Here is a 115,343-nt window from a genome sequence, read left to right as displayed (position 1 = left end):
ACGATGTTTATCAAGGACTGCAATGACTCCCCGTACCGCCCTTGGCGCCCTGCATATCGGCGCACTGATGTTTGGCCTGACCGGCGTATTCGGAAAACTCGCCGCAGCCTCACCGGCCATCATCGTTTTCGGCCGCGCGGCATTCGCAGTGCTGGCGCTGGCATTTTTTGCACGATTCGCCCGCCAGAGCCGCTGGCAAACACTTGAAGCCGTGGACTGGCGTCGACTGTTGCTCAGCGGCCTGTTGCTGGCCGGGCACTGGGTAAGTTTCTTCATTGCGGTGAAAGTGGCTGGCGTGGCGATCGCAACGCTCGGCTTTGCCAGTTTCCCGGCCTTTACCGTCATCCTCGAAGGCCTGATTTTCCGCGAACGCATTCGCGCCAATGAGATCCTGTTGGTCGTACTGGTCAGCGTCGGGTTGGTGCTGGTGACGCCAGCGTTCGATCTGGCCAGCGGCGCTACCACGGGCCTGCTCTGGGCCGTGGCATCCGGTTTGTTGTTCGCCCTGCTGTCGCTGACCAACCGCGTCAGTTCCGGCCGCATTCCGCCGGTGCAGGCAGCGCTGTATCAGAACGTTGTGGTCGCCCTGTGCCTGTTGCCGATGGCGGCGCCGCAATTGAGCGAGGTGCGTGCTATCGACTGGCTGTGGATCAGCCTGCTCGGGGTGTTCTGCACCGGCGTTGCCCATAGCCTGTTCGTCGCCAGCCTCGCCGTGATCAAGGCCCGGACCGCCGCCGTGGTCTTCGCCCTGGAGCCGGTTTACGGCATCACCGTGGCCTGGCTGTTATTCGATGAAAACCCGACCCTGCGCATGTTGCTGGGCGGTGCGTTGATCATCGTCGCGATTGTGGTGTCCAGCAGGCTTGCGAACGGTTCGAGCAAGAAAGCCGTCGCCGCCGAGGCCGCCTCTCACTGAGTGCGATCGTTGTGTCCGAGATCCCGGTCCGGATCGATTTGATCGCGGACCCGCTGCTTCAGAATCTTGGCCTCGGGAAACCCACCGTCAACCTTGCGCTCCCAGATTTGCACCTCGTCGCAGGAAATGTGAAAGACGCCACCCGTGCCGGGTACCAGGGACACTTTACCCAGATCGTCGCCGAACGTGCTGAGCAGCTCCTGGGCCAGCCACGCAGCGCGCAACAACCACTGGCATTGGGTGCAATAAGTGATGACGATTTCCGGTTTGCTCGCGGCCATGAAAGACAGGTTCCCTGAGGCATAAAGACTGACGCTTGAATGCGCTCCAGCTTACAACACATCACATATGTGGCGAGGGAGCTTGCTCCCTCGCCACATATAGTTCCCTACACCCAAGGTTATCGGGTGACGGCAAATTAACTGCGGGCCGCCTGTTTCGGCGGTTCAAGGTCCGGCGATGGAACCGGCTCTGCGAACTCGACGAGAAAGCTGCCGTCCATCGATCGGGAAACGGGTTCGAGTTCCCATTCAATGTCGGGCTGCGGCAACGTAGAGGCACTCGATGGCGATGCGGTGGCGTCGATCAAGCCCCGACTCGCCCCCATCGACAGGTCATCCAGGTTCAACTGGAACTCGTTGCCAGACGCTGCCGCCACGGGCACTGCGGCTGATGCGACAGGGCTCAACCCGGGATGACGTGCACGGATTTCCAGAAATTCCTGTGGGGCAAACCCGGAACTGCGCAGGCTGGCCTGTTGCGCGTCATGGGCCGCGATTTCACCTTGCTTACCCAGAGCGTCCTGCCATGGTTCCAGCGATCGGTTCAGTACCGGCTCTTGCTTGGCCGCAGGTTCGGGGGCGGTCTGTAATGGCTGGCGGCGACGCCGAACGAACCATCCCAGCAGCCCCAACACCACCAGCGCCGGCAGCCCGAATATCAGCGACAAATCCCTCCCGGGCTCTGCCGCAACGACAGGCGTCGGCGTCACCACCGCAGGCTCATCCTGCTCTGCTGCCGACAGCTGAACTTCTGCCAACCGGGTTTGCAACTCGGCTACCTGCTTTTTCCCAGCGGCGATCTGTTCGCCCTGTGCCAGGAGCTTCGCCTTGAGCTCGTCAACGCTTGCCTGCAACTGCTGGTTTCGCAGCACGCTGGCGGCCAATTGTTCATCAAGCGGATCAATCACTGAGGCGGCGGCAGGCTTGGGCGGCTCCTTGCGCGCAGGAAGTTGCGCGGTGGCAGGCTGGACACTCGGAAATTCGGAAGAGGGTCGGCCGATCAGCGGTTCATCCGTTGCCGGCACAATATTGGGTGACCCTGGAGGGTCGATCAGCACCGTGTACTCTCGCAGCAACCGGCCGCTGGGCTGATTGAGCTGTACGAGGAAATTCAGGAAGGGTTCATTGACCGGTTTGTTAGATGTCACCTGGATCAGGCGACGGTTGCCCCGCAGGACAGCGGTGAACTTCAGGTTATCAAGGAAGAGCACCCGCTCGACACCGGCCCGGCTGAATTCGTCCGCTGTCGCCAGGCTGGCCGACAGTTCGCCCTCCTCCAGGCCTGCGGCATCCATCAGCGCAATGTCGGCTCGCAGCGGCTGATTCAATGCCGAGTGAACGGTCATTTCACCGAGCCCCAGCGCTGACGCCAATGCCGAGTAAGTGACAACGGCACCGACCAGCAACAATCGGGTGCAACAGCGTACAACGAAAAGCCGACTCTCAAGCATGAGCATCCCTTAGTAACCAGAACCAACCTGCACGTGTTCGCACATCCGGTACGAACACGATATCGCGCAGTAGTTCTTATAGTCTGCTCAATGCGGCCTCTCACCAGTCTGGCGCGGGGTTATGCCTCAAGATTTTTCAAGGTTGCCAAGTATGTGCCCATGAACCCGCATGCACACCGCCAAATCCGCCTCATCCACGCCTTCGAACAGCTCGTGGCGCAGTTGCGTGGCAATGGTTTCAATTTGTTCGATCAGGGGGAGCGCCGGGGCGCAGAGGACGATCTTCTTTGCTCGACGGTCTTCCAGCACCGCTTGACGCTGCACCAGGCCCTGGCTTTCCAGGCTATCGAGCAGGCGGGCCAGGGTGGGTCCTTCCACGCCGACGCTTTGCGCCAGTTCACGTTGTGTCGGGGCATCGTCGAAACGCGCCAGGTGCAGCAGCACCAGCCAACGCGCCTGGGACAGTCCGAGCCCGGCCAGTCGGCGGTCGAGTTCGGCACGCCAGCCGCGTGACATCTGGGCCAATTGCATGCCAAAGCGGTGTTGATCGGTTAACGGCATAAAACACTCATGATTAGACTGAAATAGAGAAAACCTAATAATTAGTCAGCTAAGCATGAGCCTTGCCCTGAGGCAAGGCTTGATCTGTACTGAATCGTTACATCTGCACGACAGATCACTCAAATCTCGAATTCGGACTGCAATGCAGCCCGTACACAGTACAAAACACCTTCCGGCACCCGGCCTGCAAACAGCGCGGAAATCTCCGACACTGGCGGTAACTCGCCTTCGCCGTCGAGGAACGCATCCTGAACTTCGCCCATCAAGTCCTCGGGCAAATCCAGTGCCTGTTCGAGCGACAGCTGCTGCTTGCCAATGGCCTCGGCCAGCATGGTGTAGACGTTCTTTTCCGAGCATTGCAGCTGACCGGCAATCTGCAGCGGCGTCATGCCGGCGCGCGCCAGGGTGATCAATTCGTGGCGCACATCGGCCACCACCTTCGGTGCCTCGACCTGGCCGCCGAGTACTTCGAGGAAGGCCTCGCCATAACGTTCCAGCTTGCGCGCGCCGACGCCACTGACCGTGGCCATTTCCGCCAGGGAAGTGGGCTGGCTGCGGAGCATTTCCAGCAAGGTGGAATCCGGGAAGATGACGTAAGGCGGCACACCGTGTTCTTCGGCGAGTTTGCGTCGCAGGGCACGCAAGGCTTCCCACTGTTCGCGTTCTTCGCCGCGCACCAGTTGGCTCGCCTGGCTCTTGCTGCTTTTGGTCGTGGTTTGCGCCTTGAGGTCGCGGCGCAGCTCCAGGGTCACTTCACCCTTGAGCAGCGGCCGACAGCTGTCACTCAGGCGCAAGCCGCCGTAACCTTCCAGGTCGATATCCGCCAGCCCCCGGGCAACCAGTTGTCGGAACAACGAGCGCCATTCGCCTTCGGCCATCGCTTTGCCGACACCGTAAACCGACAGATGCTGATGACCGAAACTGCGGACTTTTTCGTTGTCCTTGCCCAGCAATACATCCACCAAATGCCCGACACCGTAGCGCTGGCCGGTGCGGTAGATCGCCGAAAGCGCCTGACGGGCGGGCTCGGTGGCGTCCCAGGTCTGCACGCCGTCGACACAGTTGTCGCAGTGACCACAGGGCTCGGGCATGTCCTCGTCGAAATAGGCCAGCAGGGTCTGGCGGCGGCAGCGGGTTTCTTCGCACAACGAGAGCATGGCGTCGAGCTTGTGCTGCTCCAGGCGCTTGTGGCGTTCGTCGCCTTCGGAGTTCTGCAGCATCTGCTTGAGCATCACCACGTCTTGCAGGCCGTAGGCCATCCAGGCGTCTGCCGGCAGGCCGTCACGCCCGCCGCGACCGGTTTCCTGATAGTAGGCCTCAAGGGATTTCGGCAGATCGAGGTGTGCGACAAAACGTACGTTGGGTTTGTCGATGCCCATGCCGAACGCCACAGTGGCGACCATGATCAGGCCTTCCTCGTTGAGGAAGCGCTTCTGGTGGTAGGCGCGCAAATCGTTGGGCAACCCGGCGTGGTAGGGCAGCGCCGGGAAGCCTTGCTCACTGAGGAATGCCGCCACCTCCTCGACCTTTTTGCGCGACAGGCAATACACAATGCCGGCATCGCTGCGCCGTTCGGCGAGAAACGCCAGCAACTGCTTGCGCGGCTGCTCCTTGGGCACGATGCGATAAAAGATGTTCGGTCGATCGAAGCTCGACAGGAAGCGCTCGGCGTTCTGCAAGTGCAGGCGAGTGACAATCTCTTCCCGGGTGCGTTTGTCGGCGGTGGCGGTCAGGGCGATGCGTGGCACATCGGGGAACATTTCCGCCAACTGGCCCAGTTGCAGGTACTCCGGACGGAAATCATGGCCCCATTGCGACACGCAGTGTGCTTCGTCTATGGCGAACAGAGCGATGTTCAACCCTTGCAGGAACGCCAGCATGCGTGGCTGGACCAGCCGTTCCGGCGCGAGATAGAGCATTTTCACTTCGCCGCGCTTGATGCGGGCCGCCAGGTCGCGCTGTTGCTCGGCGCTGAGGGTGGAGTTCAACGCGGCGGCGGCCACGCCCAGTTCTTCGAGGGTCGCGACCTGATCGTCCATCAAGGCAATCAGCGGCGACACCACGACGGCCAGGCCATCGCGCAACAGCGCCGGTACCTGGAAGCACAAGGATTTGCCGCCACCGGTAGGCATCAGAACCAGGGCATCGCCGCCGCTGGCCACGCGCTCAATGATTGCACCCTGACGGCCACGGAAACTGTCGTAGCCGAAGATGTCCTTGAGGACGCGTTGAGCCTGTTCGAGCATAAAAACTCCAAAAATCACCGAAACATCCCTGCAAGGCTGGTTCAGAAGCGCCAGCACCACACTGACAAATCGTAAGTGCGCGTTGCATGTCGCTTCACATTTCAGCCGGGACGCCAGCAGGGCATCACAAAACGCGCGAGTATACCCGAGCACTGTCCGGCACAGGGCGCCGCTGATAAGACACTCCAACAACACCGTACAAATCCTGTGGGAGTGAGCTTACTCGCGATGGCGGCGGATCAGGCAGCGACGATGTTGGATGCGACGACCTCATCGCGAGCAAGCTCACACACAGGGAATGCAGTGCAAATATGCCGCGCGGCTGGCCTGAGCGCTCAAGAAGGCCTAGAATTCCCGCATCTGTTAATTCCCCAAGGTAGTCCTTTAATGTCCTTCGCTGAGCAACTAACCCGCCTGCAAGTCTTCCTCGACGCCGATGAACTGCATGACGAGGCGCTGGACTACGTGGCCGCCCACGGCTACCTCACCGCGCTGTCGATCTGTTCCGAAGTCGTACCGGATCGTGAGTGGATCGACGCGCTCTTCGCCGAAGAGCCGCATTACGCCGACGACACCGAGCGCGAAGCGATCGAATCCACGTTGCTGGCCCTCAAGGCGCACATCGCCCGTCAACTGGCCTCTGATGAAGAGTTCGAGTTGCCCTGCGACCTGGACCTGGGCGATGACCCGGACGATTCAGAACTGCGCGGCTGGTGCATCGGTTTCATGGAAGGCGTGTTCCTGCGCGAAGAAGCCTGGTTCGAAACCGCCGAAGATGAAGTCAGCGAAATGTTGCTGCCGATCATGGTCGGTTCGGGCCTGTTCGACGAGCAACCGGAGTTCTCCGACATCGCCGCCGACGCCAACCTGATGGACGACATGATCGTACAGATCCCGGAAGCCCTGACCGCGCTGTACCTGCTGTGCAACGCGCCAGACGAAAAACCGGCGATCCTCAAGCCACGTCACCACTAAGGTCCTGCCTATGGACGCCCCCATAGGCAACCGCCCCCTGATGTTGCGTTACGTGTTGCTGGCCATCGGCTGGCTCAGCGTAGCGCTGGGGGTGATCGGGATTTTCCTGCCGGTATTGCCCACCACGCCCTTCCTGCTGCTGGCGGCCGCCTGTTTCGCCCGCAGTTCGCCGCGCTTTTATCGATGGCTGGTGGAGCATCGGCACCTTGGGCCCTGGATTCGCGACTACCTCGACGGCAACGGCATTCCGCTCAAGGGCAAGGTCTACGCCATCGGCCTGATGTGGGCGAGCATCCTGTTCTCCTGCTATCTCGTGCCCCTGCCTTGGGCTCGCGGCTTTATGCTGACCAGCGCGGTGCTGGTGACGATCTATATCCTTCGCCAGAAAACCCTGCACAAATCCTGAACGTCTGTGGCGCCTTCGCCATGCAGGCCGTCCTGCGTGACACCTTCATCCGACGACCTGCCCCTCTTCGCGGCAAACACCACCTAGACTTCAACACTCAACACACGAGCAGCCGGACATGTCCCGCAGCCAGCGAAGTCCAGGATGGCCAACGTTCCGACTTCGGATCGGCGGGCGACTGCTATTGGCCGCTTTTCTGCTGATCGGCCTGACCAGCGCCTCGGCCTATTGGGATTTTGCACAGATTCTTGAAAGCGTCGGACAGCGTTACGGCCCCCTCGGCCTTGAAGAGAGACGTATCGTGGCCTGGAGTCAAATGCTCCAGGGCGAACGCAACGCGCCTGAGGGCGAACAACTCAATGCGGTCAATCGCTTCTTCAATCAACAACTGAATTTTCAGGACGATAGCCGCGTCTGGCATCAGGCCGACTACTGGGCCACGCCCGCCGAATCCCTGATCAAGGGCGCCGCGGACTGCGAAGACTACGCACTGGCGAAATATTTCAGCCTGCGCCAACTCGGCATTCCCAGCGAAAAACTGCGCATCACTTACGTCAAGGCGCTGACCCGGAACCAGGCGCATATGGTGCTGACCTTCTACAGCAGCCCTGCCGCCGACCCGCTGGTGCTGGATAACCTGATCGGTGACATCCGCCCCGCCTCCCAACGCAAAGACTTGTTGCCGGTGTATGCCTTCAATGCCGAAGGCCTCTACCTACCCGGTGCCAAGGGCGGCAATCGCAGCAGCGACTCGAAAAAACTGTCGCGCTGGCAAGACGTCCTGAAAAAGATGCAGGCCGAGGGGTTCTCCGTGGGCAACGGTTAACGGCCACAGCAAGGAGCGTTCGATGAAACTGCGCAACCAATTGTTTCTCGCTATCTGCCTGTTCCTGCTGGTGGCGTTCAGTGGCAGTTTCTTTGTCAGCCTGGAAAGCTCCCGCGAACAGATGCTCGGTCAACTGCGCTCCCATGCCCAGGACGCCGCCACTGCATTGGGCTTGTCGCTGACGGCACAGATCGATGATCCGGCCATGATGGAGCTGATGGTCAGTTCAATTTTCGACAGTGGCTACTTCAACAGCATTCGCATTATCGATGTCGAGAATCAGCAGGTACTGGTAGAGCGTAACGTTGCCGGGCGTATCGAGGGCGTACCGGGGTGGTTCGTCAGCCTGGTGAACCTGCGTATCGAGGGGGGCGACGCGCTGATCATGCGCGGCTGGGAGCAAGCGGCCCGCGTGGAAGTGCTGAGCAACCCGCAATTCGCCCTGGCCAAACTCTGGGACAGCACCCTTGGCAGCCTGATCTGGCTGCTGGTATGCGGATTGCTCAGTGCCGTCTTCGGTGGCTGGTTGCTGCGTCGGCAATTTCGCCCGCTGGACGCCTTGGTCAAACAGGCCGAAGCCATCAGCAAGCATGAGTTCCTGACCCTGCCGAAAGTGCCACGCACACCGGAATTGAAACGGGTCGTGCTGGCAATGAACCAGATGGTCGAGAAACTCAAAGCGTTATTCGCCGAAGAAGCCGAACGCAGTGAAAAACTGCGCAGCGAGTCCTATCAGGACAGCCTGACCGGGTTGGCCAACCGTCGCTTGCTGGATGAGCAACTGGCCGATTACTTACTGGTCGATGAACAAAACAGCGACGGCCATTTGCTGATGCTGCAGATCAACGATCTGGTGGGACTCAATCAACGTTTTGGCGGGCAACGCACCGATGCGTTGATCAGCGCGACGGGCGAATTGCTCAAGCGCTTGACTCAACTGCCCGAACGGCGGGCCTGGCTGGCGGCACGCAACCGTGGCGGCGAATTCAGTCTGCTGATGCCGGGACTGAACACCGAGGGCGCCGAGCGACTGGCCGCCGAGATTAGCGCCCCCTTGGAAAACCTGCGCCTGACCGGCGCCAGCGATTGCACGCCCGTCGCCCATTTGGGCATTGTCGCCTATCACCCCGGTGAGCCGGCCAGCGACGTGCTACTGCGCCTGGACCATGCACTGACTCAAGCCCGGCAACGCTCCGACCGCCCCTGGATGCTGCTGGGGCACCACGAGACCCTACCGAATCAGCCTCAACATGACTGGCGTGCCTGGCTCGATGACGCCCTGACCCAAGGCAAATTGCAGCTGTATTTTCAGCCGGTGGTGCAATGCGCTGACACCCGTCAGGTGCTGCACCACAAAGTCCTCGCGCGCCTGATCGACCCGCAGGGCGAAGCGATTGTCGCCGGACATTTCCTGCCGTGGATCGAGCGTCTGGGCTGGTCGGCACGCTTCGATCTGGCGATGCTCGACGCCACCCTCGAATACCTCGCCGCCAACCGCTGGCCACTGGCGCTGAGCTTGTCCGGCAGCACCCTGCGCGACCGGGCGCAGCTGCGACTGATCCTCGACATGCTTGAATCGCTACCGGATCTGGCACCGCTGCTGACCCTGGAAATCGACGAATGCCAACTGCCGCCCGCGGACGAGTTGCAACGGCTGAGTCACAGTGTGCTCAACACCGGTTATCGCATCGGCTTGCAGCATTTTGGCGGCAGCTTCAGCCAGATCGGCAATCTGACGCAACTGGGTCTGGCTTACTTGAAAATCGATGGAGCCTACATCAGGCACATCGATGAGCAACGAGATAAACGGCTGTTCATCGAGGCGATCTTCAGGGCCACCAACAGCATTGACCTGCCGTTGATTGCAGAAATGGTCGAGACTCAGGGTGAGCTGGAAACGATCAAGGAACTGGGGGTGTTTGGGGTAATGGGAAGATTGATTGGCGCGCCTGAACCGAAGTGAAGCCAGCAGATCAACAGATCGCAGCCTTTGGCGGCTCCTACAGGATCCAGACGATCCCAGGCAGGAGCTACCGGAGGCTGCGACCTTTTTCAGATCAAACGGTATCCACCTTCAACGAATGATCATTGAGCATCCCGTTGATGATGGTCGCCGTATCTGCCCCGGCAATCACCCCGCCCGCCCCCGGCGTCACCCCGTAATGGCTGGCCAGGTTGACGCCGGCCAGATCGATGGTCTGGTTCGGCGCTGCGCCGGCCAATGCGCTGACGTCGATGCTGGTCACCACTGACGCACCGCTGCCACTGACGGTGAAGTGCAGGTAGTCATCCAGCGATGCCGCCGTGTTGGTTTCACCTTGCAGCAGTTGCGACAGGTCCAGTTTGTCGGTGCCTGGTGCGAAGTCGGTCACTACGTCGTGACCGCTGTTGCCCTTGAGCCACTCGAAAGTGTCGGCCCCGGCTCCGCCGGTGAGGGTGTTGTTGCCCAGGCCGCCAATCAGGAAATCATCGCCGCCCCCGCCATTGAGCACATCGTTACCCAGTCCGCCATTGATGATGTTGCTGTTGTTGTCGCCGGTGAGGGTGTCGTTGTAGTTGGAGCCCGTCAGGTTTTCGATGCCGGTCAGGGTATCGGTGCCGGCGCCAATGGTGTTCTGAGCGCCGAGCAAGCTCAGGTTGACCGTGACCCCGGCCGTGGCATGGGCGTAGCTGGCGGTGTCGTTGCCGATGCCACCGTCGAGCAGATCATTGCCCGGACCGCTGTAGAGCAAGTCGTTGCCGGCGCCGCCGTGTAGCTCGTTATTGCCGGGGCCTGCGGTGAGGATGTCATTGCCGTCACCGCCATTGAGGATGTTGTCGCCATTACCCGCCACCAGTGTGTCATTGCCCGCCGTGCCGGTGAGGATGTGACTGTCCTGGTAGCTGATGGACAGGTGGGCGCTGTCGCTGCCGCCATGGCTGTCACTGGTGATGGAGGTGCCATGGTCATCCGGGGCAATGTCATGGGCACCGGCGTAGTTGACGGTCATGGTCAGTTGGTAGTCTTCCGCCCCGTTGGAGTTGCTGCCACTGGTATTGGTGATATTGGTGATGTGGATCTGGTAGGTCGCATCCGACGTTGCCGTCAGGGTTTGCCCGTCCGCAAGGGCAATCCAGGCTCCGCCGTCGACCGAATATTCCATGGCCACATGGCCGGCTGCCAGGTTGTGATCCAGGTTGAGGGTTTCGCCCTGTTTCAGATTGACGGTGATGCGATCCTCATCATTGGCGTGGGCATTGCTCACCGCACCGAGGTAACCGCTGACCACCAGCACCGCTGTCATGGTGGCGGCATTGGCCGAGAACGCACTGCGCACGTCGGCCAGGTTCTGGTTCTCGGTGTTGTTGGGGTTGGTACCTTTGAAGTTGATCGCGCCTGTGCCAGTGAAATCCGCGGCCTTGGAGATCCAGCCGGTGTTTTCGGTGTTCACCACCGACGCGGCCTTTTGCGACACGTAATGGTTATCTCCGGTGTCGAGGTTCTCCACCAGAGTGCCTTTGCTGTCGTTAACGTTGCCTTTCGGGTCGTAGGTGGTGCCATCGACGGTTATGGTTTTGAGGAGGCCACCGTCGGCAGCGAACGTTGCGCCCGCGCCCATTGGCGAACCCGTTATCGGTGTACTGACCACCGTGCCCGACAGCACCGAGTTCTGTTGATTGAGGTCGGTGACCAACACTGGGTTGGTATTGTTGCCAGATGCGGTGGTGTCGTCATGCGCCCGTGGATCCGAGTCGGGACTGCTCACACCGTCACCCAGGCCAACCCCATCGTTCTTGGTGTCTCTGGACTCAAGGGCTCCCTTCGTAGTGGCCTCGCCCCGCGACCCGACATCACCTTCGTTGGGCTTACCGTCAGAGAGGGAATACCCGGCGTTTTGCGCCCCCGTTAGTTTGCCACTGGTGTCGAACGCCGTTTTCGCCGCAGCCACGCCAGCGTCATTGCTGGTGATATCACCCGCCAACGGGCCGGAGAGGCTTGGCTTGGCCGTTGTAACATCCCCCCCGATCGGGGTCTTGTCGGTGGCGCCACTGGCAGTTTCGCTGCCATGACCCGGTTCGCTGTCGGGGACGTGTCCAGCCACCGGATCCTGGCCGTCCTTGGTGTCGTCGAGGGCTTTTTCGTGGGTGGTCACGTCGTTGTCGCTGACCGCTTTGATGCAGCTGTTGTTCACGTCGATGGTGAGGGTCGTGGTGCTTTGATCGCCGTCACCGTCACGCAGGGTGTAGGTGAAGGTATCGGTCGCGCCCGGGCCGTTCACGCTGTTGGGGTAGCTGTGGTATTCGGCGTTGCCGTGGGCGTCCAGGGTCAGGTAGCCGTAGGTGCCGTTGATCTGACTGTTGAGGCCACCCACGACCGGGGTCGAGGTGTCCGAGCCAGCACGCACGCCGACCACGCCACCACCAACCGCCGGGCCATCCGCACCGCCGACATCGTTCGCCAGCACGTTGCCGGTGACCACACCGCCCTCGGTGACCGAGGCGGTATCGGCATTGGCCTTGGGCACGTCATCGACGATGTTGACCACGATGGTGCTGGTGACCACGCTCCCCTGGGAATCGGTGGCCTGGTAGGTGAAGGTTTCGGTGACGGTGTTGGCGCCGTCGTCCCCGTGCGGCGTGGTGTTCGCCGGTGTCGTCAGGGTGTAGGTGTAGGTGCCATCGGAGTTGAGCTGGATCACCCCGAAATGGCCCTGGGCACTGCCGACCGGGCTGTAGCTGATCGCACCGGAAGCGCCGGTGACCGAACCGACCAACGTGCCGCTGGCCGTCTCGCCCGCATTATGTGGGTCACTGCCGGTGGCGTAGCCGGCCGCCAGGTCCTGGCCGTCCTTGGTGTCGTCGAGGGCTTTTTCGTAGACGGTCACGTCGTTGTCACTGACCGCTTTGATGCAGCTGTTGTTCACGTCGATGGTGAGGGTCGTGGTGCTCTGATCGCCGTCGCCGTCACGCAGGGTGTAGGTGAAGGTGTCGGTCGCGCCCGGGCCGTTCACGCTGTTGGGGTAGCTGTGGTATTCGGCGTTGCCGTGGGCGTCCAGGGTCAGGTAGCCGTAGGTGCCGTTGATCTGACTGTTGAGGCCACCCACGACCGGGGTCGAGGTGTCCGAGCCAGCACGCACGCCGACCACGCCACCACCAACCGCCGGGCCGTCGGCACCGCCGACATCGTTCGCCAGCACGTTGCCGGTGACCACACCGCCCTCGGTGACCGAGGCGGTATCGGCATTGGCCTTGGGCACGTCATCGACGATGTTGACCACGATGGTGCTGGTGACCACGCTCCCCTGGGAATCGGTGGCCTGGTAGGTGAAGGTTTCGGTGACGGTGTTGGCGCCGTCGTCCCCGTGCGGCGTGGTGTTCGCCGGTGTCGTCAGGGTGTAGGTGTAGGTGCCATCGGAGTTGAGCTGGATCAGCCCGAAATGGCCCTGGGCGCTGCCGACCAGGCTGTAGCTGATCGCACCGGAAGCGCCGGTGACCGAACCGACCAGGGTGCCGCTGGCCGTCTCGCCCGCGTTATGGGGATCACTGCCGGTGGCGTAGCCGGCCGCCAGGTCCTGGCCGTCCTTGGTGTCGTCGAGGGCTTTTTCGTAGACGGTCACGTCGTTGTCGCTGACCGCTTTGATGCAGCTGTTGTTCACGTCGATGGTAATGGTCGTGGTGCTTTGATCGCCGTCGCCGTCACGCAGGGTGTAGGTGAAGGTGTCGGTCGCGCCCGGGCCGTTCACGCTGTTGGGGTAGCTGTGGTATTCGGCGTTGCCGTGGGCGTCCAGGGTCAGGTAGCCGTAGGTGCCGTTGATCTGACTGTTGAGGCCACCCACGACCGGGGTCGAGGTGTCCGAGCCAGCACGCACGCCGACCACGCCACCACCAACCGCCGGGCCATCCGCACCGCCGACATCGTTCGCCAGCACGTTGCCGGTGACCACACCGCCCTCGGTGACCGAGGCGGTATCGGCATTGGCCTTGGGCACGTCGTCGACGATGTTGACCACGATGGTGCTGGTGACCACGCTCCCCTGGGAATCGGTGGCCTGGTAGGTGAAGGTTTCGGTGACGGTGTTGGCGCCGTCGTCCCCGTGCGGCGTGGTGTTCGCCGGTGTCGTCAGGGTGTAGGTGTAGGTGCCATCGGAGTTGAGCTGGATCACCCCGAAATGGCCCTGGGCACTGCCGACCAGGCTGTAGCTGATCGCACCGGAAGCGCCGGTGACCGAACCGACCAGGGTGCCGCTGGCGGTCTCGCCCGCGTTATGGGGATCACTGCCGGTGGCGTAGCCGGCCGCCAGGTCCTGGCCGTCCTTGGTGTCGTCGAGGGCTTTTTCGTAGACGGTCACGTCGTTGTCACTGACCGCCTTGATGCAGCTGTTGTTCACGTCGATGGTGAGGGTCGTGGTGCTTTGATCGCCGTCGCCGTCACGCAGGGTGTAGGTGAAGGTGTCGGTCGCGCCCGGGCCGTTCACGCTGTTGGGGTAGCTGTGGTATTCGGCGTTGCCGTGGGCGTCCAGGGTCAGGTAACCGTAGGTGCCGTTGATCTGGCTGTTGAGGCCACCCACGACCGGGGTCGAGGTGTCCGAGCCAGCACGCACGCCGACCACGCCACCACCAACCGCCGGGCCATCCGCACCGCCGACATCGTTCGCCAGCACGTTGCCGGTGACCACACCGCCCTCGGTGACCGAGGCGGTATCGGCATTGGCCTTGGGCACGTCGTCGACGATGTTGACGTCGATTTGCGCGTGCGCCGTGCTGCCATCGGTATCGGTGGCGACGACTTCGAAATGCTCGGTGATGCTGTTGGCGCCACTGGCATTCGGATGAGTGTCGGTGTAGTTCAGGGTGTAGCTGTAACTCACTACCCCGGTCGTCGGGTTATAACCGGTGATGGTGAAGGTCGCGCCCGTGTCAGTGCTACCCGATTGCGGGAAGCCCACCGGAACGCCACCGCTGATTATCGAGACGCCACTCACGGTCAGGCTTTGCAAACCGTCCGGCGCATTGACCGTGAAGGTGCCGCTTTGGGTCAGCTCCGCCGCATTCGGGTTGCTGCCGTAAGTGAGGTTTTTTTCGTAAACCGTCAGCTCGCCACCTTCGACGTTCAGTCCGCCAATCGTCACCGGGTCGTCGTTGTTGTGGATCTGCAGAACCAGATTCGCCGTGCTGGTATCGCCGTCAGCATCCTTAAGCGTGTAGGTGAACGTTTCGGTCCCGTTGCCACCGCCATGCAGGGCCTTGAAATCCGCATCACTGGTATCGAGGGTGTAGGTGTACGTGCCGTTGGCATTGAGCACCAACGTGCCGTAAGTCCCGATGAAAGTGCCACCCACCACGGGGCCGCTTTCCGGTCCGGTGGGGATGCGGTCGGCGCCTTGCACATCGTTGGTCAGTACGCTGCCATTCAGGGTCAGATGGGTTTCTGACGCCGTGGCCGCGTTACTGTCATCGACGGCTTTAGGGACGTCATCGCTGATGTTGACGTCCAGCGAACCCGTGGCGCTGTCGCCGTTGCTGTCACCGGCGACCACTGTGAAGTGTTCACTGAGTTGGGTGCCGTCCCCGGACGCGTGGTTTTCGCTGCCATTGAGGGTGTAGCTGTAACTCACCACACCGGTGGCCGGGTTATATCCGGTGATGGTCAGGGTGCTGCCCAGCGGTGTGGTAATCGACTGGGGAAAACCGGCAGCCACACCGCCGCTGACCACATTGATTCCGCCGACGCTCAGACTGGTGAGCCCGTCGAGCGCCGTGACGGTAAACGTGCCGCTCTGGGTCAGCGCACCGGGATTGCTGGCCGAGCCATCGACGAGGCTGGCTTCGTTGACGGTCAGTTCACCGCCCTCGACGGACAGGCCGTTTAGGGTGACCGGGTTATTGATCGGAGGCGTGACGACCGGGGGCGTGATGTCCGGTGGCGTGATGTCCGGTGGCGTGACAACAGGCGGCGTGACGTCCGGTGGCGTGACGACAGGCGGCGTGACGTCCGGTGACGTGACGATAGGCGGCGTGATGACTGGCGCCGAAGTACCCGCGCCGTCTAAACCATTATTGGCAGCGGCGTTGTGCCGCACCTCGGGAAACTCGGGAATGCCATTGAAGCCGGCGGTGGGGAAGCCAATGGTTGGATCGACCCGTCCCGCCACTTCTTCGAGCATGACAAAACTGTGGCCGCCGCCCAGCTCGCCACCGGCAGGTCCGGTCGACCCCGGGCCGGCCGCAGTCGCTTCAGCGGTTTGCGTCGGGTCGTCACCGGCAGCGATGGCCTTTTGCAGTTGCTCGACGTCGGTAAGCTGCGCCTGGCTCGGCGTCACCGACTCAGTCGTGTCCACCACATGGGGCGATTGATCAGCCAGCAATTGAGGGGTCATTTGCAGGCTGCTGCCGCGCCCAAGGGTCAGCTCATGGCCATTTTGCAAATGCACCGCTACTGCGCCTTCGACCCCGGTAGTCAGTTGATCGCCGGCGAACAACCGGTCCCCCTCGACCAGGACACGACGCGTGCCGTCGCCCGCCACCGCGAATACCTGACCGATGACTTTACTGACGATACCGATGAGCGTAGCCATGTGCATTTCCTCCGCTGCCAACCGCTGTCGGCACCCTGATTTATCACGCAGAACATGCTCGATGGCTCAGGCGGGTTGCCTGGCGGATTGTCTGCGGGTCAGCGGATTTACCTGAGTAGACCACCGTCCTCTGGCGACATTCTCGCCCAGCGTGAAACTCACGGACATCGTTCGCGTATCTGGACAAACCCGTTTGCAATCAATGGCATCGGGATCCAAATCCAGCCCAACCTGTCCAGCGAGCGCAGCGTAACGATCCTGAACCACACAAGTGACAAAAAACCGTCACTCCAGTCTGCTACGCGTCCCTCCCCTCCAGCACTTCTCCGTCCATTGTCGATAAGTGGATTGGAACTTTCCTAAAACCCCGAAGAGCGCCCTAGAGCTCATAAATCAAGGGCTTTCGCATTGAACAATGTGCTGGATTTTGCAGAGCGCATAAGTTTTTTTTGGCATAGGCATTATGAGAAATAGTTCTTAGCTCCTCCCCAGAATGTTCTTAGCTCTGTTGTTAAAAGCATGAAACGGTTTACCTATAAATGTCGTCAAATAATTGGCGACTGATAAAGAACCATCAGGAATCAGGGAGATGTACCCATGCGCCTCTTAACCCCCCTCTGCAGCGCGGTTCTGCTGGCCATGGCCTGCACTTCTCAAGCTGATGCAATGTCCATGACCGAGGCGATCCAGAGCACCATCGCGACCCATCCTGAGTTGGCATCGCGGGTAGACAGCCGTCTGTCGGCTGATGAAGACGTCAACGTCGCCAAGGGGGGCTTTTATCCATCGGTCGACCTGAATGCCGCGTACGGGCGCGGGTACAGCGATAACACCAACACCCGGGCCCTCGGCAACCACCACACGGCAATCCTGAACTACACACAATCGGAACTGCGCCTGCGGCAGATGCTCTTCGACGGGTTCAACACCGCCAACGAAGTCGAACGCACCAAGGGCGTGGTCAACTCCCGGGCCTATTACGCTCAGGGCACCGCCCAGGATCTGGCCCTGCGCACCATCGAGGTCTACCTCGATGTGCTCAAGCGCCGCGAACTGGTGACACTGGCCAAGAACAACCTGCAGGCGCACTTGCGGGTCAACGACCAGATCGGCCTGCGCACCCAGCGCGGTGTCGGCAGCAACGCCGACGCCGACCAGTCCAATGCTCGCCGGGCATTGGCAGAGAACAACCTCGACACCGCCGAAGTTGATCTGGCCGACGCCGAGTCGAACTTCTACAGCGTCGTGGGGCGCATGCCCGATGAGCTTGAAACACCGCCGTCGACCCGAGGCGAAGTGCCTGCATCGCTGCAGGAAGCGCAGCAGAGCATGGTGGAGAACAACCCTTACCTGAAATCCGCCCAGGCTGACGTGCAATCCGCCGAAAGCCAATACGAAGTGGCCAAGTCGCCGTTCTACCCGCGCTTCGATGCTGAAGCCGCCGTCGGAGCGAACAACAACATTGCCGGCGAAGAAGGCCATGACAACGAATGGCGCGTGGGCGTAGTGATGAACTACAACCTGTTCCGCGGCGGCAGCGACAAGGCTCGCATGGCCTCCGATGCGCACAAGATCAATCAGGCGATGGACATTCGGAACAATGCCCTGCGCCAGCTCAACGAAAACATCCACCTGGCCTGGAACGCCATGGTCAACGCCAAGAAACAGACCCCGACCGCCCGTGAGTATGCCGAGACCAGTAAACGCGTGCGCGTGGCCTATCAGGATCAGTTCGGCCTTGGCCAACGCACCTTGCTCGACCTGCTCGACAGTGAAAACGAGCTTTACAACGCCAACCGCCGCTACACCGAAGTACGCTACACCGAGGAGTTTTCGATGTACCGTGTACTGGCGAACATGGGCCAGTTACTGAGCAAACAGCGGGTAGTGCTGCCCGCCGATGCAGTCGCCCGGAACGAGGTGAAAAACCAAGCTCGTCTGCCTGAACTGAAGTAGTACCTGGAGCGACCAATTTGACCAGCATGGAACCCGGCAACATCGGTGTCGATCCGCGTCTGAGCTTTGATGACCCGCTTCTGGACGGTCTATTGATCCTCTGCAAACTTCATGGCGCGACGGTCAGTCGCGCCAGCCTGAGTGCCGGGCTGCCAATGGCACACCAACGCCTGAGCCTGGACCTGCTGCCTCGTGCAGCGGCCCGGGCCGGTTTGCAGGCGCGCTTGCTGCGTCGCGAGCTTAAAGACATCTCCGCGCTCAACTTGCCCGTCCTGCTGTTGCTCGATAGCGGTCGTACCGCGGTTTTGCGACGTATTGGCGATGACGGTCGGGTGCTGATTCTGCCCAGCGAAGCCGACGGCGGTGAACAATGGATCAGCCCAGAGGAACTTGAAGCGCATTATTCCGGCCAGGCCTTGTTCGCCCGACCACGGCATGAACTGGAAGACTTGCGCTCCCCCCTCGTGCCTCGTGTGCAGGCCTGGTTCCGCGACACCCTGAAGCTGTCGAAATGGCTGTACAGCGATGCCATCCTGGCGAGCTTCCTGATCAACCTGCTGGGCCTGATGGTGCCGTTGTTCGTGATGCAGACCTACGACCGCGTGGTGCCCAACCAAGCCACCTCGACCCTGTGGGTGCTGTCCATCGGCTTGCTGATCGGCACCGGTTTCGAACTGGTGTTGCGGGTGGTGCGCGCCCATCTGCTGGACACCGCCGGGAAGAAAACCGATGTGATCCTGTCGGCGACCCTGTTCGAACGCATCACCGGCATGTCGATGAAAGCGCGGCCGGCGACCATCGGTGGTTTTGCCCAGAGCATTCATGACTTCCAGGGCCTGCGGGAATTCCTCACCGCCGTCACCCTCACCAGCCTCATCGACCTGCCCTTCGTAGTGCTCATGCTGGTGGTGATCGGCCTGCTCGGTGGCTGGCTGGTGGTAATTCCGGTGCTGGCGTTTCCGATCACGATCATTTTCGCCATGGTGATACAGGTGCGGCTGCGCGACACCGTGCAGAAGAGCCTCAGCCTCGGTGCCGAACGCCAGGCCCTGCTGATCGAAACCCTCGGCGGCCTGGAAACCCTCAAGGCCTGCAGCGCCGAAAGCGAGCGCCAGCACAAGTGGGAAAGTACCCATGGCGCCCTCACCCGCCTCGACAGCCATGCGCGTAACCTCTCGGCGCTGGCCACCAACGGTACGCTGTTCATCCAGCAATTTTCCGGCATGGCAACCATCGTTGCCGGTGTCTATAGCATCATCGCCGGCAACCTCAGCGTCGGCGCACTGGTGGCCAGCTACATGCTCGGCAGCCGCGTGTTGGCACCACTGGGCCAGATCGCCGGTTTGATCACCCGCTACCAGCAAGCGCAACTGACCATGAAAAGCACCGACGCGCTGATGTCGCTGCCACAGGAACGCGATGCCAAACAACGGCCGCTGGAGCGCACGCAACTGCAGGGCGCGCTGGATATCGTCGGCGTGACCTTCCACTACAACGGCCAGAACAATGCAGCGCTGGCCAATGTCAGCTTCAGCGTCAAGCCCGGCGAGCGGATCGGCGTCATCGGCCGCAGCGGCTCGGGCAAAAGCACCCTGGCACGACTGGTGATGGGTTTTTACGAACCGGAAGAAGGCCAGCTGTTGCTCGATGGCCTGGACTTGCGACAACTGGACGTCGCCGACCTGCGTCATCAAATCGGTTACGTCGCCCACGACCTGCCACTATTGGCCGGTAGCCTGCGCGATAACCTTACCCTCGGCGCGCGCTACATCAGCGACTCACGCATGCTCGAAGTGGCCGAACTCACCGGTGTCACCGAACTGGCCCGGCAACACCCGCAAGGCTTCGACCGCCCCGTGGGCGAGCGGGGTCAATTGCTGTCCGGTGGCCAGCGTCAGGCCGTGTTGCTGGCAAGGGCGTTGTTGCTCGACCCGCCGATCCTGCTGCTCGACGAACCCACCAGCGCCATGGACAACAGCAGCGAAGACGTTTTGCGACAAAAACTCCACGGCTGTGTCCAGGGCAAAACCGTGCTGCTGGTCACCCACCGGACCTCGATGCTCAGCCTGGTGGATCGGCTGGTGGTACTGGACAACGGGCGGATCGTCGCCGACGGGCCCAAAGAAGCGGTCATCGATGCACTGCGCAAGGGCCGTGTCGGCTCTTCGGCCGTCTAGGAGCGACTCATGGCTCGTTCATCATCCGACAAGTCGCCTGCCCACTCGAAGGGGCGGGGTTACTTCGGCAGCTTCGCCAAAAGCGCCGAAAGCGAATTCATGCCGGAAACCGCCGGCGCTTCACTGCAGGACTCACCGCGCTGGTCGCGGATCACCGTATGGCTGGCGGCAGGCTTGTTGATCAGCGCGCTGGTCTGGGCCAAATTCGCGGTGCTGCAAGAAGTCACCATGGGCGAAGGCAAGGCGATTCCGTCGAGCAAGGTTCAGGTGATCCAGAACCTTGAAGGCGGCATCGTCACCGAAATCTTCGTGCGTGAAGGGCAAATGGTGAACAAGGGCGATACCTTGCTGCGCCTGGATGACACGCGCTATCTGTCGAACAAGGGTGAAAGCGAGGCTGATCGCTATGCACTGACCGCACAGGTCGAACGCCTGTCGGCGGAGGCCGAAGGCCGGCCGTTCAAGCTGTCGGACGAAGTGATCGCCAAAGCGCCCCAGGTGGCCGAAGACGAACGTTCGTTGTATGAACAACGGCAACGGCGACTGGCCAGCGAACAACGCACCCTGAGCGAACAACTTCGGCAAAAAACTCAGGAACTGGCGGAGTTTCGCTCAAAACAGGGGCAATACAGCTCAAGCCTGGCACTGCTGCAGCAGGAGATGAACATGTCCACGCCACTGGTGGGCACGGGGGCGGTGTCACCGGTGGAGATCCTGCGCCTCAAACGCAGCGCGGTGGAAATTCGCGGCTCGCTGAACGCCACCACCCTGGCCATTCCCCGCGCCGAATCGGCGATCAACGAGATCAAGAGCAAGATTGACGAGTCCGAACAAACCTTCCGTTCAGAAGCCGCCAAGGAGCTGAATGAGAAACGCACCGACCTGTCGAAAATCACCGCATCGAGCATCGCCATCGACGACCGCGTGACGCGCACCACGGTAGTCTCGCCGGTTCACGGGATTATCAAGACGCTGAAGGTCAACACCATCGGCGGCGTGGTCCAGCCGGGCAGCGACATGGTGGAAATCGTGCCGCTGGAAGACAACCTGCTGATCGAGGCCAGAGTGCGGCCGCAAGACGTGGCGTTCCTGCATCCAGGCCAGAAAGCCATGGTCAAGTTCAGCGCCTACGACTACACCATCTACGGCGGCCTGAGCGCGAAGCTGGAATTGATCAGCGCCGACACCATCACCGACGACAAGGGCAACAGCTTCTATCTGATCCAGGTGCGTACCGATAAAAACCACCTGGGCGGGGATGCGAAACCGCTGTTGATCATTCCGGGGATGGTGGCGACGGTGGATATCATCACCGGGGAGAAAAGTGTGCTGGATTACTTGCTCAAACCGGTACTGAAAGCGCGGACCGAGGCGATGCGCGAAAGGTAGTCCTGTTCAAATTCAGCGGTGATGGAACAACCTTCATCGCCTGACAACGATTATTTCGCCCCATGATTACGCTCAAAAGTCTCCTCCCCCATCGCCGCAATCTGCCCCTCGATCAACGCTTCGAACGGCCTGAGCAACGGCTCGAACGACGTTGGTGCCTCAAGGGTTTCCAGTGCCTGGACAATGGCCTCGATCGTCGACAACGCCCCCGGCCCGGGAGCCTTGCGCAGCCGGTAGCGGGACACGCCCCCCTCGGCCAGGGTCACCCTCGGCAACGCCGCCAGCAGCGGGTTGAGGTGCAATAGCTTGCGAGCCTTGCGCCAAGTGCCATCCGGGACCACCAGCAATATCGGTTCCTCGGTGACGGCACAGGTTTGAATCGGCTGCGCGTCTTCGCCGGGAAACAGCAACCGCGCCTGATACCCCGGTTGATTCAACAGCACCGGCAAATCCTCAAACACCTCGCCAACCATCAGTTCGGCATTGTTCAAGCCCAACGCAGCCAGGCGCGCGGTGTTCAGCGCATGATTCACTTCACTCGGATGTTGCAGCAACAACACACGGGTGCGGCTGTCGAGGCTCGGGACCAACGGACACAAGCAATGGCTTTGCGGACGCAGGCAGCGGGGACATTGAATTCGGGACATCGCAACGTTTCCTTAAGCGGCCTGGTTGAGCTGCGCTTTGAGCAGATCGCGGAAGGCCTGGATCAGCGGCTCGCGACTGCGTCCACGACGCACGATCATCGAGAACGGTGCCTGATAACCGAAGGTCGCCGGCAGCAATACCCGCAAGTCGCCCTTGTCCGCCCAGGCCTGGGCGTAATGCTCGGGCAAGTAACCGATGTAGGCGCCGGACAGCACCAGGATCAGCTGCGCCTCCATGCTCTCCACGGTGGCGGCGCTGTGCTTGAAGCCGTGCCGCGCCAGTTCGGCCTGGCTCCAGTAACCGCGACCGACCATGCGTTGCTGGGTGATGACCTGCTCGGGAATACGCCGCTCATTGAACAGCGGATGCCGGGCACTGCAATACAACCAATGTTGTTCGCGGTAGAGCGGCATGTAGACCAGGCCGCTCATGCGCGTGGAGAACGCACCGATGGCCAGATCGAGTCGATTGTCCTGCACACCCAGTTGCAATTCGTAGGGGCTCATGACCGACAAGTGCAAATGCACCGCCGGGTGTTCCTGACTGTAGGCGCCAATGGCTTCGGCGAACGGCAAGGCCTTGTCGCTGACGGTGGAGTCGATCACCCCCAGGTTCAGCGTGCCACGCAACTCGCCCTTGAGCGCGGCGGCGTATTGTTCGAAGCCCTCCAGCTCGCCCAGTAACCGCAAGGTTTCCTGATGAAACAGCTCTCCCTTGCTGGTGAGGCTGAAACCGCCACGGCCGCGATGGCACAGCACCAGGCCCAGCGCCGCTTCGAGCTGGCTCATGTAAGTGCTGATGGCCGACGTCGAGAGATTGAGCTCTTGCTGGGCGTTGGCGAAGCCCTGATGACGCACCACGCTGACGAAAATGCGCAATAGTTTCAAGTCGGGTAAAGCGTTGGCCATGGAAGACTCCGAAAACCGGGGGCACGCAATGCTCGAATCAATAGAGAACCTGGCATCGTTTGCGTTGGCGTGAAGTCTATCGCTGCCACCGCCATTAGTTTAGAAAAATCTGAACTAAGTATTTGCGCGGAGCGATTCTTCCCCGTCACGACATTTCGCAGAATCGGCTCCCAGCGGTGCCCGTGCCTGATGAGAACGGTGTATCCGACATAAATAAAACAACGACGATGAGGCCTTACCCGTGGACAAGATTCTTCACCAACCACTGGGCGGCAACGAAATGCCGCGCTTCGGCGGCATCGCCACCATGATGCGACTCCCCCACTTGAATACCGCTGCCGGTCTGGACGCTGCCTTCGTGGGCGTGCCATTGGACATTGGCACCTCCCTGCGCCCAGGCACCCGTTTCGGGCCTCGCGAAATCCGCGCTGAATCGGTCATGATTCGCCCGTACAACATGGCCACTGGCGCGGCACCGTTCGATTCGCTGTCGGTTGCCGACATCGGCGACATCGCGATCAACACCTTCAACCTGCTGGATGCCGTACGGATCATCGAAGAATCCTACGACAACATCCTTGAACACGACGTGATCCCGCTGACCCTGGGCGGTGACCACACCATCACCCTGCCGATCCTGCGCGCCATCCATAAAAAGCACGGCAAGGTCGGCCTGGTGCACATCGACGCCCACGCCGATGTGAACGATCACATGTTCGGCGAGAAAATCGCCCACGGCACCACCTTCCGTCGCGCCGTTGAAGAAGGCCTGCTGGATCCGGACCGTGTTGTGCAGATCGGTCTGCGCGCCCAGGGCTACACCGCTGACGACTTCAACTGGAGCCGCAACCAGGGCTTCCGCGTGGTTCAAGCCGAAGAGTGCTGGCACAAATCCCTGGCACCGCTGATGGCCGAAGTTCGCGAGAAAGTCGGCGGTGGCCCGGTGTACCTGAGTTTCGACATCGACGGCATCGACCCGGCCTGGGCACCAGGGACCGGCACCCCGGAAATCGGCGGTCTGACGACCATTCAGGCCATCGAGATCGTGCGTGGCTGCCAAGGCCTCGACCTGGTCGGTTGCGATCTGGTAGAAGTCTCGCCCGCTTACGACACCACCGGCAACACCTCGCTGCTGGCCGCCAACCTGCTGTACGAGATGCTCTGCGTACTGCCTGGCGTGGTCCATCGCTGAGGATGGGTGATGAACGAACGTGATCAGGTATTGCAAGCCGCCGCCGATCTGGTGTCTGCCTTCGCTCGTAACGATCGCGAAGCCTACTTCGGTGCCTTTAGCTCTGACGCCAGCTTCGTCTTCTACACCCTCGAACAACCCCTGCTGTCGCGCGATGCCTATCAGGCATTGTGGGACAGCTGGCGTGCCGAGGATGGTTTCGAGGTGCTGTCGTGCACCTCGAGCAACGCCTTCGTCAGCCTGCAAGGTGATGTGGCGATTTTCATCCATGACGTAGCCACCGAGCTGCGCATGCAAGGGGAGCAACATTTCAGCCAGGAGCGCGAGACGATTGTTTTCAAAAAACAAGCGTCTGGCCAAGAACAACAAGGCCTATGGCTGGCCTGCCACGAACATTTGTCCGCCATGCCGGAAGGGCTGCCACCCCCTTAGCCAAACAGGCGACGCCTCACGCACGATGAGCGCGCCTTTATGATCGGAGCAGATCATGAATAACAAAAACAACGACCAAAGCCTTACGCAAATAGAAACCCACGGGGTCGAACAGATCCCGGATAACGAACGCACCGCAGGCCCGACGGACCTGTTCCGGATGATCTTCGGTGGTTCGAATACCTTTGCTACCGCCGTACTCGGCAGCTTCCCGGTGCTGTTCGGCCTGTCTTTCCAGGCAGGCGTCTGGGCGATTGTGCTGGGCGTGTTGCTGGGTTCGCTGATCCTCGCGCCCATGGGCCTGTTCGGCCCGATCAACGGCACCAACAACGCCGTGTCTTCCGGTGCGCACTTCGGCGTGCACGGGCGGATCGTCGGTTCGTTCCTGTCGCTGTTGACCGCCATCGCCTTCTTCTCGCTTTCGGTGTGGAGTTCGGGTGATGCGCTGATCGGTGGCGCCAAACGCCTGATCGGCCTTCCGGAAACCGACCTGACCCTGGGCCTGGCCTACGGCCTGTTCGCGATCCTGGTGCTCACGGTATGCATCTATGGTTTCCGCTTCCTGCTGTGGGTCAACAAGATCGCGGTATGGAGTGCCAGCCTGTTGTTCCTGCTGGGCCTCTTCGCCTTCGCCGGCCCTTTCGATGTGAACTACGCCGGCACCGTCAACATGGGCCAGCCAGGTTTCTGGGCCGCGTTCATCGGTGCGGCACTGGTGGCCATGAGCAATCCGATTTCCTTCGGCGCATTCCTCGGCGACTGGTCGCGCTACATCCCGCGTGAAACCTCCAAGCGCCGGATCATGGCCGCAGTGGTGATCTCGCAGATCGCAACCTTCATCCCGTTCCTGTTCGGCCTGGCCACCGCCACCATCGTAGCGATCAAGGCCCCGGACTACATCGCGGCCAACAACTACGTCGGCGGTCTGCTGGCAGTCTCGCCGAACTGGTTCTTCCTGCCGGTGTGCCTGATCGCAGTGATCGGCGGCATGTCCACCGGCACCACGTCGCTCTACGGCACCGGGCTGGACATGTCCAGCGTGTTCCCGCGAGTGCTGTCACGGGTCAAGGCCACGCTGCTGATCGGTGTGATGTCGATTGCCTTCATCTTCATCGGGCGCTTCGCGGCGAACCTGGTACAGAGCGTGTCGACCTTCGCCGTGCTGATCATCACCTGCACCACCCCGTGGATGGTGATCATGATCATCGGCCTGCTGGTACGCCGCGGCTTCTACTGCCCGGATGACCTGCAAGTGTTTACCCGCGGCGAAAAAGGTGGCCGCTACTGGTTCACCCACGGCTGGAACTGGCGTGGCCTGGGTGCCTGGATCCCGAGTGCGGCCGTCGGCCTGTGCTTCGTGAACCTGCCGGGGCAATTTGTCGGGCCGCTGGGCGAAATGGCCGGCGGAATCGACATCAGCCTGCCGGTCACCCTCGGCCTGGCGTCGGTGGTGTACCTGACGTTGCTCAGCCTGTTCCCGGAATCACGGGAAGTGTTCGGCCCGCAGGATGCACGCAGCAAGGGTTCGAATTCACTCGGTAAATCGGCGGCTCGACAAGTCGCCTGATCAAACGCATTACCTTCGGCCAACGCACGACCTGTGGGAGCGGGCAAGCCACGCTCCCACAAGGATTGATGTTCCCGCAGGAATTGATTTTCGCTTCACCATAAAAAAGACAATCGGAGACACGCCATCATGGCATTGGATTTATTCGTCGTACTCATCTACGCCGCCGCGATGCTGCTTCTTGGCTACTACGGCATGCGCAAAGCCAAGACCAACGAAGACTTTTTGGTCGCCGGTCGTAACCTCGGCCCGAGCCTGTACATGGGCACCATGGCGGCTACCGTTCTCGGCGGCGCGTCCACCGTGGGCACTGTGCGTCTGGGTTACGTACATGGCATTTCCGGCTTCTGGCTGTGCGCCGCACTGGGTTGCGGGATCGTCGCACTGAACCTGTTCCTGGCCAAACCGCTGCTGAAACTGAAGATCTACACCGTTACCCAGGTGCTGGAGAAGCGCTACAACCCGATGGCCCGCTCCGCGAGCGCGGCGATCATGCTGGCGTACGCGCTGATGATCGGCGTGACGTCGATCCTGGCCATCGGCACCGTATTGCAAGTGTTGTTCGGCCTGCCGTTCTGGGTGTCGGTACTGCTGGGCGGTGGCGTGGTCGTGATCTACTCGGCCATTGGCGGCATGTGGTCCCTGACCCTGACCGACATTGTCCAGTTCGTGATCAAGACCGTCGGCCTGATGTTCATCCTGTTGCCAATCTGCCTGTACCGCGTGGGCGGCTGGGATGAGTTGGTGTTGAAACTGCCGGCGGCAAGCTTCAGCTTCACCACCATCGGCTGGGACACCATCATCACCTACTTCATGATCTACTTCTTCGGCATCCTGATCGGTCAGGACATCTGGCAACGGGTGTTCACCGTCAAGACCGCGAAAGTCGCTCAGGTCGCCGGTACGGCTGCCGGCATCTACTGCATCATCTACGGCCTGGCCTGCGCCCTGATCGGCATGGCGGCTCACGTACTGATCCCGGATCTGGACAACGTCAACAACGCCTTCGCCGCCATCGTCAAACTGTCCCTGCCGGACGGCATCCGTGGCCTGGTGATCGCTGCTGCACTGGCCGCCATGATGTCCACCGCCAGCGCCGGCCTGCTCGCCGCTGCCACCACCCTGACCGAAGACCTTCTGCCAAAACTGCGCGGCGGCAAGCAGTCGAGCCTGGGCCTGAACCGCTTGGTCACCCTGTTGACCGGCATCGTGGTGCTGGGTATCGCCCTGGTGGTCAACGACGTGATCAGTGCACTGACCCTGGCATACAACCTGCTGGTAGGCGGCATGCTCATCCCGTTGATCGGCGCGATTTTCTGGAAACGCGCAACCACCGCCGGCGCCATCGCCAGCATGGGCCTGGGCTTCGCCACTGCCCTGCTGTTCATGGTCAAGGATGGTCTGGACGCCAACACCCCGATCTACTACAGCCTGGGCGTAGGCCTGGTGAGCTTCGTGATTGTCAGCCTGATGTCCCGTCGCCCGGTGACACTGGCAAGCGCCGCCTAAGCTGAATATAACGACTTGATGCTTTCTTCGGCGGGTGTGGCGTCGGTTGCCACACCCGTTTTTTTCGTCTGAAGGAAACTGCTTATGAAAATCGTCAGCCGCGATCAGTGGTTCGAAGTCAAACAGCTCAGTGATGGCATTCGCCTGATTCACGAGCCGTACATCCGGCCCTTCTACCGCTGCAACCTCTGGCACATCCAGGGCCGTGACAAGGACCTGCTGCTGGACAGCGGCTCAGGGCTGGTCAGCCTGCGCGAACAGTTGCCGTGGATCACCGAGCGGCCGCTGGTGGCGGTGGCCAGTCATTGCCATTTCGATCACATTGCCGGGCATCACGAATTTCCCGAGCGCCTGGTGCATCCCGCCGAGGCGGACATCCTCGCCGCACCGGACGGCGAAAACGACTTGAGCAGGGCTTTTGTCGGTGACGATATGTTCGAGGCGCATCCGGACTGCCCGCTTTGTTACGCCGAATACAGCGTCAAGGCCGCGCCAGCCACGGGCTTTGTCGAAGACGGAGATGTGCTGGATCTGGGCAATCGAGTATTGCAGGTCGTGCACACGCCAGGACACTCACCGGGCGGCATCTGCCTGTACGAAGCGGCGACCGAGACCCTGTTCAGCGGCGACATCATTTACGACGGACCGTTGATCGAAGACGCCTACCATTCCAACCTCGACGACTACGCGCGCAGCCTGCAACGCTTGCGCCACCTGCCGATCCGCACGGTACATGGCGGTCATTTCGGCAGTTTTTCCGGAGAGCATTTGCGCCACATGATTGACGAGTGGCAACGCTGCCACGGCTGAAGCCTGCTGTACTCATCCTCAGGACATTCAACGCAGGGACAACAACAAGATCGCCCTCGAAGAACCATCATGAAAAAAGCTGCCGTTCGTGCCGCCGTGCATCACTTCATCAGCCGACTGCTGGAGAGTCAGGACGACTTCGACGACAACGCCAGCCTGGCGCAGTTGGGATTGGATAAAACGGATATCGAAGAGTTGATCTTCCATCTGGAAGACGAGTTCGGCTTGACGGCGTTTACCGCCGAGGAGGACCAACTGCTCAAGACGGCCAGGACGGCCAGAGACTTGAGTCGGTTTTTGCTGGAAATTGGCAGGCATTAACAATCATGATTGCCGGTTGAAACAATCCGTACGCGCCCCTGCAGGAGCTAGGTTGCTCGCGAAAACTTCCAGGCGACGCGTACTTCAAGACAATCAGCGTGATCGTTAACGTCCATCGCGAGCGGGCTCGCTCCTACAGGATTACCGGCGACGCGGTTGGCGTCGGCGTTGTTCGTCGTCCGTGCGAATTGGCACAGGTTGCAGAGGCGGTTCGATCAAACCGAGTGCGACACCCAGGTCATGCAGCCAGTTCTGAATTTTCTCTTTCATGATGCCCCCTTCAGGGTAGTGCCGAGCGGCCGGAATTCTGTAGCCCCTTCGCACTGATAATAGTCTGAAGTGCTGTGCAATGCTCAATCAAATTGGCAATGATCTGTTACTGAATCGATCACAATTGACCAATGTCAACTCAGGCAATCGCACGCGCCTGAATCTGCGCCGACGGATAGACCGCCTGTTGCTGCTCGATCCACGCATTCAGGTTGGCCCCGACCATGCCCTTGCGCCACATCAGCCACGTGGTCGCCGTGGCAAAAGGCTCGGCCAGCGGGTGTACCGCCACGCTTTCACGGCCCGGCAGACTGGCGAGCATCGACTCCGACATCAGCGCCACCCCGGAACCGGCAATCACGCACGCAAGCATCCCCGGATAGGACTCGATCTCCATGGCCCGCCCCATCGCTGCGTGATCATGGGAAAACCACGACTCCAGGCGCATCCGGTAAGAGCAGCCCTGACGAAAGGTGAACACCGAACGCCCTTCCACATCCCGCGCGCTGAGCACCGGTGGGTGGTCGGCCTCGCTGACCAGTACCAGTTTCTCTTCGCACAACAGCACACCGTCCAATCCCGCCAGCTCCGGCGGCCCGTCCACCAGCGCCGCATCGAGCCGGCCGGTCAGCAAGCCCTCAAGCAATTCGCCACTGGGCCCGGATTGCACCTGAAGGTTCACCGCCGGGTAGGTTCGGTGATAACGCGCCAATAGCGCCGGAAGGTGAATCGCAGCCGTGCTGTACATGGTGCCGAGCACGAAGTCGCCGGCCGGTTGCCCCCCCTGTACGGCAGCGTGAGCTTCATCGTGCAAGGCAAACAACTTGGTGGTGTAGTCCAGCAGGACTTTTCCCGCAGGCGATAGCTGCAAACGCTGACGCTCGCGCAGGAACAGTTCGACCCCCAGTTGCTCTTCCAGCTGTTTAAGCCGGGTCGACAGGTTGGACGGCACCCGGTGCAGGCGTTCAGCAGCACGGGTGATGGACTCTTCCTCCGCCACAGCCTGGAAAATTCGCAATTGACTGAATTCCACGACATTCTCCAAACAAGAACAAGTTACTCACTATTATTCATTTTTAAAGAAAGTCAATCGGTCCTAGCCTGACGGTCATTGATCTTCTGGTGGAACTCCGACCATGTCTCCCTTGATCCGCTTGCTTGCCTGTTTTGTCGCATTAATGATGGCCATGGGCATCGGCCGTTTTGCCCTGACGCCGCAACTGCCGCATCTGCTGAGCGAAGGCCAGATCGACCTGACCGACGCCGGACTGATTGCCGCTGCCAATTATCTGGGCTATTTCGTGGGTGCCGTGGACGCGATGTTCTCTCGTCGTCCCGAGCAAGTGCGCCGCCGCCTGCTGGGCGGTCTGTGGCTGTGTGTGCTGCTGACCCTGGCGTCGTTCTGGGCCAACGGGTTCTGGTCGCATCTGTTGCTGCGCTTTGGCACCGGCGTGGCCAGCGCCTGGGTATTGGTGATGATTACTGCGCTGAGTCAGCCACTGGCGGCTGCCACCGGGCGCCCGCGGCTCGGCGCCGTGGTATTTGCCGGACCGGGTCTGGGAATTTTTCTGACCGGGGTGCTGGCCTTGGTCGCGAACCTCTTGGGCCAGACGTCCGCCACGTTGTGGCTGGTGTATGCCGCCGTCGCCCTGTTGATGTTGTTGGGGGTTCTGCAATTTCTGCCCCGGCCCACCTCGACCGCACCTGTCGCTGCCAGCGTCGCAAGCTCATCCCATCGAGGCATCGGCCGTTTAGGCGTGGTCTATGGGTTGTACGGTTTGGGCTACATCATCCCGGCCACTTTTCTGTCGCAAATGGCCAACGCGCAGTTCCAAGGGCATTGGCAGGCCGATCTGTTCTGGCCGTGCTTCGGCCTGGCAGCGGCGATTGGCGTGGTGTTGGTGAGTCTGCGTCGACAAGCGGCCAATTCCACGCGTCAATGGCTGACGCTGACCTTATGGATGCAAGCCGCCGGGGTCTTCGCTTGCCTGCTGGGCAATGGTCCGGGGCTCGTGCTGGGAGTGATCTTGTGTGGCACACCATTCCTGGCCTGCATGCAGTTGGTGATGCAACGTTCACGGGAGCTGGCGCCCCACGCCAGCCAACGCAACGCCGGGCTGCTGACCGCCTGCTTTGCCGTGGGCCAGCTCAGCGGGCCGTTGCTGGCAGCATTGAGCAGCCATTTCAGCGGTGGCTTGCAACCTGCGCTGGTGATCGCCGGCAGCGGTTTGCTGCTGGCCGGCGGATTGCTCTTGAGCCCGGTCAGGGCTGGCCAAGCGCTTTGCGCAAACGGCGACGCACCCACTGCTCAGCGCTGACAAACGTGATGCCCAGCAGCACCAGCACTGCCCCGATGACAAAGTTGAGGCTGAGCTTTTCGCCCAGCAGCACCACGCCGAACGTGACGCCGAACAACGGCGTCATGAACGAAAAAACCGCCAGGTTCGCCGCCAGATACCGGCGCAACAGCCAGAACCAGGTCAGATAGCTGAAGAACGACACCACCAGGCCTTGAAACAACACGCTGGCCACCGCCACGGTGGTCAGGCTGACGTGGGTGATCTGACCGCTGAGGAGCGCGATCAACAGCAGCCCGACGAAGCCGACGATCAACTGATAAAACAAGGTCAGGGTCACCGGCGCTTCCGACAATCGCGAAGCACGCACCACCACCGTGGTGGCCCCCCAGGCGGCACCCGCCAATACCCCCAGCGCATCGCCCATCAGCATACGGTGATCAAGGTTGGCCCAGGACACGCCACCGGCAAACGCAACGGCAATGCCGACGAAGGCGAGGAAGATTCCCAACCATTGCACCGGCCTCAAGCGCTCGCTCGGCAACAGCCAATGCACACCCAACGCGGTAAAAATCGGCGCGGTGTAGAGGAACACCGACATATGGGCCGCCGTGGTCAGTTGCAGGCCTTCGGAGATGAAGAAAAACTCCAGGCCAAACAGAGCCCCGGCCAACAAGCCGCCGCGCCAGGTGGTGCCGACTTGATCCCAGCCGCCCTTCCAGCAGATCAACAACCCGACGAGCAACGCGGACATGCCCGAACGCCCCGCAGCCTGCATGACCGGTGCGATGTCAGGTGCCGCCCACTTGATCATCACCTGCTGAATGCCCCAGATCAGGCACAACCCCAGCATCACTTGCAGGGCAAATCCATCGGCGCTACGCCGGGCGACGCTCACCGCACGACCTCAAAAACAACACACAACATGGCAGTGACTCGACAGTAAAAGCTAAGCCCCGAGCGGCTTGTCGAACAAGCGGCGTCGGGGCGAAAAATTATGCTGTCGATTATTAACCAGACGGCCAGAAATTTCCGCCTGATAGAGACCTTTAAATTCCCGCTTGCGTCATCCCGCCGTGACCAGCGGGAGAGATCGCTGCACCTGCTCACGCTTGGCCAACACGAAGAACAGTGCGCCCCCGAGGAAACAACCGGTGAACCAGGCAAAGTTGGCCATCGGTTGCAGGACCGGGGTGAACGTAATCGCCACGCCCATCAACGTCGCCGGAATCAGTGCCTTGACCGCCGTCCAGTTGACTCCACCGCTGTAGTAATAGCGCCCGGTCGGGCCATCGTTGAACAGCGCATCAACGTCGATCTGCTGTTTTTTGATCAGGTAGAAATCCACCAGCAGAATCCCGAACAACGGGCCAATGAACGCCGCCAGCACATCAAGGGTGTAGTGAATCACTTCGGGGTTGTTGAACAGGTTCCACGGGGTGATGAAGATCGACGCCACGGCCGCGATCATGCCGCCGGCACGCCAACTGATTTTACTCGGGGCGACGTTGGCGAAATCGAATGCCGGGGACACGAAGTTGGCGACGATGTTGATGCCGACGGTGGCGGTGACGAAGGCAAACGCGCCGAGCAGCACGGCCACGCTGTTGTCGATCCGCGCCACGGTGGCAATCGGGTCGTGAAGCATTTCACCGAAGACAGGCAAGGTGCCGGAGACAATCACCACGGTCACCAGGGAGAACGCCAGAAAATTCACTGGCAGTCCCCAGAAATTTCCGCGACGCACGTCCTTCATGCTCCGGCAGTAGCGACTGAAATCGCCGAAATTCAAGGTCGGCCCGGAAAAGTACGACACCACCAGGGCCATGGCCACGATCACTTGTCCGAACGCTTCCCAACCCGACAGGGACTTTTCCGCGAGGGTGAAACTGATGTTGCTCCAACCGGCCTGCCAGACAATCCACCCGGCGAGCATGAACATCACGCCGTACACCACCGGGCCAGCCCAATCGATAAAACGGCGGATCGACTCCATGCCTGCCCAGAACACCAACGCCTGAACGAACCACAGGCTGAGGAAACCGAACCAGCCGAGGTAGGACAAACCGGCAAAATGTGGTTCTGCGTAGGTCGCCATCGAAGGAAAGAAGCGCAACACCACAATGATCAACGCGCTGGACGCGAGGTACGTCTGAATCCCGTACCAAGCCACCGCGATCAACCCGCGAATGACCGCCGGAATGTTCGCCCCGAACACCCCGAACGCCAACCGGCAGATCACCGGATACGGCACGGCCGCTTGCTGACTCGGCCTGGCCACCAGGTTGGCGATCAACTGCACAATGCAAATCCCGCCCAGTAAGGCAATCAACACCTGCCAACTGGCCAGCCCCAGCGCGAACAGGCTGGCGGCGAATACATAACCGCCGACGCTGTGCACATCACTCATCCAGAAGGCGAAAATGTTGTACCAATTCCATTTCTGCGGCAGCGGTCCCAAGTCCTGGTTGTACAGGCGCGGGCTGTAGCCGTCGGGCATTTGCTCGGTCATTGCGTAGCTCCTCGAAAACACTCCCGACGTGATGCCAACATCACACTGCGTACGGGAGCTGTCATTGTTTGTATACGAGTTGCTACGCAGAATGCGTGCCATAGGCGATAAATGTGTGACAAATCGCGGTTCTACGGGCGTTTTATGCAGGCAGATAAACGGCGATTTTTGCTCAGAGATGCCCATGAAAAGGGCACTGTCGCCTGCAAACGGTGCACATGTCATGTATACAGAGAGAAATAGCGGACTGCTGCTCAGTCAATCGTTATTGGGCCAAATCTGATTATTGAACCGTTGCGCAGGCCCAAAGGGGTGAGCGAGCCTGATCGCGATGACATTCGCCCGGCCAACACCGTTCATGACTTGCTTGCAGCCAGCGCATTCGCCACACGAAACCCCACAATGCAAGCAACGGCACTTGCCACCGCGCCCCACGCCATGTCCATCAATGCCAACCGCGCCGACCACCCTTGCAGGGTTGCCCAGTTGGACAAGTCATAGGTGCCGTACGCCACCGCGCCCAACAATGCCCCCAGACGTGCGGCGTGTGGCCAGCTCCGCGCCGGCAATACCACAAACACCACACAACCGATGACATAGAGGAGGTAAAACACAGCGGCCGGGGCCCACCGCGGTTGCTCGAGCATCAACGAACCGAGCAGCTCCCGATAAGTCGACGCCATAAGGACGCCCAGCCAGAGGCCATCGAGTACGAGAAACGCCGCCAGGGTGGCGACATAGGCTATGAGTGTTTTTTTCATCATCCCGCCCTTACAGGAGCCGCCGCCGGTTCGGGCCGCTCCTGCATGGGGCTGGCAAGCGCTTAGCTTAGTTCAATGCGATCGGCATGAATGACGATCTGGCCATTCTTGTACAAGGCACCAATGGCTTTCTTGAAGTTGCCTTTGCTGACACCGAACAGGCTGGTGATCAGCGTGGGATCGCTCTTGTCACTGACCGCCAGGGTGCCATTGTTCTCGCGCAACTTGGCGAGGATCTTCGAGTTCAGACTGCTGGCTGCTTCCTGGCCAACCGGTTGCAGGCTCAGGCTGATCTTGCCGTCGGCGCGAACTTCCTTGATGAACCCCTTCTCTTCTTTACCGGCGCGCATGAACTTGAAGATTTCGTTCTTGTGGATCAGGCCCCAGTGCTTGTTGTTGATGATCGCCTTGAAGCCCATGTCGGTGGCTTCGGCAACCAGCAAGTCCACTTCCTGGCCGGCGGTGTAGTTGGCCGGCGTCTTGTCCAGGTAACGGTCCAGGCGCGCCGTCGCGGTGATGCGGCGGGTGTGCTTATCCAGGTAGACATGCACCACGACGTATTCGCCCGCGGTCATCTGCCGCTTTTCTTCGGAATACGGCAGCAACAGATCCTTCGGCAGCCCCCAATCGAGGAATACGCCAATACTGTTGACTTCAACAACTTTCAAACTGGCGAATTCACCCACCTGAACTTTCGGCTTTTCTGTAGTTGCGATGAGTTTGTCATCGCTGTCCAGATAAACAAAAACATTGAGCCAGTCTTCATCTTCGCTGGGAATATCTTTTGGAATATAACGATTCGGCAGAAGGATTTCGCCATCCGCACCCCCGTCCAGATATAAACCGAAGTTAGTGTGTTTAACCACTTGCAAACTGTTGTAACGCCCGACTAAAGCCATGTTCAATACCCTCATTGCGTGGGCGCATTCTACCCGGTTTTACCGGGCGCGTTCGGTGCCCCGCCCGCTGGCACGGGAAAATCTCGCTGAAAGCCCAGATTTCCATGGGTCCCAAGGCATGGCGAGGCCGCTCGTCAGTCCATTCCCGCGATTTCAACCGTTGTCTGCGCCAGGCAAAGCAGTCATTTTTTCACCCTTGTTCTTAGTTAAAACAGCAGGTTAGGAGATTAATCAAGATAATAACTTGCGCTTGACCTCGCCCTCGCACGCTGCCCTTCAAGGGATATTTACCAAGCAAATAGCCGGCCTTTCCTGTACGATGCCTGGCCAAGTTAATTTTCTACAGGTTAATGGCCGCCATGCGCGTAAAAGCATCCAACAGCAAAGCAAAGCCAGCTCCAGCCGTCGAAACCAGCGAATCGATCAACAACCAGATTGCTGCGTTCCTCAAATCCGGCGGTGAAATCCAGCAAATTGCCAAAGGCGTCAGCGGCCAGACGTTCGGCCCGTCCAAGCAGATCACCCTGGGCAAGAAGTAATACCGGTAATACACCCGTCCTGAGGCGCTTTGAGCTTCGAAGCGCCTGGACTGGCACCCTCGCCACACCTCTTCTGTTTAATTAATCCGCAAAAATCGACGAACGGCCATCGACCCCGATGAATCGCCGGTATCCTTGCACGCGTCTAGATCAAGCGTTTCAGCGGGCCCGACGCCCTGCGCTCGCTGTTCATGGAGTGACGCATGCTCAAATCCACCTGCTTATTGCTTGCAGGCCTGCTGGCCGGCTCATCGGCGCACGCGCAAATTTTCCAGCGCGAGCTCGGCGACTTCGACCTCAAACTCGGAACCACCCCCAGCCGCAGCATGGCCCAGGGGCTGGTCAAGCCCTCGGCGGTCGGCTCCTTTCACGGTGGCCTCGACCTCAGCCACGACAGTGGCCTGTATTTCGGCCAATACGCACCGAGCATGGGCATCTCGTCGGGCAAGAACCTAGAAATCGATTCCTACATCGGTTTTAAACAACCCTTCGACCAAACTCTCGGCTACGAAGTCGGGATGATCCACTACAGCTATCCCAAGGTGGACACCCTCGACAGCCAGGAACTGTTCGGCGGCCTGACCCTGCTCAGTAGCCGCTTCGGCGTGGCTTTCAGCAACGATCCGGACAAACAGAACAACACGCTATTCGCCGACCTTGGCGGCAATCAGCCGTTCGGCATCGGGATCAGCATGAAATACACCACCCATCAGTTGAACTCGCCGGTTTCGGTGGGCGGTGGTTACGTCAGCAGTTTCACCGATTGGTCGGTGAAGTTTTCACGCCCGCTCATGGGCATCGACCTTGACCTGATCTACAGCAACTCCAACCTCAGCGGCAGTGAGTGCTCGGCGTATTCCGGGCACAACAGCCAGTGTGATGGCCTGGTGACGCTCAAGGCCGAGCGCGCATTCTATTGATTGGCTGAACTGCCCGGCTCATCCTGCGTTCACATGAGAATCAGACGCCCGACCTCGCAAGGATTCGCCCATGTCTCGCTGGTTCAAGCACATCGCCACCCTGCTGGTCTTCACCCTCGCCCTCGGCGCCTGCAGCCGCGTTGGCCTGGCCTATCGCAACCTCGACGTAATCATTCCGTGGACGCTCAGCGACTACCTGGACATGAACGGCGAGCAAAAGGACTGGCTCAACGAGCGCCTCAAGAAACACCTGAACTGGCACTGCACCACACAATTGCCGGGTTACCTCGAATGGCTGGATCGCTTGCAGAGCATGGTCGAAACCAATCAGGTGACCGACGCGGCGCTGCAAGCGGGAACCTCGGAAGCCAAAAAGGCTATCGCTGATACCGCTCGCCAGATCACGCCTTCGGCCATCGAGTTGCTGCAGGGACTGGATGACAAGCAAGTCGCCGAGATGAACGACGCCTTCGCCAAGGATCTGCGCAAACGTGAAAAGGAATACGTCAAACCGCCGCTGGCTCAGCAAATTGCCGAACGCGGTGCGCGCATGGACAAGCGCCTGACCGATTGGCTCGGCCCGTTGAGCGTCAGCCAGGAACAACGAGTGATGGCCTGGTCGACCGCGCTGGGCGACCAAAACACCCAATGGATCGCCAACCGCGCGCACTGGCAGAAACAGTTCAGTGAGGCTGTGGCGCAACGTCAGAGCCCACAGTTCCCACAACAAATCGAGACGCTACTGGTCGATCGAGAACGTTTGTGGACACCGCAATACCGCCAGGCCTTCGCCAACACCGAAGCCCAGGCGCGCTCGCTATTTGTGGATTTGATGGCAGAGAGCACACGGGAACAACGTCAGCGTTTGCTGAAGAAAATTGAGGGTGTGCGCAAGGATTTCAGCGATTTGAAATGCTTGAAGGCGGCAAAACAGGGGTAGACGGATCGCAGCCTTGGGCAGAGCCGACAAACGGCTGCGATCTTTTGTTTCAGGCAATCTGCGCCTTCGCCGCCAGCGCATCAAACGTCTCTTCAGCCAGCGCATCCTCCTGTTCATCCAAGACCTGACGTGGATGCTCGTTGCCCGGAATGCTGCTGTCGATCAGGCTCAACAGGCTTGAGCCACGAGGCGTCAAAATATAATTGGAACCGCTGCCGCCCTGCTCCTCGGGCCGAGGCTCGATGTAACCCCGCGCCAGCAGCAACTTTTCGTATTCGCCGGCCACCGCTTTCAGGTGATCCAGGTTTTCGGTCTGCTCACCTTCCGCAGCCTTCTGCGCCGCGTACTGCTCGGCATAGGGTCGAGGCGTGAAACTGCTCGCTCCGTTTTGCACCTCGTGCAGCAAGCGCTCAATTAAATCCCAGTTATAAGTCGTCATCCTGATTCAACCTCCGGTGCCCGTGAGTGAGGGGGCCTTCATAGGTTGTGACCGGCACGGCCGGCAGCCGTTCAGCCGGGGTTTCCGACAGCACCGACCGGCGGTATGTCGAATTGGGCAGGGACCAAACGACTAAGCTGTGTCAGTCACCTCCAAGCATCGCGCAGGAGAAAAACCCATGAGCATTCAGAATCATCCCGTCGTGTCGCGGGAAGAATGGCTGGTCGCCCGCCAACACCATCTGGCCCACGAAAAAGCCTTCACCAGGGAACGGGACAAACTCAGCGCCGAACGCCGCGCTCTGCCTTGGGTGAAAATCGACAAGGACTACCGCTTCCAGGGGCCAGTCGGCGAACTGAAACTGGCTGATCTGTTCGGCGGGCGCAGTCAGCTGGTCATTTACCACTTCATGTTCGCCGAAGGCTGGGATGAAGGGTGCCCCGGTTGCTCATTTCTCAGCGATCACATCGACGGCGCCAACCAGCACCTGGCCCACCATGACATCGCGCTGGTGGCGGTCTCCCATGCACCCTTCGCCGAGTTCCAGGCATTCAAACGCCGCATGGGCTGGAAATTCGACTGGGTATCGTCAGCCGGCAGCGATTTCAATTATGACTTTGGCGTCAGCGCTCGAGCCGAAGAGGTCGCCGCCGGAACGGCTACGTACAACTACGAAAAAACCGACGGTTCCGAGGAAGAACTCCCCGGGCTCAGTGTTTTTTATCGAAATGAAGCCGGAGAAATTTTCCACACTTACTCCACCTATGCCCGAGGCCTGGACATGCTGGTCGGCGCCTACAACTACCTTGATCTGACGCCCAAGGGCAGGAATGAAGAGGAAATCATGGAATGGGTGCGGCATCACGATCGGTATGAGGAAAAAGCGCCAGCGAGCTGCTGCCATGGGGGATGAAACACAAGGGCCGGGGCGCGGCCTCGCGACAAGCCAACGCCTGTGGGAGCTGTGTGGTGGCGACTATTGGCGGGCATAAAAAAACCGGATCTGGGTCCGGTTTTTTCATGGGGATCGCTACGGCTGCTTTATTCAGCAGCCGGCGCTTCCGGCTTGCGACGCTTGAGCGGGGCCATGCCATCCTTGCTGACCAGGGAATCGCTCTTCGGCCGGTTGGCGCTCTTGCGCTTGGTCGGGGTCTTGGCGGCGGCTTTTTTCTTGTCGCCCTTGGCGTCGGTCTTTTTCTTCTTCACGCCAACAGCCTTGCCCGAAGCCTTGACCTTTTTCGGTCCGCCATAGGTGCCTTTGACTTCCTTGATGGTGCGGCGCTCGAAGCTCTGCTTGAGGTAGCGCTCGATGCTCGACATCAGGTTCCAGTCGCCGTGGCAGATCAGCGAGATGGCCAGGCCATCGTTGCCCGCGCGACCGGTACGACCAATACGGTGCACGTATTCGTCACCGCTGCGTGGCATGTCGAAGTTGATCACCAGGTCCAGACCGTCCACGTCCAGGCCGCGAGCGGCGACGTCGGTCGCCACGAGGATTTTCACCCCGCCCTGCTTCAGGCGGTCGATCGCCAGTTTGCGATCCTTCTGGTCTTTCTCGCCGTGCAACACGAACGCCTTGTATTCCTGCGCCACCAGGCGGCCGTAGATACGGTCAGCCATGGCCCGGGTGTTGGTGAACACGATGGCCTTCTGGTAAGTCTCGTTGGCCAGCAGCCAATTGACGATCTGTTCTTTGTGCTGGTTGTGGTCGGCGGTGATGATTTGCTGACGGGTGGTCTCGTTCAGCTGGCTGACCGCATTGAGCTGCAAGTGCTCAGGGTTGTTCAGCACCTTGGCGACCATCTCGCGCAGGCCCGAACCGCCGGTAGTGGCGGAGAACAGCATGGTTTGCTGACGGTTGGTGCACTCGTCCACCAGGCGCTGGACGTCGTCGGCAAAGCCCATGTCGAGCATGCGGTCGGCTTCGTCGAGCACCAGCACTTCGACTTCTTTCAGGTCGAGGTTGCCAGCGTTCAGTTGCTCGATCATCCGGCCCGGCGTACCGATCAGGATGTCCGGCACCTTGCGCAGCATGGCGGCCTGGACTTTGAAGTCTTCACCACCAGTGATCAGGCCCGACTTGATGAAGGTGAACTGCGAGAAGCGTTCGACTTCTTTCAGGGTCTGCTGGGCCAGCTCGCGGGTCGGCAGCAGGATCAGGGTCTTGATGCTGACGCGGATCTTGGCCGGACCGATCAGGCGGTTGAGGATCGGCAAGACGAATGCAGCGGTCTTGCCGCTACCGGTTTGCGCTGTCACCCGCAGGTCACGCCCTTGGAGCGCCAGCGGAATGGCCGCTGCTTGCACAGGCGTTGGCTCGACAAATTTCAGCTCGGCCACGGCTTTGAGCAGGCGTTCGTGCAGGGCGAATTGGGAAAACACGGGTGCTACCTCGAAGAAATGCAAAAAAACAGCTGCATAGGGTAACGGTTTCGAGCGCTCAGGCCGAGTTTCTTTATGCAAACGACAGCAAACAGTGGCTATTTTTGTTGCCTGATTTGTCCCCGAGTCTAATTCAAAGCCTCTAACTGGCTGGCATTCTCACCTAAATGGGTGTCCGGGATTCGTTGGCCGCCCGACCTCAAGCGGTGTGATCTGAAATCATTTGGTCAGCAAATGAGTACAAGCGGAAGTGGCGTTCACGACTTACAAATGCGAATACGTATCAACGGCAAATAATTTGATATACCATGCGCCGCGAACTATTGGCACGTATGCCGTCCCCTTTGGCTATTTTCTCAAGGCTTTCCCGATGCGTCGTACGCTGGTCTCTATCTGTGTCCTTAATGTGTTTTCCGCTCCCTCTTGGGCGCAACCCACAACCGATACCCCCAGTCTAGAGTTGCAAGCGACCGAAATCGTCGGTACGGCCGAGTACGAAACGGCTCAAGGGCCAGTGCAGGGTTACCGCGCAACGCGATCCGCCAGCGCGACGCGAACCGACACGCCGATTCATGAAACTCCGCAATCCATCAGCGTGGTGACCAAAGAGGTGGTAGAGGACATTGGGGCTACGCGCCTTCAAGAAGCACTCGACTATGCCGGCGGGGTGGGACGCGCCAACAACTTCGGCGGCCAAGGGCTGACCACTTTCACCGTGCGTGGATTTACCACCGGCGAGTTCTATCGAAACGGCTTTCCGATCAACCGCGGTTATCCGAACATGCCCGATGCCAATACCATCGAGCGGCTCGAAGTGCTACGAGGGCCGGCGACCATGCTCTACGGTCGAGGCGACCCGGGGGGCACGTTCAACGTGGTCTCCAAACAGCCTCTGGCCGTGCCCACCGTCACGCTGGGCAGCCAACTCGATGACCAGGGGATGAAGCGCGGCACACTGGACGCCTCCGGCCCGCTGGATGAAGAAGGCCGCCTGGCCTATCGCTTGAACGTGGTAGGTGAGGGCGGCGATACGTTCCGCGATCATGTCGAGAGCGAACGTTACGGCGTGACGCCGGTGCTTTCCTGGCAGGCCACCGATGACACCAAGGTGATTTTCGAGGGTGACTTCATGCGCAACAATCACCCGCTGGATCGCGGTGTGACCCGCTATCCCAACCAGATCGGCACCGCGTCGCGTGATACGTTCTTCGGTGAAAAAGACGTCGGCAAGTTGCACAACGACAACAACATGGCCCAATTGCGTTTCGAGCACTTCCTGAATGACAACTGGACATTGGGTGGGGGTTTCCAATGGCTCGATGGCACCTTGCAGGGCAATGCCATTGAAGCCAACGGCGTCGCAGCTGACGGGCGCACGCTGGGGCGCAACTTCAACTATCGCAAGCTGGAGTGGACGGACAAGGACACTCAGCTGAACCTTACCGGGCATTTCTCCACCGGCGGCTTCGATCACACCTTGTTGACCGGTGTCGAGTACGAAGATTACGACTACAAGTCCATCATCCAGCGTTCCAGTGGTGCAGTGAGTGCCTACCCGATTGATCTCTTCAACCCGGTGTACGGCCAGCCTCGTCCGGCCCTGACCCGCACGCCGACCCACGATAAGGAAAATCTCAAGACATACGCCGCCTTCGTCCAGGACCAGGTGGCATTGACCGAGCGCTTGAAAGTTTTGGCTGGCGCCCGTTTTGAGCGTTTCGAGCATGACTATGAAACCTTTGTGCCGGGGGCCAGGAGCTGGGAGGCGAGCAACAACGCGGTGACCCCGCGTCTCGGAGTCCTTTATGACCTTACCGATACTGTCGCGGTGTATGCCGATACCGCGCGCTCGTTCAAACCCAATACGGGCGCGAGTCGACAGGGGGGTGGCTTTGAGCCGGAAAAGGGTCAGTCCTATGAGATGGGGATCAAATGGGAGGCGCTGGATCGCCAGTTGAATGTTGACGCGGCGATCTACCAGATTGAAAAACGAAACGTCCTCACCACCGACCCCGTGGACTCGACGTTCAGCGTGGCGGCTGGCGAAGTCCGCAGCCGGGGCTTTGATTTGAACGTGGCAGGCAATGTAACCCCGGAATGGAGAGTGATTGGCGGCTATGCCTATGTCGACGCCGAAGTCACCCAGGACAATGTGATCCAGTCGGGCACTCGGCTGTTGAACATCCCGAAGAACAGCTTCAGCCTGCTCAACGTGTATGAATTCCAGGATGGCAACCTCAAAGGGCTGGGCTTGGGTGTGGGGAGCAAGTACGTCGACGAACGTGCAGGCCAGACTGCTAACACCGCGTTTTCGATGGGCAGTTACACCGTCGTCGATTTGCTCGGCTTTTATAAGATCAACGACAAGGTCAGGCTTAATCTCGATGTGAAGAACGTGTTCGACCGCGACTATGAAGAAGGCGCCTTCGGCAATGTCTACGCTTACCCGGGTGAACCGAGAACCGTTCAAGTCGGTATTTCGTACACCCTGTAGTCGATCCGGAAGATGGGGTTAGGGCTTGACGGCCCTTCCAGTGCCTTTCTGGTTGGGTGTAACGATACAAGTGTCCCCTCACCCTGAGTGGAAAGTTGACTGCCGAGGCATAACCTCTCAGGCTGGATAACTGTTGTGCAGCCCGTGCAACGCGTGGCGGCCAACATTTTTCCGTCCCGTCCATCAGGCCTTCCAGTGTCAATTGAAGTGGAGCAGTAACGTTTGGAATTAAGACAACTGCGCTATTTCGTAAAAATTGTCGAGCAAGGGAGCCTGGGACGCGCAGCGCTCGAGCTGGACGTCGGCGTGTCGGCTCTCAGCCAACAGATCGCGAAACTTGAAAACGAACTGGCAACCCGACTTCTGAATCGCACCACTACCGGCGTCACACCGACCAGCGCCGGGATGGCGTTCCTGCACCATGCCCAGCTGTGCTTGCGGCAATCCGAGAATGCGATCATGGCGGCTCACCGTGGGCGTATGAGTGGGTATGTCACCGTCGGCTTGCCGCCTACGACTGCCACTGTGCTTGCCCTGCCATTGATCAACGCGATGCGAGAGCGCTATCCGGATATTCAATTGCATCTGGTTGAGATGCTGTCCGGGCACTTGGCCACGCAACTCAATGCACGCCAGATAGACTTGGCCATTTTGTTTCAACTTGAAGGTGGAAAGCGCTGGAGCGTTACACCGCTGCTCGACGAGAAACTATTTGTCATCAGCTCACCTCTCCTGCCCCACGCTCCACGAGGTGCCTGCGTGCAGCTGGCGGATCTCGGTCAACTTCCGCTGGTGATGCCGAGTGCGCAACACGGGTTGCGTTCAACGCTGATGACTGCGTTTGAACGCGTGGGATTGGCTCCCAACATCATCATGGAAGTGGATGGTCTTGCCGTATTGATGAATGCCGTACGCGCAGGTCATGCCGCCACCATCCAGCCCGGTGCAGCGGCGGCGCTCAAAGGCGAGTCGGGACTTTCAGTGGTGGAAATTTCCGACACTCACGCAGGCAGACGAAACCTGTTGGCGACGCTGCCTGATGATGAACTGGCTCCCGCAGCCCTGGCGGCGCGACTGGTCATCACCGATGTCGCGCGACAGTTGGTGATTGATCATCAGTGGCCAGGCGCCTCGTGGATCGACGACGTCGCGCCATGATCTCGATGCCCCCCCTACCCCGGCGTTACGATGAGCGCCAATCGGCAAAGCCTTTATAAAAACTAAACACCCCAAGCGGTAATGCGCCTTTCGACACAAAACTGTCTGCCCTAAGGTCTCCCTACTCGCGAGGAGTTTTTCGTTCATGCCTCCTTGCGATTGAGGAGTGATGATGATCGACGTATTAGTAATTGGCGGCGGCAATGCGGCCTTGTGTGCAGCCTTGATGGCTCGGGAGGCCGGCGCTAGCGTCATGTTGCTGGAGGGTGCACCAAAAGCCTGGCGCGGCGGCAACTCGCAACACACCCGAAACCTGCGCTGCATGCACGACGCGCCGCAAGATGTCCTGGTCGATGCCTATCCCGAAGAAGAATATTGGCAGGATCTGCTGAAGGTCACCGGTGGGATTACCGACGAGAAGCTTGCACGTCTTGTCATCCGCGCCTCATCGAACTGCCGTGACTGGATGCGCTCCCATGGCGTGCATTTCCAGCCGTCGCTGTCCGGTGCCCTCCATGTTGCGCGCACCAATGCATTTTTCATGGGTGGCGGCAAAGCACTGGTTAACGCTTACTTCCGCAGCGCCGAGAAGCTGGGCGTCGAAATTCGCTATGACGCTCAAGTGACTGATATCGAATTGAAGGATGGAAAATTCATCGCCGCCCACATCAGTGAGCGCGATGTCGATGGACAACGTTTTCCCGCCGAGCGTATTCAGGCCAAGGCCTGCGTCTTGGCTGCCGGCGGATTCGAATCCAACCGCGAATGGCTCCGTGAGGCCTGGGGTCAAAACGAGCGCGGAGAATGGCCTTCAGACAATTTTTTGATTCGCGGGACGCGTTTCAATACCGGCGTACTGCTTCGGCGCATGCAGAACCTGGGCGCCGATTTCATTGGTGACCCGACGCAAGCACACATGGTGGCCATCGACGCCCGCGCCCCCCTGTATGACGGAGGTATCTGTACCCGTATCGATTGCGTATCGCTGGGCGTGGTGGTTAATCGCGACGGCGAACGCTTCTATGACGAGGGTGAAGACTTCTGGCCCAAGCGCTATGCGATCTGGGGTCGCCTGGTCGCGGGACAACCCGGTCAACAGGCCTACTCGATCATCGACCAACAAGCCCTCGGCCGGTTCATGCCGCCGGTATTTCCGGGCACTAAAGCCAACTCGCTGGAAGATCTGGCCCGCCAGTTGAAGCTTCCCGTTACGCAATTCGTCAACACCATCGAGCAATACAACGCGGCCTGCCGCGTCGGCACGTTCGACCACACCGCGCTGGACGATTGCCACACCGAGGGTTTGACGCCCGCCAAAACCCATTGGGCCCGCCCACTGGTAAAGCCCCCCTTCTGCGCCTACCCGCTTAAGCCCGGCGTGACCTTCACCTATTTAGGCCTCGCTACCGACGACACCGCCGCCGTTCACTTCAACGGCAAGCCTAGCCCCAACCTGTTTGTCGCAGGAGAAATGATGGCGGGCAATGTATTGGGCAAGGGCTACACCGCCGGCATCGGCATGGCCATTGGTACTGCCTTCGGTCGGATTGCCGGGGTACAGGCAGCCGCTTCGGCAGGCTTTGTTTCTCTTTCACAAACGGAATTTAGACATGCAGCTGTTTGATCCCAAGGCACCGAGCGATTTGATTCCGGTGATCAACCTTGATGAAAGCGAAGTTCAGCGACAAATGACCGTTTGCAATGCCTGCCGTTATTGCGAGGGCTTCTGCGCTGTATTTCCGGCCATGACACGACGCCTGGAGTTTTCCCAGGCCGATATCCATTACCTGGCGAACCTTTGCCATAACTGCGGCGCATGCCTGCATGCCTGCCAGTACGCCGCACCTCACGAATTCGAAATCAATGTGCCCAAGGCCATGGCCAAAGTCCGCCTCGACACTTACGCCGAGTACGCCTGGCCACAGGTGATGGGCAAGCTGTACCGGCGCAACGGACTGACTCTGGCGCTGTCAGCCGGTACCGGGCTGGCACTGTTCCTGTGTCTTACGTTGATGGTGATGGGCAACTTGTTCACCGCGATGCCCGGGGGAAATTTCTACGGGATCTTCCCGCACAACACCCTGGCCGTAATGTTTGGTGCGGTTTTCGGATTCGCGGTACTCGCGTTGACCCTTGGCGTGCGGCGCTTCTGGCGCAATGTTTCACCGGCCGACGCGCCCGCACAGGTAAAAACCGCTGCCGCACTGGAAGCCACGGCCAATGTCGCCCGGCTCAAATTCCTGGACGGTGGTCATGGCGAGGGCTGCAATAACGCTGATGATCGATTCACCTTGTGGCGGCGGCGCTTCCACCACTTCACCTTCTACGGCTTCATGCTGTGCTTCGCAGCCACTGGGGTCGCCACGCTCTACCACTTCCTGCTGGACTGGTCGGCGCCCTACCCCGTCTTGAGTTTGCCGGTGATGCTGGGCATCAGCGGTGGGCTCGGCTTGCTGGTCGGCCCCGCGGGCCTGTTGTGGTTGAACCTGCGTCGCAACCCCGAACACGGCGACGAAAACCAGAAACCCATGGATCGCGGCTTTATCGCGCTGCTGTTGCTGGTCAGCGCCAGCGGCCTGGCACTCCTGGCGTTCCGTGAAACCGCAGCCCTGGGCCTGTTGCTGGCGATCCATCTCGGCCTGGTCATGGCATTTTTCCTGACCATGCCCTACAGCAAATTCGCCCATGGCATCTTCCGCAGCGCCGCGCTGCTCAAGTACTCCATCGAAAAACGCCAACCCAATCCGATTAACGCCGGAAGCGACTGATCGTAGAACCACTCATTCCAATAACAATATTGATCAACCGGGTAACCATAATGAAAACAACCACTCAAGACAGCCGATCCAAGGGGTCGAAGCTGGGCGCCATTCTACGGGTCACCAGCGGCAACTTTCTCGAACAGTTTGACTTCTTTCTGTTCGGTTTTTACGCGACCTACATCTCCCAGACGTTCTTTCCTGCCACCAGCGAGTTCGCCTCGCTGATGATGACCTTCGCCGTATTCGGCTCGGGATTCCTGATGCGCCCACTGGGCGCTATCGTGCTGGGGGCTTACATCGACAAGGTGGGACGGCGCAAGGGGTTGATTGTGACGCTGTCGATCATGGCCGCGGGAACGGTCTTGATTGCCCTCGTGCCAGGCTATGCCAGCATTGGCATCGCGGCACCCGTACTGGTATTGATCGGACGACTGTTGCAGGGTTTCTCCGCAGGCGCGGAGATGGGTGGCGTTTCAGTGTATCTGGCTGAAATCGCCACACCGGGCCGCCGCGGTTTCTACACCAGCTGGCAGTCGGCCAGCCAGCAGGTGGCGATCGTTCTTGCAGCCGCCTTGGGCTACACGATCAACGCGTCCATGGAAGCTGCCGAAGTGGCCGCCTGGGGCTGGCGGATCCCCTTCTTTATAGGTTGCGTGATTATTCCGTTCATCTTCATCATTCGCCGTTCGCTACAGGAAACCGATGCGTTCAAAGCACGCACGCACCACCCAAGTGCCAATGAAGTGTTCCGTTCGATGCGAGACAACTGGCGCACAGTGCTGGCGGGTGGCTTGCTGGCCTCAATGACCACCACCACGTTCTATCTGATTACCGTCTACACCCCCACCTTCGGAAGGACTGTACTGAACCTGAGCACCACCGACAGTCTGGTGGTCACGCTCTTCGTCGGCCTGAGCAACTTCATTTGGCTGCCCATCGGCGGCACACTCTCCGACCGCATCGGCCGTCGCCCCTTGTTGCTGGCGATTTCCTTGCTGTGCCTGTTCACCGCTTATCCCGCCATGCATTGGCTGGCCGCAGCGGCAAGCTTTGAACGCCTGCTCGCCGTGCTGTTGTACTTCTCTTTCTTCTTTGGCATTTACAACGGCGCGATGGTTGCGGCCTTGACTGAAGTGATGCCTCAGAACGTACGAGTCGTGGGATTTTCCCTGGCATTCAGTTTGGCGACCGCTGTTTTTGGCGGCTTCACACCCGCCATCTCCACCATCCTGGTGCAGGCAACCGGTGACAAGGCGTCGCCTGCCTACTGGCTGATGTTTGCCGCTTTTTGTGGATTCACAGCGACGACGATCTTGTATCGCCGGCAAAAAGCAGTGACAGTCAACGCCTGATCAACGAGAGATTTCGTTGGCGTTCAGGTTTTTTCGCTGAATAAATCGCCCGCCCTTGCCTGCATTGACACGTCTTTCGTATCAATGCAGGCCTGCCACGCCCCCGTCCTGTCCAACACCCTGCCCCCAGCGTCCTGATAAGCGCCGGGCAAGACGGCATCAAATTTTGAATTGCCCCAGCAAGCTTTGCAGGCGATTGCCGATCATATACATCTCGTCGACAGTCTTGACCCCGAGCTGAGTCTGGTTGGCAACGGCGTCAATTGCGCGCGCAATCTGATGCACCCCGCGATTGATCTCTTCCGCCACCGAGGTCTGTTCCTCGGCAGCACTGGCGATCTGTGCGTTCATCGCATTGATCGTCGCGATCAGCTCGACAGTGTTGCCCAGGAACTCACCCGCCTGGTCGGCCTGAGCGTTAGCGCCTTGAGCGGCTTCGGTGGATTGGTGCATTGCATTGACCACCCCCCCGGTAGCGCTCTTGAGGCGCTCAACCATCGCTTGGATTTCCTGGGTACTGCGCTGGGTACGGCTGGCCAACGCTCGCACTTCATCAGCAACCACCGCAAACCCGCGCCCGGCAGCGCCGGCACGGGCGGCTTCAATTGCCGCATTGAGAGCCAGAAGATTGGTCTGTTCAGCAATGGAGCGAATGACATCCAGCACGGCGACGATAGACGTTACATCGCTTTGAAGATGATTCATGGAGATACCGCTCTCATCAAGCTCAACGGTCAATGCCTGAATTCGAGAGATGCTGCCATCGACAATTTGCCTGGCTTTTCGGGACTGTTTGTCGGTCTCGACGGCTGCCTCTGCAGCATTTTGTGCACTGACCGACACTTCTTGCGCCGCCGCCGACATCTGGTTGATCGCCGCCGCCACCTGGTCTGTTTCCTGACGCTGCTTGTCCATGGCACGATCAATTTGTCGACTCTGATCGGCCACACGACTAACGGATCCGTTCAACTGCTCGCTCATGGCAACAATCTGGCTGACAAGGCTGTGAATCTTTTCGATAAACGCATTGAACGAACCGGCCAGTTGTCCCAGTTCGTCTCGACTCACCAGCGGCAGCCGCCGCGTCAGATCACCCTCGCCCGCGGCAATTTCGTCAAGATGAGCTCGAATTAAGGTCAAGGGACGTAAACTGCGTTTGACCAGCACAAGCGCCAGTGCCCCGATAATGCCAATCAGCGCGGTAGCGATGAGGGCAATGCTGTACATCAAGTTGCGAACCCGACGATCAACATCTGCCCGCACCTTGGCGACTTGAAGTTCAATGCTGTCCAGATTGATCGCGGTGACCACCACCATGTCCCACTTGGGCAAATAGAAACTGTAAGCCAGCTTCGGCACCACCTTATCGGTGTTGACCACACCGCCTGAATAGGTGACGAAGTGAGTTTCATTTTTTGCCGCTTCGACCATTTCGCGGTTCAAGTACTTCCCGTTGACGTCTTTGCGGTCACTCATATTGGTGCCGACGCCTTCGCTGCTGTCACCGCGAAACAGGCGTACAACCTGGCTGTCATAACCGATGAAATAACCGTCATCACCATACTTCACTTTAGATAAACGGCTGATCGCCAAGACTCGGCCGGAGGTCTCTCCAGGGGCCGCTCGATCATAAAGTTCAGCGATGGAAGTGCGAGCGATGCTCGCGTAATCCTTGAGCCGGGTGCGGCTCTCCTCAAGCAATCGCTCGCGGGTCTGAGCGATTTCCTGCTCGGCCTGAGACTGCAAAGTGCCGCGGGTGCTCAAGCCTAAAACCAGAGCAAACAGCATCACCGGCAATAAGGTCAGCAGCAGTATTTTGGTTTTGAACGACATCATTGAATTCCTTGACCCATTCCCTTAAAGCCGCCGCTGAAAAGGCGGCCCGCGAACATCGCGTGGCCGCGATCAGAGGATCACCAGAGTGCGATGTCGTAGGTGAAGTAGATCCGGTTACTATCCCGGCCACGGGAATAATCAGAGCGGTAAACGTAGTTACGCAACCGCACCCCCAGGCCTTTGAAGGTCCCCTGTTGCACTACGTAAGCGAGTTCGGCGTCACGCTCCCACTCCTTGACCGTGGTGTTGGATTTACCGTCGTTACCGCTCAAGTAGCGGGTGGAAAATGTCAGACCGGGTACACCTGCGGCGGCGAAGTTGTAACCGTAGTTAAGCATCCAGGTCTTCTCGTCTTCCTCGATGAATTTACCTATCCCGGCGTTGCTGAACGAGTAGACAGTCGCGCCACTGATGAAGGGCAAACCCGCATCGCCGCTGAGGGCCTGGTATCCGCCACCAAAGGTGTGGCCGGAGATGGCGTAGGACAGTTGCCCGCTCAGCATGTTGTTATCGATCTTGCCGCCATAGGCGGAGCCGGTGTCGACACTGTTGAAGTAGCGTAAATCACTGGTCAGCACACCGCCGCCCAAGGGTAGATCGTGCTGGATACCTGCAAAATTCTGACGGTAAAAGTTTTCCAACTCACCGTAGAAGTAACTCAAACGGATGTTTTTCCCGAGCTTGTATTCGGCGCCGGCATAGCTGAAATCTCCGGATTTATCACCGCTGTAGCCGTCAGGGACAATCGGCATGCTGTCGCTGGAATCACGCAGTTTGAATCGATCCAGATAGCCCCCGGTGAGGGTGAGGTTCTGGATATCGACGCTACTGATCTGTGTGCCTTGGTAGGTTTGCGGCAATAGGCGCGCATCGTTGTAGATCAGCACCGGAGTCTTGGGGAGCAAGGTGCCGTATTTGACCGTGGTCTTGGCCAGTCGTGCTTTGGCAGTCATCCCCAGGCTTGCGAATTCGTCAGCCGCACGACCGTCACCATGGACGGGCAACAAGCCAGTACCGCTGCGCCCCCGGCCAGAGTCAAGCTTGACTCCGACCAGGCCAAGGGCATCAACACCAAACCCGATCGTGCCGGGGGTAAACCCCGACTGATAATCCAGCAGGAACCCCTGGGCCCACTCGGTTCGTTCGCTTTTGGCCGTCCTGGCCGCTTTCGCACTCAAGCCATGCTCGTCGCGGAAGTTTTCATTGAAATAGACGTTGCGTAATTGCAGCTTGAGTTGACTGTCATCGAGAAATCCTTCCGCACTGGCACTGGCCAGCGGCAACAAACCAAGAACTGAAAACAGCGCCCATTGGGTGTACGAAGTGTTCATAGCAAACGACTCTTTGTTGTTATTTGGAGTGCAGGACATCGCGCACCTCGCCCATGAGGCGCGTCTGGAAAAAACAGGTGGCTGGGTTGAATCAGGTGAAGAGACTGATCGCCCCGGTCAACAGGGCTATCGCAGTAATGACCAATGAGGTGAGGACGGCCCATTTGACGGTGGCTTTCTGGAAATCGCCGATATCGCGATCGACCATACCGACCAACAACAGGGTTGAGGCAACCAACGGACTCATCAGGTGTACCGGTTGCCCCAGAATCGAGGCGCGAGCGATCTCCACCGGATCGATGCCATAGGCCGCAGCGGCGTTAGCCAGGATGGGCACCACACCGAAGTAGTAAGCATCATTGGACAGGACGAACGTCAGCGGCATGCTGGTAATCGCTACAACCAGAGGAAACAGATGTCCCCAAGAAGGCGGAATCCAGTCAACCAGGGTTTGCGCCAGAGAATCGACCATTTTCGTTCCGGAGAAAATCCCGGCAAAGATGCCTGCGGCAAACACCAAAAGCACCACGGTCATGGCGTTGCCCGAATGGGCCAGGATGCGTTCTTTCTGAATGTCCAGTTGTGGATAGTTGATCATCAGCGCCAGCACGAAGCCGATCAGGAAGAGGATGGCCGAATGCATGATCCCCATCACCAGCGCGACCATCACCGCGATTACCAACAGCAGGTTGACGTAGGCCAGTTTCGGCCGCTTGTGTGGAGTGTCCTCGAGTATTGCGTTGATGTAGCAGTTACCGCCGCCGCTCTCCAATTGAACGTTACCGATACGCTTGCGCTCGGCACGGCCCAGCAGAAACGCGGTGAACACCACCCATATCGCACCGCCAATCATGGTCGGCAACAACGGGACGAAGTAGGCGCCGGCATCCAGGCCCAGCGCTGCGATCGCACGAGTCGCAGGCCCTCCCCAAGGGGTCATGCCACTCATGATGCTCAGAGAAAGCATGGCAATGGTTGCCAGAATCATCGGATTCATGCCGATACGCTTGTAAAGGGGAAGCATTGCTGCACAGGTAATCATGTAGGTGGTGGTGCCATCACCATCCAAGGCCACCACCAGCGACAGCAACGCTGTGCCGACAGCGATTTTCATCGGGTCGCCGTTGACGCGCTTGAGGATCTTGCGAATCAGCGGGTCGAACAGGCCGGCATCGATCATCAAGCCGAAAAACAAGATCGCGAACAGCAGTAGCGCAGCCGAAGGCGCGACCATTTTCAGGCCATCGAGCATCATCTTGCCGGTAGTGCCGCCGAAACCACCAATGACGGCAAAGACAATCGGTACCACCGTCAGGGCGACAATCGGCGACAACCGTTTGGTCATTATCAGGAAGGTGAAGACCACCACCATGGCCAAGCCAAGCAATGCGAGCATAGGTAAGTTCTCTTGTTCTTATAGTTAGCGTGGCCGACGCACAGGCGCACGACCCCGTCCCCGCCAGTTGGCACGATCAAAGGTGCCTGGCGGGGGGTGTTATTGAAGTGTTTAGGGAGTCTCGATCCAGCCGCGACCCGTTAGACGTGTTCGGTGACCTTCGAGCCTTCCCAGTCCGGGTTCTGGACTTGGGTTGGGGTCGCAGCGGGCGAAGGATTACCGTTCAGAGTCTGCACCAGCGTTTCGCGATCGCAGGCGTTCTCCGAGATGGAGATCACCACGGTGGCCACGGCGTTGCTTGCCAGACTGGTCAAAGCCCGGGCTTCCGACATGAAGCGATCGATACCGATCAGCAGGGCAAGACCGGCCAAGGGAATGTCATGGATCACAGTCAGCGTCGAGGCCAGCGCGACAAAACCTGAGCCGGTGACCCCTGCGGCCCCCTTGGAGGACAACAGCATGATTGCCAGCATGGTCACGGTCTGGGTCAGGCTCAGATCGATGTTGCAGGCCTGTGCAATGAACACCGCAGCCAGCGACAGGTAGATCGCCGTACCATCGAGGTTGAACGAGTAACCCGTTGGCAGCACCAGCCCCACGACACCTTTTTTGCAGCCCAGGGCCTGTAGCTTTTCCAGCATCCGCGGCATCACCGGCTCGGTCGAAGAAGTCCCGAGTACCACAAGGAACTCTTCGCGAAAGTAGCGCAGCAACTTCCAAAGACTGAAGCCATGCGCTCGGCAAATGCTCCCCAGCACCACAAAGACGAAGAAAGCGCAGGCGATGTACAACGTCATGATCAGTTTGGCCAATGAGCCCAGCGAGGTAATGCCGTACTGTCCTACAGTGAACGCCAGGGCGCCAAACGCACCGATCGGAGCGAAGCGCATCAGGTAGGAGAAGATCTTGAACACCATGTGCGAGGCGGCTTCCAGTACATCCAGTACCGGCTTGCCGCGCTCGCCGATAGCCGAGAGGGCAAAACCGCACAGTACGGCAATGAACAACACCGGTAGCACTTCACCTTTATTGAAAGCACCGATGAAGGTGTCCGGGATGATGTGCATGAAAAACTCGACCACTCCCAGCTTCGCGGCAGAATCGGTGTATTGCGACAGCCCCTTGGTGCTCAACTGGGAGGGATCAATGTTCATCCCCACCCCAGGCTTGAAGAGATAGACCGACACCAGTCCGATAATCAGACTGATCACAGTCAGCGCCAGGAACAGCAGCATGGTCTTGCTCAACAGACGCCCGAGTGAGCGTTTGTCGCTCATGCCGGCGATACCGGTGACGATCGTGCAGAACACCACCGGAGCGATCATCATCTTGATCAGTTTGATGAAGGCATCACCCAGCGGCTTCAAGGCAATGGCCTGTTGTGACCAAAAATGACCGACCAGCACGCCCAACAATACGGCGAAGAGAATCTGGAAGTAGAGCGATTTTACAAACTTCATGGCATCACCCATTTTTAGAATTGTGCTGATGCAGAAACGGCAATGACCAGGGGAAATTACCCGGCGAGTCGTTGGGAAGCTGCGGCGTAGACATAACCGGAAAACAACCTGCGCGATGTACGCACTACCGAGGCACGAATTGTCTCACCCTGGGCACCGGTGTAGGACAATACGACGTCTATTGCGCCACTCGGATGTTCAATCCGTACTTGCTTCAGGCGAGGCTCACTCACGCCACCAAGCAATTGAGCAACCACACTGCCTTCGGTGACGCATGCGGTGGCCAAGCCAATCGAGCCCGTAATAGCCAATGCACGATGGCAGTTGTGTGGCATGAAATAGCGCACCTGAATGGTGCCGCCAGCTTTGGCCGGTGACACCAGTACTGGCTTAGGGATCACTTTGTCACTGACATCACCCAGGCCCATTGCCAGCCCGGCTTGCAGTCGCAGGGACTCAAGACGGCGCAGGAACTCTTTGTCGGCGTCCAATTCAGCAGGACTTTCATCACCGCGTTTACCCATATGACCGGCCTCGACGATCATCATCGGCATCGCCATGTCGATGCAAGTCACCGGGATACCGTCTATCAAGTCCTGGGTCTGTCCAGTGGGGAAAAGTTTGCCGGTCTTGCTGCCTGCGGCATCAAGGAAGGTCAGTTGCACGGGAGCGGCAGTGCCCGGCACACCATCGATGGAGGTGTCGCCTTCATAGCTGACTGTCCCGCGGGGAGTGTGTACCTCTGCGTTCACAAACGTCCCGGTGTTGAGGTTGCGAATACGCACACAAGTCAAATCTTTGGAGGCTTTAACCAACCCTTGCTCGATGGCAAACGGGCCGACGGCGCACAGCATGTTGCCGCAATTGGGCGCTGTATCGACGCGACGCTGGGAAACCATGACCTGGACAAACAAATAGTCGACATCCGCATCGGGGTGCAACGACGGGCTCACAATGGCGACCTTGCTGGTTTGTGGGCTACCGCCACCGATACCGTCAATTTCTAGCTCATGGCCAGAGCCCATTAGATTGAGGAGCAGCTCGTCACGCTCTTCGATCGCAACGGGTAGATCCCAAGCGAGAAATACTGGGCCCTTGGAAGTACCACCGCGCATAAGCACACAGGGAATTCGTTGCATGAAAACTGACTCTTGTTGATCAATCGGGGTAATTGATGTCTTGGGAGCAAGAGTCGCAGGCTTTAAAAAATGTTTCCAATGCAAATATCAGCCTGATTATTGCGTTTAGCGAATGATTTACCTAGGATGATTTACGCTTAATCGCCCTCTTCTGCTGAGACATACACATGCATTATGAGCTCAATGACATACGATCTTTCGTGAAAATCGCCGAACTTGGTAGCTTCCACGAGGCTGCCGATGCATTGCACCTGTCCCAGCCAGCGTTAAGCCGGAGGATGAAAAAGCTGGAAGAGGGATTGGGAACAGCACTCCTTGATCGCACGACAAGAAGAGTGAGTCTCACTAGCGTAGGACGGGACTTTCTACCCAAGGCACGACGCTTGCTGGATGACTTCGACGACTCGATACTTAATATCCGAGAGTTGGCGGAACGACAGAGCGGACGTGTAACCCTTGCCTGCATCCCGACCGCCGCCTTCTACTTCCTCCCGTCGGTAATCCGTCTCTACAACGAGCGCTATCCGCAAATCCGCATCCGCCTGCTGGATCTCAGTGCGAACGAAGGGCTGGAGGCCGTGCTGCGGGGAGAAGCCGACTTCGGCATCAACATGATGAGCGGCCAGCACCCCGACATAGAGTTCGTCCCCTTGGTCAACGAGCCTTTTGTATTGGCTTGCCGTCGCGATCATGAGTTAGCGGAGCGCAATTCGGTCACCTGGTCCGAACTCAGCAATTACCGTCTTATCGGGGTCGGTCGCCTGAGTGGCAACAGGATGTTGCTTGACCATGCCTTGTCGGGCTTGAGCTGGCGCCCGCAGTGGTTCTATGAGGTGCAACATCTTTCAACTTCGCTGGGCCTGGTCGAAGCTGGATTGGGGGTATCGGCAATGCCAAGCCTGGCAATGCCTGCCGTGGATCATCCAACCCTGGTCAGCATCCCTTTGATAGAACCCATTGTGAACCGATCATTGGGACTCGTTTATCGACGGGGAGCATCGTTATCTCCAGCAGCGGAAAAATTTGTTTCAATTCTGCTTGAACAATGGGAGCAATAAGCTCCCTTCCGCCCGCCCGGGCTTATGCCGATCAGTCAAGCCCCCGGTGAAAGCCCAGGGGGCAATCACCGGGGGCAATGGGGCAGCCATTTCCAGAGGCTTAGCGCACGGCCACCGGTTTTTGAATACCCAACCGACTGATCCACACCGCCATCAGAATCACGCTGCCACCCAGCAGCAACCGCCCCAGTTCCTCATGCTGATTCCAGATCAGCAGATTGAGCAGCAGCCCCACGGGCACATGCAGGTTATTCATCACCGCCAGCGTCCCGCCATTCACCAGGCAGGCGCCCTTGTTCCACCAGTACAGACCCAGCGCGGTCGAAACCAGGCCGAGGAACACCAACACGCCCCATTGCAGCGGCGCTTGCGGCCAGAAGTTCTGTTTGCCGAACAGCAGAAACGCCGGCAACACCACTGCCAGTGCACCCAGATAGAAATAACCGAAGCGCCGGTAATGCGGCAGATCGCTCGGATGGCGTGCCACCAGGCGCCTGTAAAGCACCTGCCCGGCGGCAAAGGTGAAGTTGGCCAGTTGCAGCAGCAGGAACCCCATGAAGAAGTCCGGGCTGATCCGGTCATAGCGAATCACCGCAGCCCCGGCCACCGCCACCAATGCCGCCACCAATGCCCATGGATTGAACCGTCGGTTCAGCGCATCTTCGATCAGGGTCACGTGCAGTGGCGTGAGGACCGTGAACAGCAGCACTTCAGGCACCGTCAGCACACGGAAGCTCAGATACAGGCAAACGTAGGTCACGCCAAACTGCAGTGCACCAATCAGTAACATGCCGCGCATGAACACAGGCTCTACCGAGCTCCAGCGCGTCAGCGGAATGAACACCAGCCCCGCCAGGAGCACACGCACCAGTACCGCGAAGTAACTGTCGACATGACCGGCCAGGTATTCGCCGATCAAACTGAAGGAAAACGCCTGGATCAGCGTGACAAAAAGTAGATAGCCCATGCTCGCCTCGTTTCGAATGGCGGCGAAGATAGCGGTTTTTGCCGGTGATCGCGAACACTCAAACGATACAAAATTCCGGGCAAAAAAAAGCCCGATCTCGCTAAAGCGTTCAATCGGGCGGCAGCACTCAGGAGCAACAAGTGCAAAGGGAGGTTCGATGCGCGTACAAGCTTGAAGGGGTAGCGCCAGGTCACTAGAACATCCAGCGATTATCTGGCGATTAAAGGGTCAGGCCACTTGAGCAAGCCTGGCGTTCGCCTGGTTCAAGCCTTTTTCCTGGAAGTCACCGCCCAGGTTCATGCCTTCGGCGTGAATGAACGTGACGTCGTGGATGCCGATGAAGCCCATGACCTGACGCAGGTAGGGTTCCTGGTGATCCGCGGCGCTGCCAGCGTAGATCCCGCCACGAGCGGTCAATACGTAAGCGCGCTTTCCGGTGAGCAAACCTTGGGGACCGGTTTCGGTGTACTTGAACGTCACGCCGGCACGCAGCACATGGTCAAGCCAGGCCTTGAGGGTGCTCGGGATGGCGAAGTTGTACATCGGTGCGGCCATCACCAGCACATCGGCGGCCAGCAGTTCGTCGGTCAATTGGTTGGAACGTTCCAGGGAAACCTGCTCGATGTCGCTGCGCTGATCGGCAGGCTTCATCCAGCCACCCAGCAGGTTGATGTCCAGATGCGGCACCGGGTTGACGGCCAGGTCACGAACGGTGATTTCGTCCTTCGGGTGAGCGGCTTGCCACTGTTTGATGAAGGTCTGGGTCAGTTGACGGGAAACCGAGTCTTGCTGACGTGCGCTGCTTTCGATGATCAGAACGCGGGACATGGGATGTAACCTCCATCTAAGAATGCTGTAAGTCGATGGAGTGAAGGTTAAACATTGCCATATCGATGAAAAAGCGCAAATAACTGCTATAAACTATCGATAAATTCGTTTATAAGCGAATCATGCGTTGCAGGCGCCAGCTTGCTCGCGACAGCGACGGGTGAAAAAGGCTGTCGACTGCCCCGACACTGTCGCGAGCAAGCTGGCTCCTACAGTCATTTCGGGGTGCAGGTGAGCTGGATACGCATTTTGATGATGGAACGGCTGAACTTGGCCGTCGCATTTTTGTGTTTGCCAGCAGCCACTTCGATATTGCGAGTGCGCGGCGCTTCCGGGCCGTTGTTGAACACCACCTTACAGATCGCATCGGTGCTGCCGTAATTGTTCACTTGAAGGGTGGCGATATCGCTATCGGTGTCATACGCGTTGTAGTCAATGCTCAAGCCGTTCAGCTGCTTTTCGACATCAATCTGATAAGCAAACGCGGTCAGCGGCAGCATCGCCAGCACCACACAACAGAATTTTTTCATTCAGCAGTCTCCAATAAGGGCTGCCAGCTTAGGACAAGAGGAGCTCATCATGAAAGCGCCCCGCGTGACCCTTGATCAATGGCGAACGTTGCAGGCCGTGGTCGATCACGGTGGTTTCGCCCAGGCCGCCGAGGCGCTGCACCGCTCGCAGTCGTCGGTCAGCTATACCGTGGCGCGCATGCAGGACCAGCTCGGCGTGCCACTGCTGCGCATCGACGGCCGCAAAGCGGTGTTGACCGAGGCCGGTGGCGTGCTGCTGCGTCGCTCCCGGCAACTGGTGAAACAAGCCAGCCAGCTGGAAGACCTGGCCCACCACATGGAGCAAGGCTGGGAAGCCGAGGTGCGGCTGGTGGTCGACGCGGCGTACCCAAGCGCCCGCCTGGTCCGCGCCTTGACCGCGTTTATGCCGCAAAGCCGTGGCTGCCGGGTGCGCTTGCGCGAGGAAGTGTTGTCAGGGGTAGAAGAGGTGTTGCTCGAAGGCGTGGCCGACCTGGCCATTACCGGGTTCAGCATTCCCGGTTATTTGGGGACGGAATTGAGCGACGTCGAATTCGTCGCGGTCGCCCACCCCGAACACCCGTTGCATCGCCTGAATCGCGAGCTGAATTTCCAGGATCTGGAAAGCCAGATGCAAGTGGTGATTCGCGACTCCGGCCGGCAACAGCCCCGGGACGTCGGCTGGCTCGGCGCCGAACAGCGCTGGACTGTCGGTAGCCTGGCCACCGCCGCTACGTTTGTCAGCAGTGGCCTGGGTTTCGCCTGGTTGCCAAGGCACACGATCGAACGCGAACTCAAGGAAGGCACGCTCAAGCTGCTACCTTTGGATCAGGGTGGCAGCCGTAATCCGAATTTTTACCTGTATTCGAACAAAGACAAACCACTCGGACCCGCCACGCAGATTCTCATCGAACTGCTGCGCACCTTCGATACCGCACCACTGGACGCACCCTTCGCCGCCCCTGAACAAGCCTGACACGGAGTGCACGCATGGCCTATTTCGAACACGATGGTTGCAACCTTCACTATGAGGAATATGGCCACGGTACGCCGTTGCTGCTGGTCCACGGCCTGGGTTCGAGCACCCTGGACTGGGAGAAACAGATCCCCGCGCTGGCTGCCCGTTACCGGGTGATCGTCCCGGACGTGCGCGGCCATGGTCGCTCGGACAAACCCCGCGAACGCTACAGCATCGCCGGGTTCAGCGCCGACCTGATCGCGTTGATCGAGCATCTGAATCTAGGCCCGACTCACTATGTGGGGCTTTCGATGGGTGGCATGATCGGCTTTCAACTGGCTGTGGATCAGCCCAAATTGCTCAAAAGCCTGTGCATCGTCAACAGTGCGCCCGAAGTCAAACTGCGCAGCCGCGACGATTACTGGCAATGGTTCAAGCGCTGGAGCCTGATGCGCGTCCTCAGTCTTGGCACCATCGGCAAAGCCCTGGGCGGCAAATTGTTCCCCAAGCCCGAGCAGGCGGACCTGCGACAAAAAATGGCCGAACGCTGGGCAAAAAACGACAAACATGCTTATCTCGCCAGCTTCGATGCCATTGTGGGATGGGGCGTTCAGGAACGACTGTCGAAGGTATCCTGTCCAACCCTCATCGTCAGCGCCGACCATGACTACACGCCGGTCTCGCTGAAGGAAAACTACGTAAAACTGCTGCCCGATGCGCGGCTGGTGGTGATTGCCGATTCGCGTCACGCCACCCCGCTGGACCAGCCCGAACACTTCAACCAGACGCTGCTCGAGTTTCTTGCCGCCGTCGATACCACCACCCTCAGGATCACTGACCCATGCTGAAAAAAATCGCCCTCGTCGCTGGCTCCGTTCTGTTTGCCGCCAACCTGATGGCGGCAACGCCTGCCAAGGCGCCCCATGTTCTGCTGGACACCACCAACGGCCAGATCGAGATCGAACTGGACCCGGTCAAGGCCCCGATCAGTACCAAGAACTTCCTCGATTACGTGGACAGCGGCTTCTACAACAACACGATTTTCCACCGCGTGATTCCGGGCTTCATGGTCCAGGGCGGCGGTTTCACTTCGCAAATGCAGCAGAAAGAAACCAAGGCGCCGATCAAGAACGAGTCGAAGAACGGCCTGCATAATGTTCGTGGCACCCTGTCCATGGCCCGCACCTCGGTGCCGGATTCGGCCACCAGCCAGTTTTTCATCAACGTCAAGGACAACGATTTCCTCGACAGCGGTGACGGCTACGCCGTGTTCGGCAAAGTGGTCAAAGGCATGGACGTGGTCGACATCATCGTCAACTCGCAAACAACAACCAAAAGTGGCATGAAGGACGTGCCGGCCGATCCGGTGTTCATCAAGTCGGCCAAGCGCATCGACTGAGACTAAGCTGGACAAGGATGTCCGAGCCGTTGCCGGTCATGCCGGCAACGCTCAAACCGTTTAAAGGAGAGCCCGTTCGCGGGTGAAAACCCCATGCTTTATCGCCGTTTTGAAAAACTGATCGACGTCTTCCGCGACGCCCCGACGCCCGCTCCGCCGGATCGGGTACTGCCGTTTTATACCTATTACCTCAAGCAGGTCTGGCCGAGCTTCGCGGCCCTGTTGATCGTCGGCCTGGTTGGCGCGCTGATCGAAGTCGCGCTGTTCAGCTACCTGAGCCGCATCATCGACCTGGCCCAAGGCACGCCGAACGTCAATTTCTTCAAGGAACACAGCCTTGAGCTGACCTGGATGGTCGTGGTGGCGCTGGTCCTGCGCCCTGTATTCGTCGGCCTGCATGACTTGCTGGTGCACCAGACCCTGAGCCCCAGCATGACCAGCCTGATCCGCTGGCAAAACCACAGTTATGTGCTCAAACAGAGCCTTAACTTCTTCCAGAACGACTTCGCCGGGCGCATCGCCCAACGCATCATGCAGACCGGCAACTCCCTGCGCGATTCAGCCGTGCAGGCGGTGGATGCGTTGTGGCACGTGCTGATCTACGCCATCAGCTCCCTGGTGCTGTTCGCCGAGGCCGACTGGCGCCTGATGATCCCGCTGCTGACCTGGATCGTCGCCTTCATCAGCGCGCTCTACTACTTCGTGCCACGGGTCAAGGAACGTTCGGTCGTGTCCTCCGATGCGCGCTCCAAACTCATGGGGCGCATCGTCGACGGCTACACCAACATCACCACCCTGAAGCTGTTCGCCCACACCCACTTCGAGCAGCAATACGCCCGCGAGGCAATCAAGGAACAGACTGAAAAAGCCCAACTGGCCGGCCGCGTGGTGACCAGCATGGACGTGGTCATCACCAGCATGAACGGCTTGCTGATCGTCAGCACCACCGGCCTGGCGCTGTGGCTGTGGACGCAATCGCTGATCACTGTGGGCGCCATTGCCCTGGCCACCGGCCTGGTGATCCGCATCGTCAACATGTCCGGCTGGATCATGTGGGTGGTCACCGGGATCTTCGAAAACATCGGCATGGTTCAGGACGGTTTGCAGAGTATTTCGCAACCCGTCTCGGTGACCGACCGCGACCAGGCCAAACCCTTGACCGTGGCCCGTGGCGAAGTGCGTTTCGAGAACGTGGACTTTCACTACGGCAAACGGAGCGGGATCATTGGCGGTCTCAACCTGAACATCAAGCCCGGCGAAAAAATCGGCCTGATCGGGCCATCCGGTGCGGGAAAGTCGACCTTGGTCAACTTGCTGCTGCGCCTCTACGACGTGGAAGGCGGAAGGATTCTGATCGATGGGCAGAACATCGCCGAGGTCAGCCAGGAAAGCCTGCGCGAGCGCATCGGCATGATCACCCAGGACACGTCCTTGCTGCATCGCTCGATCCGCGACAATCTGCTTTACGGCAAACCCGACGCGACCGACGCCGAGCTCTGGGAGGCGGTGCACAAGGCGCGCGCCGACGGTTTCATTCCCACGCTCTCGGACGCCGAAGGCCGCACCGGTTTCGATGCCCATGTCGGTGAACGCGGGGTCAAACTCTCGGGCGGTCAGCGCCAGCGTATCGCCATCGCTCGCGTGCTGCTCAAGGACGCGCCGATCCTGATCATGGACGAGGCCACTTCAGCCCTGGATTCGGAGGTCGAAGCTGCGATCCAGGAAAGCCTGGAAACCCTGATGCAGGGCAAAACCGTGATCGCCATCGCGCACCGGCTCTCGACCATCGCCCGCATGGACCGGTTGGTGGTACTGGAGAATGGCAAGATTGCCGAAACCGGTAGCCATGCTGAACTGCTGGCCCAGGGCGGTTTGTATGCGCGGCTGTGGCAGCATCAGACCGGTGGGTTCGTCGGAATCGATTGACTCTCGGCGGCACCACAAAACGGTGGGAGCTTGTGCCCACCGTTTTGTGGTGAACATCAGGCCTGCCGATAAGGCAAAGCCGTCCGCGCCTCCTCGGCATACGCCAGCACACCCTGCCTCTCCTGCTGCAGGAAGTCTTTGACCGCTGCTTTCAAGCCCGGATGGCGCAGATAATGCCAGGAGTGGGTGATCACCGGTTCGAACCCACGAATCAACTTGTGCTCGCCCTGGGCACCCGCGTCGAAGCGTTGAAAACCGTTGGCAATCGCATAATCCATACCCTGATAAAAACAGGTCTCGAAATGCAGTCGATCGAATTCGGCCAGGCACCCCCAGTAACGACCATAGAAACTGTCCCCCCCCACCAGGCTGAACGCCATGGCGACCGGCCGGGAGCCTTGCCTGGCAAACACCACGCGAATCGATTGCGGCATGCGCTCAGCCAGCAGACTGAAAAACTCCCGCGTCAGATAAGGTCTTTGTCTACGCACCGCGTAAGTATTGGCGTAGCACGCGTAAACAAAATCCCACTGTGCTTCTGTCAGTTGCCAACCTTCCAGCCATTCGAAATCAAAGCCCTGCCCCGCCACTTGCTCGCGCTCCTTGCGCATTTGTTTGCGTTTACGTGAGCTGAGGGCTTCGAGGAAGTCCTGGAAATCCCGATATCCGCGGTTCTGCCAGTGGTACTGACAGCCGATGCGTTGCAACCAGCCTGGCTGTTCGGCCAGTGCCGCGTCGGTAAACGGATCGGTGAAATTAATATGAGCGCTGGAAAGCTGTTCGATCTCCAGATAACCCGGCAGGCTTTTGAGCAATTCGAAGCCGTCCTCCACCCTGGCCGCCAGCAAGCGCGGACCACTGACTGGACTGAACGGCACAGCGGTCAACAGCTTGGGGTAGTAATCGATACCGGCGCGTTCACAGGCATCGGCCCAGGCGTGATCGAACACATACTCGCCATAGGAATGCCATTTGCGGTAGCTCGGCAAGGCGGCGATCAAACGATCACCTTCGACGTGCAGCAAATGTTCGGGTTGCCAGCCGGAATGGGGGCCGACGCTGCCACTGTCTTCCAGTGCGCTCAAGAATGCATGGCGCAAAAACGGCTGCGTCTCGGGCACCAGGGCGTCCCACGTTTGCGCGGCGATTTCGGACAGACTTTGCAGGCGTTGCAACGGCATCACCATCCTCACTCGTTCATGGCGTAAAAGGCCTGCCGAGTATCGCCGATCGCCATCCTTTGCACACGATCAAATCGCCGACAGCGCTCTATCTCAATAGTTCAGGACGATTTTGTATCGTCATCGACTTGCCACCGCATTGCCACCTCACTGTCATAAACCATCGCGATACTGGCGCCTGTTTTTAGAACGCCGGGGAATAGCCCGGCCCTGTTTTCCGTCCATCAATGGTCGGTTGTGCCCTGGATGGCTCAGCCATCCACTCTCATCTTCGGAGATTGATATGCGTGTTGCTTCCACGAAAACTGCGGCGGCCCTGTGTGGCGGCTTGCTGCTGGCCATGAGTGTTCCGGCCAGTGCCGCAGTCGACGCCAAACTGCTCGACATGCTCAAGGCTAACGGTTCGATTACCAACACGCAGTACAGCGAACTGCAAGCAGAGTTGGCCAGGGATCAGAAGGAACAACAAATCGCCCGCCAGGCTCAACAGGAAACCAACGAACAAATCGCGGCGACCGCCAAGAAAACCAACGAACTGAGCACTTTCGATCAGAAACTGGCCTGGGCTGCCAAGACCCAGTTCAAGGGTGACGTGCGCTTCCGTCAGGAAACCGTTCAAAACGACGGCGTATCGAACAACAAGGACCAGAACCGTCAGCGCATTCGTGCCCGCCTGGGTGCCTACAGCGAAATCAACCCGCAAGTTGACACCGGTATTCGCGTTGCCACCGGCAGCAACGATGACGCGCGTTCCACCAACCAGGACCTGAACAACTACTTCGACAAGAAGCAGATCTGGCTGGATCAGGGCTACGTCGACTACCACCCGGATGCGATCAAGAACCTGCACCTGGTGGGCGGCAAGATGCCACAGCAATGGGTAAGCATGGGCGACATCATCTGGGATAGCGATATCAGTCCGGAAGGTCTGTCGGTGTCTTACAAATACCCGCTGAGCGGCAGCACCGAGTTGTTCGGTAGCGCCGGTCACTACACCCTCAAGGACAACGTCGACGGCGAGGGCGTGCAGTTCAAACACGACCTGCGTCTGTACGCCGGTCAGTTGGGCGGTCGCTTCGCTTTGACCGATAACCTGAAAATGACCTTGGGCGGCAGTATCTACGCCTATGACAACGCTGACAGCAGCGCCTGCCCTGGCACTGGCACCGTCACTGCGCCGTGCGCGTTGGCCGTCAACGGCAACAGCCCGCGTGAAGAATTCAAACTGTACGAAGGCTTTGGTCAGTTGGATGTCAGCGGTCTGCCAGTGCCGCTGTCGTTTTACGGTCAATACGTGAACAACACCGAAGCCAGCAACAGCCAGGACACTGGCTGGTTGGCCGGCGTCAAGACCAAGGTCTACGGCTTCGCTATCGACTACAACTACCGCGATGTACAGCAAAACGCCGTGGTCGGTGCCTTCACCGACTCCGACTTCGCCAACGGTTTCACCGGTTCGCGTGGCAGCAAGTTGAAAGTGAGCTACGAGTTGGACAAGAACTTCAACGTCGGCGCTACTTACTACATGGCGAACTCCGACTACACCAACGCCAGCATCAACAAGAAAGATTCGGACATCAACACCCTGCAACTGGATGCCGAAGCCAAGTTCTGATTCCCCGCCATACGACTCGGGCAAGGAAGCCCGAGCCGCCTTTACAGCCTGGCGTTGGTTTGTCTGTCCCCCATCATCCGTGCGATGGACCAACGCGAGTCTGTGTTCTCCTCCCCCGCCATCCCTTTCGAATCAGCGACGATCCTCGACCCGGGAGTGGCTTTTGCTCCAGTCGGTCAGCAAGCTGTACGCCACCGCGAGCAGCGTAGGGCCAATGAACAGGCCGATGAAGCCGAAGGCAATCAACCCGCCAAACACCCCCAGCAATACAATCACCAACGGCAGATTGCCGCCTCGGCTGATCAGGTACGGCTTGAGCACGTTGTCCACGCCGCTGATGATGAATGTACCCCAGATGCCCAGGAACACCGCCATCCCGTACTCGCCTTTCCAGGCCAGCCAGGCCGTGGCCGGAATCCACACCAGCGGCGGGCCCATGGGAATCAGGCTGAGCAGGAAGGTCACGATACCGAGTACCAGAGCCCCGGGTACGCCGGCAATCAGGAACCCGATCAGCGCCAGAACCGCCTGGGCCGCCGCCGTCCCGATCACCCCGTTCACCACCCGTTGCACCGTGCCCGCCACCAGTTCGATGTAATACCCCGCCCGCTTGCCGATCAGGCGCTCCAGCAAGCCATGAACAAACGCCGCCAATCGTGGCCCGTCCCGATAGAAAAAGAACACGAAGACAATGCTCAAGGTCAGCTCGAGGATGCCGCTGCCGATCTGCGCGCTACGCGCCAACAGCCAGTTTCCGACCTGCCCGAAATAAGGTTTGAGCGACACCATCATCGCCGCGCCCTGTTGATCGATACTGTTCCAGATTCCGACCAGTCGCGTGCCCACCAAGGGCACACTGCCGAGCCAGGCGGGGGCTTCAGGCAAGCCATCGACCTGCACGTCCTTGAAGAATGACACGGCATCACGCACGTGGTCCGCCAGGTTGAACCCCAGCCACACCAACGGCACCGCCACCAGCAACATCCAGCCGACGGTCAACATGGCTGCCGCCAGGGACTCACGACCGTTAAGCCAGCGCGTCAGCAAACGCATCAGTGGCCAACTGGCAAATGCCAGCACCGCGCCCCAGAACAACGCCGACCAAAACGGCGCCATTACCCAGAAACTTGCGCCAAACAGCACCAGGAGCAGGATCTGCACCAACAGCCGGTCGTTATTGATCATCGAAATCTCAAGAAAAGTCAGTTCGCAAAAGAGTAGGCGAACGCGCAGAACGCGTTCACCCGATCAAGCTTAACGCAGCAGCTCAATATGCAGGCCAGAGCCTTCGACGCTGCCGGTTTCCATCCGCGCCGCCCGTACACCCTGCTCGATCAATGCCTGACGCCAGGCTTCGGCTTTCGGCCCGGAAAGACTGATCCGCTGGGTCGTGTCCAGATTCAGGCCACGAGAGATCAAGCGCAGCCAGGCCTCGTCAGGCACGTCTGTCAGTTTGGGGAAATCAAGTTCGCCGGTGCTTTTGAGTTCGCGCAGCAAAGTTGCGGATGTCGGCAGCAAATCGCCCAGCGGACCCGTGGCGTCAAACTGCTCGACATGCAGATAGGCTTTGCGATTGCCCCGCGTGATGCTGTAAAGCGCCACCAGGGTATTGTCCTTCGGAGCCGCCAGTCGCAGCAGCAAATACGCCTGTTCGTTATCGGAGCCATAGAGTTTGGCGTTGCCGAACACTTCGTTGGCCCACAGGCTGCTCTCGCCGCAATCACGGGCCTGGCACCAGAACAGCAACTGGGCGCCCTGCTTCTGCAAGGCTTCGCGGGCGTCGGTAAAGGCTTGTGTCGCCGAGTGTTCCGGTGGCAACTCGTAGGTCACCGACGTGGCGTTACCACGGGCGCTGACCTGACCGTCAAAACGCAACTGACCGCTGATCTTGCGTATCGAACCCAGCGGATAGACCCGCTCGAGTTCGGCTGCGGGGCGATAGTCGACGATCTGCGCATCGGTCATGCGCGGCAGAATCGGCAGGTCCTGACTGCCTGGAACATCGGCGGCAAACAACAGGGGACTGAAACAGCAAAGCGCCAGCAGGTTGAGGGAACGCATCGATAGGCTCATCGGATCAGCATGGCCTGGGCGCCCTTGACGACACTGGCGTCATCGGGGTTGATCTTGAGAAAGTGTGCAGACTTATGTTCCTTCTTGTCCTTGCTGAAACTCGACGCTTGCACTGTGCGGGGCAGGTCGGGTTTCTCGAGCACGATAGAGACCTTGTGGCCATTCGGGGTCGCAGCGGTGTAGAGATCTATCATGGTTGTCTCCCATTTCAACCCGCCCAGCCTCGACAGTTGCCCGGTGCAAGTCAAGGAACGGCGAAGAACCGATTGAAACAGTCTGCGACAAGATCGGCACCGGACGCGTCATTCAGGTGCAAATGGTGGCCGCCTGGCAGCTGTTCACGGCTAAAGGGTAGACGCTCCAGCAGCTCAGGATGTTTGGCGAGCATGCCATCGGCGGCAACCACCAGCTTGGCGGGACAACTGACCCGCTGAACGAACGCCATGGCCTGCTCGGTAGTGAGACGAAGCGGCGATGGCAGCGTGAGGCGGTTGTCCGTGCGCCAGGTGTAACCTCCCGGCACGGGCATGAGCCCTCGTTGCGCCAGCAGTTCGGCGGCTTCGCGACTGACCGCTACCAATCCCTTCATTCGCGCCTCGATGGCCCGATCGAGGGTGGCGTAAACCGGTTTGCGTTTGTCTCGCAGATCCAGCTGCGCTTGCAGGGCCATGCCCATGCGCTCGGCGGCATTTTCGCCTTTGTCTGTAGGGGGAATGACACCGTCGATCAACGCCAGATGAGTCACGCGCTCCGGCAGCGCTCCGGCGATGATCAAGGAAGCGATCGCGCCCATGGAATGCCCCAACAGCGCAAACCGGTTAAGTCCAAGCTGTTCGGCGACTTGCAGCACATCGTGGGCGTAGTCCCACATTGCATAACCGGCCCCCGCCGGTCGATGCCCGGAATGACCGTGCCCGGCCATGTCCAGCGCGATGATGCGCAAACCTTTGAGCCTGGGCGCCAGGCGCGCGAAGCTGTTGGCGTTGTCCAGCCAACCGTGCAGGGCGATGACCGGCAAGCCGTCCTCGGGGCCGAACAGGTGCGCCGCCAGTTCGATGTGCGGCAGGGTCAGGCGTACTTCTTCGACGACATGGTTCATGCGCAATCCTGTTGGCGGCGCCGGTCCCAGCGGCTGAACAGGTTTTTCAGCAGCATCGCGGTGTCTTGCGGACGTTCCAGAGGAAACATGTGGCCACCGGGCACGGTCAAGGATTCGCCCAATGGCATGCGCCCGACCGAGCTGGCGTGATGACGCATCACAACCCGACTGCTGCGCCCGCGAACCACCGCCAGCGGCACTTTCAATTGCCGTGTTCGGCCAGGGCTGGTGTGGGGAACGCCACGGTAGATACTGATTTCCGTGGCCGGGTCGAAGCGCAGGCGCAGCTTGTCGCCCACCTTGTGCAAACCATGTTGCAGATAGGCGTCGAAGCAGTCCGGATCGAAGCCGCGAAAAAGGGTCTTGCCGGCGAAATAGCGCCGGGCGCTTTCCAGATCGGCAAACTCTTCACGCCGTCCCAGGGTGCGACCGGCCGGGGTCAGGCGATCGATGAAACCGAAGCGCTTGGCGGCCCGGATCACCCACTGGTCGGTACGGGTCAGCACCGGCGAATCGAGCATCACCACGCCACGATAGAGATGAGGGCAGCGCAACGCCGCGTGCTGATGCAGTACGCCGCCAAAGGAGTGGCCGACGCCCCACACCGGTTCGGGCTGCTGCTCCAGATGATGGATCAATTCGTCCACCAGGTTGTACCAATTGTCATCCGCCGGGAACCGCGGGTCATGGGCGTGCTGCTCCAGATGCGTCACCTGATACTCGGGCGCCAGCGCCGCGAACAACTTGCCATACGTTCCCGAAGGAAAGCCGTTGGCGTGGGCGAAAAATATCTGCTGCGACATACCGACGATCCATCAACGAAAACAGAGCTCGATTGTCCGTAAGTCCGCGCCATGCAGCAATGACCGTAACTGACAGGAATGATGACAGTCCGGTCAAACCCATGAAGCCCTGGCTTGCTCGCGTTCGGCTGCATAACAGCCATCATGGGCAGATGTCCCGAGTGAAGGTGACTGGGGCAGCTTCGCAACCCAACGGGAGCAAGCTCCCTCGCCACAATGCCTGGATCAACGCGCCGGCGGATTTTGCCCCAGCGGCACCACTGCCATGGTCAACCGCGACACGCAACTGGCCTTGCCCTCATCGCTGGTCAGCCGAATGTCCCAGACATGGGTCGTACGGCCGATGTGAATCGCCTTGGCCACCGCTGTCACCCGCCCGCTGCGCAGGCCACGCAGATGGTTGGCATTGATTTCCAGGCCCACGCAGTAAAACTTGCTGGTATCGATACACAGGTAACTGGCCATGGAGCCGACCGTCTCGGCCAGCACCACAGAAGCGCCGCCGTGCAAAAGACCGTAAGGCTGATGGGTGCGATGATCGATGACCATGCTCGCTGTCAGGGACTCGTCATCAAAGGCTTCAAAGCGGATATCCAGCACTTCGCCAATGGTGTTTTTCTGGATGGCATTCAATTGCTCGATGTTGGGAGTGGTGCGCCACAAACTCATCGCTGACTTCCTTTGTTGGTTTTGTTCGTGACTCAATCCTGCCACAGCACTGCCTCGCTACGCTCGCTCCATTCCTCGAAACGGGCGCCATAAGCTGCTTCGATCACGTTGCGCTTGATTTTCAAGGTTGGCGTAAGGAAGCCGTTTTCCACCGCCCAGCTATCCTTGACCACCACCAGGCGCCGCAAGCGTTCGTGCTTGTCGAGGGCGCCATTGACCTCATCCAAAAGCTTTTCCAGGCTTGAGTGCAGGCCGGCGCGCGCCGCGCAGCCCGCATCCTGCTGCCCGACCGCCGACAGTACGCACAACCCCAGTGGCGCAATCAGGCCATCGCCGACTACACACACCTGCTCAATGCGCGAATGCACCGCCAGACGATTTTCGATGGGAGCCGGGGCCACGTATTTGCCTTTGCTGGTCTTGAAGATTTCCTTCAGGCGCCCGGTCAGGCGCAGGTTGCCTTCGGCGTCTTGCTCGCCCTTGTCGCCGGTGCGCAGGAAGCCATCCTCGGTGATGGTGTCGGCGGTTTTCTGCGGCTCCTTGAAATAGCCGAGCATGGTCGCGCCGCTGCGGACCAGGACCTCGCCCGAATCTTCGATGCGCACTTCGACCTCCGGACAGGGCTTGCCGATCCAGCCCGGCTTGTCCTGACCCGGCAGGCCAATGTGCGAATAACCGCAGCTCTCGGTCATGCCATAGACCTCGAGCACATCCAGCCCGAGCTTGCGGTACCACGACAGCAAGGCCTGCGGCACTGGCGCCGCGCCGGAGAGCGCCACGCGCAAGGCATCCAGCCCCAGGCCGGCGAGGACTTTGTGCCCGACTCGTTTGCCGACGATCGGCAGGCCGAGCAGAAAATCCAGGCGTTTTGCCGGAATCTTGCTGTAGACGCCCATCTGGAATTTGGTCCAGATTCGCGGCACGCCGAACAACGCGGTCGGTCGTGCGCGGCGCAAATCGGTCAGGAATGTGTCGAGGCTTTCAGCGAAGAACACTGTCTGGCCGGTGTAAATCGATGCCAGTTCGACGAACATCCGTTCAGCGACATGGCACAACGGCAGGTAGGACAACAAGCGGTCCGACTCATTGAGGCCGAATAATTGGGTGCCTCGGGTAGTGGCAAATCCCAGGTTGGCGAAACTGTGCATCACGCCTTTGGGCATGCCGGTGGTGCCGGAGGTGTAAATGATGGTCGCAAGTTGATCGGCGGCAGGTTTGGGGTCGTCCTGGATCGGCGAACTGCGCTGCAGATCGGCCCAGCTGAAATCGAAGGTGCCCGGTGGATGCAACGGCAGACTGATCGTCGGCAAATCTTCGCGGACCCCACGGGACATGCCCGGCCAGTCGTCAAGTTTGCCGATAAAGGCCAGTGCCGCTTCCGAATGATCGAGCACCTGGGCCACAGACTCGGCGGTGAGGTTGGGGTACAGCGGCACGGAAACATGGCCGGCCATCCAGATGGCCAGGTCGGCAATGATCCAGTGGGCGCAGTTTTTCGAAATAAGCGCGATGTGACTGCCCTGGGGCAATTCCCGCGCACGCAACCAATGGGCGGCGCAGCGGGCTTGATGGCCGACGTCGGCCCATGTCAGTGTCTCGACCTGTCCGCCGCCGATGGGTTGAACCAAAAAGCGCTGTCGGGGATGACGGCCCTCACGTTCGTAGAAGACATCCAGCGGCAAACGAAAAGCAGCAGACATGAGACTCGCTCCTTATTTTTGTTCTGGAGCAAGCGTAGCTAACCAAGCAAGTGCTTGGTTAGCTATTTCATACAAAATTTTTCATGCTGCTTCGAAGCCCAGCGCCTATAAAGCAAAGCAACGCCATTACGGATGCTTGATGCCCGCGAGCTTCATCGACCCGATCAGCAGCTCATCGCCGCTGATTTCAGCCAGTCCGGCAGTGCCGACCTTCTCCGGCGGATACCCGGCGCCATGTTGCAGGTAGCTCAGCAAGTGACCCACCAGCGGGTTGTGGCTGACCAGCAGGACATTGCTCACCGACACCAGTTGTTCGGCGACCTTGTCCGGATCGGTTTCCGGCGTCAGCCACTCGACGGTACGGATCTCCGGCTCGAAACCCAGTGCGTCGCGTACAAGCTGCGCGGTTTCCTGCGCTCGCAGATAAGGGCTGGCATAGATAGCGGTAAGCGGCTGGCCGATCAACAACGCAGCGCTGCGCAGGACTTCTTCACGGCCGTGAGCGGTCAGTGCCCGCTCCGAATCATGGGATTTGGAACCGTGAGGTTCAGCCTCACCATGACGCAATACCCAGAGTTTCATAGCTTGGGTTCCTCATCTCGAGCCGGATGCGGGGCTGGCGGCACGGCGTGCGGCGCTTCACCTTCCGGCGTACGCGGTGTTGGCCAGTCGGCGAACGGCCAGGGTTTCTGATCGCTGTGAAAACTGCCGAAACGACCGATCTGCGCCAGGAACTGGCTCAGACTGTCGCCGAAATTCATCAAGGTTGCGTTCGGGGCGCCGTAAATCAAACGATAGATCAACTGCACCAGCACCACCGCGCCAAGGATGAACTGCGCCACTTGCCAGACCAGTACGAAGACGACCATCCACAGCACCCGCAACAGGATGGACTCGTATTTGGCTTGTACTTTTTGATCACTCATGTCTCGCTCCGTTCCTGTTACATAGAGGGCTTAGTTGAAGCCACTGGTGGAAATGAAATCAACGTCCGTCTTCGGCTCGGCGCGCATCAGCAGCTCAATCACCTGCTCCAGCGTGCGCCCTTCGAACAGGATCGCATGCAGCCCGGCGACCAGCGGCATATACACGCCGACCTCCTGAGCCTTGGCCTTGAGCACTTTAAGGGTGTTGACGCCTTCAGCGACCTCGCCCAGGCGATTGACCGCCTCGTCCAGGCTCAAACCCTGGCCGAGGGCGAAACCGACCTGATAGTTGCGGCTTTTCGGCGATGAACAGGTGACGATCAAATCGCCGACGCCCGCCAGGCCCAGGAACGTCATTGGGTTGGCACCCTGATTCACCGCGAAGCGGGTCATTTCCGCCAATGCCCGGGTGATCAGCATGCTCTTGGTGTTTTCGCCCATGCCCAGCGCCACCGCCATGCCGGCGATGATCGCGTAGACGTTTTTCAACGCTCCGCCCAGCTCTACACCGAAACGATCGGCACTGGCATATACGCGAAAGGTGCGCCCGTGCAACGCCACCTGAACCCGCTGGCAGAGCTCTTCGTCTTCACTGGCGACCACGGTGGCGGTCAGTGCGTGCTCGGCGACTTCGCGGGCCAGGTTCGGCCCGGACAGCACGCCGATGCGTGCTTGCGGAGCGATTTCCTCGAGGATCTCACTCATCAGTTTGAAGGTGTGGGCTTCGATGCCTTTGGTCAGGCTGACCAGAAACTTGCCGCGCAAACGCTCGGCATGCGGGGCCAGCACCGAGCGCAACGCGCTGGACGGCAGCGCGACGAAACACAGGTCGCAGGCGTCCAGGGTGGCTTGCAGATCGGTGACCGGTGTCACGCCGGGCAGAATCTTGATGCCTTTGAGGTAACGCGGGTTCTCACGATTGACCCGGATGGCCTCGGCCTGCTCGGGGTCACGCATCCACTGCAAGACCTGATGACCGTTTTCGGCCAGCAGATTAGCCACGGCGGTACCAAAACTTCCGCCTCCCAGGACCGCAATCGGGCGCTGTTCAGTCATATGCAATCCGTTAATCCATACCAGTGGCGATGTCGGCATTATACGGAGCGGCCCGGTGGCGGCCAGCCCCCGCGTCATTTAGCGGCGCACGTACAAAAAAGTCCGATAAAACCGTGGAAGACGCTGACATCGTGAGTAGAAAAGTCGTACGGCTCGGTTAACATGCGCGCCATCACTCGCTAACAAGGAAGTGTTGTGCCCCTGGGTTCCCCTTCACCTCGCTCGCCGCGGCTATTGGCGCTGGCCTTCAGCTCGCCGGACCTGTTCAAAAACCACGTCAACCGGCGCTACCGGGTCACCCACCTGCAGCCTATGGCCGGTCCAGCGCCCGCTATTTCGTCCAGACGCGCGGCGCCGGCAACCTCGATCAAGAACACATGCGCTCCCGCGAACTGGGCTATAACGGTTTTTTCGCCGAATGGAGCCTGGCCATGGATATGAAGCTGTTCTACGACGACGAGCGTCGAGCGATGTACTTCAGTGCGGAGCTGGCGTTTTAAATGCTGCCTGCCCGGACCCGCAAGCCGCCCACCTTCGGCCACCTGCTGGCCCTGCTGTGCCTGGTGGTCAGTGGCTGGCTGAACAGCCCGATGGTCCAGGCCGCAGACATTCTGCTGACCGGTATTGAAGGCAGCCCCGGCGTGCAATCCTTCACCCAGGCCCTGCGCGAACTGCGACCGGGCGACAACGTACGCTTTCAACCAGTGGCCGAGCTTCCGCCACCGGGCGAGCTTCACGGCGATATCCGCTTGATTCTGCTCGACCTGCCGAGCCTCGACTGGCGCCTGCAAGATACCCAAGGCCCACCGACGCTGGTGCTGCGCATCAGCCGACTGCAAGCACAGCAACGACTGGGTGACACCCCGGCGCCCCGCCTCAGCCTGCTCTGGAGCGACCCCCCGCCGGGTCGCCAATTGCGCCTGGCCCGAATCCTCCTGCCTCAGGTCAAACGGATTGGCGTGCTGTACGACAACCACAGTGAATTCCTGCTTAAAGAATTGCGCAAGGCGGCTCTGCCACTGGGCCTTGAGGTGGTCACCGAGCGCTGGGACAACACCCACGACAGCCGTCCGCTGCAAGCGTTGCTGAAAAACAGCGATGTGTTGCTGGGCCTCGACGATCCCGACCTGTACAACCCGAAAACCGCGAAAAACCTGTTACTCAGCAGCTATGCCCGGCAACTGGCGCTGATCGGCCCCAATGCCGGGTTCGTCAAGGCCGGGAGCCTGGCCAGCACCTACAGTGATCAGAGCGATTGGCTGGCGACCCTCGACAACCTGCTCGACCAGCCACCCGCCAGTTGGCCACGCTCGCACTACCCGTCGCGCTTCAAAGTTTCAAGCAACGCACAGGTGGCTCGCTCGCTAGGTATTGAACAGATCAATGAAGCGTCTGTCGCAGCCCTGTTGGCTGAAGGAGAACGCCACCCATGAGCTTCCGCCGTCGCTGGGACATCAATACCCGGACCCAGCTCATCAGCCTCGGCCCTGCCCTGCTGCTGACATTGCTGTTAATCACCTTCTTCACGTTCGTGCGGATCCAGGACCTGCGCCAGGAGCTCAACCACACCGGCCAGTTGATCGCCAACCAACTGGCCCCGGCGACCGAATACGGAGTGATTTCCGGCAACAACGAGGTGCTCGAAAGCCTGCTCAAGGCCTCGCTGGCCACGCCCCATGTGCGCTTCCTGGAAATCCAGGACAGCGCCAACCGGATTCTGGCGTACGTCGAACAACCGTCGGAAAGCCACAATCGCCCGCATCAGGTCGATGTGTTCCAGGCACCGGTGCGGCTGCAACAGGTGCCGCTGCACAATGATTTTTTCCAGAGTGGCAAGAGCACGGCTACGGCTCCCTCCGAAGACTATCTGGGCCGGGTCATCGTCGGTCTGTCCAGTGATGCATTCAGTCAACGCCAGCAGGAAATCCTGCTCAAGGCCGGCATCCTGGCGCTGTTCGCACTGTTGTTTACCTTCCTGATCGCCCGGCGTCTGGCAGGGAGCCTGTCGCAACCGATCCGCGACATCGGCGATGCGGTCAAGGCGATTCAGAACGGCGACTTCAAAACACCCCTGCCCATCGTCGATGACACCGAGCTGGGCGCCCTGTCACAACACATCAACAACCTCGCCAGCGGCCTCGAACAGGCCAGCCGCAAACAGCAACAGGCAATGGCGCAACTGATCCAGACCCGCGAAGAAGCGGAAAAGGCCAACAATGCCAAGTCGGATTTCCTCGCGATGATGAGCCACGAACTGCGCACGCCCATGAATGGCGTGCTGGGCATGCTGCAGTTGCTGGAAACCACTGACATGACTGAAGAGCAGGTCGAATACGCGGCACTGGCCTCGGAATCCACCGAACACCTGTTGAAAGTCATCAACGACATTCTGGATTTCTCACGTATAGAACGCTCGGAACTGGAGCTGGAACATATTCCGTTCAACCTCGCGGACCTGATCGCTGCGTGCGCCCAGTCGTTCCAGCACAGCGCCGCGCAGCGCGGGCTCGATCTGCAGTTGCAGATCCCCGAAGACATGCGGGGGTTGCAGGTACAGGGCGACCCGACGCGCATCCGGCAGATTCTGGTCAACCTGGTCGGCAACGCGTTGAAGTTCACCGAGCAGGGCCGGGTGACCATCGAATCCCAGTGGCAATCACTGGATCACCAATTGTTGTGGTTCACCTGCACCGTTCGCGACAGCGGGATCGGCATTTCGCCCGAAAGCCTGGAATTGATGTTCAATGCGTTCCAGCAGGCCGACAGTTCTATTTCAAGGCGTTACGGCGGCACCGGCCTGGGCTTGCCAATAGCCCGCACCCTCGCCGAACGCATGGGCGGCACCTTGCGTGCCCAGAGCGAAGAAGGTAGAGGCTCGGTGTTCACCCTGGAAATCCCGCTGGCGCTCTATCAACAGCCGCTGCCCGTACTGTCTTCGCGCGCGCCGAGTGGCAATGGCGATGGTGAAGGACGCAATGTGTTGCTGGTCGAGGACAACCCGGTCAATCAGACCGTCATCGAAGCCATGTTGCGCAGCCTGGGCTTTACCGTCAGCGTCGCCGTCGATGGCGCGCAGGCTGTTCGCAGTGCCGAGAGCCTGATCTTCGAAGCGATCCTGATGGACTGCCGACTGCCGATCATCGACGGCTACGAAGCCACCCGACAGATCCGCCAACTGCCCGGCTGTTCCGACCTGCCGATCATCGCCCTGACCGCCAATGCCTTGCAGGGCGACCGGGAAGCCTGTTTATCGGCAGGGATGAACGATTACCTGGCCAAGCCCTTCAAACGTGTTGATCTTCAGCAAATTCTGCAGCGCTGGGTGCAGTAGTACAGGCCTTTGAAGCATCTGCGACTGGCGTGAAACGCGAAAGTGCGGCAGTCTTAGGCACCCGAACAGGCCCGAAAAGGGGCTTGAATAAAAATTTCAGTGCACAAGTGTACATTCATGTCCTTGGTGCTGTGACTTTCACCACAACGCAATAGTCTATGAGTAGGCTGCCGGCTCGAGGCATGAACGCTTCGATCGGCCGGGAAGATTTGCCCCACCTGCCGCATGGGACTATTGAGGAGCTCGCATGACCAAACAAAAAGCCTTTACCCGGGAAGACCTGCTGCGCTGCAGTCGCGGTGAGCTGTTCGGCCCAGGTAACGCGCAACTGCCCGCCCCCAACATGCTGATGGTTGATCGCATCACCCTGATCAGCGAAGAGGGTGGCAAGTACGGCAAAGGTGAATTGGTCGCCGAGCTGGATATCACTCCGGACCTGTGGTTTTTCGCCTGCCACTTCGAAGGTGATCCGGTGATGCCAGGCTGCCTGGGCCTTGACGCCATGTGGCAACTGGTCGGCTTTTTCCTCGGCTGGCAAGGCCTGCCGGGCCGCGGTCGCGCCCTGGGTTCGGGCGAAGTGAAATTCTTCGGTCAGGTCCTGCCGACCGCCAAGAAAGTGACCTACAACATCCATATCAAACGCGTGCTCAAGGGCAAGCTGAACCTGGCCATCGCTGATGGTTCGGTCACTGTCGACGGTCGCGAGATCTACACCGCCGAAGGCCTCCGGGTCGGCGTTTTCACCTCCACTGACAACTTCTAAGGGTTATCCGCATGCGCCGCGTCGTTATCACTGGTCTGGGCATTGTTTCGTGCCTGGGCAATGACAAAGAGACCGTCTCCGCTAACCTGCGTGCAAGCCGCCCTGGCATCCGGTTCAACCCGGAATATGCTGAAATGGGTCTGCGTAGCCAGGTTTCCGGCTCCATCGACCTTCCCCTCGAAGAGCTGATCGATCGCAAGATCTATCGCTTCGTCGGCCACGCGGCGGCTTACGCCTACCTGGCCATGAAAGATGCCATCGCTGACTCCGGCCTGACCGAAGAGCAAGTGTCCAACCCGCGTACCGGCCTGATCGCCGGTTCCGGTGGCGCCTCCACGCTGAACCAGATGGAAGCGCTGGACATCCTGCGCGAGAAAGGCGTCAAGCGTGTCGGCCCGTACCGCGTAACGCGGACCATGAGCAGCACCGTTTCCGCTTGCCTGGCCACGCCATTCAAGATCAAGGGCCTGAACTACTCCATCGCTTCCGCCTGCGCCACCAGTGCTCACTGCATCGGTACCGCCATGGAACAGATCCAGATGGGCAAGCAGGACATCGTGTTCGCCGGCGGCGGTGAAGAAGAACACTGGAGCCAGTCGTTCCTGTTCGACGCCATGGGCGCACTGTCCAGCAAGCGCAACGACACCCCGGAAAAAGCCTCCCGTGCCTACGACGCCGACCGTGACGGTTTCGTGATCGCCGGTGGTGGCGGCATGGTCGTGGTGGAGGAACTGGAACACGCTCTGGCCCGTGGCGCGAAGATCTACGCGGAAATCGTTGGCTACGGCGCGACCTCCGACGGCTACGACATGGTCGCCCCAAGCGGCGAAGGCGCCATCCGCTGCATGCAGATGGCGATGTCCACCGTTGATGCTCCAATCGACTACCTGAACACCCACGGCACCTCGACTCCGGTCGGCGACGTCGCGGAAATGAAAGGTGTGCGCGCAGTCTTTGGTGACAAGGCGCCGGCCATCAGCTCTACCAAGAGCCTGTCAGGTCACTCCCTGGGCGCCGCCGGCGTTCACGAAGCGATCTACTGCATGCTGATGATGGAAGGCAACTTCATGGCGGGTTCCGCCAACATCGACGAGCTGGACCCAGAAGTGGCTGACCTGCCAGTCCTGACCAAAACTCGCGAAGATGTCGCGGTCAACACCGTCATGAGCAACAGCTTCGGTTTCGGTGGCACCAACGCCACGCTGGTACTGAAGCGCTGGCAGGGTAAGTAATACCCCGTCGCTTCGACGCACACGAAAACGCCCCGACTGGTTCGGGGCGTTTTTTTTGCCTGGAAAACGTAAACACCTGCAGGGGCGAGCTTGCTGGCGATGCGGTTTAGCCACGCAACAATGATGTCGACTGACACGCCCTCAACACCCGCGAGCTCGGTCCCCCAGAGGACTTTGGTCAGCGTTAAACAGCGCTTTTCTTCAAGGCGAACATGAAGCTTTTGTCATGAAACTCAAGGGGCTGCGGCTGAATGTCGCAGACTGCAAGGCCTGCGAGACTTTGTCTGATTTTGCAAAAGACTGTTACCGAATTTTGTCATTTACTTAGCAAGCTAACAAAACATATAACAAAGCCCTGCACACGCCTTGCTGCAGATAACCGAGATTGGAGCTAGCAGATGACTGTCAAAGTAACTGAACGCGACGATTCACATAAATCCCACGAAGGCGTAGCCGCCGGAATCCGGATGTGGGATGTACACCAACAAGACATGCTGGTCGGGATGTTCCACTCCGAGACCGACGCACAAAACTACAGAGCCGAACTGGAATCGCTGGAGCGCAAACGCGAGCTCGCAATCGGTTGAAGTCAGACGCCAACGTCGTGCAGCCTGCCCTTTCCGGGCAGGCTGTAACCAGCTGACACGACTCATTCAATGTGAAGCACCGACAGATGAAGGGAGTCGTCAATGACTACCGAAGGGACAATACTGACGATCCGACCACCCTCAAGCTTCACCACTTCGCACTCTCCGCCCCCCATGCCGTCATTGCGGATCGAGTACTGGACCGAGGACGGGTGACGCTTGTTGAAGTCGAAATCCATGCCACAGGCAATCAAAAAGTCGATTTTCACCCCTGTCAGTTCAATCTCTTTCTCGCGCTCCCCGCCTTTCAGCGCGGCGTAATCCAGGCACAGGTTAATACCGAACGGGCACCCCGGTACCAGACTGTTAATGAACTTGCCTTCATACCCGCCGAAATAACTATGCTCGGCTCGCACGCTACTGACATTTTTTACCCTGACGACGACTTCATCGAAGAGTTTAAAGAACCAATAACCGTCCCTGGATCCGACATTCTTGCCGAAATCGATACCTGACACATAACGCTTTGGCCACATCGAAATTAAAGGAACGTCAACTTCATATTCTTTATTACTCATCGCCAGCAAATAATTAACGACCTCGTAGTAACCAGACTCCCCCTCACCGACCTTGATGAGGGTCGCACAACTCCCCCCCAGAAAAACCATCTTGCCGTATTGCTCAGCCGGCAGATCTTTCATTAAAGACACGACATACTCAGGGATCTTGTCCAGATAGGCCGAGTTCAACTGATGGAGTTCTGCTTCGCTGCGAACCTCGTGCCATGGCACGTTCCAGAAAAACTCCGGCAACGTAAAGAAAAGCCAGTCGGCGCCGGCATGATCTGCACGGGCCGCCTTGGCGGCGATCCGTATCTTGCGTCGTAGATATTCAATCCGGGCATCCAGTTCACTGGTCAGATAATCGTCTATGACCTGCCCAGGCTTTCGCGCCTTGGAGAACTGCGACTTAAAAGTTGGCTGGCGTAATGAAGCAATACTGACTTGCATTGATAAATCCTTGTTTATTTTAGTTCATTCCATTTGTTCCCTTCCACACAGCACGCCCACACCTATAACTGCCGTCGCGTTCTCAAAGCGAGAGCCGTCGACGAACGCCATTTAACGAAGGTTACTTTTGGGCAAAAGAAAACCCGAAAGATCGTATCGATACAATCTTTCGGGCTCAATGTATTAATGACGCAAATTACCAGCAAACATTTAAAGCCAATAGAACAACGAATCGATTACCACATCAAATCATCAGGAATCTTGTACGCTGCGTACGGATCATCTTCAACGCTGACTTCTTCGGTTTGCACGTTCAACTGCACGATGCGCTGTGGGTCGCGCTCCTGGATCTTCAGCGCTGCTTCGCGCGGAATCACTTCATAACCACCGGCATGATGAACGATGGCCAACGAACCGCTGCTGAGTTTGTTACGCATCAGGGTGTTGACGGAGATGCGCTTGACCTTCTTGTCGTCGACGAAGTTGTAGTAATCCTCGGTCGTCAGTTTCGGCAGGCGCGAGACTTCGATCAATTGCTTGACCTGTGCGGCACGGGCCTTGGCCTCGGCCTTTTCCTGCTGCTGACGGTTGAGCTCCTGGTCGCGCTTGACTTTCTCGGCCATGGCTTCCTGTGCCGCGCGCTGCTGGGAGTCGTCGAGCTCAATCTGGCCCTTGTGGGCAAGGCGCTGCTGCTTCTGCTTGTCCTTGCTGACCTGCTTGGCTTGCTTCTGGTTGACCAGCCCTGCTTTGAGCAACTGGTCGCGAAGGGAAATGCTCATGGTGCTTATTACTCACTTAGGCAACGGCTCAACCGCAGTTGGGCAAATTCTTTTCCTGGCGTTTGGCTTCACCCCACAGGGCGTCCAACTCTTCGAGGGTGCAATCTTCCATGGGACGATGGGTGTCGCGCAATGCCTGTTCGATGAAACGGAAACGTCTTTCGAACTTGCCGTTGGCGCCACGCAGTGCGGTTTCCGGATCGACCTTGAGATGGCGCGCCAGATTCACCACTGAAAACAACAGATCGCCGACTTCATCGGCAATCGCTGCGGGGTCATTGTCAGCCATCGCCTCCAGGATTTCATCGAGCTCTTCACGGACTTTGTCCAGCACCGGCAAGGCATCCGGCCAGTCGAAACCGACCTGCCCTGCTCGCTTCTGCAATTTGGCGGAGCGGGACAATGCCGGCAGTGCAGCCGGGACATCGTCGAGCAAGGACAGTTGTTCGGGCGCCAAAGATTTCTCCGCACGCTCTTCAGCCTTGATGGCCTCCCAGCGCTGTTTGACCTGCTCTTCATTCAGGCGCGGGACATCCAGCGGCGCATACAGATCACCGGTGGGGAACACGTGTGGATGCCGGCGAATCAGCTTGCGGGTAATGCTGTCGACCACACCGGCGAATTCGAAGCGCCCTTCTTCCCGGGCCAGTTGGCTGTAATAAACCACCTGGAACAGCAGATCGCCCAACTCACCCTGCAAGTGATCGAAGTCACCACGCTCAATGGCGTCGGCGACCTCGTAGGCTTCCTCAAGGGTATGTGGAACGATGGTGGCGTAGGTTTGCTTGATGTCCCACGGGCAACCGTACTGCGGGTCGCGCAGGCGGTTCATGAGGTGCAGCAGGTCTTCGAGTGAATACATCGTTCAATCTCTGTCCGCTCCCTGTTGGAGCGAGCCTGCTCGCGATGGATCAGAGGACGGTGCGTTCATCCAGACAGCACGCGTCATCGTTAATGTCCATCGCGAGCAGGCTCGCTCCTACAGTGAAGCGCTCCCGTTTTATGGCGTACGGTTACGCCGGGTCTCAATAATGTTCGGCAACTGGGAAATCCGCCCCAGCAACCGCCCCAGCGCATCCAGGCCCGGAATCTCGATGGTCAGGGACATCAGTGCAGTGTTGTCCTCTTTGTTCGAGCGTGTGTTGACCGCCAGCACGTTGATGCGCTCGTTGAGCAGCACCTGCGAAACGTCACGCAGCAGACCGGAGCGGTCGTAAGCGCGAATGACGATGTCCACCGGGTAAGTAAGCACCGGCACCGGCCCCCAGCTGACCTGGATGATTCGCTCTGGCTCGCGCCCGGCCAGTTGCAGCACCGAGGCGCAGTCCTGGCGGTGAATGCTCACGCCACGGCCCTGGGTGATGTAACCGACGATCGCATCGCCCGGCAACGGCTGGCAGCAACCCGCCATCTGGGTCATCAGGTTGCCGACGCCCTGGATCTGGATATCGCCGCGCTTGCCCGGCTTGTAACCGGTGGCCTTGCGCGGAATCAGTTCCAGCTGCTCGTTGCCCCGCTCCGGCTCGACCAGTTGCTGCGCCAGGTTGACCAGTTGCGCCAGGCGCAGATCGCCAGCGCCAAGCGCGGCGAACATGTCCTCGGCCGTCTTCATGTTGGCCTTGTCGGCCAGCTTGTCGAAGTCCACCTGCGGCAGGCCGAGGCGATTGAGTTCACGCTCCAGCAGGGTCTTGCCGGCGGCGACGTTCTGGTCGCGCGCCTGCAATTTGAACCAGTGAACGATCTTCGCCCGCGCCCGTGACGTGGTGACGTAACCCAGGTTCGGGTTCAGCCAGTCCCGGCTCGGAGTTCCGTGCTTGCTCGTGATGATCTCGACCTGCTCACCGGTTTGCAGGCTGTAGTTGAGCGGCACGATGCGCCCGTTGATCTTGGCGCCACGGCAGTTGTGACCGATCTCGGTGTGCACGCGGTAGGCGAAGTCCAGCGGCGTCGCACCCTTCGGCAAGTCGATGGCGTGACCGTCAGGGGTGAAGATGTAGACCCGATCGGGTTCGATATCGACCCGCAACTGCTCCGCCAGGCCGCCGATGTCGCCCAGTTCTTCATGCCACTCGAGCACCTGACGCAGCCAGGAAATCTTCTCTTCGTAGTGGTTGGAGCCGGATTTGACGTCGGTGCCTTTGTAACGCCAGTGCGCGCAAACACCCAGTTCGGCTTCTTCGTGCATGGCGTGGGTGCGGATCTGTACTTCCAGCACCTTGCCTTCCGGGCCGATCACCGCCGTGTGCAGCGAGCGGTACCCGTTCTCCTTGGGGTTGGCGATGTAGTCGTCGAACTCTTTCGGAATGTGCCGCCACAGGGTGTGGACGATACCCAGCGCGGTGTAGCAGTCGCGCATTTCCGGGACCAACACGCGAACGGCGCGCACATCGTAGATCTGGCTGAATTCCAGACCCTTGCGCTGCATTTTGCGCCAGATCGAATAGATGTGTTTGGCCCGACCGCTGATGTCGGCCTCGACACCGGTGGCCTGCAATTCGTTTTTCAACTGGCTCATCACATCGCTGATGAAGCGCTCGCGATCCAGGCGCCGCTCATGGAGCAGCTTGGCGATCTGCTTGTACTGATCGGGCTCGAGGTAACGGAAGGACAAGTCCTCCAGTTCCCATTTGATATGACCGATACCCAGACGGTGGGCGAGCGGTGCGTAGATGTCGAAGACTTCACGTGCCACGCGGTTGCGCTTCTCGTCATCGGCGGTTTTTACCGCACGAATCGCACAGGTACGTTCCGCAAGTTTGATCAGCGCGACGCGAACGTCATCGACCATGGCCACGAGCATTTTGCGCAGGTTTTCCACCTGGCCCTGAGCGCCCATCACCATGGATTTACGCGGGCTCAGGCTGTCGCTGATCGCCGCCATGCGTTGCACGCCGTCAATGAGTTTGGCCACCACCGGACCGAAGCGCTGGCTGACCGCTGGCAATTGGATCTGGCCTTCGCGTACGCCACGGTACAAGACCGCGGCGACCAGCGAATCCTGATCGAGTTTGAGGTCGGCGAGAATCTCGGCGATCTCAAGGCCGGTGCGGAAACTCGAGTTTCCTTCCGACCACAGGTTCTTCGCCGCATTGGCTTGTTGTTCGGCCTCGCGAGCGTACTCGCAGGCTTCTTTCAAGGCTTCGCGATCCAGTGCCAGATCGACACTGACCGCATGATCGAGCCAAGCCTCGAGATTGATACTGCCGTCGGTGTTGATCGGCTGGTGTGCTCTCACCTGTACCATCTTGCTTACCTTCCCTACGACGCAGATTCAATGCGTCAAAATCGCTGACCTTCGTTGCACGTGAGCCCACGCGGGGCTGGTGCGCGGCTGCACAGGCGGGCCAGTCGGACCAGACGAGCATCCTAGCTCGCTTCAAATAACGCCATGGCCTCGACATGCGCCGTCTGAGGAAACATATCGAGAATCCCGGCACGTTTTAACCGGTAGCCCTGCTTGATCAATTCGACCGTGTCGCGCGCCAGAGTTGCCGGGTTGCAAGACACATACACCAACCGTTCGGCGCCCAGAGATTTGAGCTTGCGCACAACCTCGAAAGCACCGTCACGCGGTGGGTCCAAGAGTACCGCACAAAAGCCTTCGGCGGCCCATTCGGCGTCGGTCAAAGGCTGGGATAAATCGGCCTGAAAAAACTTCGCGTTATGCAGATTATTGCTAACGGCGTTCGCGGCTGCCCGCTCGACCATCACCTGCACACCTTCCACTGCTACCACCTCACGTACGGACTGCGCCAGCGGCAAGGCAAAGTTGCCCAGGCCACAGAACAGGTCGAGAACCCGTTCATCCGCTGTCGGCTTCAACCATTCCAGCGCCTGGGCAACCATCGCTTCGTTGACTCCGGCGTTGACCTGAATGAAATCCCCTGGCCGATAGGCCAGCTCCAGATTCCACGATTCCAGGCGATAGCCCAACGACTGGCCGGCCTCGACCGGTTGCGGCTCGCCGTCACCGTGCAGCCATAACTGAGCTTGATGCAGCGCGCAGAAATCCTTGAGGATGGTCATGTCACTTTCGGACAGCGGCGCCATGTGCCGCAGCAACACGGCCAGCGATGAACCGCTGAACAACTCCACATGACCAAGCGCCTGAGGCTTGCTCAAGCGCCGCAGCATTTCCGGCAAGCCGGTCATGATGGGCTGCAAGGGTTGTACCAGCACCGGGCATTGATCGATGGCGACGATGTCCTGGCTGCCGGCGGCGCGAAATCCCACTTCGAGTTTTTTCGCCTTCATGTCCCAGCGCACAGCCACTCGGGCACGGCGACGATAAGCGAATTCCGGACCGCTCAAAGGCGCCGCCCATTCTTCGGGTTCGACGCCAGCGACCTTAGACAATTGCTCGGCGAGCATGCGCTGTTTGAGGGCAAGTTGTTCGTTGTGTGGCAAATGCTGCACGCTGCAGCCACCGCAACGCCCTGCATGGGCGCACGGCATCGGTCGGCGCAGCTCGCTGGCCTTGAACACCCGTTCGGTGCGTGCCTCAACCACTTTGCCGTGGGCACCGAGCACGCGCGCCTCGATTTCTTCACCGGCCAACGCGCCGATGACGAACCAGGTGCGGCCTTCGAAAAACGCGATACCGCGACCGTCATTGGCCAGGCGCTCGATGGTCAGGCGCTGCTTTTTGCCGGTCGGGACTTGCGGGGCCTTGCTGCCGCCGGTGGGCTGGAAGCGCAGGCCTCTCTCGTGCTTGGCCATCAGTTGGGCGCGTCGAAAATGCCGGTCGACAGGTAACGGTCGCCACGGTCGCAGATGATCGCGACGATCACCGCGTTTTCAACTTCTTTGGACAGACGCAGCATTGCCGCCACGGCACCGCCCGAGGATACGCCGCAGAAAATGCCTTCTTCGCGGGCCAGGCGACGGGTCACGTCTTCGGCTTCGCTTTGGGCCATGTCGACGATACGGTCCACACGATCGGCCTGGTAGATCTTCGGCAGATACTCCTGGGGCCAGCGACGGATGCCCGGGATCGCCGAGCCTTCCATTGGCTGCAGGCCGATGATCTGCACGCTCTCGCTCTGCTCTTTCAAATAGCGCGAGACGCCCATGATCGTACCAGTGGTGCCCATGGAGCTGACGAAATGGGTGATGGTGCCCTGGGTCTGACACCAGATTTCCGGGCCAGTGGTGGTGTAGTGCGCCTCGGGGTTGTCGCCGTTGGCGAACTGATCCAGCACCTTGCCACGGCCTTCGGCCTCCATGCGCTGAGCAAGGTCGCGGGCGCCTTCCATGCCTTCTTCCTGACTGACCAGAATCAGTTCGGCACCGTAGGCGGTCATGGCCGCCTTGCGTTCGGCGCTGGAGTTGTCCGGCATGATCAGGATCATCTTGTAACCCTTGATCGCGGCGGCCATGGCCAGCGCGATTCCGGTATTACCCGAGGTCGCCTCGATCAGCGTATCGCCGGCGTGGATCTGCCCGCGCAGCTCGGCGCGAGTGATCATTGACAGCGCCGGACGGTCCTTGACCGAACCCGCCGGGTTGTTCCCTTCGAGCTTGAGCAAAAGGGTGTTGCTGGTAGTGCCGGGCAAGCGCTGCAAACGGACCAGCGGAGTGTTGCCGACGCAATCGGCGATGGTTGGGTACTGCAAGGTCATGGCGTATTCGCAATCCAGACTGCGGGGGCGCCTATCATACCGGCAAACCGGGTCAGGCCATATCACGCAAAGTGTGGTGCTTATGGCTTATAGGCATAAGGGTGAATTCGGAAGAATATGTTTGCTCGCGAATGCATCATCAGCCAATAAGCGCATACTCATCCGCAGCCCCTTCCCGGCGTTCTCCGCCCAGATTTCCCCACCTTGACGCAGCACGGCATTCCTCGCGATGCTCAACCCCAACCCAAACCCGCCATTCCCCGGCCGCGAACCATCGAGTCGTGTGAACGGCAGGAAGATCCGCTCCAGATCTTCCTGCGCCACGCCACCGCCCTGATCTTCCAGCCATAAATGCCAGTAGTTGCCATCACGCCGACCGCCGAGATGGACAACGCCGCCAGCGGGTGAATGTCGAATGGCGTTACGCAGCATGTTTTCCAGGGCCTGGGCCAAGGTGTTGAGATGGCCGCGTACCCAGCAGGACTCATCCACTGAACATTGCAACTGCGCTTCCGGCCAGCCACTTTCATAGCAGGCGTTTTCGGTGAGCATTTCCCATAGCGCCTGAACCTGGATCGCTTCATCGGGCAGTCGGGTGCGTTCGGTGTCGAGCCAGGCCAGTTGAAGCGTGTCTTCCACCAGGCGCTGCATGCCATCGATCTCACGGCCAATGCGCTCGCGCAACGGCTCCAGGTCTTCCTCGCTTTCACTGGCTACTCGCAGGCGGCTCAGCGGCGTGCGCAATTCATGGGACAGATCGCGCAGCAATTGCTGTTGCAAAGCGACCGTGCTTTGCAGGCGCTCGGACATGTGATCGAACGCCCTGCCCAGCTCGCCCAATTCATCCGCACGATTGGTGGTGCTGCTCGACAGCCGCACATTTAATTGGTCCGCACGCCAGGCATTGGCCTGTTCACGCAGGTGATTGAGCGGCACCACCAGCAGGCGGTAAAGGCCGACACACAGCAGTAATGTGAACAGCCCCGGAATCACCCCATTGGTGATCACACGCCAGAAGACTTTGTAGCGCCCCGGCATGAACCGCTGGGGCAACTCGATGACCAGGCTGCCGGCGTACGGATCGCCGGGAAACGGCAGACGCAGCCACGGCAGGCCCTTGCGGTGAATGGGCCAATCGACACGACGCAGAAAGGTCAGGTGCTGGACTTCCTCGTCGGTCAGAGGCTGGCTGCTCAGCGACTGCAAATCTCCATCGATGACGCCAACCCAGCCCGACTCCTGCAGTTGCATATTTTTCAACCAGCCATCGACGCCCGCCTGCCGCCCCTGCTGCCACGCCTGCTCGGCTTCGGAGGCATAGCGGTTCAAGGTGCTGCGTGCCTCATCTGACAGATACTGGTTTTGCTCTTCCATATAGCGCCCCCAGGACCAACTCAACCAGATCATCAGCAAACAGAACGCCACTAACAGGCAAGCCAGTTTCCAGAACAGCGAATGCCGGCCCGGCAAGTTATAGGTCATCACTGAGACTCAAGGTGTAACCCTTGCCCCAGACCGTGCGCACTTCCCGCTCGCTGTAATCGATGGCCTTGAGCTTGCGGCGAATCTGGCTGATGTGCATGTCCAGACTACGATCATGGGCTGCGTAGCCGCGTTGCAGCACATGCTGATAAAGGAAGGCCTTGCTCAACACTTCGTCGCCATTGCGATTCAGGGTTTCCAGCAGCCGATATTCGCTACGGGTCAGGCCGGCAGCCTGCCCGCCATAAATGACGTCGAAGCGCTCATCATCGAAACGCAGACTGTCCACCGCAGGAGCAATCGCTTCCGGCATCGGCCGCCGGTCGAGTGCGACCCGGCGCAGGATCGCCTCGATTCGCACCCGCAACTCGACCATGCTGAAGGGTTTGGGCAAGTAATCATCGGCACCCAAACGAAAGCCGCTGATCCGATCCGCCTCGGCGCCGAGCGCGGACATCAATAACACTGGAGTGGAATGGCTCCGGCGCAGTTGCGTCAGCACCGACAATCCATCCAGCCCCGGCAGCAAAATATCCATCAGCACCACATCGAACGCTTGCTCGCGGGCCGCGTTCAGGCCTTCCTGGCCGTTCTGGCACCAGGTCACCTGAAAGCCGCTACGGCCCAGATGCTCATGAACATAAGCACCAAGGACGAGGTCGTCTTCAATGGAAAGGATGCGGGGGGAGCCAGCTGCAATGGGCGTCATGAGTATCTGCAAATAATTCTCAGTTGACAATTATTCAAGATTGCGCCGACGACGGCAACCCGAGGCCAGGTCCTCAACGCAAAAGTGTCGGGCTGACCGACGAATGACGACATCAATTTTACAAAGATTGCCCGCCTGCAAATCGCTACACTGCGCAAGTGGTACGTGCCGGATGCACGTGCAGCTCTATAAATAGCGGGATGCAGGAGAGATGCGTGCTCAAGAAACTGGGAATTAAAGGCCGCGTGCTGTTGCTGACCCTGTTGCCGACCAGCCTGATGGCCTTGGTTCTGGGCGGTTATTTTACCTGGATGCAGCAATCCGACCTGCAAACCCAACTCATGCAGCGCGGCGAAATGATCGCCGAGCAACTGGCACCGCTGGTGGCTCCGGCCATGGGGCACAAGAACAGTGAGTTGCTTGAGCGCATCGCCACGCAGTCCCTGGAACAACCGGATGTGCGTGCGGTGACCTTCCTCGCGCCGGACCGCACGCCATTGGCCCACGCGGGCCCGACCATGCTCAACCCGGCACCGCTGGGTGATGGCTCGCAAATGCTGCGCCGCAGTGGCAGCGACGCAACGCGTTACCTGCTTCCGGTATTCGGCAAGCACCGTAACCTGGCCGGCGACCTGATTCCCGATGAAGCCGACCGCCTGCTGGGCTGGGTCGAACTCGAACTGTCCCACAACGGTATGTTGCTGCGCGGTTATCGCAGCTTGTTTGCCAGCCTGTTGATGATTGCGGCCGGCCTGAGTGGCGCGGCGCTGCTGGCATTGCGCATGGGCCGCACCATCAATCGACCGCTGACTCAGATCAAGCAAGCCGTGGCTCAGCTCAAGGATGGGCATCTGGAAACCCGTCTGCCCCCCCTCGGCAGCCAGGAGCTGGACGAGCTGGCGTCAGGGATCAACCGCATGGCTGGCACCCTGCAAAATGCCCAGGAAGAATTGCAGCACAGCATCGATCAGGCCACTGAAGACGTGCGTCAGAACCTCGAAACCATCGAAATCCAGAACATCGAACTCGATCTGGCGCGCAAGGAAGCGCTGGAGGCGAGCCGGATCAAATCCGAGTTCCTGGCCAACATGAGCCATGAAATTCGTACGCCGCTCAACGGCATTCTCGGTTTCACTCATCTGCTGCAAAAAAGCGAACTGACCCCGCGCCAGCTCGACTACCTGGGTACCATCGAAAAATCAGCCGACAACCTGCTGGGGATCATCAACGAGATTCTCGACTTCTCGAAAATCGAGGCCGGCAAACTGGTACTCGACCATATTCCGTTCAACCTGCGCGACCTGCTGCAGGACACCCTGACCATCCTCGCCCCCGCCGCCCACGCCAAGCAGCTGGAACTGGTGAGCCTGGTCTACCGCGACACACCGCTGTCGCTGGTGGGCGATCCGCTGCGGCTCAAGCAGATCCTCACCAACCTCGTGAGCAACGCGATCAAGTTCACCCGCGAAGGCACCATCGTCGCCCGGGCCATGCTCGAAGACGAACACGAAGACAGTGTGCAACTGCGCATCAGTATTCAGGACACCGGCATCGGTCTGTCTAACCAGGACGTGCGCGCGCTGTTCCAGGCCTTCAGCCAGGCCGACAATTCGCTGGCGCGGCAACCGGGTGGCACCGGTCTGGGGCTGGTGATTTCCAAGCGCCTGATCGAACAGATGGGCGGAGAGATCGGCGTCGACAGCACGCCGGGAGAGGGGTCGGAATTCTGGATCAGCCTCAGCTTGCCCAAGACCCGCGACGATGCCGAAGACCTGCCCGGCCCACCACTGATGGGACGACGCGTGGCGGTACTGGAAAACCACGAACTGGCCCGCCAGGCGTTGCAGCACCAATTGGAAGACTGTGGACTCGACGTCACACCGTTCAACACCCTGGAAAGCCTGACCAACGGCGTGACCGGCGCCCACCAGACCGAACAGGCGATCGATCTGGCGGTATTGGGTGTCACCAGCAATGACATGCCGCCGGAACGCCTGAACCAGTACATCTGGGACCTCGAGCACCTGGGCTGCAAAGTGCTCGTGCTGTGCCCGACCACTGAGCAGACGCTGTTCCATCTCTCGGTACCCAACCCTCACAGTCAACTGCAGGCCAAACCGGCCTGCACCCGTAAACTGCGTCGTGCGCTATCCGATCTGATCAACCCGCGCCAACTGCGCAGCGAACCCGAAGAACCGGTTTCCAGCCGCGCGCCAAAGGTGCTGTGCGTCGACGACAACCCGGCCAATCTGCTGCTGGTGCAAACCCTGCTCGAAGACATGGGCGCCAAGGTGCTCGCGGTGGAAAGTGGTTATGCCGCGATCAAGGCGGTGCAGAGCGAGACGTTCGATCTGGTGCTGATGGACGTGCAGATGCCCGGCATGGATGGGCGCCAGAGCACCGAAGCGATCCGTCAGTGGGAAAGCGATCGTCATTGCACGCCTTTGCCCATCATCGCCCTCACCGCCCATGCCATGGCCAACGAAAAACGGGCGTTGCTGCAAAGCGGCATGGACGACTACCTGACCAAACCGATCAGCGAGCGGCAACTGGCGCAAGTGGTGCTGAAATGGAGTGGCCTGGCGCTGCGCAACCAGCATCCGGAGCGCTTGGGCGACAGCCACGGCAGTGCCTTTGAGTTGCAGGTGCTCGATCACGATGAGGGTTTGCGCCTGGCGGCGGGCAAGGCTGACCTGGCGGCGGACATGCTGGCGATGCTGTTGGCCTCGCTGGAAGCCGACCGTGAAGCGATCCGTCAGGCTCAGGAAAGCCACGACCACAATGCCCTGATCGAGCGGGTCCATCGTCTGCATGGCGCCACCCGCTATTGCGGCGTTCCACAACTGCGCGCCGCCTGCCAGCGCAGCGAAACCCTGCTCAAGCAACAGGACCCGAGGGCCTTCGGCGCTCTCGAAGAACTCGACCGGGCGATCAATCGCCTGGCCGTCCAGGCGCGTATCAACGCCTGATGCACTTTCCAGGAGGACAACATGCGCACGATTCTTTTCAGCAGCCAGACCTACGACCGTGACAGTTTTCTCGCCGCAGACCTGCCCGCCGATATCGAACTGCACTTTCAATCGGCACGCCTGAGCCTCGATACGGTGGCATTGGCCGAGCAGCACGAGGTCGTCTGCGCCTTCATCAATGATGACCTCGGCGCCCCGGTGCTCGAACGCCTGGCTGCGGGCGGCACCCGGCTGATCGCCCTGCGCTCGGCCGGTTACAACCATGTCGACCTGGCGGCGGCGAATCGCCTGGGGCTGGCGATTGTGCGCGTCCCGGCCTATTCGCCGCACGCGGTGGCCGAACATGCGGTGGCACTGATATTGGCGCTCAACCGCCGCTTGCACCGCGCCTACAACCGCACCCGCGAAGGCGATTTCAGCCTGCACGGTCTGACCGGCTTCGACCTCGTGGGCAAGACTGTTGGCGTGGTCGGCACCGGGCAAATCGGCGCGACCTTCGCCAGAATCATGAACGGCTTCGGTTGCAAGCTGTTCGCCTACGACCCTTTCCCCAACCCCGAAGTCGAAGCACTGGGCGCTCGTTATCTGAGCTTGCCGCAACTGCTGGCCGAGTCGCAGATCATCAGCTTGCATTGCCCGCTCAACAAAGAGAGCAAACATTTGATCAACCGCGAATCACTGGCGCACATGCAGCCGGGCGCGATGCTGATCAACACCGGACGCGGTGGCCTGGTGGATACACCTGCGTTGATCGATGCCTTGAAGGATGGTCAATTGGGTTATCTGGGACTGGATGTCTATGAGGAGGAAGCGCAGCTGTTCTTCGAAGACCGTTCCGACTTGCCATTGCAGGACGATGTGCTGGCGCGACTGCTGACGTTCCCCAACGTGATCGTGACCGCGCACCAGGCGTTCCTGACCCGCGAAGCCCTGGGCGCGATTGCCGCGACCACCCTGCAGAACATCGCGGCATGGATGACAGGCAACCCCGAAAACCGGGTCGAGGGCGACTGAACCTGATCGAAGGTCATATGCCCGCGCCATGCTGCGTGTATGCCCGTGCTAGCATATCGCGCATATTTGGAGGACCCATGGTCGAACACGATTTTCGCTACAACCTGATGAACCCGCAACACACCCTCACCGAATGCCGCGCCCTGGTGCCGGGGCGTTATCAAGTCACCGGCAACGGCGGCTCGATTCGTAACAACGACGTGCTGATCGTGACCCTCAAAGGCGCCAAGGACTTGTCCATGCGCCTGACCGTCGAAACGGTTCGCCACCTGATCAACCCGCCTGGCCAATGGGTCGCGGTGGCCAGTGGTCCGGTGTTCGGTGAATTGGCGATCCACACCTGGCAAGTGAACTGTGACAGCTGCGCCAAAGAATTGAGTTTCGAGTTCGCGGTCGACGCCAAACTGGGCAATAAAGCGGAAAAACCTGCGGCCACTGCGCGGATTGCCGAGCTGGGCTGGAAGTCCGTTGGCGAGAAACACCTGTGCCCGAAATGCCAGGAGCCCGCTTGATGAAACGCCTCGCTCTGACCGCGATGGTCGGTGCCAGCCTGTTTGGCTGCGCCGCCGAGCCGGTGCAATTGCAACAAAATCGTAGCTACATCCTGGAGTGGATCGGCGAACGTCCCCTGATGGATTACAGCCACCTGACCATCACCCTCGCTGACGACGGTCGGGCCTACGGTAGCGGCGGCTGCAACCACTGGTTCGCGCCGTACACGCTCGAAGGCGACAAGCTCAGTTTTGGCAAAGTCGGCAGCACCCGCAAACTCTGCGCGCCGGCGTTGATGGAGCAAGAAAAACGTTTCCTCCAGGCGCTGGAGAATGTACAGCGTTGGGACGTTTCGCCGATTGACCAGATGCGCTTCTGGCCGGCTGAAGGCAAGCCGCTGCGCTGGTGGCTTGAAGAAGGTTGATCAACACCCTGTCCCGCTCATGTGAATGACTGTGGCGAGGGTGCGGCGATCCGACAGCCCCTCGCCACAAGCGTTCACATCGTTGAAGTCAGTTTTTAGCCTGCAACGCCTCCAGCTTCGCCATCACCCCCGCCGCCGTTTGCTCGCCCATCAATTGTTCGCGCACCTTGCCCTTGTTATCGATGATGTAAGTCACCGGCAACGCCTCGCTGCGTGGTAGTTCGAACAAATCGGCTGGATCCTGCGCCAACACGGTGAACTTGATCCCGAGTTTCTCGCTGGCACCTTTCAGATCTTCGCCCTGTACATTGTCGAAATTGACCCCGAACACACCGATCTTCTTGTCCTTGAGTTGGTCGGCCAAGTGGTTCAATTCCGGAATCTCGGTGCGGCACGGGCCGCACCATTCCGCCCAATAGTTGAGTACCAGCCATTTACCGTCCAGACGATCGGCGGCGACTTTCTGTCCGTTCTGGTCAATGCCGTAGTCATTACCGCAACCCCCCAGCATCAACGCCCCGATGATCGTCAATGCCGCTGCCAGTCGCCTTGTCATGTCGTGTTCCTTGTCAAAAATTGAATGCGCCTGCGACCCATCGCCTCTCGCGGTTCAGGAATGCGCGCTGCACAGTTAGAATAGCCGCCACCTTACGCAAGATGCGACCCGCTCATGACCGATCTGACGCTTTATCACAACCCGCGCTGCTCGAAATCCCGCGGTGCGCTCGAACTGCTTGAATCCCGTGGCCTGACGCCGTCGGTGGTGCGCTACCTCGAAACGCCACTGGACGCCGCACAAATCCAGAGCCTGCTGGGCAAACTCGGGATCAGCGCCCGACAACTGTTGCGCACTGGCGAGGACGAGTACAAGAGCCTCAACCTGGCCGACAGCAGCCTGAGCGAGGCGCAATTGATCGCCGCCATCGCCGCTCACCCTAAACTGATGGAGCGACCGATTCTCGAAGTCGGCGACAAAGCCGTCATCGGCCGTCCGCCGGAGCAGATTCTGGAGCTGCTGCCGTGACTGCGCCCTACATTCTGGTGCTGTACTACAGCCGCAGTGGCTCGACCAACGAAATGGCCCGGCAGATTGCCCGGGGCGTCGAGCAGGCTGGCCTTGAGGCGCGGTTGCGCACCGTGCCGGCGATCTCCACCGAATGCGAAGCCGTATCGCCAGAGATTCCGGACGAAGGCGCGCTCTACGCCAGCCTCGATGACTTGAAGAACTGCGCTGGCCTGGCGCTGGGCAGCCCCACCCGCTTCGGCAACATGGCGGCGCCGCTCAAGTACTTTCTCGACGGCACCAGCAACCTGTGGTTGACCGGCGCCCTCGTCGGCAAACCGGCTGGTGTCTTCACTTCCACAGCGAGCCTGCACGGCGGCCAGGAAACCACCCTGCTCTCAATGATGCTGCCGCTACTGCACCACGGCATGCTGATTACCGGCCTGCCGTATAGCGAATCGGCGCTGCTGGAAACCCAGGGTGGCGGCACGCCGTATGGCGCGAGCCACCATGCGGGTGCCGACGGCAAAAGCGCTCTGGATGCCCATGAAGTGGCGCTGTGCCGCGCGCTGGGCTCACGCCTGGCCAAGACTGCCCAGAAACTGGAGCGATGAAGTGGCCAAGAAACCGAAGATCCTGCCTTCCATCGAGTGGCTCGCCCCCAGGGTCCAGGCCATGCGCGTCATCAGCCTGCTGTGCTTTTTCGGGCTGGTGGGGCTGCTTTGCGTCTACTACCTGGCGGTCGCCGATCTGCACGGTGCGCGGCCTTGGGTGATCCTGCTGATCGAACTGGTGCCGCTGCTGTTGCTGGCGCCGGGAATGATCGTCGGCAGCGCCCGTGGACATTCATGGATGTGCTTTGTGGTGAACCTGTATTTCATCAAGGGCGCGTTGGCTGCCTATGACCCGAACCGGCAGATTTTCGGCTTGCTGGAGATGGGCGCGAGCCTGGCCGTGTTCTGCTCGGCACTGTTGTATGTGCGCTGGCGGTATCAGTTGAACCGCAAGCTGGCGGGCGAAGGCGAAATCTCTGCCGCCTGATATGAAGCCATCGCGGGCTTGCCCGCGATAGGTCGACTCGGTCTCAATGATTCACGGTGTAGGCCAGCATCATCGAAATCTGACTCATCGGCCGTCCGCCACTTTCCTCATGCCACTGGTTGAACACACCCTGCACCAACGCCAGATCCCGCTGGCTGCTGGGCACCTTGTCAATGATGTTCTGCGCATTCAATGCCGCCACCACGTCATAGCTCGGCACAAAAGTGTCTTTGCCAACCATGCGAAGAAAACGCGGCGCCGACAGACCGCCCAACTGATGGCCACGCTTTTTCAGGAAGGTCCAGAGCCCGACGATATCGGTCACCGGCCAATCGGCGATCATCGCGCCGAAGCTGCCCTTTTCATGAGCCACATCCAGCACGAACTGCGCATTGCGCGGCACGCTCTTGAGCTTGCCCAGGTGGCGGATGATCCGCGCGTCCTGCATCAGGCGCTCCAGGTGTTCGGCGCTCATCAGCACGACTTTTTCCGGGTCGAACTTGAAGAAGACCTCTTCGAAGGCCGGCCACTTGGCGTCGACCAGGCTGTGCTTGAGCCCGGCGCGGAATACACGCAATGCCATGGTCGAGAGGTAGCGATCGTCGCTGATTTTGCGCAATTGCGCCGGGGTCTTGGGAACGGGCAGATGGGCTTCCAGTTCAGCCGCCGAACCGAAACGGTTCAAGCAGTATTCGTTCAGCCACTTGTAGTCGCGCATGCCCTCTCCTGAGGAATGAAACAAAAACCAAAAGTGGGAGCGAGCTTGCTCGCGATGGCGATGTGTCAGCCGGCAATGTTGTCGACTGATTGGACGCAATCGCGAGCAAGCTCGCTCCCACCGTAATTGTGGTTACAGGTTGACCACATTGACGAAGCGGGATGCAGCGCTTTCGTCGATACGCAGGCTAGTGAAGTCGAACAGGTTGCGGTCCGCCAATTGCGACGGGATCACGTTCTGCAGACTGCGGAAAATGCTCTCGGTACGACCCGGGGTCTTGCGCTCCCAGTCCTGCAGCATTTCCTTGACCACCTGACGCTGCAGGTTTTCCTGGGAGCCACAGAGGTTGCACGGGATGATCGGAAATTGCTTGAGGTCCGAATAGGCCTGGATGTCTTTTTCGTTGCAGTAGGCCAGCGGGCGGATCACCACGTTGCGGCCATCGTCGGCGCGCAGTTTTGGCGGCATGGCCTTGAGCGACCCGTTGAAGAACATGTTCAGGAAAAACGTCTCGACAATGTCGTCACGATGGTGGCCGAGCGCCATTTTGGTCGCGCCGATTTCGTCGGCGAAGGTATAGAGCGTGCCGCGACGCAGGCGCGAGCACAGCGAGCAGGTGGTCTTGCCCTCCGGAATCAGCTCCTTGACCACCGAGTAAGTGTCTTTCTCGACAATGTGGTACTCGATGCCCAGCTCTTTGAGGTAGGCCGGCAGCACGTGCTCAGGGAAGCCCGGTTGCTTCTGATCCATGTTCACCGCCACGATCTCGAACTTGATCGGCGCCACCTTCTGCAAGTGCATCAGCACATCGAGCATGGTGTAGCTGTCCTTGCCACCGGACAGGCAGACCATGACTTTGTCACCGTCTTCAATCATGTTGAAGTCGGCAACAGCCTCACCGGCCTGACGGCGAAGGCGCTTTTGCAGTTTGTTCTGGTTGACCGTAAGAGTGCCCATGACGCGAAATCCGTGAGGTGTGACGAAAGGCCGGCATTTTACGCAAAAACACTCCGCTGGCGAAGGCCCTCGGGCCCCATGTGGCCAGGGAGCCGGCTCCCTCCCCGTAAATTCGGTCCTGCACAGACTCTACGGCGATTAAGACGCGCGTTTACAGCGCGATTTGCTCTAATACCCTTACTCCCTCAAGGGAAACTCCTTCCTATACTGCGACATAAGGTCGCATTCATATCCAGACCTGTAACTTACTTGGCCAATTTGGCCCGTAAGCGCTCCACTGGGGGGCGACGGTAAAAACAAGAGGAGTGACTGGCATGATCCATCACGTAGTGGGGCTTTTCACCCACCCTGATCAGGAATGGAAAGAAATCCGTGGCGACCAGGAGGAAAGCATCAGCCACATGTACCTGACCCACACACTGATTCTGGCGGCGATTCCTGCGGTGTCGGCGTTTATCGGCACCACACAGGTCGGCTGGGTCATCGGCAATCGAGCGCCGGTGATGCTGACCCAAGAGAGCGCGCTATGGATGACCATCATGTCGTACCTGGCCATGCTGGGCGGCGTGGCAGTCATGGGCGCGTTCATCCACTGGATGGCCCGCACCTATGATGCCAATCCAAGCCTGGCGCGTTGCGTGGCATTTGCCACCTACACCGCAACCCCGCTGTTCATTGGCGGCCTTGCGGCACTGTACCCGCACATGTGGCTGGGAATGATCGTCGGCACTGCGGCGATCTGCTACACCGTTTACCTGTTGTATGTTGGCTTGCCGACGTTCATGAACATTCCATCCGACGAAGGCTTTCTGTTTTCCAGTTCAGTACTTGCCGTAGGCCTGGTGGTGCTGGTGGCCATCATGGCGTTCACCGTGATCGTCTGGGGACTCGGCGTGGGGCCGATCTATACCAATTAGCAACACCCCCTCCAAAAACTAGATCTGCCGACACACCGGCCGCCGCAAGGCGGCCTTTTAATGCCTCCAGTACAGACAACGGCAACAACCATTCGGCGCTTCGGCGATTCGCAAGGCTCGAGGGTTGCGGCATACTCGACACCTCTGGAGATCCATCAAGCATGCCCGAGCAACTCAATATCCGCGTCGAAGACTGTTTCCAACAAGCCGAATCCTTTTTCAAACGAACTTTCAAACGCCCCGTGGTAAGCCTCAAGCTGCGCGGGCAAAAAGCCGGTGTCGCGCATTTGCACGAGAACCTGCTGCGCTTCAACCCGCAACTGTATCGGGAAAACACCGAAGACTTCCTCAAGCAGACGGTAGCCCACGAAGTCGCGCACCTGATTGCCCATCAACTGTTCGGCGACCGCATCCAGCCCCATGGCGAAGAATGGCAATTGATCATGCGCGGCGTGTACGAACTGCCGCCCAACCGCTGCCACACCTATGACGTCAAACGCCGCAGCGTGACCCGTTACATCTATAAATGCCCGTGCGCAGAGAGTGACTTTCCGTTTTCGGCGCAGCGCCATAGCCTGGTACGACAGGGCCGACGGTATTTGTGTCGGCGGTGTCGAAGCACGTTGGTGTTCAGCGGGGAAATGCGGGTCGAGTAGTGGACGCTAGAGAACCACTTTGGCACGCCGCAATTCAGCAATCCGCTCAGCGCTATACCCCAACTCATCCAACACCTGATCCGTATGCTGCCCCAGTGTCGCGCCAACATGTCCGGGCTGCGGCAAACCTTGCGAAAACTTCAATGGACACGCCATCTGCAGCTGGCTCGTACCATCCCCCCGTGGCACCTCGATCACCAGTTCCCGCGCCTGCATTTGTGGATGCTGCACCGCCTCGCTCAGACTCAACACCGGTTCGACACAGGCATCCAGACCGGCAAACATTGCGCACAACTCGGCAAAATCATGCTTTTCGAACTCGACCTTCAGCGCGTCCTTGAGGCGCTTTTGCTGGGCCGGTTGCGGCGATAAGCCGAGGTTGGCCAGTGCCTCCAGCCCCAAGGCCGTGCACAGCCGTTTCATGAAGTCCGGTTCCAGGCTGCCCACCGACAACCAGCGCCCATCCCGCGAGCGGTAATAGTCGTAGAAACTGCCGCCATTGAGCATCTGGTCTTCCCGACCCGGCTCAACGCCACAGGCCAGATACCCGGCTCCGGCCATGGCGTTCAGGCTGAACGCACAATCGGTCATGCTCACATCCAGGTATTGCCCCAGACCGGTTTGCTGCCGAGCGATCACCGCCGCCAGCAGGCCGATCACCCCGTGCAGCGAGCCACCGGCGACATCCGCCACCTGGGCGCCCAAGGGCAGCGGCCCACTGTCGGCGCGGCCGGTGTAGCTTGATAGCCCAGCCAGGGCCAGGTAGTTGATGTCATGTCCGGCGCGATCCTTGTAGGGGCCGGTCTGCCCGTAACCGGTGATCGACACGTAAATCAGCTTCGGATTGATCGCTTTCAAGGCTTCATAGCCCAGGCCCAATCGTTCCATGACGCCTGGGCGAAATTGCTCCAGGACGATGTCGTAGTCCTGCAACAGCTGTTTGATCACGTCCAGCGCCTCGGGTTGCTTGAGGTCCATCGCCAGGCTGCGCTTGTTGCGATTGAGGTAGGCATGACTGGCGGAAACGCCCCGGTCATGGGGCGGCAACACGCGCAGCAGGTCCATGCGAGTCGGCGACTCGATGCGCAGGACCTCGGCGCCCATGTCCGCCAGCAGCAACGAGGCGAACGGCCCGGGCAGTAGTGTCGAAAAATCCAGAACCTTGAGTGATGCCAGTGGACCAACCATGAATGTTCTCCCTAGACGATGCCCCAGACTAGGCAGCCAGACGCTCAGGGGCAATCACCTAATGTGCCAGTGACGGTGACCCTTGTGCTCAGGTCGCGGGCAAAAAAAACCCGCCGAAGCGGGTTTTTTCATCATGACAAGGTTTACTTGGCGTTAGTCGGGGTTGCCCCTTCGACGTGGCCCAGAACATCGTCCTTAGGTTCATCGGCAATGCCGCGACCGCCCGAGGCCAGCTCGGCGTGCATCACGTCGGTGTCCAGTTCCTTGACCCACTTGGCCACCACCAATGTGGCAACGGCGTTGCCCACCAGGTTGGTCAGCGCACGGGCTTCGGACATGAAACGGTCGATACCGAGGATCAGCGCCAGACCGGCAACCGGCAGGTGACCCACGGCGGACAGGGTGGCGGCCAGTACGATGAAACCACTGCCGGTCACGCCCGCAGCGCCCTTGGAGGACAGCAGCAGTACCACCAGCAAGGTGATCTGGTGGGTGATATCCATGTGAGTATCGGTGGCCTGGGCAATGAACACGGCCGCCATGGTCAGGTAGATCGCAGTGCCGTCGAGGTTGAACGAGTAACCGGTCGGGATTACCAGACCCACCACGGATTTCTGCGCCCCCAGACGCTCCATCTTGATCAGCATGCGCGGCAGTACCGATTCCGAGGACGAAGTACCCAGCACGATCAGCAGTTCTTCACGGATGTAGCGGATCACTTTCAGCACGCTGAAACCGTGAGCGCGAGCGATAGCGCCCAGCACGATCAGGATGAACAGCAGGCAAGTGATGTAGAAGCAGGCCATCAACTGACCCAGTTGCACCAGCGACCCGACACCGTAGGCACCGATGGTGAACGCCATGGCACCAAAGGCACCAATTGGCGCGAGCTTCATGATCATGTTGATGATGTTGAACATCACGTGGGCGAAGCGATCGATGAAGTCGAGGATCGGCTTGCCGTAGGCACCCAGGCGATGCAGGGCGAAACCGAAGATCACCGAGAACATCAACACTTGCAGGATGTCGCCTGTGGCGAACGCGCCGACGATGGTGGTCGGGATCACGTTGAGCAGGAAGCCGACGACACTTTGATCGGCACCGGCCGCAACATAGGTGGCGACTTTGGAGGCGTCCAGCGTGCTGACGTCGATGTGCATGCCAGCGCCTGGCTGCACGATGTTGACCACAACCAGACCCACCAGCAGGGCGATGGTCGAAACGATTTCGAAGTAGAGCAGTGCGTAACCACCGGTCTTGCCGACCGACTTCATGTCCTGCATGCCGGCGATACCGCTGACGACGGTGCAGAAAATGATAGGGGCGATGATCATTTTGATCAGCTTGATGAACCCGTCACCCAGCGGCTTAACGGCCACACCGAGCTGTGGGTAGTAGTGACCGAGCAAAATACCGATGACAATTGCAACGATCACCTGGAAATACAGGGATTTGTACAGTGGCTGACGAGTCGTCATTGCAAAGTTCCTCAAGAGTGCACGGTGACAACATCCATCTGTTATCCACGGCACCTGAATTGCGAACCCTCCTGCACTGGAGGGATTTGTTTTTTCGAGCCCCGCGACGGCAGGCATCTGCTCGTTGTATCGCAAGGCCCATGCCACCTTCCGCGAAAACCCTGCAAGCCTTTTGACAGCAAGGGTTGCAAGCATTTTCTGTTTATCCGGCGGATAGTTTGCAGTGGCGGATTTCCGCCCATCGACCGGATCTCATCCTGCAATTTGGCGGATATCCGCCCTGTTCATTGGGAAGTGCCGCCGCTACCATCCGTCGCTCAATAGATGGATTTGCCTGTCATGCGCGAACGCACCATCGCCAGTCATTTCGCCCGTGCCGCCCTCGGTGGCGCGCAACGGCGTGGTTATGACTATTCGGCTCTGTTGCAGCAATTGGGGATCAGCCCCGAATTGCTCGACGAGCCGCGGGCGCGTATCGCTCCGGAACAGTTCGCTCGACTGATCCAGGCACTTTGGCTGGCACTGGACGACGAGTACCTGGGTTTCGGAAAAGGCCAGAGCAAGCCGGGCAGCTTCGCAATGATGTGCCATGCCGTGATCCACTGCCGAAATCTGGATAAGGCACTCAACCGTGGCTTATTGTTTTATAGCCTATTCCCCGATGCCCCGCGCCTGACCCTGACGCGTGAAGATGAAATGATCCGCCTGAGCCTGGACGATGCGCATCTGTGGGATCCGGACCATTTCCTCACCGAAAGCCTGCTGGTGATCTGGCACCGCTTCGGCAGCTGGCTGATCGGCCAGCGCATTCGATTGGAACAAGCCACGTTCAGCTATCCGCGACCGGAGCATGGGGCCGAATACGATTTGCTATTTTCCTGTCCGCTTGAGTTTTCCACCCTGCACAGCAGCCTGCTGTTTCACAGCCGCTACTTGAACATGCCGCTGTTGCAGGACGAGCGGACGCTCAAGCTTTTTCTTGAGCGCTCTCCTGCCGATCTGCTATCGCGCCCTGACGATGGCGACAGTTTAAGCAGTCAGCTGCGGCGGCTGCTCAGTCGCGACAGTTCGCGCTGGCCGGATCTGGAAGCCGTGGCCGCGCACTTGCACATCAGCCCGCAAACCTTGCGCCGCCATTTGCGCGAAGAAGGCAGCAGTTTTCAGGAGTTGAAGGACCAGTTGCGTCGTGACATTGCGATTTATCATTTGAGCCGCGCCAACCTGTCGTTGCAACAGATTGCCGAGCAGCTGGGATTTTCCGAGCCCTCGGCGTTTCATCGGGCGTTCAAGAAGTGGACGGGGCTGACGCCGGGGGCGTACCGCGCGCAGGAGAATTGAAGGAATAACCTGTAGGAAACCAGGATCAAACCGCCGGGAAATGAATCCGGAACGCCGCTCCGCCCAAGGGTGAGTCGCCCAGGGTCAGTTTGGCGTTGTAGCTTTCGATGATGTCCTTGACCACTGCCAGGCCGATGCCCTGCCCCGGGTGCTGGCGGTCAAGACGCTCACCGCGCTGCAGGATTCGCGCGCGCTGGTCGGTGGGGACTCCGGGGCCGTCGTCTTCGACACACAACTCGATACCGCTCAAGGTCTGGCGAACACTGATTCGTACTTCACCAAGGCACAAGCGATAAGCGTTCTCCAGCAGGTTCCCCATCATCTCCAGCAAGGCGCCCTGCTCGATGGGCACATAACACTGCGGCGGCAAGTCCATGGCGACTCGCACGCGCTTGTCGCGATAAACCTTATCCAAAGTGTCACACAGACTTTGCAACACGGGCTGCAGCTGTACCTGATGGCGCACAAGACCGCTTTTGCGCAGGCTGGCGCGTTGCAATTGATAGCTGATCTGCTGACTCATGCGCTCGATCTGGGTTTGCAGGACCCGGGCTTGCTCACGATTTTCCGGGCGTTGCGCCATGTCTTCGCTGACGCCTTGCAACACCGTCAAAGGGGTTTTAAGGCTGTGCGCCAGGTCGTCAAGGGAGTCGCGATAACGGCTGCGCTGCTCACGCTCGCTGTGTAGCAAGCGGTTCAGGGAACCAGTCAAGCGCAGCAGTTCGCGCGGGTGTTGCTCGCTGAGACTTTCGCGGGTACCGCCTTCGATCTCATCCAGCTCCTGACTGAGCCGGCGCAACGCCTGCAAGCCCCAGGTCAGACCGATCCACAGCAAGGCCAGCAATACCAGCAATGCCGCACCGAAGCCCAGGTAGAGGTTTTCCCGCAGGCCTTCAAGGGTGTGTTCGTATTCGCGCACCGGCTGCAGCGCGACAATGCTGAAAGCCGCGCTTTTACCACCCAGCAGCTTGACCTCGACGTCATAGACGAAGAACTCCTGGCCATTGGCTTCGTTGATTCTTGCGAACTCGTTACCGCGCCCATCGTAGCGCGGCTTGTAATTGATGTTTTCCTCCTGAGTGCCCTTCGACCGCCAGACCAGATGACCTTCACGGTCATAGATATAACCGAGCAAACGGCTGTCGGTAAGGTTGAAGCGCTCGTCGGGCAATTGCGCCGGCATCTGCAGATGATTGTTCTCCACCCGGGCGGCGGAGATCAGCGTCGTCACATCCGATGCCAGACGCTGTTCGATGGAGTCCTGCAGAGCCAGGCTGAACGCACCCTGCATGGCCGGCAGCAACGCGAGCATGAACAACACCGCCAGGATGGTGGCGGCGAGCATCAAGCGAACGCGTAGAGAACGAATCAACTGCAGCGCTCATTGAACAGGTAGCCGAGGCCTCTTACGGTATCGATCGGTTTGAACCCGACCGGCCCTTCCAGCTTGCGCCGCAGACGGCCGACAAGCACTTCGATCACGTTCGGATCGCGCTCGTCGTCATCCGGGTACAACTGTTCCATCAGGCGATCCTTGGCCACCACTTGCTGGTGATGGAGCATCAGGTATTCAAGGATGCGGTACTCGTATGCCGTCAGTGCCAGTGGCTGCTCGTCGAGCGATGCCTGCTTGCGATTCAGATCAAGCAGCAACGGCCCGGCGACAATGGTCGACTGGGTGAAACCGCTGGACCGACGCAGCAAGGCATTGAGCCGGGCGTCGAGTTCTTCGAACTGGAATGGCTTGACCACATAGTCATCAGCACCGGCGGCGAGGCCTTCGACCTTGTCCTGCCAGTTGCCACGCGCCGTGAGGATGAGGATCGGAAAGGTCTTGCCCCGCGAGCGCAGTTGACGAATCAGGTCGAGCCCGCCCATACCCGGCAGACCGAGGTCGATCACCGCCAGGTCATGATTGAACTGTTCGGTCTGGTACAAAGCCTCTTCGGCATTGGCCACGGACTCGACTACGTGTCCGCTATCCGTCAGGCGGGTTTGCAGGTGATGGCGCAATAGCGCCTCATCTTCGACGACCAGCAGTTTCATAACACGCTCCCAGGCAAATCAATGTCTCCAGAGGTACGAACAGCGCACCTCGATAGTGTACAGGCCGGCACCGGTTCAACCTCATGGCTGATCCGGTGCCGGCCCGTCGCGAACGTTTTATTTCAGAAAGCGTAGTTGGCGGAAACGTAAGTCTGGGCGCTGCTGGTCAGTCTCAGCGAACCCTGTTTGCTGCCACCGTGTTCGCTCATCTCGGTGCTGGCATTGCTTCGCAGGTATCGGTACCCCAGTTCAACTGACGTATTTCGCGAAATCTGCTGTAGAACTCCCGCCTGACCACCCAGCGCGTAACCGATATTGCTGTCGCGACTGAAACCTGGCGATTCCTGAGTCATTTTGGTCAATCCCGCCGAGGCGCCGCCGAAGAGTTTGGTAGTGCCGCCTACCGGGTAGAACAGATCGTAGCTGCCCAAGAGGTTCTCCTGACGCAGTTTAATGCCATTGTGCGAGCCCGACACGTTGTCGTAAGTGGCGTAGTAGCGCCCTTGGCTGTTTTGCTGGCCCAGACGCACACCCCAGGTTGTGTCCTTGCCAATCACGCCGTCAGCGTTCGGACGATTAAGGTTGTCGTTCAGGGCGTGGGACTTTTTGATCTTGTCGCTGGTCTGCCCTAAAGTCAGGCTACCGAAAGTGTCGTCGGACGCGAACGCTGTCGTGCTTGCGCCCAAAACGGTGAATGCCAGAAGCAGTTTTTTGAATCCAGTCATAGTGAAACTCCTAGTGAGTTGCTTGTTTATTGGCTACGGGGCAAGACTACTTACGTCGCCCTGAACTCCCCCTGAACGCGCCCTTAACCTAAGCTGAACCAACTCCTCCCGAGTGTTTCCAAGAGTTTCAACAGGAGATTCGACCATGCGCATGTTCCTCGCTGTCCTCTTGCTGGCCTTGAGCGGGCTCAGCCAGGCCGCCATAAAGACCCAGGAAATCCCCTACCAAACTGCCGACGGCACGAAAATGATCGGCTATTACGCCTACGACGACGCGATCAAGGGGCCGCGACCCGGTGTTGTGGTCGTGCATGAGTTCTGGGGGCTCAACGACTACGCCAAACGACGTGCCCGGGATCTGGCCGGTCTGGGCTACAGCGCACTGGCCATCGATATGTATGGTGACGGCAAGAACACCGAACATCCGAAGGACGCCATGGCTTTCATGCAAGCCGTTTTGAAGGACAGCGCGGTGGCCAGCGCACGGTTCCAGGCCGGGCTCGATCTGCTGAAGAAACAGCCGCAAACCGACCCCAATAAAATGGCCGCCATCGGCTACTGCTTCGGTGGTGGCGTGGTGCTCAATGCGGCACGTCAGGGTGTGCCCTTGGCGGGTGTCGTCAGTTTCCACGGCGCGCTGGCAACCAATACCCCCGCTACGCCAGGCAGCGTGAAAGCGAAAATCCTCGTCGAACACGGCGCCCGTGACAGCATGATCACTCCCGAAAATGTCGCTGCGTTCAAAGCCGAAATGGACAAGGCCGGCGCCGACTACACATTCGTCAGCCTCGACGGTGCCAAGCATGGCTTCAGCAACCCTGATGCCGATCGCTTGAGCCACGGCGATCATGGTGGGCCGGACATCGGTTACAACAAGCCGGCGGATGAAAAGTCGTGGGCGGACATGCAGGCGTTTTTCAAAAAGATTTTCAGCTGACACGCCCAACATCGGGAGCCGAGCATCCCTGTGGCAAGGGAGCTTGCTCCCTCGCCACAAAACCCTCGACTACTACCCAGCGCCAATCCAACCCGGCAAAATGCCAGACATGAAACCACTCCCCGCCCTGCCCGCTTTTTGCACCCCACTTGATGCCCATTGGCCGCTGCCCCATGTGCTGCCCGATACCATACTGTTGAGCACGCACTTCAATACCTCGCAACTGGTCAGTGATGATTTCCAGCGCAGCGCCATTGAAGCGCCAGCGACCATCCAGCGCTCGGTCGCCAAGCGTCAGGCAGAGTTTCTCGCCGGCCGCGTCTGCGCCCGTGCCGCGCTGCAACAATTGGAAGGTCTGAACGTCAGCCCGGCCATCGGCGAAGACCGGGCCCCAGTCTGGCCGGCACACATTACCGGCTCGATCACCCACAGCACGGGCCGTGCCGCCGCTATCGTCGCAAAAAAAAGCCATTGGCGCGGACTGGGAATGGACCTGGAAAACCTGCTCAACACCGAACGGGCCGAGCGCCTGGCCGCAGAGATCCTCACCCCGCCGGAACTGCAGCGCATGGCCGCCGGCCATCACGATCAACTGGCGTTATGGGTAACCCTGACATTTTCCGTGAAAGAGAGCCTGTTCAAGGCGCTCTATCCGATCGTCCGGCAGCGTTTCTATTTTGAACACGCCGAAGTACTGGAGTGGACTGAGAGTGGAGAGGTGCGGCTGCGATTACTGACAGACCTGTCCGCCGAGTGGCGCAATGGCACCGAGCTGGATGCGCAGTTCGGGGTCAAAAATGGGCAGTTGTTGAGCCTGGTCAGTCTCCAGGCCTGAAAACTCCAGTGCCTGTATGTGTTGCTCGCAAAGGCGATTGCCCAGACAACCAAGCTCTCAGCGCTTCTCCTGATTGCGCGGCCAGCTCAAACTGAAACAGGCCCCGCCAAGGCTCTTGCTCTTGCCGATCAACGCCCGGCCGTCGTGCCAATGGATAATGCGTCGCACGATGGACAGCCCCAAGCCATGTCCACCCGACGCACGGGTGCGGCTGTCATCCAGCCGCAGGAACGGGGTAAAGATTTTCTCCCAGGCGATTTCCGGCACACCCGGCCCGTCATCCTCGACATCGACCCGACAGCGTTGCTGCCCAACCTGATAGCTGATGGTCACCCGTGATTGCGCGTGACGCATGGCATTACTCACCAGGTTCTGCAGCGCCCGATGCAGGTAGCGCGGCTCAGCCTCGACCCAGGCGTCGTCGCAATCGGCCGCCGACAGGCACAACCCGCGCTGCACCGTGACGTCGGCACGCAAAGGCGCCAGTTCCTCGATCACCTGATTGACCAGCGCATCCAGGTCGATGCGCTGGAAGTTCAGCGCCGGCGAGCCCTGCTCGAGCCTTGCGTAAGTGAGCATTTCGTCGACCAGTCGGTCGAGATCCTCAATGTCGTGGTCCATGCCTTCACAGTACTTTTCCAGGGCTTGCGGCGTGGTGGCCGAACCAATCATCTCCAGACCGAAACGCAGGCGCGCCACCGGCGTACGCAGCTCGTGGGAAACGGCGCGCACCAGTTCGCGCTGGATTGCCAGCAATTGTTGCAAGTGTTCGGCCATGCCGTTGAACGCCGACGCCAAACGCCCCACCGAGTCCGCACCGCGCGCCGGCACACGGGTTTCCAGGCTACCCCTGGCGATGCGCGTGGCCGCTGCCTCAAGACCGCGCAAGCGGCGCTCCAGTTGGCGAACCAGCAAGTAAACGATCAACCCGATCAGCGTGAGGCCCAGTGCGGCAATCAGCACGAGCCATTCCGGCGGATAAGGATTCATCTGATACAAAGGGCCGATTTCCAGGACCCATGGCGTCCCGACCATGCCAGCGAACACACGGATCGAGTCGCCCTCCTTGCCCAGCGCCATCACCGTGTCACCTTCGGACACTCGACGACTCTGGTCCTCGTCCATGTCCGCCTCATCGACCGTGACCAGACGCAAGTCGAAGCCAAAACCCTTGTCTTGCTTCAGTTGCGCCAAGCGCTGGGGTTGCTCGGCCACCGGCACGCGCACCAGTTCATCGGTCAACAGGTAAATCGTCGCCCGCGCCAGTTGCTCACTGATCTGCTGGACTTCCCCCGTGAGTACCAGTTGTTCCTTTTCGCTGACCAGCCGGTAAACCTTCGCCGCATGCGGACCGGTCTGCTCCACCAGCGCTTGCCCGTGCAGCACACGGGTGCGCTGGGTCAGGTCAAGGTCCGTCTGGTTGAAGGTTTTCAGCGCCAGCGGAATCCCCAGCAGGCGTTCCCACACTAACAAGGCACGATGGCGCTCGGTCTCGTTCATCGGTTGCAGGTTGTCGGCCATCAACGAGAACGTGCCATGGGCCAGGCGCTCGCGGTACTGCTCGCTGCGTACCTGGTTGAGCATGTGTAACGCCAGCACACCGAGCACCGCCACCAGAACCAGCGCGGCGCACATGCCGCCGTAGATACGCAGGAAGATCGAGTTCACAGCGGCGAGTCTACGCAGGCCTCAGGAACGAACAGGTAGCCTTTGCTGCGCACGGTCTTGATCAGACGAGGGTGATCCGGGTCATCGCCGATTTTCGGACGGATGCGTGAAATGCGCACGTCGATGGAGCGATCCTGGCCGTCATAGCCGATGCCACGCAGCGCCGTGAAGATTTCTTCCCGGGACAGAATGCGTCCGGCATTGGCTACCAACAGCCAGAGCAGATCGAATTCGGCGCTGGTCAGTTCGATGCCATGGTCGTTAAGCCAGGCTTCGCGCAAAGCGTTGTCCACGACCAGCGGACCGAACTGCAGCCGCCGTTGTTTCTCCGGCGCGGCTTCTGGTGCTTCACTGCGCCGCAACAGCGCCTGGATGCGCGCCAGCAACAAACGCGGGCGCACGGGTTTGCATACGTAGTCGTCGGCACCCAGGTCGAGGCCGAGGATCTGGTCGGTATCGTCGGTCCGCGCGGTGAGCATCAGGATCGGCCCGTCATAGCGGTCGCGGACTTTGCGGCAAATGCTCAAGCCGTCCTCGCCGGGCAGCATCAGGTCGAGGATTACCAGGTCCGGTTTTTCCTTGATGATGCGGCCAGCGGCGAGGGCACCATCGCCTTCGATCGACACTCGCAGGCCGTTGGCTTCCAGGTAATCGCGGGTCAGCTCGGCCAGACGCTGGTCGTCCTCGACAATCAATACCTGCCAGGCTTCTTGCTCCACGGGTGACCTCTTCTTGCCAGTAACTCTAATAAGGAAGGATCCGCCCGTCTTTTTGTAACGATTGGGGAGGATAAATTGCCTACAGGCTGGCCGATTGTATAAACGTCGCTCGCGCAGAACACAAGCCGCTAAATGCGTTCGGACAAGACGGTTTTTTGTGATAGGGTTCGCGCCCTTAAAAATCCACCCGGCCGTTTTCAATCATTGAAAATTGATGAAAAAAGGTCCGGTCCAGCAGCATTGCGGCCTACACGCCGATTCGCTCTTTCACACACAATTTACGCACAGGCTTATCCACAGGTAGTACGTTGCAATCCCCCCCCAAAACGCATTATCTTGTACCTCGGCGCCAAAAAAACCCTAGATGTAGGGTTTTGCGCAAAAAACCAAACACAAACCGGACACCAATTTCAAGCGCTTTTCTTGCCACCCTCCGGTTGAACCAAACGTATTTTCGACAGCCAAAACCGCGCGTGCGGATGGTTACTGTATTTCGGCCCATAAGGGTGAAAACGGTACGGGTGTTGCAGTCCCCAACTGTCACCTCAAAGGACCCCGGCCTCCCGCCCAAGGCGTGAGACCAAAGACTTCGGCATGGAAGCGGCGCCCCAATAGCCCCCTTCCTACTGTCCCGAAGTTGTTATGCCCGGCATTTGCCGGTTGTAGTGCTTCAGGACAGAACGGTGGGCACCGTGATGGTGCCCAAACAAACATAGAGAACGTGGAGACACCCATGCAAACCGACACAACTCGCGAGAACCCGCAGGGCACCTTGCCGCAGGCCGCTGATTCGAATTCGGATCTGTCCGCCACCGCGCCGGGCCAGCTTCGCGTGATCAAGCGTAACGGCACTGTCGTTCCTTACACCGATGACAAAATCACCGTCGCCATCACCAAAGCGTTTCTCGCAGTTGAGGGCGGCACCGCTGCCGCTTCGTCGCGAATCCACGACACCGTTGCACGCCTGACCGAACAGGTCACCGCGACCTTCAAGCGTCGCATGCCATCGGGCGGCACCATCCACATCGAAGAAATCCAGGACCAGGTCGAACTGGCCCTGATGCGCGCCGGCGAGCAAAAAGTTGCTCGCGACTACGTGATCTATCGTGATGCCCGTTCCAAGGAACGCGCCGTACGCGCCCCGGCCGAAGATGCGGTCAACGCTCATCCTTCGATCCGCATTACCCGTGCCGACGGCAGCCTGGCGCCGCTGGACATGGGCCGCCTGAACACCATCGTCACCGAAGCCTGCGAAGGCCTGGAAGAAGTCGACGGCGACCTGATCCAGCGCGAAACCCTGAAAAACCTGTACGACGGCGTGGCCCTGACCGACGTCAACACCGCCCTGGTGATGACTGCCCGTACGCTGGTCGAGCGTGAGCCAAACTACTCGTTCGTCACCGCGCGCCTGCTGATGGACACCCTGCGTGCCGAAGGCCTGGGCTTCCTCGGCGTCGCCGAAAGCGCCACCCACCACGAAATGGTCGACCTGTACGCCAAGGCCCTGCCTGCCTACATCGCCAAGGGTATCGAATTCGAATTGCTGAACCCGGTTCTGGCCGACTTCGACCTGGAAAAACTGGGCAAGGCGATCAACCACGAGCGCGACCAACAGTTCACCTACCTGGGCCTGCAAACCCTGTACGACCGTTACTTCATCCACAAGGATGGCGTGCGGTTCGAACTGCCGCAGATTTTCTTCATGCGCGTGGCCATGGGCCTGGCGATCGAAGAGAAGCAAAAGGAAGACCGTGCGATCGAGTTCTACAACCTGTTGTCGTCCTTCGACTACATGTCCTCGACCCCGACGCTGTTCAACGCCGGCACCCTGCGTCCGCAGCTGTCGAGCTGCTACCTGACCACCGTGCCGGATGACCTGTCGGGCATCTACCACGCGATCCACGACAACGCCATGTTGTCGAAATTCGCCGGCGGCCTGGGCAACGACTGGACGCCTGTTCGTGCACTGGGTTCGTACATCAAGGGCACCAACGGCAAATCCCAGGGCGTCGTACCGTTCCTGAAAGTCGTGAACGACACTGCCGTCGCCGTTAACCAGGGAGGCAAGCGCAAGGGCGCTGTCTGTGCCTACCTGGAAACCTGGCACATGGACATCGAGGAGTTCATCGAACTGCGCAAGAACACCGGTGATGACCGTCGTCGTACCCACGACATGAACACCGCCAACTGGATTCCTGACCTGTTCATGAAGCGTGTCTTCGATGATGGCAAGTGGACCCTGTTCTCGCCGTCCGAAGTTCCAGACCTGCACGACCTGACTGGCAAGGCCTTCGAAGAGCGCTACGAGTACTACGAAGCCCTGACCGAGTACCCAGGCAAGGTCAAGCTGTTCAAGACCATCCAGGCCAAAGACCTGTGGCGCAAAATGCTGTCCATGCTGTTTGAAACCGGCCACCCATGGCTGACCTTCAAAGACCCGTGCAACCTGCGCAGCCCGCAGCAGCACGTCGGCGTGGTCCACAGCTCGAACCTGTGCACCGAGATCACCTTGAACACCAACAAGGACGAAATCGCCGTTTGCAACCTGGGCTCGATCAACCTGCCAAACCACATCGTCAACGGCAAGCTGGACACCACCAAGCTGCAACGCACCGTGAACACGGCAGTACGCATGCTCGATAACGTGATCGACATCAACTACTACTCGGTGCCGCAAGCGAAGAACTCCAACTTCAAGCACCGTCCGGTCGGCCTGGGCATCATGGGCTTCCAGGACGCGCTGTACCTGCAACACATCCCTTACGGTTCCGACGCAGCAGTCGAGTTTGCCGACAAGTCGATGGAAGCGGTCAGCTACTACGCGATCCAGGCTTCCTGCGACCTGGCTGACGAGCGCGGTGCCTACGAGACGTTCCAGGGCTCTCTGTGGTCCAAGGGCATCCTGCCGCTGGATTCGCAACAGATCCTGATCGAACAACGTGGCCAGAAGTACATCGACGTTGACCTGAACGAAACCCTGGACTGGGCCCCTGTGCGCGCCCGTGTACAGAAAGGCATTCGTAACTCCAACATCATGGCCATCGCACCGACCGCGACCATCGCCAACATCACTGGCGTTTCGCAGTCGGTCGAACCGACCTACCAGAACCTCTATGTGAAATCGAACCTGTCGGGCGAATTCACCGTGATCAACCCGTACCTGGTTCGCGATCTGAAAGCTCGCGGTCTGTGGGATTCGGTCATGATCAACGATCTGAAGTACTACGACGGTTCCGTGCAGCAAATCGAGCGCATCCCGCAAGAGCTCAAAGAGCTCTACGCGACCGCCTTCGAAGTGGACACCAAGTGGATCGTTGACGCGGCAAGCCGTCGTCAGAAGTGGATCGACCAGGCCCAGTCCCTGAACCTGTACATCGCCGGCGCTTCGGGCAAGAAGCTGGACGTGACCTACCGCATGGCCTGGTACCGTGGTCTGAAAACCACTTACTACCTCCGTGCCCTGGCCGCGACCAGCACCGAGAAGTCGACCATCAACACCGGCAAGCTGAACGCTGTTTCCAGCGGCGGCAACCACGGCGACGACTCGGTCCTGGCTGCGCCAGCAGGTCCGGCGCCAGTGCCGAAGGCTTGCGCCATCGACGAGCCGGATTGCGAAGCTTGCCAATAAGCTGAGCTGGTCAGCGTCGCAAGACGCTTTCCTGAAACCCCCGATGAGCCACTGGCTGATCGGGGGTTTTCTTTTGGCTCTTGCAGGCGAAAACGTGCTCGCGATGCAGGTGAAAACCACACGGTTATTCAGCCAGAACACGTGATCGTTAACGCCCGTCGCGAGCAAGCTCGCTCCTACCGGACCGACCCAAACTAAAAAGCCCCTCTTGCGTTATTCCCCCCAGTCTGCAATACATAATTAGGGCTTTACAGGCGATTTCCTCTATCGATACCCCT

Annotated in this window: 98 protein-coding genes and 3 pseudogenes; 49 read left to right on the top strand and 52 right to left on the bottom strand. The window is 59.5% G+C overall.

The window, feature by feature from the left end; genetic code table 11:
- The first annotated feature begins 22 nt into the window (after window positions 1–22).
- Window positions 23–916, top strand: a complete 894-nt coding sequence (locus AC1Q6D_RS16520) for a DMT family transporter (RefSeq protein ID WP_047532102.1) — start codon at window positions 23–25, stop codon at window positions 914–916.
- Here the strand turns inward: AC1Q6D_RS16520 and AC1Q6D_RS16515 are convergent.
- The 4 genes from AC1Q6D_RS16515 to recQ form a co-directional block, all read right to left on the bottom strand.
- Window positions 910–1,197 (bottom strand): Rdx family protein, encoded by a 288-nt coding sequence (locus AC1Q6D_RS16515; protein ID WP_047532104.1) that lies wholly within the window; start codon window positions 1,195–1,197, stop codon window positions 910–912. The two genes, AC1Q6D_RS16520 and AC1Q6D_RS16515, sit on opposite strands and share 7 nt — an antisense overlap.
- 137 nt (window positions 1,198–1,334) lie before the next feature.
- Complete coding sequence (locus AC1Q6D_RS16510; RefSeq protein ID WP_146041527.1) at window positions 1,335–2,648, bottom strand: type IV pilus assembly protein FimV; 1,314 nt, start codon at window positions 2,646–2,648, stop codon at window positions 1,335–1,337.
- 126 nt (window positions 2,649–2,774) lie between these two features.
- On the bottom strand, window positions 2,775–3,209 hold the full coding sequence (locus AC1Q6D_RS16505; protein WP_103406372.1) for a MarR family transcriptional regulator: 435 nt from the start codon (window positions 3,207–3,209) through the stop codon (window positions 2,775–2,777).
- A 119-nt stretch (window positions 3,210–3,328) separates the two neighbouring features.
- Window positions 3,329–5,455: a DNA helicase RecQ gene (gene recQ, locus AC1Q6D_RS16500; protein WP_047532109.1), complete on the bottom strand. Its 2,127-nt coding sequence runs from the start codon at window positions 5,453–5,455 to the stop codon at window positions 3,329–3,331.
- 387 nt (window positions 5,456–5,842) lie between these two features.
- On the opposite strand from recQ, the gene AC1Q6D_RS16495 reads away from it, so the two are divergent.
- From AC1Q6D_RS16495 to lapD, 4 genes are all read left to right on the top strand, one after another.
- Window positions 5,843–6,430, top strand: a complete 588-nt coding sequence (locus AC1Q6D_RS16495; protein WP_103406371.1) for a UPF0149 family protein — start codon at window positions 5,843–5,845, stop codon at window positions 6,428–6,430.
- 10 nt (window positions 6,431–6,440) lie between these two features.
- Window positions 6,441–6,836, top strand: a complete 396-nt coding sequence (locus tag AC1Q6D_RS16490; protein WP_103406370.1) for a YbaN family protein — start codon at window positions 6,441–6,443, stop codon at window positions 6,834–6,836.
- A gap of 118 nt (window positions 6,837–6,954) precedes the next feature.
- Window positions 6,955–7,662: a cysteine protease LapG gene (lapG, locus tag AC1Q6D_RS16485; protein WP_103406369.1), complete on the top strand. Its 708-nt coding sequence runs from the start codon at window positions 6,955–6,957 to the stop codon at window positions 7,660–7,662.
- Window positions 7,663–7,684: 22 nt separating this feature from the next.
- The gene (lapD, locus tag AC1Q6D_RS16480) at window positions 7,685–9,625 is read left to right on the top strand and encodes a cyclic di-GMP receptor LapD (RefSeq protein ID WP_103406368.1); all 1,941 of its coding nucleotides are present in this window, start codon (window positions 7,685–7,687) and stop codon (window positions 9,623–9,625) included.
- A 94-nt stretch (window positions 9,626–9,719) separates the two neighbouring features.
- Here lapD and AC1Q6D_RS16475 read toward each other — a convergent pair whose 3' ends face one another.
- On the bottom strand, window positions 9,720–16,217 hold the full coding sequence (locus AC1Q6D_RS16475) for a retention module-containing protein (RefSeq protein ID WP_492618480.1): 6,498 nt from the start codon (window positions 16,215–16,217) through the stop codon (window positions 9,720–9,722).
- A 597-nt stretch (window positions 16,218–16,814) separates the two neighbouring features.
- On the opposite strand from AC1Q6D_RS16475, the gene AC1Q6D_RS16470 reads away from it, so the two are divergent.
- The 3 genes from AC1Q6D_RS16470 to AC1Q6D_RS16460 are packed head-to-tail and all read left to right on the top strand — an operon-like array spanning window position 16,815 to window position 21,739.
- Window positions 16,815–18,173: a TolC family outer membrane protein gene (locus tag AC1Q6D_RS16470; protein ID WP_047532123.1), complete on the top strand. Its 1,359-nt coding sequence runs from the start codon at window positions 16,815–16,817 to the stop codon at window positions 18,171–18,173.
- 17 nt (window positions 18,174–18,190) lie between these two features.
- Entirely contained in the window at window positions 18,191–20,350 is a 2,160-nt protein-coding gene (locus AC1Q6D_RS16465) for a type I secretion system permease/ATPase (protein ID WP_103404958.1), read from the top strand.
- Window positions 20,351–20,359: 9 nt separating this feature from the next.
- On the top strand, window positions 20,360–21,739 hold the full coding sequence (locus AC1Q6D_RS16460) for an HlyD family type I secretion periplasmic adaptor subunit (protein ID WP_103404957.1): 1,380 nt from the start codon (window positions 20,360–20,362) through the stop codon (window positions 21,737–21,739).
- A 50-nt stretch (window positions 21,740–21,789) separates the two neighbouring features.
- Here the strand turns inward: AC1Q6D_RS16460 and AC1Q6D_RS16455 are convergent, their stop codons facing one another.
- Both AC1Q6D_RS16455 and AC1Q6D_RS16450 read right to left on the bottom strand, forming a co-directional pair.
- Window positions 21,790–22,386: a tRNA-uridine aminocarboxypropyltransferase gene (locus AC1Q6D_RS16455; RefSeq protein ID WP_103404956.1), complete on the bottom strand. Its 597-nt coding sequence runs from the start codon at window positions 22,384–22,386 to the stop codon at window positions 21,790–21,792.
- Between the two features lie 12 nt (window positions 22,387–22,398).
- Entirely contained in the window at window positions 22,399–23,295 is an 897-nt protein-coding gene (locus tag AC1Q6D_RS16450; RefSeq protein WP_103404955.1) for a LysR family transcriptional regulator, read from the bottom strand.
- A 241-nt stretch (window positions 23,296–23,536) separates the two neighbouring features.
- On the opposite strand from AC1Q6D_RS16450, the gene speB reads away from it, so the two are divergent.
- The 6 genes from speB to AC1Q6D_RS16420 all read left to right on the top strand — a co-directional run bounded on the left by speB (window position 23,537) and on the right by AC1Q6D_RS16420 (window position 29,126).
- Window positions 23,537–24,487, top strand: a complete 951-nt coding sequence (speB, locus tag AC1Q6D_RS16445; protein ID WP_047532133.1) for an agmatinase — start codon at window positions 23,537–23,539, stop codon at window positions 24,485–24,487.
- Window positions 24,488–24,496: 9 nt separating this feature from the next.
- Window positions 24,497–24,919: a YybH family protein gene (locus tag AC1Q6D_RS16440; RefSeq protein WP_047532135.1), complete on the top strand. Its 423-nt coding sequence runs from the start codon at window positions 24,497–24,499 to the stop codon at window positions 24,917–24,919.
- Window positions 24,920–24,974: 55 nt separating this feature from the next.
- Window positions 24,975–26,486: a purine-cytosine permease family protein gene (locus AC1Q6D_RS16435; RefSeq protein WP_103404954.1), complete on the top strand. Its 1,512-nt coding sequence runs from the start codon at window positions 24,975–24,977 to the stop codon at window positions 26,484–26,486.
- 129 nt (window positions 26,487–26,615) lie between these two features.
- Entirely contained in the window at window positions 26,616–27,995 is a 1,380-nt protein-coding gene (locus AC1Q6D_RS16430; protein ID WP_103404953.1) for a sodium:solute symporter family protein, read from the top strand.
- An 84-nt stretch (window positions 27,996–28,079) separates the two neighbouring features.
- A complete protein-coding gene (locus AC1Q6D_RS16425; protein ID WP_103404952.1) occupies window positions 28,080–28,805 on the top strand; it encodes an MBL fold metallo-hydrolase in 726 nt (241 codons plus the stop codon).
- 69 nt (window positions 28,806–28,874) lie between these two features.
- A complete protein-coding gene (locus tag AC1Q6D_RS16420; protein WP_047532144.1) occupies window positions 28,875–29,126 on the top strand; it encodes a phosphopantetheine-containing protein in 252 nt (83 codons plus the stop codon).
- Between the two features lie 141 nt (window positions 29,127–29,267).
- Here AC1Q6D_RS16420 and AC1Q6D_RS16415 read toward each other — a convergent pair whose 3' ends face one another.
- Together AC1Q6D_RS16415 and ptrR are read right to left on the bottom strand one after the other, a co-directional pair.
- Complete coding sequence (locus tag AC1Q6D_RS16415; protein ID WP_003184145.1) at window positions 29,268–29,396, bottom strand: PA1414 family protein; 129 nt, start codon at window positions 29,394–29,396, stop codon at window positions 29,268–29,270.
- A 139-nt stretch (window positions 29,397–29,535) separates the two neighbouring features.
- Window positions 29,536–30,429 carry a putrescine utilization regulator PtrR gene (gene ptrR / locus AC1Q6D_RS16410; protein ID WP_047532146.1) on the bottom strand — a complete coding sequence of 298 codons (894 nt, stop codon included), beginning with the start codon at window positions 30,427–30,429 and terminating at the stop codon, window positions 29,536–29,538.
- 103 nt (window positions 30,430–30,532) lie between these two features.
- Here ptrR and AC1Q6D_RS16405 point away from each other — a divergent pair, with 103 nt between their 5' ends.
- The gene (locus tag AC1Q6D_RS16405; protein WP_103404950.1) at window positions 30,533–31,714 is read left to right on the top strand and encodes an MFS transporter; all 1,182 of its coding nucleotides are present in this window, start codon (window positions 30,533–30,535) and stop codon (window positions 31,712–31,714) included.
- Here AC1Q6D_RS16405 and AC1Q6D_RS16400 read toward each other — a convergent pair.
- The 4 genes from AC1Q6D_RS16400 to AC1Q6D_RS16385 all read right to left on the bottom strand — a co-directional run bounded on the left by AC1Q6D_RS16400 (window position 31,659) and on the right by AC1Q6D_RS16385 (window position 35,865).
- Complete coding sequence (locus AC1Q6D_RS16400) at window positions 31,659–32,591, bottom strand: DMT family transporter (protein ID WP_103404949.1); 933 nt, start codon at window positions 32,589–32,591, stop codon at window positions 31,659–31,661. The genes AC1Q6D_RS16405 and AC1Q6D_RS16400 overlap by 56 nt on opposite strands.
- 168 nt (window positions 32,592–32,759) lie before the next feature.
- A complete protein-coding gene (locus AC1Q6D_RS16395) occupies window positions 32,760–34,205 on the bottom strand; it encodes an NCS1 family nucleobase:cation symporter-1 (RefSeq protein ID WP_103404948.1) in 1,446 nt (481 codons plus the stop codon).
- Window positions 34,206–34,561: 356 nt separating this feature from the next.
- Complete coding sequence (locus tag AC1Q6D_RS16390) at window positions 34,562–34,966, bottom strand: DUF2177 family protein (protein ID WP_103404947.1); 405 nt, start codon at window positions 34,964–34,966, stop codon at window positions 34,562–34,564.
- Between the two features lie 62 nt (window positions 34,967–35,028).
- A complete protein-coding gene (locus AC1Q6D_RS16385) occupies window positions 35,029–35,865 on the bottom strand; it encodes a CvfB family protein (RefSeq protein ID WP_103404946.1) in 837 nt (278 codons plus the stop codon).
- Window positions 35,866–36,215: 350 nt separating this feature from the next.
- On the opposite strand from AC1Q6D_RS16385, the gene AC1Q6D_RS16380 reads away from it, so the two are divergent.
- The 3 genes from AC1Q6D_RS16380 to AC1Q6D_RS16370 all read left to right on the top strand — a co-directional run bounded on the left by AC1Q6D_RS16380 (window position 36,216) and on the right by AC1Q6D_RS16370 (window position 38,264).
- Window positions 36,216–36,404, top strand: coding sequence for a PFL_1563 family small protein (locus tag AC1Q6D_RS16380; RefSeq protein ID WP_017337097.1), 189 nt, complete (start codon window positions 36,216–36,218; stop codon window positions 36,402–36,404).
- Window positions 36,405–36,607: 203 nt separating this feature from the next.
- The gene (locus tag AC1Q6D_RS16375; protein ID WP_103404945.1) at window positions 36,608–37,324 is read left to right on the top strand and encodes a TorF family putative porin; all 717 of its coding nucleotides are present in this window, start codon (window positions 36,608–36,610) and stop codon (window positions 37,322–37,324) included.
- A 70-nt stretch (window positions 37,325–37,394) separates the two neighbouring features.
- Window positions 37,395–38,264: a DUF6279 family lipoprotein gene (locus tag AC1Q6D_RS16370; RefSeq protein ID WP_103404944.1), complete on the top strand. Its 870-nt coding sequence runs from the start codon at window positions 37,395–37,397 to the stop codon at window positions 38,262–38,264.
- Window positions 38,265–38,313: 49 nt separating this feature from the next.
- On the opposite strand, the gene AC1Q6D_RS16365 is transcribed toward AC1Q6D_RS16370, so the two are convergent.
- Window positions 38,314–38,703, bottom strand: a complete 390-nt coding sequence (locus AC1Q6D_RS16365; RefSeq protein ID WP_103404943.1) for a transcriptional regulator — start codon at window positions 38,701–38,703, stop codon at window positions 38,314–38,316.
- A 178-nt stretch (window positions 38,704–38,881) separates the two neighbouring features.
- On the opposite strand from AC1Q6D_RS16365, the gene AC1Q6D_RS16360 reads away from it, so the two are divergent.
- Window positions 38,882–39,616 carry a DUF899 domain-containing protein gene (locus AC1Q6D_RS16360; RefSeq protein WP_103404942.1) on the top strand — a complete coding sequence of 245 codons (735 nt, stop codon included), beginning with the start codon at window positions 38,882–38,884 and terminating at the stop codon, window positions 39,614–39,616.
- A gap of 128 nt (window positions 39,617–39,744) precedes the next feature.
- Here the strand turns inward: AC1Q6D_RS16360 and AC1Q6D_RS16355 are convergent, their stop codons facing one another.
- A complete protein-coding gene (locus AC1Q6D_RS16355; RefSeq protein WP_103404941.1) occupies window positions 39,745–41,085 on the bottom strand; it encodes a DEAD/DEAH box helicase in 1,341 nt (446 codons plus the stop codon).
- 370 nt (window positions 41,086–41,455) lie between these two features.
- On the opposite strand from AC1Q6D_RS16355, the gene AC1Q6D_RS16350 reads away from it, so the two are divergent.
- The 5 genes from AC1Q6D_RS16350 (at window position 41,456) to AC1Q6D_RS16330 (ending at window position 48,851) form a co-directional block, all read left to right on the top strand.
- Window positions 41,456–43,579, top strand: a complete 2,124-nt coding sequence (locus tag AC1Q6D_RS16350) for a TonB-dependent siderophore receptor (RefSeq protein WP_103404940.1) — start codon at window positions 41,456–41,458, stop codon at window positions 43,577–43,579.
- Window positions 43,580–43,801: 222 nt separating this feature from the next.
- Complete coding sequence (locus AC1Q6D_RS16345; RefSeq protein WP_103404939.1) at window positions 43,802–44,737, top strand: LysR family transcriptional regulator; 936 nt, start codon at window positions 43,802–43,804, stop codon at window positions 44,735–44,737.
- 172 nt (window positions 44,738–44,909) lie between these two features.
- Window positions 44,910–46,361: an FAD-dependent tricarballylate dehydrogenase TcuA gene (gene tcuA, locus AC1Q6D_RS16340; protein ID WP_047538994.1), complete on the top strand. Its 1,452-nt coding sequence runs from the start codon at window positions 44,910–44,912 to the stop codon at window positions 46,359–46,361.
- Window positions 46,348–47,505: a tricarballylate utilization 4Fe-4S protein TcuB gene (gene tcuB / locus AC1Q6D_RS16335; RefSeq protein ID WP_103404938.1), complete on the top strand. Its 1,158-nt coding sequence runs from the start codon at window positions 46,348–46,350 to the stop codon at window positions 47,503–47,505. Before tcuA ends, tcuB begins: the two co-directional genes overlap by 14 nt.
- 50 nt (window positions 47,506–47,555) lie before the next feature.
- Window positions 47,556–48,851, top strand: coding sequence for an MFS transporter (locus AC1Q6D_RS16330; protein ID WP_103404937.1), 1,296 nt, complete (start codon window positions 47,556–47,558; stop codon window positions 48,849–48,851).
- A gap of 159 nt (window positions 48,852–49,010) precedes the next feature.
- Here AC1Q6D_RS16330 and AC1Q6D_RS16325 read toward each other — a convergent pair whose 3' ends face one another.
- The 5 genes from AC1Q6D_RS16325 to AC1Q6D_RS16305 all read right to left on the bottom strand — a co-directional run bounded on the left by AC1Q6D_RS16325 (window position 49,011) and on the right by AC1Q6D_RS16305 (window position 56,013).
- Window positions 49,011–50,684: a methyl-accepting chemotaxis protein gene (locus AC1Q6D_RS16325; RefSeq protein ID WP_103404936.1), complete on the bottom strand. Its 1,674-nt coding sequence runs from the start codon at window positions 50,682–50,684 to the stop codon at window positions 49,011–49,013.
- An 80-nt stretch (window positions 50,685–50,764) separates the two neighbouring features.
- The gene (locus AC1Q6D_RS16320) at window positions 50,765–52,018 is read right to left on the bottom strand and encodes an OprD family porin (RefSeq protein WP_103404935.1); all 1,254 of its coding nucleotides are present in this window, start codon (window positions 52,016–52,018) and stop codon (window positions 50,765–50,767) included.
- 91 nt (window positions 52,019–52,109) lie between these two features.
- Complete coding sequence (locus AC1Q6D_RS16315; RefSeq protein ID WP_103404934.1) at window positions 52,110–53,414, bottom strand: CitMHS family transporter; 1,305 nt, start codon at window positions 53,412–53,414, stop codon at window positions 52,110–52,112.
- A 140-nt stretch (window positions 53,415–53,554) separates the two neighbouring features.
- The gene (locus AC1Q6D_RS16310; RefSeq protein ID WP_103404933.1) at window positions 53,555–54,886 is read right to left on the bottom strand and encodes a dicarboxylate/amino acid:cation symporter; all 1,332 of its coding nucleotides are present in this window, start codon (window positions 54,884–54,886) and stop codon (window positions 53,555–53,557) included.
- A 44-nt stretch (window positions 54,887–54,930) separates the two neighbouring features.
- Window positions 54,931–56,013 (bottom strand): 4-oxalomesaconate tautomerase, encoded by a 1,083-nt coding sequence (locus tag AC1Q6D_RS16305; RefSeq protein WP_103404932.1) that lies wholly within the window; start codon window positions 56,011–56,013, stop codon window positions 54,931–54,933.
- Window positions 56,014–56,180: 167 nt separating this feature from the next.
- Here AC1Q6D_RS16305 and AC1Q6D_RS16300 point away from each other — a divergent pair, with 167 nt between their 5' ends.
- Window positions 56,181–57,071: a LysR family transcriptional regulator gene (locus AC1Q6D_RS16300; protein WP_103404931.1), complete on the top strand. Its 891-nt coding sequence runs from the start codon at window positions 56,181–56,183 to the stop codon at window positions 57,069–57,071.
- Between the two features lie 100 nt (window positions 57,072–57,171).
- Here the strand turns inward: AC1Q6D_RS16300 and AC1Q6D_RS16295 are convergent, their stop codons facing one another.
- The 3 genes from AC1Q6D_RS16295 to AC1Q6D_RS16285 form a co-directional block, all read right to left on the bottom strand.
- Window positions 57,172–58,038 (bottom strand): carboxylate/amino acid/amine transporter, encoded by an 867-nt coding sequence (locus AC1Q6D_RS16295; protein WP_103404930.1) that lies wholly within the window; start codon window positions 58,036–58,038, stop codon window positions 57,172–57,174.
- A gap of 228 nt (window positions 58,039–58,266) precedes the next feature.
- The gene (locus tag AC1Q6D_RS16290; protein WP_047532183.1) at window positions 58,267–58,866 is read right to left on the bottom strand and encodes an FMN-dependent NADH-azoreductase; all 600 of its coding nucleotides are present in this window, start codon (window positions 58,864–58,866) and stop codon (window positions 58,267–58,269) included.
- 215 nt (window positions 58,867–59,081) lie between these two features.
- Window positions 59,082–59,396: a 3-phosphoglycerate kinase gene (locus AC1Q6D_RS16285; protein ID WP_103404929.1), complete on the bottom strand. Its 315-nt coding sequence runs from the start codon at window positions 59,394–59,396 to the stop codon at window positions 59,082–59,084.
- A 49-nt stretch (window positions 59,397–59,445) separates the two neighbouring features.
- Between AC1Q6D_RS16285 and AC1Q6D_RS16280 the strand changes: the two genes are divergently transcribed.
- From AC1Q6D_RS16280 to AC1Q6D_RS16265, 4 genes and pseudogenes are all read left to right on the top strand, one after another.
- A complete protein-coding gene (locus AC1Q6D_RS16280) occupies window positions 59,446–60,369 on the top strand; it encodes a PA3225 family LysR-type transcriptional regulator (RefSeq protein WP_103404928.1) in 924 nt (307 codons plus the stop codon).
- Window positions 60,370–60,383: 14 nt separating this feature from the next.
- Window positions 60,384–61,189 (top strand): annotated as a pseudogene (locus tag AC1Q6D_RS16275) (alpha/beta fold hydrolase).
- Window positions 61,190–61,192: 3 nt separating this feature from the next.
- On the top strand, window positions 61,193–61,750 hold the full coding sequence (locus tag AC1Q6D_RS16270) for a peptidylprolyl isomerase (protein WP_103404926.1): 558 nt from the start codon (window positions 61,193–61,195) through the stop codon (window positions 61,748–61,750).
- A 93-nt stretch (window positions 61,751–61,843) separates the two neighbouring features.
- A complete protein-coding gene (locus AC1Q6D_RS16265) occupies window positions 61,844–63,676 on the top strand; it encodes an ABC transporter ATP-binding protein (protein ID WP_103404925.1) in 1,833 nt (610 codons plus the stop codon).
- A 56-nt stretch (window positions 63,677–63,732) separates the two neighbouring features.
- On the opposite strand, the gene AC1Q6D_RS16260 is transcribed toward AC1Q6D_RS16265, so the two are convergent.
- Complete coding sequence (locus AC1Q6D_RS16260; protein WP_103404960.1) at window positions 63,733–64,857, bottom strand: GNAT family N-acetyltransferase; 1,125 nt, start codon at window positions 64,855–64,857, stop codon at window positions 63,733–63,735.
- A 283-nt stretch (window positions 64,858–65,140) separates the two neighbouring features.
- Here AC1Q6D_RS16260 and AC1Q6D_RS16255 point away from each other — a divergent pair, with 283 nt between their 5' ends.
- Window positions 65,141–66,472: a putative porin gene (locus tag AC1Q6D_RS16255; RefSeq protein ID WP_103404924.1), complete on the top strand. Its 1,332-nt coding sequence runs from the start codon at window positions 65,141–65,143 to the stop codon at window positions 66,470–66,472.
- A gap of 132 nt (window positions 66,473–66,604) precedes the next feature.
- Here AC1Q6D_RS16255 and AC1Q6D_RS16250 read toward each other — a convergent pair whose 3' ends face one another.
- The 10 genes and pseudogenes from AC1Q6D_RS16250 to AC1Q6D_RS16205 form a co-directional block, all read right to left on the bottom strand.
- Complete coding sequence (locus AC1Q6D_RS16250; RefSeq protein ID WP_103404923.1) at window positions 66,605–67,657, bottom strand: AI-2E family transporter; 1,053 nt, start codon at window positions 67,655–67,657, stop codon at window positions 66,605–66,607.
- A gap of 69 nt (window positions 67,658–67,726) precedes the next feature.
- Window positions 67,727–68,533, bottom strand: a complete 807-nt coding sequence (locus tag AC1Q6D_RS16245) for a DUF4892 domain-containing protein (RefSeq protein WP_103404922.1) — start codon at window positions 68,531–68,533, stop codon at window positions 67,727–67,729.
- Window positions 68,534–68,586: 53 nt separating this feature from the next.
- Window positions 68,587–68,739 (bottom strand): annotated as a pseudogene (locus tag AC1Q6D_RS16240) (thioredoxin domain-containing protein); the annotation flags it as partial.
- Between the two features lie 50 nt (window positions 68,740–68,789).
- On the bottom strand, window positions 68,790–69,644 hold the full coding sequence (locus AC1Q6D_RS16235) for an alpha/beta hydrolase (protein ID WP_103404921.1): 855 nt from the start codon (window positions 69,642–69,644) through the stop codon (window positions 68,790–68,792).
- Window positions 69,641–70,447 carry an alpha/beta fold hydrolase gene (locus AC1Q6D_RS16230; protein WP_047532205.1) on the bottom strand — a complete coding sequence of 269 codons (807 nt, stop codon included), beginning with the start codon at window positions 70,445–70,447 and terminating at the stop codon, window positions 69,641–69,643. Before AC1Q6D_RS16230 ends, AC1Q6D_RS16235 begins: the two co-directional genes overlap by 4 nt.
- 225 nt (window positions 70,448–70,672) lie before the next feature.
- Entirely contained in the window at window positions 70,673–71,116 is a 444-nt protein-coding gene (locus AC1Q6D_RS16225) for a hotdog fold thioesterase (RefSeq protein ID WP_103404920.1), read from the bottom strand.
- Window positions 71,117–71,148: 32 nt separating this feature from the next.
- Window positions 71,149–72,816: an AMP-binding protein gene (locus AC1Q6D_RS16220; RefSeq protein WP_103404919.1), complete on the bottom strand. Its 1,668-nt coding sequence runs from the start codon at window positions 72,814–72,816 to the stop codon at window positions 71,149–71,151.
- A gap of 126 nt (window positions 72,817–72,942) precedes the next feature.
- Entirely contained in the window at window positions 72,943–73,398 is a 456-nt protein-coding gene (gene sixA / locus AC1Q6D_RS16215; RefSeq protein WP_047532211.1) for a phosphohistidine phosphatase SixA, read from the bottom strand.
- Entirely contained in the window at window positions 73,395–73,742 is a 348-nt protein-coding gene (locus tag AC1Q6D_RS16210; protein ID WP_047532212.1) for a DUF4389 domain-containing protein, read from the bottom strand. Before AC1Q6D_RS16210 ends, sixA begins: the two co-directional genes overlap by 4 nt.
- Before the next feature lie 30 nt (window positions 73,743–73,772).
- Window positions 73,773–74,798, bottom strand: a complete 1,026-nt coding sequence (locus tag AC1Q6D_RS16205; protein WP_103404918.1) for an NAD(P)H-dependent glycerol-3-phosphate dehydrogenase — start codon at window positions 74,796–74,798, stop codon at window positions 73,773–73,775.
- Window positions 74,799–75,041: 243 nt separating this feature from the next.
- Here AC1Q6D_RS16205 and AC1Q6D_RS16200 point away from each other — a divergent pair.
- From AC1Q6D_RS16200 to AC1Q6D_RS16175, 6 genes and pseudogenes are all read left to right on the top strand, one after another.
- Window positions 75,042–75,256, top strand: a pseudogene (locus tag AC1Q6D_RS16200) (TonB-dependent receptor); the annotation flags it as partial.
- 42 nt (window positions 75,257–75,298) lie between these two features.
- Window positions 75,299–76,231, top strand: a complete 933-nt coding sequence (locus AC1Q6D_RS16195) for an ABC transporter substrate-binding protein (protein ID WP_103404917.1) — start codon at window positions 75,299–75,301, stop codon at window positions 76,229–76,231.
- Window positions 76,228–78,129, top strand: a complete 1,902-nt coding sequence (locus AC1Q6D_RS16190; protein ID WP_103404916.1) for an ATP-binding protein — start codon at window positions 76,228–76,230, stop codon at window positions 78,127–78,129. The genes AC1Q6D_RS16195 and AC1Q6D_RS16190 overlap by 4 nt, the downstream gene beginning before the upstream one ends.
- Before the next feature lie 247 nt (window positions 78,130–78,376).
- Entirely contained in the window at window positions 78,377–78,892 is a 516-nt protein-coding gene (gene fabA, locus AC1Q6D_RS16185; protein ID WP_047532222.1) for a 3-hydroxyacyl-[acyl-carrier-protein] dehydratase FabA, read from the top strand.
- Between the two features lie 11 nt (window positions 78,893–78,903).
- Window positions 78,904–80,124: a beta-ketoacyl-ACP synthase I gene (gene fabB / locus AC1Q6D_RS16180; RefSeq protein ID WP_047532224.1), complete on the top strand. Its 1,221-nt coding sequence runs from the start codon at window positions 78,904–78,906 to the stop codon at window positions 80,122–80,124.
- Between the two features lie 398 nt (window positions 80,125–80,522).
- Window positions 80,523–80,711: a hypothetical protein gene (locus AC1Q6D_RS16175; protein ID WP_047532226.1), complete on the top strand. Its 189-nt coding sequence runs from the start codon at window positions 80,523–80,525 to the stop codon at window positions 80,709–80,711.
- Between the two features lie 62 nt (window positions 80,712–80,773).
- On the opposite strand, the gene AC1Q6D_RS16170 is transcribed toward AC1Q6D_RS16175, so the two are convergent.
- The 8 genes from AC1Q6D_RS16170 to AC1Q6D_RS16135 all read right to left on the bottom strand — a co-directional run bounded on the left by AC1Q6D_RS16170 (window position 80,774) and on the right by AC1Q6D_RS16135 (window position 90,312).
- Window positions 80,774–81,721 (bottom strand): hypothetical protein, encoded by a 948-nt coding sequence (locus AC1Q6D_RS16170; protein WP_103404915.1) that lies wholly within the window; start codon window positions 81,719–81,721, stop codon window positions 80,774–80,776.
- A gap of 236 nt (window positions 81,722–81,957) precedes the next feature.
- On the bottom strand, window positions 81,958–82,500 hold the full coding sequence (locus tag AC1Q6D_RS16165) for a DUF2058 domain-containing protein (protein ID WP_007988773.1): 543 nt from the start codon (window positions 82,498–82,500) through the stop codon (window positions 81,958–81,960).
- A gap of 28 nt (window positions 82,501–82,528) precedes the next feature.
- Entirely contained in the window at window positions 82,529–83,362 is an 834-nt protein-coding gene (gene mazG, locus AC1Q6D_RS16160) for a nucleoside triphosphate pyrophosphohydrolase (RefSeq protein WP_103404914.1), read from the bottom strand.
- Window positions 83,363–83,500: 138 nt separating this feature from the next.
- Window positions 83,501–85,744 (bottom strand): GTP diphosphokinase, encoded by a 2,244-nt coding sequence (gene relA / locus AC1Q6D_RS16155; protein WP_103404913.1) that lies wholly within the window; start codon window positions 85,742–85,744, stop codon window positions 83,501–83,503.
- A 122-nt stretch (window positions 85,745–85,866) separates the two neighbouring features.
- Window positions 85,867–87,219: a 23S rRNA (uracil(1939)-C(5))-methyltransferase RlmD gene (gene rlmD / locus AC1Q6D_RS16150; RefSeq protein ID WP_103404912.1), complete on the bottom strand. Its 1,353-nt coding sequence runs from the start codon at window positions 87,217–87,219 to the stop codon at window positions 85,867–85,869.
- Window positions 87,219–88,121 (bottom strand): cysteine synthase CysM, encoded by a 903-nt coding sequence (gene cysM / locus AC1Q6D_RS16145; protein WP_103404911.1) that lies wholly within the window; start codon window positions 88,119–88,121, stop codon window positions 87,219–87,221. The genes rlmD and cysM overlap by 1 nt, the downstream gene beginning before the upstream one ends.
- Window positions 88,122–88,208: 87 nt before the next feature.
- Window positions 88,209–89,603, bottom strand: a complete 1,395-nt coding sequence (locus tag AC1Q6D_RS16140; RefSeq protein ID WP_103404910.1) for a sensor histidine kinase — start codon at window positions 89,601–89,603, stop codon at window positions 88,209–88,211.
- Entirely contained in the window at window positions 89,593–90,312 is a 720-nt protein-coding gene (locus tag AC1Q6D_RS16135; RefSeq protein ID WP_103404909.1) for a response regulator transcription factor, read from the bottom strand. The genes AC1Q6D_RS16140 and AC1Q6D_RS16135 overlap by 11 nt, the downstream gene beginning before the upstream one ends.
- A 215-nt stretch (window positions 90,313–90,527) precedes the next feature.
- Here AC1Q6D_RS16135 and AC1Q6D_RS16130 point away from each other — a divergent pair, with 215 nt between their 5' ends.
- From AC1Q6D_RS16130 to AC1Q6D_RS16115, 4 genes are all read left to right on the top strand, one after another.
- A complete protein-coding gene (locus AC1Q6D_RS16130) occupies window positions 90,528–93,281 on the top strand; it encodes a response regulator (RefSeq protein ID WP_103404908.1) in 2,754 nt (917 codons plus the stop codon).
- A gap of 21 nt (window positions 93,282–93,302) precedes the next feature.
- Window positions 93,303–94,295, top strand: coding sequence for a 2-hydroxyacid dehydrogenase (locus tag AC1Q6D_RS16125; RefSeq protein WP_103404907.1), 993 nt, complete (start codon window positions 93,303–93,305; stop codon window positions 94,293–94,295).
- Between the two features lie 77 nt (window positions 94,296–94,372).
- On the top strand, window positions 94,373–94,807 hold the full coding sequence (locus AC1Q6D_RS16120; RefSeq protein WP_090464336.1) for a hypothetical protein: 435 nt from the start codon (window positions 94,373–94,375) through the stop codon (window positions 94,805–94,807).
- Window positions 94,807–95,211, top strand: coding sequence for an META domain-containing protein (locus tag AC1Q6D_RS16115; RefSeq protein WP_047532250.1), 405 nt, complete (start codon window positions 94,807–94,809; stop codon window positions 95,209–95,211). The genes AC1Q6D_RS16120 and AC1Q6D_RS16115 overlap by 1 nt, the downstream gene beginning before the upstream one ends.
- Before the next feature lie 88 nt (window positions 95,212–95,299).
- Here the strand turns inward: AC1Q6D_RS16115 and AC1Q6D_RS16110 are convergent, their stop codons facing one another.
- Window positions 95,300–95,767 carry a TlpA disulfide reductase family protein gene (locus AC1Q6D_RS16110; protein ID WP_047532251.1) on the bottom strand — a complete coding sequence of 156 codons (468 nt, stop codon included), beginning with the start codon at window positions 95,765–95,767 and terminating at the stop codon, window positions 95,300–95,302.
- A gap of 114 nt (window positions 95,768–95,881) precedes the next feature.
- Here AC1Q6D_RS16110 and arsC point away from each other — a divergent pair, with 114 nt between their 5' ends.
- Genes arsC through AC1Q6D_RS16095 form a run of 3 tightly spaced genes read left to right on the top strand, consistent with a single transcriptional unit; the run spans window position 95,882 to window position 97,255 of the window.
- On the top strand, window positions 95,882–96,235 hold the full coding sequence (arsC, locus tag AC1Q6D_RS16105; protein WP_103404906.1) for an arsenate reductase (glutaredoxin): 354 nt from the start codon (window positions 95,882–95,884) through the stop codon (window positions 96,233–96,235).
- Entirely contained in the window at window positions 96,232–96,828 is a 597-nt protein-coding gene (gene wrbA / locus AC1Q6D_RS16100; protein ID WP_103404905.1) for an NAD(P)H:quinone oxidoreductase, read from the top strand. The genes arsC and wrbA overlap by 4 nt, the downstream gene beginning before the upstream one ends.
- Window position 96,829: 1 nt before the next feature.
- The gene (locus AC1Q6D_RS16095; RefSeq protein ID WP_103404904.1) at window positions 96,830–97,255 is read left to right on the top strand and encodes a DUF2069 domain-containing protein; all 426 of its coding nucleotides are present in this window, start codon (window positions 96,830–96,832) and stop codon (window positions 97,253–97,255) included.
- A gap of 43 nt (window positions 97,256–97,298) precedes the next feature.
- Here the strand turns inward: AC1Q6D_RS16095 and AC1Q6D_RS16090 are convergent, their stop codons facing one another.
- Both AC1Q6D_RS16090 and ttcA read right to left on the bottom strand, forming a co-directional pair.
- On the bottom strand, window positions 97,299–97,973 hold the full coding sequence (locus tag AC1Q6D_RS16090) for a DNA-3-methyladenine glycosylase I (protein WP_047532259.1): 675 nt from the start codon (window positions 97,971–97,973) through the stop codon (window positions 97,299–97,301).
- A 132-nt stretch (window positions 97,974–98,105) separates the two neighbouring features.
- Window positions 98,106–98,930, bottom strand: a complete 825-nt coding sequence (gene ttcA, locus AC1Q6D_RS16085; protein ID WP_103404903.1) for a tRNA 2-thiocytidine(32) synthetase TtcA — start codon at window positions 98,928–98,930, stop codon at window positions 98,106–98,108.
- A 314-nt stretch (window positions 98,931–99,244) separates the two neighbouring features.
- Between ttcA and AC1Q6D_RS16080 the strand changes: the two genes are divergently transcribed.
- Both AC1Q6D_RS16080 and AC1Q6D_RS16075 read left to right on the top strand, forming a co-directional pair.
- On the top strand, window positions 99,245–99,847 hold the full coding sequence (locus tag AC1Q6D_RS16080) for a Yip1 family protein (protein ID WP_047532264.1): 603 nt from the start codon (window positions 99,245–99,247) through the stop codon (window positions 99,845–99,847).
- Window positions 99,848–100,008: 161 nt separating this feature from the next.
- Complete coding sequence (locus tag AC1Q6D_RS16075) at window positions 100,009–100,503, top strand: SprT family zinc-dependent metalloprotease (protein ID WP_103404902.1); 495 nt, start codon at window positions 100,009–100,011, stop codon at window positions 100,501–100,503.
- Window positions 100,504–100,509: 6 nt separating this feature from the next.
- Here the strand turns inward: AC1Q6D_RS16075 and AC1Q6D_RS16070 are convergent, their stop codons facing one another.
- Complete coding sequence (locus tag AC1Q6D_RS16070; RefSeq protein WP_103404901.1) at window positions 100,510–101,691, bottom strand: CaiB/BaiF CoA transferase family protein; 1,182 nt, start codon at window positions 101,689–101,691, stop codon at window positions 100,510–100,512.
- Window positions 101,692–101,834: 143 nt separating this feature from the next.
- A complete protein-coding gene (locus tag AC1Q6D_RS16065) occupies window positions 101,835–103,169 on the bottom strand; it encodes a dicarboxylate/amino acid:cation symporter (protein WP_047532270.1) in 1,335 nt (444 codons plus the stop codon).
- A gap of 339 nt (window positions 103,170–103,508) precedes the next feature.
- On the opposite strand from AC1Q6D_RS16065, the gene AC1Q6D_RS16060 reads away from it, so the two are divergent.
- Complete coding sequence (locus tag AC1Q6D_RS16060; protein ID WP_103404900.1) at window positions 103,509–104,507, top strand: AraC family transcriptional regulator; 999 nt, start codon at window positions 103,509–103,511, stop codon at window positions 104,505–104,507.
- A 25-nt stretch (window positions 104,508–104,532) separates the two neighbouring features.
- Here AC1Q6D_RS16060 and AC1Q6D_RS16055 read toward each other — a convergent pair whose 3' ends face one another.
- From AC1Q6D_RS16055 to AC1Q6D_RS16045, 3 genes are all read right to left on the bottom strand, one after another.
- Window positions 104,533–105,879: an ATP-binding protein gene (locus AC1Q6D_RS16055; protein ID WP_103404899.1), complete on the bottom strand. Its 1,347-nt coding sequence runs from the start codon at window positions 105,877–105,879 to the stop codon at window positions 104,533–104,535.
- Window positions 105,876–106,553: a response regulator gene (locus AC1Q6D_RS16050; protein WP_047532275.1), complete on the bottom strand. Its 678-nt coding sequence runs from the start codon at window positions 106,551–106,553 to the stop codon at window positions 105,876–105,878. The genes AC1Q6D_RS16055 and AC1Q6D_RS16050 overlap by 4 nt, the downstream gene beginning before the upstream one ends.
- A gap of 122 nt (window positions 106,554–106,675) precedes the next feature.
- Window positions 106,676–107,278 carry a hypothetical protein gene (locus tag AC1Q6D_RS16045; protein WP_103404898.1) on the bottom strand — a complete coding sequence of 201 codons (603 nt, stop codon included), beginning with the start codon at window positions 107,276–107,278 and terminating at the stop codon, window positions 106,676–106,678.
- Window positions 107,279–107,423: 145 nt separating this feature from the next.
- Here AC1Q6D_RS16045 and AC1Q6D_RS16040 point away from each other — a divergent pair, with 145 nt between their 5' ends.
- Together AC1Q6D_RS16040 and AC1Q6D_RS16035 are read left to right on the top strand one after the other, a co-directional pair.
- Entirely contained in the window at window positions 107,424–108,215 is a 792-nt protein-coding gene (locus tag AC1Q6D_RS16040; protein ID WP_090464358.1) for a dienelactone hydrolase family protein, read from the top strand.
- A 109-nt stretch (window positions 108,216–108,324) separates the two neighbouring features.
- Entirely contained in the window at window positions 108,325–109,050 is a 726-nt protein-coding gene (locus AC1Q6D_RS16035; RefSeq protein WP_207291601.1) for a 4'-phosphopantetheinyl transferase family protein, read from the top strand.
- Window positions 109,051–109,107: 57 nt separating this feature from the next.
- Here AC1Q6D_RS16035 and AC1Q6D_RS16030 read toward each other — a convergent pair whose 3' ends face one another.
- Together AC1Q6D_RS16030 and AC1Q6D_RS16025 are read right to left on the bottom strand one after the other, a co-directional pair.
- A complete protein-coding gene (locus AC1Q6D_RS16030) occupies window positions 109,108–110,718 on the bottom strand; it encodes an ATP-binding protein (RefSeq protein ID WP_103404897.1) in 1,611 nt (536 codons plus the stop codon).
- Window positions 110,715–111,437: a winged helix-turn-helix domain-containing protein gene (locus AC1Q6D_RS16025; protein ID WP_103404896.1), complete on the bottom strand. Its 723-nt coding sequence runs from the start codon at window positions 111,435–111,437 to the stop codon at window positions 110,715–110,717. The genes AC1Q6D_RS16030 and AC1Q6D_RS16025 overlap by 4 nt, the downstream gene beginning before the upstream one ends.
- A 733-nt stretch (window positions 111,438–112,170) precedes the next feature.
- Between AC1Q6D_RS16025 and AC1Q6D_RS16020 the strand changes: the two genes are divergently transcribed.
- Window positions 112,171–115,065, top strand: a complete 2,895-nt coding sequence (locus AC1Q6D_RS16020; RefSeq protein WP_103404895.1) for a ribonucleoside-diphosphate reductase subunit alpha — start codon at window positions 112,171–112,173, stop codon at window positions 115,063–115,065.
- The last annotated feature ends 278 nt before the right edge of the window (window positions 115,066–115,343 follow it).

It is taken from the genome of Pseudomonas sp. MT92, assembly GCF_058792515.1.
The sequence above is the reverse complement of the archived record's forward strand: the minus strand, read 5'-3'. Positions and strand labels throughout refer to the sequence as shown.

Coding starts and splice junctions, on each gene's coding strand:
- AC1Q6D_RS16520 (WP_047532102.1), top strand. CDS start 23: ATGACTCCCCGTACCGCCCTTGGCGCCCTGCATATCGGCGCACTGATG.
- AC1Q6D_RS16515 (WP_047532104.1), bottom strand. CDS start 1,197: ATGGCCGCGAGCAAACCGGAAATCGTCATCACTTATTGCACCCAATGC.
- AC1Q6D_RS16510 (WP_146041527.1), bottom strand. CDS start 2,648: ATGCTTGAGAGTCGGCTTTTCGTTGTACGCTGTTGCACCCGATTGTTG.
- AC1Q6D_RS16505 (WP_103406372.1), bottom strand. CDS start 3,209: ATGCCGTTAACCGATCAACACCGCTTTGGCATGCAATTGGCCCAGATG.
- recQ (WP_047532109.1), bottom strand. CDS start 5,455: ATGCTCGAACAGGCTCAACGCGTCCTCAAGGACATCTTCGGCTACGAC.
- AC1Q6D_RS16495 (WP_103406371.1), top strand. CDS start 5,843: ATGTCCTTCGCTGAGCAACTAACCCGCCTGCAAGTCTTCCTCGACGCC.
- AC1Q6D_RS16490 (WP_103406370.1), top strand. CDS start 6,441: ATGGACGCCCCCATAGGCAACCGCCCCCTGATGTTGCGTTACGTGTTG.
- lapG (WP_103406369.1), top strand. CDS start 6,955: ATGTCCCGCAGCCAGCGAAGTCCAGGATGGCCAACGTTCCGACTTCGG.
- lapD (WP_103406368.1), top strand. CDS start 7,685: ATGAAACTGCGCAACCAATTGTTTCTCGCTATCTGCCTGTTCCTGCTG.
- AC1Q6D_RS16475 (WP_492618480.1), bottom strand. CDS start 16,217: ATGGCTACGCTCATCGGTATCGTCAGTAAAGTCATCGGTCAGGTATTC.
- AC1Q6D_RS16470 (WP_047532123.1), top strand. CDS start 16,815: ATGCGCCTCTTAACCCCCCTCTGCAGCGCGGTTCTGCTGGCCATGGCC.
- AC1Q6D_RS16460 (WP_103404957.1), top strand. CDS start 20,360: ATGGCTCGTTCATCATCCGACAAGTCGCCTGCCCACTCGAAGGGGCGG.
- AC1Q6D_RS16455 (WP_103404956.1), bottom strand. CDS start 22,386: ATGTCCCGAATTCAATGTCCCCGCTGCCTGCGTCCGCAAAGCCATTGC.
- AC1Q6D_RS16450 (WP_103404955.1), bottom strand. CDS start 23,295: ATGGCCAACGCTTTACCCGACTTGAAACTATTGCGCATTTTCGTCAGC.
- AC1Q6D_RS16440 (WP_047532135.1), top strand. CDS start 24,497: ATGAACGAACGTGATCAGGTATTGCAAGCCGCCGCCGATCTGGTGTCT.
- AC1Q6D_RS16435 (WP_103404954.1), top strand. CDS start 24,975: ATGAATAACAAAAACAACGACCAAAGCCTTACGCAAATAGAAACCCAC.
- AC1Q6D_RS16430 (WP_103404953.1), top strand. CDS start 26,616: ATGGCATTGGATTTATTCGTCGTACTCATCTACGCCGCCGCGATGCTG.
- AC1Q6D_RS16425 (WP_103404952.1), top strand. CDS start 28,080: ATGAAAATCGTCAGCCGCGATCAGTGGTTCGAAGTCAAACAGCTCAGT.
- AC1Q6D_RS16420 (WP_047532144.1), top strand. CDS start 28,875: ATGAAAAAAGCTGCCGTTCGTGCCGCCGTGCATCACTTCATCAGCCGA.
- AC1Q6D_RS16415 (WP_003184145.1), bottom strand. CDS start 29,396: ATGAAAGAGAAAATTCAGAACTGGCTGCATGACCTGGGTGTCGCACTC.
- AC1Q6D_RS16405 (WP_103404950.1), top strand. CDS start 30,533: ATGTCTCCCTTGATCCGCTTGCTTGCCTGTTTTGTCGCATTAATGATG.
- AC1Q6D_RS16395 (WP_103404948.1), bottom strand. CDS start 34,205: ATGACCGAGCAAATGCCCGACGGCTACAGCCCGCGCCTGTACAACCAG.
- AC1Q6D_RS16390 (WP_103404947.1), bottom strand. CDS start 34,966: ATGAAAAAAACACTCATAGCCTATGTCGCCACCCTGGCGGCGTTTCTC.
- AC1Q6D_RS16385 (WP_103404946.1), bottom strand. CDS start 35,865: ATGGCTTTAGTCGGGCGTTACAACAGTTTGCAAGTGGTTAAACACACT.
- AC1Q6D_RS16380 (WP_017337097.1), top strand. CDS start 36,216: ATGGCCGCCATGCGCGTAAAAGCATCCAACAGCAAAGCAAAGCCAGCT.
- AC1Q6D_RS16375 (WP_103404945.1), top strand. CDS start 36,608: ATGCTCAAATCCACCTGCTTATTGCTTGCAGGCCTGCTGGCCGGCTCA.
- AC1Q6D_RS16370 (WP_103404944.1), top strand. CDS start 37,395: ATGTCTCGCTGGTTCAAGCACATCGCCACCCTGCTGGTCTTCACCCTC.
- AC1Q6D_RS16365 (WP_103404943.1), bottom strand. CDS start 38,703: ATGACGACTTATAACTGGGATTTAATTGAGCGCTTGCTGCACGAGGTG.
- AC1Q6D_RS16360 (WP_103404942.1), top strand. CDS start 38,882: ATGAGCATTCAGAATCATCCCGTCGTGTCGCGGGAAGAATGGCTGGTC.
- AC1Q6D_RS16350 (WP_103404940.1), top strand. CDS start 41,456: ATGCGTCGTACGCTGGTCTCTATCTGTGTCCTTAATGTGTTTTCCGCT.
- tcuA (WP_047538994.1), top strand. CDS start 44,910: ATGATCGACGTATTAGTAATTGGCGGCGGCAATGCGGCCTTGTGTGCA.
- tcuB (WP_103404938.1), top strand. CDS start 46,348: ATGCAGCTGTTTGATCCCAAGGCACCGAGCGATTTGATTCCGGTGATC.
- AC1Q6D_RS16330 (WP_103404937.1), top strand. CDS start 47,556: ATGAAAACAACCACTCAAGACAGCCGATCCAAGGGGTCGAAGCTGGGC.
- AC1Q6D_RS16325 (WP_103404936.1), bottom strand. CDS start 50,684: ATGTCGTTCAAAACCAAAATACTGCTGCTGACCTTATTGCCGGTGATG.
- AC1Q6D_RS16320 (WP_103404935.1), bottom strand. CDS start 52,018: ATGAACACTTCGTACACCCAATGGGCGCTGTTTTCAGTTCTTGGTTTG.
- AC1Q6D_RS16315 (WP_103404934.1), bottom strand. CDS start 53,414: ATGCTCGCATTGCTTGGCTTGGCCATGGTGGTGGTCTTCACCTTCCTG.
- AC1Q6D_RS16310 (WP_103404933.1), bottom strand. CDS start 54,886: ATGGGTGATGCCATGAAGTTTGTAAAATCGCTCTACTTCCAGATTCTC.
- AC1Q6D_RS16305 (WP_103404932.1), bottom strand. CDS start 56,013: ATGCAACGAATTCCCTGTGTGCTTATGCGCGGTGGTACTTCCAAGGGC.
- AC1Q6D_RS16300 (WP_103404931.1), top strand. CDS start 56,181: ATGCATTATGAGCTCAATGACATACGATCTTTCGTGAAAATCGCCGAA.
- AC1Q6D_RS16295 (WP_103404930.1), bottom strand. CDS start 58,038: ATGGGCTATCTACTTTTTGTCACGCTGATCCAGGCGTTTTCCTTCAGT.
- AC1Q6D_RS16290 (WP_047532183.1), bottom strand. CDS start 58,866: ATGTCCCGCGTTCTGATCATCGAAAGCAGCGCACGTCAGCAAGACTCG.
- AC1Q6D_RS16285 (WP_103404929.1), bottom strand. CDS start 59,396: ATGAAAAAATTCTGTTGTGTGGTGCTGGCGATGCTGCCGCTGACCGCG.
- AC1Q6D_RS16280 (WP_103404928.1), top strand. CDS start 59,446: ATGAAAGCGCCCCGCGTGACCCTTGATCAATGGCGAACGTTGCAGGCC.
- AC1Q6D_RS16270 (WP_103404926.1), top strand. CDS start 61,193: ATGCTGAAAAAAATCGCCCTCGTCGCTGGCTCCGTTCTGTTTGCCGCC.
- AC1Q6D_RS16265 (WP_103404925.1), top strand. CDS start 61,844: ATGCTTTATCGCCGTTTTGAAAAACTGATCGACGTCTTCCGCGACGCC.
- AC1Q6D_RS16260 (WP_103404960.1), bottom strand. CDS start 64,857: ATGCCGTTGCAACGCCTGCAAAGTCTGTCCGAAATCGCCGCGCAAACG.
- AC1Q6D_RS16255 (WP_103404924.1), top strand. CDS start 65,141: ATGCGTGTTGCTTCCACGAAAACTGCGGCGGCCCTGTGTGGCGGCTTG.
- AC1Q6D_RS16250 (WP_103404923.1), bottom strand. CDS start 67,657: ATGATCAATAACGACCGGCTGTTGGTGCAGATCCTGCTCCTGGTGCTG.
- AC1Q6D_RS16245 (WP_103404922.1), bottom strand. CDS start 68,533: ATGCGTTCCCTCAACCTGCTGGCGCTTTGCTGTTTCAGTCCCCTGTTG.
- AC1Q6D_RS16235 (WP_103404921.1), bottom strand. CDS start 69,644: ATGAACCATGTCGTCGAAGAAGTACGCCTGACCCTGCCGCACATCGAA.
- AC1Q6D_RS16230 (WP_047532205.1), bottom strand. CDS start 70,447: ATGTCGCAGCAGATATTTTTCGCCCACGCCAACGGCTTTCCTTCGGGA.
- AC1Q6D_RS16225 (WP_103404920.1), bottom strand. CDS start 71,116: ATGAGTTTGTGGCGCACCACTCCCAACATCGAGCAATTGAATGCCATC.
- AC1Q6D_RS16220 (WP_103404919.1), bottom strand. CDS start 72,816: ATGTCTGCTGCTTTTCGTTTGCCGCTGGATGTCTTCTACGAACGTGAG.
- sixA (WP_047532211.1), bottom strand. CDS start 73,398: ATGAAACTCTGGGTATTGCGTCATGGTGAGGCTGAACCTCACGGTTCC.
- AC1Q6D_RS16210 (WP_047532212.1), bottom strand. CDS start 73,742: ATGAGTGATCAAAAAGTACAAGCCAAATACGAGTCCATCCTGTTGCGG.
- AC1Q6D_RS16205 (WP_103404918.1), bottom strand. CDS start 74,798: ATGACTGAACAGCGCCCGATTGCGGTCCTGGGAGGCGGAAGTTTTGGT.
- AC1Q6D_RS16195 (WP_103404917.1), top strand. CDS start 75,299: ATGCTGCCTGCCCGGACCCGCAAGCCGCCCACCTTCGGCCACCTGCTG.
- AC1Q6D_RS16190 (WP_103404916.1), top strand. CDS start 76,228: ATGAGCTTCCGCCGTCGCTGGGACATCAATACCCGGACCCAGCTCATC.
- fabA (WP_047532222.1), top strand. CDS start 78,377: ATGACCAAACAAAAAGCCTTTACCCGGGAAGACCTGCTGCGCTGCAGT.
- fabB (WP_047532224.1), top strand. CDS start 78,904: ATGCGCCGCGTCGTTATCACTGGTCTGGGCATTGTTTCGTGCCTGGGC.
- AC1Q6D_RS16175 (WP_047532226.1), top strand. CDS start 80,523: ATGACTGTCAAAGTAACTGAACGCGACGATTCACATAAATCCCACGAA.
- AC1Q6D_RS16170 (WP_103404915.1), bottom strand. CDS start 81,721: ATGCAAGTCAGTATTGCTTCATTACGCCAGCCAACTTTTAAGTCGCAG.
- AC1Q6D_RS16165 (WP_007988773.1), bottom strand. CDS start 82,500: ATGAGCATTTCCCTTCGCGACCAGTTGCTCAAAGCAGGGCTGGTCAAC.
- mazG (WP_103404914.1), bottom strand. CDS start 83,362: ATGTATTCACTCGAAGACCTGCTGCACCTCATGAACCGCCTGCGCGAC.
- relA (WP_103404913.1), bottom strand. CDS start 85,744: ATGGTACAGGTGAGAGCACACCAGCCGATCAACACCGACGGCAGTATC.
- rlmD (WP_103404912.1), bottom strand. CDS start 87,219: ATGGCCAAGCACGAGAGAGGCCTGCGCTTCCAGCCCACCGGCGGCAGC.
- cysM (WP_103404911.1), bottom strand. CDS start 88,121: ATGACCTTGCAGTACCCAACCATCGCCGATTGCGTCGGCAACACTCCG.
- AC1Q6D_RS16140 (WP_103404910.1), bottom strand. CDS start 89,603: ATGACCTATAACTTGCCGGGCCGGCATTCGCTGTTCTGGAAACTGGCT.
- AC1Q6D_RS16135 (WP_103404909.1), bottom strand. CDS start 90,312: ATGACGCCCATTGCAGCTGGCTCCCCCCGCATCCTTTCCATTGAAGAC.
- AC1Q6D_RS16125 (WP_103404907.1), top strand. CDS start 93,303: ATGCGCACGATTCTTTTCAGCAGCCAGACCTACGACCGTGACAGTTTT.
- AC1Q6D_RS16120 (WP_090464336.1), top strand. CDS start 94,373: ATGGTCGAACACGATTTTCGCTACAACCTGATGAACCCGCAACACACC.
- AC1Q6D_RS16115 (WP_047532250.1), top strand. CDS start 94,807: ATGAAACGCCTCGCTCTGACCGCGATGGTCGGTGCCAGCCTGTTTGGC.
- AC1Q6D_RS16110 (WP_047532251.1), bottom strand. CDS start 95,767: ATGACAAGGCGACTGGCAGCGGCATTGACGATCATCGGGGCGTTGATG.
- arsC (WP_103404906.1), top strand. CDS start 95,882: ATGACCGATCTGACGCTTTATCACAACCCGCGCTGCTCGAAATCCCGC.
- AC1Q6D_RS16090 (WP_047532259.1), bottom strand. CDS start 97,973: ATGCGCGACTACAAGTGGCTGAACGAATACTGCTTGAACCGTTTCGGT.
- ttcA (WP_103404903.1), bottom strand. CDS start 98,930: ATGGGCACTCTTACGGTCAACCAGAACAAACTGCAAAAGCGCCTTCGC.
- AC1Q6D_RS16080 (WP_047532264.1), top strand. CDS start 99,245: ATGATCCATCACGTAGTGGGGCTTTTCACCCACCCTGATCAGGAATGG.
- AC1Q6D_RS16075 (WP_103404902.1), top strand. CDS start 100,009: ATGCCCGAGCAACTCAATATCCGCGTCGAAGACTGTTTCCAACAAGCC.
- AC1Q6D_RS16070 (WP_103404901.1), bottom strand. CDS start 101,691: ATGGTTGGTCCACTGGCATCACTCAAGGTTCTGGATTTTTCGACACTA.
- AC1Q6D_RS16065 (WP_047532270.1), bottom strand. CDS start 103,169: ATGACGACTCGTCAGCCACTGTACAAATCCCTGTATTTCCAGGTGATC.
- AC1Q6D_RS16060 (WP_103404900.1), top strand. CDS start 103,509: ATGCGCGAACGCACCATCGCCAGTCATTTCGCCCGTGCCGCCCTCGGT.
- AC1Q6D_RS16050 (WP_047532275.1), bottom strand. CDS start 106,553: ATGAAACTGCTGGTCGTCGAAGATGAGGCGCTATTGCGCCATCACCTG.
- AC1Q6D_RS16045 (WP_103404898.1), bottom strand. CDS start 107,278: ATGACTGGATTCAAAAAACTGCTTCTGGCATTCACCGTTTTGGGCGCA.
- AC1Q6D_RS16040 (WP_090464358.1), top strand. CDS start 107,424: ATGCGCATGTTCCTCGCTGTCCTCTTGCTGGCCTTGAGCGGGCTCAGC.
- AC1Q6D_RS16035 (WP_207291601.1), top strand. CDS start 108,325: ATGAAACCACTCCCCGCCCTGCCCGCTTTTTGCACCCCACTTGATGCC.
- AC1Q6D_RS16020 (WP_103404895.1), top strand. CDS start 112,171: ATGCAAACCGACACAACTCGCGAGAACCCGCAGGGCACCTTGCCGCAG.